Source organism: Janibacter limosus (assembly GCF_004295485.1).
Taxonomy (GTDB): domain Bacteria; phylum Actinomycetota; class Actinomycetes; order Actinomycetales; family Dermatophilaceae; genus Janibacter; species Janibacter limosus_A.
This window is the reverse complement of the sequence record NZ_CP036164.1, coordinates 3,002,949-3,112,709: the sequence shown is the minus strand read 5'-3', so window position 1 is coordinate 3,112,709 and position 109,761 is coordinate 3,002,949. Positions and strand designations below refer to the sequence as shown.

The 109,761-nt window shown below is 71.2% G+C and carries 114 protein-coding genes and 1 pseudogene (2 of these 115 running past the window's edge); 41 read left to right on the top strand and 74 right to left on the bottom strand.

Annotated features, from left to right (window positions below):
* On the top strand, positions 1–66 hold the end of the coding sequence (locus EXU32_RS14940; RefSeq protein WP_130630621.1) for a WhiB family transcriptional regulator. It extends 213 nt beyond the left edge of the window; 66 of the gene's 279 nt are visible here — the last part of the coding sequence; its start codon lies off the left edge, out of view; its stop codon occupies positions 64–66.
* Here EXU32_RS14940 and EXU32_RS14935 read toward each other — a convergent pair.
* On the bottom strand, positions 63–953 hold the full coding sequence (locus tag EXU32_RS14935) for a diacylglycerol/lipid kinase family protein (protein ID WP_165399701.1): 891 nt from the start codon (positions 951–953) through the stop codon (positions 63–65). The genes EXU32_RS14940 and EXU32_RS14935 overlap by 4 nt on opposite strands.
* Positions 950–2,197: a beta-propeller fold lactonase family protein gene (locus EXU32_RS14930; RefSeq protein ID WP_130630619.1), complete on the bottom strand. Its 1,248-nt coding sequence runs from the start codon at positions 2,195–2,197 to the stop codon at positions 950–952. The genes EXU32_RS14935 and EXU32_RS14930 overlap by 4 nt, the downstream gene beginning before the upstream one ends.
* Before the next feature lie 157 nt (positions 2,198–2,354).
* Between EXU32_RS14930 and EXU32_RS14925 the strand changes: the two genes are divergently transcribed.
* Entirely contained in the window at positions 2,355–3,089 is a 735-nt protein-coding gene (locus EXU32_RS14925; protein ID WP_130630618.1) for a hypothetical protein, read from the top strand.
* Between the two features lie 186 nt (positions 3,090–3,275).
* Here EXU32_RS14925 and EXU32_RS14920 read toward each other — a convergent pair whose 3' ends face one another.
* Genes EXU32_RS14920 through EXU32_RS14910 form a run of 3 tightly spaced genes read right to left on the bottom strand, consistent with a single transcriptional unit; the run spans position 3,276 to position 6,513 of the window.
* Positions 3,276–4,865, bottom strand: a complete 1,590-nt coding sequence (locus EXU32_RS14920; protein ID WP_130630617.1) for an ABC transporter permease — start codon at positions 4,863–4,865, stop codon at positions 3,276–3,278.
* Entirely contained in the window at positions 4,862–5,845 is a 984-nt protein-coding gene (locus EXU32_RS14915) for an ABC transporter ATP-binding protein (protein ID WP_130630616.1), read from the bottom strand. The genes EXU32_RS14920 and EXU32_RS14915 overlap by 4 nt, the downstream gene beginning before the upstream one ends.
* Complete coding sequence (locus EXU32_RS14910) at positions 5,842–6,513, bottom strand: TetR/AcrR family transcriptional regulator (RefSeq protein ID WP_165399700.1); 672 nt, start codon at positions 6,511–6,513, stop codon at positions 5,842–5,844. The genes EXU32_RS14915 and EXU32_RS14910 overlap by 4 nt, the downstream gene beginning before the upstream one ends.
* Before the next feature lie 129 nt (positions 6,514–6,642).
* Here EXU32_RS14910 and EXU32_RS14905 point away from each other — a divergent pair, with 129 nt between their 5' ends.
* The 3 genes from EXU32_RS14905 to EXU32_RS14895 are packed head-to-tail and all read left to right on the top strand — an operon-like array spanning position 6,643 to position 9,639.
* The gene (locus EXU32_RS14905; RefSeq protein WP_130630614.1) at positions 6,643–7,203 is read left to right on the top strand and encodes a nucleotidyltransferase family protein; all 561 of its coding nucleotides are present in this window, start codon (positions 6,643–6,645) and stop codon (positions 7,201–7,203) included.
* A 27-nt stretch (positions 7,204–7,230) separates the two neighbouring features.
* Positions 7,231–8,073 carry an SCO6745 family protein gene (locus EXU32_RS14900; protein ID WP_130630613.1) on the top strand — a complete coding sequence of 281 codons (843 nt, stop codon included), beginning with the start codon at positions 7,231–7,233 and terminating at the stop codon, positions 8,071–8,073.
* A gap of 48 nt (positions 8,074–8,121) precedes the next feature.
* Entirely contained in the window at positions 8,122–9,639 is a 1,518-nt protein-coding gene (locus EXU32_RS14895; protein WP_130630612.1) for a DHA2 family efflux MFS transporter permease subunit, read from the top strand.
* Between the two features lie 102 nt (positions 9,640–9,741).
* Here the strand turns inward: EXU32_RS14895 and EXU32_RS14890 are convergent, their stop codons facing one another.
* Positions 9,742–10,080 (bottom strand): MGMT family protein, encoded by a 339-nt coding sequence (locus EXU32_RS14890; RefSeq protein WP_130630611.1) that lies wholly within the window; start codon positions 10,078–10,080, stop codon positions 9,742–9,744.
* Between the two features lie 2 nt (positions 10,081–10,082).
* On the bottom strand, positions 10,083–10,763 hold the full coding sequence (locus EXU32_RS14885; RefSeq protein WP_130630610.1) for a peptidylprolyl isomerase: 681 nt from the start codon (positions 10,761–10,763) through the stop codon (positions 10,083–10,085).
* A 46-nt stretch (positions 10,764–10,809) separates the two neighbouring features.
* Here EXU32_RS14885 and EXU32_RS14880 point away from each other — a divergent pair, with 46 nt between their 5' ends.
* Positions 10,810–11,730 carry an NAD(P)H-dependent flavin oxidoreductase gene (locus tag EXU32_RS14880; protein WP_130630609.1) on the top strand — a complete coding sequence of 307 codons (921 nt, stop codon included), beginning with the start codon at positions 10,810–10,812 and terminating at the stop codon, positions 11,728–11,730.
* Between the two features lie 32 nt (positions 11,731–11,762).
* Positions 11,763–13,247, top strand: coding sequence for a hypothetical protein (locus EXU32_RS14875; RefSeq protein WP_130630608.1), 1,485 nt, complete (start codon positions 11,763–11,765; stop codon positions 13,245–13,247).
* 120 nt (positions 13,248–13,367) lie between these two features.
* Here the strand turns inward: EXU32_RS14875 and EXU32_RS14870 are convergent, their stop codons facing one another.
* The 4 genes from EXU32_RS14870 to EXU32_RS14855 all read right to left on the bottom strand — a co-directional run bounded on the left by EXU32_RS14870 (position 13,368) and on the right by EXU32_RS14855 (position 17,114).
* Positions 13,368–14,006: an FMN reductase gene (locus EXU32_RS14870; RefSeq protein WP_130630607.1), complete on the bottom strand. Its 639-nt coding sequence runs from the start codon at positions 14,004–14,006 to the stop codon at positions 13,368–13,370.
* A complete protein-coding gene (locus tag EXU32_RS14865; RefSeq protein WP_130630606.1) occupies positions 14,003–15,160 on the bottom strand; it encodes an LLM class flavin-dependent oxidoreductase in 1,158 nt (385 codons plus the stop codon). The genes EXU32_RS14870 and EXU32_RS14865 overlap by 4 nt, the downstream gene beginning before the upstream one ends.
* Before the next feature lie 117 nt (positions 15,161–15,277).
* Positions 15,278–16,117 carry an SMP-30/gluconolactonase/LRE family protein gene (locus EXU32_RS14860; protein WP_130630605.1) on the bottom strand — a complete coding sequence of 280 codons (840 nt, stop codon included), beginning with the start codon at positions 16,115–16,117 and terminating at the stop codon, positions 15,278–15,280.
* Between the two features lie 40 nt (positions 16,118–16,157).
* On the bottom strand, positions 16,158–17,114 hold the full coding sequence (locus EXU32_RS14855) for a 5,10-methylenetetrahydrofolate reductase (protein WP_130630604.1): 957 nt from the start codon (positions 17,112–17,114) through the stop codon (positions 16,158–16,160).
* A 131-nt stretch (positions 17,115–17,245) separates the two neighbouring features.
* On the opposite strand from EXU32_RS14855, the gene EXU32_RS14850 reads away from it, so the two are divergent.
* A complete protein-coding gene (locus EXU32_RS14850) occupies positions 17,246–18,004 on the top strand; it encodes an SDR family NAD(P)-dependent oxidoreductase (protein WP_055989346.1) in 759 nt (252 codons plus the stop codon).
* Between the two features lie 202 nt (positions 18,005–18,206).
* Here the strand turns inward: EXU32_RS14850 and EXU32_RS14845 are convergent, their stop codons facing one another.
* The 3 genes from EXU32_RS14845 to EXU32_RS14835 are packed head-to-tail and all read right to left on the bottom strand — an operon-like array spanning position 18,207 to position 19,315.
* Positions 18,207–18,674: an aminoacyl-tRNA deacylase gene (locus EXU32_RS14845; protein WP_130630603.1), complete on the bottom strand. Its 468-nt coding sequence runs from the start codon at positions 18,672–18,674 to the stop codon at positions 18,207–18,209.
* A 57-nt stretch (positions 18,675–18,731) separates the two neighbouring features.
* On the bottom strand, positions 18,732–19,016 hold the full coding sequence (locus EXU32_RS14840; RefSeq protein ID WP_130630602.1) for a HigA family addiction module antitoxin: 285 nt from the start codon (positions 19,014–19,016) through the stop codon (positions 18,732–18,734).
* 20 nt (positions 19,017–19,036) lie between these two features.
* Complete coding sequence (locus EXU32_RS14835) at positions 19,037–19,315, bottom strand: type II toxin-antitoxin system RelE/ParE family toxin (RefSeq protein WP_130630601.1); 279 nt, start codon at positions 19,313–19,315, stop codon at positions 19,037–19,039.
* Between the two features lie 117 nt (positions 19,316–19,432).
* Between EXU32_RS14835 and EXU32_RS14830 the strand changes: the two genes are divergently transcribed.
* Positions 19,433–19,924 (top strand): DUF4395 domain-containing protein, encoded by a 492-nt coding sequence (locus tag EXU32_RS14830; RefSeq protein ID WP_130630600.1) that lies wholly within the window; start codon positions 19,433–19,435, stop codon positions 19,922–19,924.
* 180 nt (positions 19,925–20,104) lie between these two features.
* Here the strand turns inward: EXU32_RS14830 and EXU32_RS14825 are convergent, their stop codons facing one another.
* Together EXU32_RS14825 and EXU32_RS14820 are read right to left on the bottom strand one after the other, a co-directional pair.
* Positions 20,105–20,851 (bottom strand): enoyl-CoA hydratase/isomerase family protein, encoded by a 747-nt coding sequence (locus tag EXU32_RS14825; protein ID WP_130630599.1) that lies wholly within the window; start codon positions 20,849–20,851, stop codon positions 20,105–20,107.
* Positions 20,851–22,029 carry a thiolase family protein gene (locus tag EXU32_RS14820; protein ID WP_130630598.1) on the bottom strand — a complete coding sequence of 393 codons (1,179 nt, stop codon included), beginning with the start codon at positions 22,027–22,029 and terminating at the stop codon, positions 20,851–20,853. Before EXU32_RS14820 ends, EXU32_RS14825 begins: the two co-directional genes overlap by 1 nt.
* A gap of 75 nt (positions 22,030–22,104) precedes the next feature.
* On the opposite strand from EXU32_RS14820, the gene EXU32_RS14815 reads away from it, so the two are divergent.
* Positions 22,105–22,419, top strand: a complete 315-nt coding sequence (locus EXU32_RS14815) for a hypothetical protein (protein ID WP_130630597.1) — start codon at positions 22,105–22,107, stop codon at positions 22,417–22,419.
* Positions 22,416–23,261 (top strand): SDR family oxidoreductase, encoded by an 846-nt coding sequence (locus EXU32_RS14810; protein ID WP_130630596.1) that lies wholly within the window; start codon positions 22,416–22,418, stop codon positions 23,259–23,261. The genes EXU32_RS14815 and EXU32_RS14810 overlap by 4 nt, the downstream gene beginning before the upstream one ends.
* 27 nt (positions 23,262–23,288) lie before the next feature.
* Here the strand turns inward: EXU32_RS14810 and EXU32_RS14805 are convergent, their stop codons facing one another.
* From EXU32_RS14805 to EXU32_RS14785, 5 genes are all read right to left on the bottom strand, one after another.
* A complete protein-coding gene (locus EXU32_RS14805; protein ID WP_130630595.1) occupies positions 23,289–23,801 on the bottom strand; it encodes a GyrI-like domain-containing protein in 513 nt (170 codons plus the stop codon).
* Entirely contained in the window at positions 23,798–25,072 is a 1,275-nt protein-coding gene (locus tag EXU32_RS14800; RefSeq protein ID WP_130630594.1) for a hypothetical protein, read from the bottom strand. The genes EXU32_RS14805 and EXU32_RS14800 overlap by 4 nt, the downstream gene beginning before the upstream one ends.
* 4 nt (positions 25,073–25,076) lie before the next feature.
* Positions 25,077–25,256, bottom strand: coding sequence for a hypothetical protein (locus EXU32_RS14795; RefSeq protein ID WP_130630593.1), 180 nt, complete (start codon positions 25,254–25,256; stop codon positions 25,077–25,079).
* 2 nt (positions 25,257–25,258) lie between these two features.
* Complete coding sequence (locus EXU32_RS14790; protein ID WP_207233817.1) at positions 25,259–25,723, bottom strand: GNAT family N-acetyltransferase; 465 nt, start codon at positions 25,721–25,723, stop codon at positions 25,259–25,261.
* Between the two features lie 67 nt (positions 25,724–25,790).
* Positions 25,791–28,322 carry a GNAT family N-acetyltransferase gene (locus tag EXU32_RS14785; protein ID WP_130630592.1) on the bottom strand — a complete coding sequence of 844 codons (2,532 nt, stop codon included), beginning with the start codon at positions 28,320–28,322 and terminating at the stop codon, positions 25,791–25,793.
* 263 nt (positions 28,323–28,585) lie between these two features.
* On the opposite strand from EXU32_RS14785, the gene EXU32_RS14780 reads away from it, so the two are divergent.
* Positions 28,586–29,851: an IS110 family transposase gene (locus EXU32_RS14780; RefSeq protein WP_130628060.1), complete on the top strand. Its 1,266-nt coding sequence runs from the start codon at positions 28,586–28,588 to the stop codon at positions 29,849–29,851.
* An 11-nt stretch (positions 29,852–29,862) separates the two neighbouring features.
* On the opposite strand, the gene EXU32_RS14775 is transcribed toward EXU32_RS14780, so the two are convergent.
* The 8 genes and pseudogenes from EXU32_RS14775 to EXU32_RS14745 form a co-directional block, all read right to left on the bottom strand.
* A complete protein-coding gene (locus EXU32_RS14775) occupies positions 29,863–31,419 on the bottom strand; it encodes a pyridoxal phosphate-dependent decarboxylase family protein (RefSeq protein ID WP_207233816.1) in 1,557 nt (518 codons plus the stop codon).
* Between the two features lie 459 nt (positions 31,420–31,878).
* Positions 31,879–33,063, bottom strand: coding sequence for a zinc-dependent alcohol dehydrogenase (locus tag EXU32_RS14770; protein ID WP_130630591.1), 1,185 nt, complete (start codon positions 33,061–33,063; stop codon positions 31,879–31,881).
* Positions 33,064–33,094: 31 nt separating this feature from the next.
* Complete coding sequence (locus tag EXU32_RS14765; RefSeq protein WP_130630590.1) at positions 33,095–33,919, bottom strand: hypothetical protein; 825 nt, start codon at positions 33,917–33,919, stop codon at positions 33,095–33,097.
* A 2-nt stretch (positions 33,920–33,921) separates the two neighbouring features.
* A complete protein-coding gene (locus EXU32_RS14760) occupies positions 33,922–35,151 on the bottom strand; it encodes an NRAMP family divalent metal transporter (protein ID WP_130630589.1) in 1,230 nt (409 codons plus the stop codon).
* Positions 35,148–35,600, bottom strand: a complete 453-nt coding sequence (locus EXU32_RS14755) for a hypothetical protein (protein WP_130630588.1) — start codon at positions 35,598–35,600, stop codon at positions 35,148–35,150. The genes EXU32_RS14760 and EXU32_RS14755 overlap by 4 nt, the downstream gene beginning before the upstream one ends.
* 145 nt (positions 35,601–35,745) lie before the next feature.
* Complete coding sequence (locus EXU32_RS14750; RefSeq protein ID WP_130630587.1) at positions 35,746–36,774, bottom strand: DNA topoisomerase IB; 1,029 nt, start codon at positions 36,772–36,774, stop codon at positions 35,746–35,748.
* A gap of 6 nt (positions 36,775–36,780) precedes the next feature.
* Positions 36,781–36,912 (bottom strand): putative transporter small subunit, encoded by a 132-nt coding sequence (locus tag EXU32_RS17530; protein WP_242612805.1) that lies wholly within the window; start codon positions 36,910–36,912, stop codon positions 36,781–36,783.
* Positions 36,913–36,927: 15 nt separating this feature from the next.
* Positions 36,928–38,427 (bottom strand): annotated as a pseudogene (locus EXU32_RS14745) (sodium:solute symporter family transporter); the annotation flags it as partial.
* Positions 38,428–38,556: 129 nt separating this feature from the next.
* On the opposite strand from EXU32_RS14745, the gene EXU32_RS14740 reads away from it, so the two are divergent.
* The gene (locus EXU32_RS14740; protein ID WP_130630585.1) at positions 38,557–38,958 is read left to right on the top strand and encodes a hypothetical protein; all 402 of its coding nucleotides are present in this window, start codon (positions 38,557–38,559) and stop codon (positions 38,956–38,958) included.
* Positions 38,959–38,961: 3 nt separating this feature from the next.
* Here the strand turns inward: EXU32_RS14740 and EXU32_RS14735 are convergent, their stop codons facing one another.
* The gene (locus tag EXU32_RS14735) at positions 38,962–39,570 is read right to left on the bottom strand and encodes a class I SAM-dependent methyltransferase (RefSeq protein WP_130630584.1); all 609 of its coding nucleotides are present in this window, start codon (positions 39,568–39,570) and stop codon (positions 38,962–38,964) included.
* 76 nt (positions 39,571–39,646) lie between these two features.
* Here EXU32_RS14735 and EXU32_RS14730 point away from each other — a divergent pair, with 76 nt between their 5' ends.
* A complete protein-coding gene (locus tag EXU32_RS14730; RefSeq protein WP_242612804.1) occupies positions 39,647–40,270 on the top strand; it encodes a maleylpyruvate isomerase family mycothiol-dependent enzyme in 624 nt (207 codons plus the stop codon).
* Here EXU32_RS14730 and EXU32_RS14725 read toward each other — a convergent pair.
* Positions 40,254–40,784 carry a 2'-5' RNA ligase family protein gene (locus EXU32_RS14725; RefSeq protein WP_130630583.1) on the bottom strand — a complete coding sequence of 177 codons (531 nt, stop codon included), beginning with the start codon at positions 40,782–40,784 and terminating at the stop codon, positions 40,254–40,256. The two genes, EXU32_RS14730 and EXU32_RS14725, sit on opposite strands and share 17 nt — an antisense overlap.
* A 63-nt stretch (positions 40,785–40,847) precedes the next feature.
* On the opposite strand from EXU32_RS14725, the gene EXU32_RS17240 reads away from it, so the two are divergent.
* Both EXU32_RS17240 and EXU32_RS14720 read left to right on the top strand, forming a co-directional pair.
* The gene (locus EXU32_RS17240; RefSeq protein ID WP_165399699.1) at positions 40,848–40,994 is read left to right on the top strand and encodes a hypothetical protein; all 147 of its coding nucleotides are present in this window, start codon (positions 40,848–40,850) and stop codon (positions 40,992–40,994) included.
* A gap of 18 nt (positions 40,995–41,012) precedes the next feature.
* Positions 41,013–41,231: a DUF2809 domain-containing protein gene (locus EXU32_RS14720; RefSeq protein ID WP_130630582.1), complete on the top strand. Its 219-nt coding sequence runs from the start codon at positions 41,013–41,015 to the stop codon at positions 41,229–41,231.
* Positions 41,232–41,261: 30 nt separating this feature from the next.
* On the opposite strand, the gene EXU32_RS14715 is transcribed toward EXU32_RS14720, so the two are convergent.
* The 4 genes from EXU32_RS14715 to EXU32_RS14700 all read right to left on the bottom strand — a co-directional run bounded on the left by EXU32_RS14715 (position 41,262) and on the right by EXU32_RS14700 (position 45,934).
* Positions 41,262–42,764: a SulP family inorganic anion transporter gene (locus EXU32_RS14715; protein ID WP_130631222.1), complete on the bottom strand. Its 1,503-nt coding sequence runs from the start codon at positions 42,762–42,764 to the stop codon at positions 41,262–41,264.
* A 123-nt stretch (positions 42,765–42,887) separates the two neighbouring features.
* A complete protein-coding gene (locus tag EXU32_RS14710; protein ID WP_130630581.1) occupies positions 42,888–44,585 on the bottom strand; it encodes a GMC oxidoreductase in 1,698 nt (565 codons plus the stop codon).
* Positions 44,586–44,757: 172 nt separating this feature from the next.
* Positions 44,758–44,994 (bottom strand): hypothetical protein, encoded by a 237-nt coding sequence (locus EXU32_RS14705; RefSeq protein ID WP_130630580.1) that lies wholly within the window; start codon positions 44,992–44,994, stop codon positions 44,758–44,760.
* Between the two features lie 64 nt (positions 44,995–45,058).
* Positions 45,059–45,934: a sigma-70 family RNA polymerase sigma factor gene (locus EXU32_RS14700; RefSeq protein ID WP_130630579.1), complete on the bottom strand. Its 876-nt coding sequence runs from the start codon at positions 45,932–45,934 to the stop codon at positions 45,059–45,061.
* Between the two features lie 188 nt (positions 45,935–46,122).
* Here EXU32_RS14700 and EXU32_RS14695 point away from each other — a divergent pair, with 188 nt between their 5' ends.
* Complete coding sequence (locus tag EXU32_RS14695; RefSeq protein WP_130630578.1) at positions 46,123–47,052, top strand: oxidoreductase; 930 nt, start codon at positions 46,123–46,125, stop codon at positions 47,050–47,052.
* A gap of 110 nt (positions 47,053–47,162) precedes the next feature.
* Here EXU32_RS14695 and EXU32_RS14690 read toward each other — a convergent pair whose 3' ends face one another.
* Positions 47,163–48,389 carry an IS110 family transposase gene (locus tag EXU32_RS14690; protein ID WP_130628815.1) on the bottom strand — a complete coding sequence of 409 codons (1,227 nt, stop codon included), beginning with the start codon at positions 48,387–48,389 and terminating at the stop codon, positions 47,163–47,165.
* Positions 48,390–49,119: 730 nt separating this feature from the next.
* Here EXU32_RS14690 and EXU32_RS14685 point away from each other — a divergent pair.
* Entirely contained in the window at positions 49,120–50,169 is a 1,050-nt protein-coding gene (locus tag EXU32_RS14685) for an HNH endonuclease signature motif containing protein (protein ID WP_242612803.1), read from the top strand.
* Positions 50,170–50,325: 156 nt separating this feature from the next.
* Here the strand turns inward: EXU32_RS14685 and EXU32_RS14680 are convergent, their stop codons facing one another.
* The 5 genes from EXU32_RS14680 to EXU32_RS14660 form a co-directional block, all read right to left on the bottom strand.
* Positions 50,326–52,089 carry an AMP-binding protein gene (locus EXU32_RS14680; RefSeq protein ID WP_130630576.1) on the bottom strand — a complete coding sequence of 588 codons (1,764 nt, stop codon included), beginning with the start codon at positions 52,087–52,089 and terminating at the stop codon, positions 50,326–50,328.
* 98 nt (positions 52,090–52,187) lie between these two features.
* Positions 52,188–53,225 carry a zinc-binding dehydrogenase gene (locus EXU32_RS14675; RefSeq protein ID WP_130630575.1) on the bottom strand — a complete coding sequence of 346 codons (1,038 nt, stop codon included), beginning with the start codon at positions 53,223–53,225 and terminating at the stop codon, positions 52,188–52,190.
* A gap of 5 nt (positions 53,226–53,230) precedes the next feature.
* Complete coding sequence (locus EXU32_RS14670; protein ID WP_130630574.1) at positions 53,231–53,545, bottom strand: type II toxin-antitoxin system PemK/MazF family toxin; 315 nt, start codon at positions 53,543–53,545, stop codon at positions 53,231–53,233.
* Positions 53,546–53,549: 4 nt separating this feature from the next.
* A complete protein-coding gene (locus EXU32_RS14665) occupies positions 53,550–53,783 on the bottom strand; it encodes a ribbon-helix-helix domain-containing protein (RefSeq protein WP_130630573.1) in 234 nt (77 codons plus the stop codon).
* 62 nt (positions 53,784–53,845) lie between these two features.
* Positions 53,846–55,060 carry an ATP-binding protein gene (locus tag EXU32_RS14660; protein ID WP_130630572.1) on the bottom strand — a complete coding sequence of 405 codons (1,215 nt, stop codon included), beginning with the start codon at positions 55,058–55,060 and terminating at the stop codon, positions 53,846–53,848.
* 150 nt (positions 55,061–55,210) lie between these two features.
* Here EXU32_RS14660 and EXU32_RS14655 point away from each other — a divergent pair, with 150 nt between their 5' ends.
* The 5 genes from EXU32_RS14655 (at position 55,211) to EXU32_RS14635 (ending at position 60,634) form a co-directional block, all read left to right on the top strand.
* A complete protein-coding gene (locus EXU32_RS14655; protein ID WP_130630571.1) occupies positions 55,211–56,686 on the top strand; it encodes an NAD-dependent malic enzyme in 1,476 nt (491 codons plus the stop codon).
* A 252-nt stretch (positions 56,687–56,938) separates the two neighbouring features.
* A complete protein-coding gene (locus EXU32_RS14650) occupies positions 56,939–57,718 on the top strand; it encodes a fructosamine kinase family protein (protein ID WP_130630570.1) in 780 nt (259 codons plus the stop codon).
* 88 nt (positions 57,719–57,806) lie between these two features.
* The gene (locus EXU32_RS14645; protein ID WP_165399697.1) at positions 57,807–59,093 is read left to right on the top strand and encodes a sensor histidine kinase; all 1,287 of its coding nucleotides are present in this window, start codon (positions 57,807–57,809) and stop codon (positions 59,091–59,093) included.
* The gene (locus EXU32_RS14640; protein ID WP_130630568.1) at positions 59,093–59,773 is read left to right on the top strand and encodes a response regulator; all 681 of its coding nucleotides are present in this window, start codon (positions 59,093–59,095) and stop codon (positions 59,771–59,773) included. Before EXU32_RS14645 ends, EXU32_RS14640 begins: the two co-directional genes overlap by 1 nt.
* Before the next feature lie 3 nt (positions 59,774–59,776).
* Positions 59,777–60,634, top strand: coding sequence for a hypothetical protein (locus tag EXU32_RS14635; protein ID WP_165399696.1), 858 nt, complete (start codon positions 59,777–59,779; stop codon positions 60,632–60,634).
* A 149-nt stretch (positions 60,635–60,783) separates the two neighbouring features.
* Here EXU32_RS14635 and EXU32_RS14630 read toward each other — a convergent pair whose 3' ends face one another.
* From EXU32_RS14630 to EXU32_RS14615, 4 genes are read right to left on the bottom strand one after another with little or no spacing between them, the layout of a single operon-like run.
* Entirely contained in the window at positions 60,784–61,428 is a 645-nt protein-coding gene (locus EXU32_RS14630) for a LutC/YkgG family protein (RefSeq protein ID WP_130630566.1), read from the bottom strand.
* Complete coding sequence (locus EXU32_RS14625) at positions 61,425–62,894, bottom strand: LutB/LldF family L-lactate oxidation iron-sulfur protein (RefSeq protein ID WP_130630565.1); 1,470 nt, start codon at positions 62,892–62,894, stop codon at positions 61,425–61,427. Before EXU32_RS14625 ends, EXU32_RS14630 begins: the two co-directional genes overlap by 4 nt.
* A complete protein-coding gene (locus tag EXU32_RS14620) occupies positions 62,891–63,658 on the bottom strand; it encodes a (Fe-S)-binding protein (RefSeq protein ID WP_207233815.1) in 768 nt (255 codons plus the stop codon). The genes EXU32_RS14625 and EXU32_RS14620 overlap by 4 nt, the downstream gene beginning before the upstream one ends.
* On the bottom strand, positions 63,655–65,394 hold the full coding sequence (locus tag EXU32_RS14615) for an L-lactate permease (protein WP_130631220.1): 1,740 nt from the start codon (positions 65,392–65,394) through the stop codon (positions 63,655–63,657). The genes EXU32_RS14620 and EXU32_RS14615 overlap by 4 nt, the downstream gene beginning before the upstream one ends.
* Before the next feature lie 194 nt (positions 65,395–65,588).
* On the opposite strand from EXU32_RS14615, the gene EXU32_RS14610 reads away from it, so the two are divergent.
* Positions 65,589–66,317 (top strand): FadR/GntR family transcriptional regulator, encoded by a 729-nt coding sequence (locus EXU32_RS14610; protein WP_207233814.1) that lies wholly within the window; start codon positions 65,589–65,591, stop codon positions 66,315–66,317.
* A gap of 3 nt (positions 66,318–66,320) precedes the next feature.
* Here EXU32_RS14610 and EXU32_RS14605 read toward each other — a convergent pair whose 3' ends face one another.
* Complete coding sequence (locus EXU32_RS14605) at positions 66,321–67,181, bottom strand: Fpg/Nei family DNA glycosylase (RefSeq protein ID WP_130630564.1); 861 nt, start codon at positions 67,179–67,181, stop codon at positions 66,321–66,323.
* Complete coding sequence (locus EXU32_RS14600) at positions 67,174–68,250, bottom strand: App1 family protein (protein WP_130630563.1); 1,077 nt, start codon at positions 68,248–68,250, stop codon at positions 67,174–67,176. The genes EXU32_RS14605 and EXU32_RS14600 overlap by 8 nt, the downstream gene beginning before the upstream one ends.
* A 118-nt stretch (positions 68,251–68,368) precedes the next feature.
* On the opposite strand from EXU32_RS14600, the gene EXU32_RS14595 reads away from it, so the two are divergent.
* Positions 68,369–69,544, top strand: a complete 1,176-nt coding sequence (locus tag EXU32_RS14595; RefSeq protein WP_130630562.1) for a hypothetical protein — start codon at positions 68,369–68,371, stop codon at positions 69,542–69,544.
* 7 nt (positions 69,545–69,551) lie between these two features.
* Here EXU32_RS14595 and EXU32_RS14590 read toward each other — a convergent pair whose 3' ends face one another.
* From EXU32_RS14590 to EXU32_RS14575, 4 genes are read right to left on the bottom strand one after another with little or no spacing between them, the layout of a single operon-like run.
* Positions 69,552–69,872 (bottom strand): putative quinol monooxygenase, encoded by a 321-nt coding sequence (locus tag EXU32_RS14590; RefSeq protein WP_130630561.1) that lies wholly within the window; start codon positions 69,870–69,872, stop codon positions 69,552–69,554.
* Between the two features lie 33 nt (positions 69,873–69,905).
* Positions 69,906–70,262, bottom strand: coding sequence for an ArsC/Spx/MgsR family protein (locus EXU32_RS14585; protein ID WP_130630560.1), 357 nt, complete (start codon positions 70,260–70,262; stop codon positions 69,906–69,908).
* Between the two features lie 47 nt (positions 70,263–70,309).
* Complete coding sequence (locus EXU32_RS14580) at positions 70,310–71,227, bottom strand: exodeoxyribonuclease III (RefSeq protein ID WP_130630559.1); 918 nt, start codon at positions 71,225–71,227, stop codon at positions 70,310–70,312.
* A 20-nt stretch (positions 71,228–71,247) separates the two neighbouring features.
* Entirely contained in the window at positions 71,248–71,562 is a 315-nt protein-coding gene (locus EXU32_RS14575) for a GNAT family N-acetyltransferase (RefSeq protein WP_130630558.1), read from the bottom strand.
* Positions 71,563–71,726: 164 nt separating this feature from the next.
* Between EXU32_RS14575 and gdhA the strand changes: the two genes are divergently transcribed.
* Positions 71,727–73,082: an NADP-specific glutamate dehydrogenase gene (gene gdhA, locus EXU32_RS14570; RefSeq protein WP_130630557.1), complete on the top strand. Its 1,356-nt coding sequence runs from the start codon at positions 71,727–71,729 to the stop codon at positions 73,080–73,082.
* 137 nt (positions 73,083–73,219) lie between these two features.
* On the opposite strand, the gene EXU32_RS14565 is transcribed toward gdhA, so the two are convergent.
* On the bottom strand, positions 73,220–73,486 hold the full coding sequence (locus EXU32_RS14565; protein ID WP_130630556.1) for a hypothetical protein: 267 nt from the start codon (positions 73,484–73,486) through the stop codon (positions 73,220–73,222).
* Between the two features lie 109 nt (positions 73,487–73,595).
* Between EXU32_RS14565 and EXU32_RS14560 the strand changes: the two genes are divergently transcribed.
* Positions 73,596–73,841, top strand: coding sequence for a hypothetical protein (locus EXU32_RS14560; RefSeq protein ID WP_130630555.1), 246 nt, complete (start codon positions 73,596–73,598; stop codon positions 73,839–73,841).
* Positions 73,842–74,119: 278 nt separating this feature from the next.
* Positions 74,120–75,664 carry a DEAD/DEAH box helicase gene (locus EXU32_RS14555; protein WP_130630554.1) on the top strand — a complete coding sequence of 515 codons (1,545 nt, stop codon included), beginning with the start codon at positions 74,120–74,122 and terminating at the stop codon, positions 75,662–75,664.
* A gap of 94 nt (positions 75,665–75,758) precedes the next feature.
* Here EXU32_RS14555 and EXU32_RS14550 read toward each other — a convergent pair whose 3' ends face one another.
* The 4 genes from EXU32_RS14550 to EXU32_RS14535 are packed head-to-tail and all read right to left on the bottom strand — an operon-like array spanning position 75,759 to position 79,220.
* Complete coding sequence (locus EXU32_RS14550) at positions 75,759–76,547, bottom strand: acyl-CoA thioesterase (RefSeq protein WP_130630553.1); 789 nt, start codon at positions 76,545–76,547, stop codon at positions 75,759–75,761.
* A gap of 34 nt (positions 76,548–76,581) precedes the next feature.
* On the bottom strand, positions 76,582–77,424 hold the full coding sequence (locus EXU32_RS14545) for an SDR family NAD(P)-dependent oxidoreductase (protein WP_130630552.1): 843 nt from the start codon (positions 77,422–77,424) through the stop codon (positions 76,582–76,584).
* A 53-nt stretch (positions 77,425–77,477) separates the two neighbouring features.
* Entirely contained in the window at positions 77,478–78,212 is a 735-nt protein-coding gene (locus EXU32_RS14540) for a hypothetical protein (RefSeq protein WP_130630551.1), read from the bottom strand.
* A gap of 36 nt (positions 78,213–78,248) precedes the next feature.
* Entirely contained in the window at positions 78,249–79,220 is a 972-nt protein-coding gene (locus EXU32_RS14535) for a WXG100 family type VII secretion target (protein ID WP_130630550.1), read from the bottom strand.
* Positions 79,221–79,313: 93 nt separating this feature from the next.
* Here EXU32_RS14535 and EXU32_RS14530 point away from each other — a divergent pair, with 93 nt between their 5' ends.
* Together EXU32_RS14530 and EXU32_RS14525 are read left to right on the top strand one after the other, a co-directional pair.
* Positions 79,314–80,114: a maleylpyruvate isomerase family mycothiol-dependent enzyme gene (locus tag EXU32_RS14530; RefSeq protein ID WP_130630549.1), complete on the top strand. Its 801-nt coding sequence runs from the start codon at positions 79,314–79,316 to the stop codon at positions 80,112–80,114.
* A 103-nt stretch (positions 80,115–80,217) separates the two neighbouring features.
* Positions 80,218–81,228 carry an aldo/keto reductase family protein gene (locus EXU32_RS14525; protein WP_130630548.1) on the top strand — a complete coding sequence of 337 codons (1,011 nt, stop codon included), beginning with the start codon at positions 80,218–80,220 and terminating at the stop codon, positions 81,226–81,228.
* Between the two features lie 147 nt (positions 81,229–81,375).
* On the opposite strand, the gene EXU32_RS14520 is transcribed toward EXU32_RS14525, so the two are convergent.
* From EXU32_RS14520 to EXU32_RS14510, 3 genes are all read right to left on the bottom strand, one after another.
* Positions 81,376–82,158, bottom strand: a complete 783-nt coding sequence (locus tag EXU32_RS14520) for an isocitrate lyase/PEP mutase family protein (RefSeq protein ID WP_130630547.1) — start codon at positions 82,156–82,158, stop codon at positions 81,376–81,378.
* 135 nt (positions 82,159–82,293) lie between these two features.
* Complete coding sequence (locus EXU32_RS14515; protein WP_130630546.1) at positions 82,294–82,896, bottom strand: hypothetical protein; 603 nt, start codon at positions 82,894–82,896, stop codon at positions 82,294–82,296.
* On the bottom strand, positions 82,893–83,876 hold the full coding sequence (locus tag EXU32_RS14510; protein WP_130630545.1) for a hypothetical protein: 984 nt from the start codon (positions 83,874–83,876) through the stop codon (positions 82,893–82,895). Before EXU32_RS14510 ends, EXU32_RS14515 begins: the two co-directional genes overlap by 4 nt.
* Positions 83,877–84,038: 162 nt before the next feature.
* Between EXU32_RS14510 and EXU32_RS14505 the strand changes: the two genes are divergently transcribed.
* From EXU32_RS14505 to EXU32_RS14485, 5 genes are all read left to right on the top strand, one after another.
* A complete protein-coding gene (locus EXU32_RS14505; protein WP_207233813.1) occupies positions 84,039–84,488 on the top strand; it encodes a methyltransferase family protein in 450 nt (149 codons plus the stop codon).
* Between the two features lie 113 nt (positions 84,489–84,601).
* The gene (locus EXU32_RS14500; protein ID WP_130630544.1) at positions 84,602–85,078 is read left to right on the top strand and encodes a pyridoxamine 5'-phosphate oxidase family protein; all 477 of its coding nucleotides are present in this window, start codon (positions 84,602–84,604) and stop codon (positions 85,076–85,078) included.
* 149 nt (positions 85,079–85,227) lie between these two features.
* Positions 85,228–86,478 (top strand): ergothioneine biosynthesis protein EgtB, encoded by a 1,251-nt coding sequence (egtB, locus tag EXU32_RS14495; protein ID WP_130630543.1) that lies wholly within the window; start codon positions 85,228–85,230, stop codon positions 86,476–86,478.
* A complete protein-coding gene (gene egtD / locus EXU32_RS14490; protein ID WP_207233811.1) occupies positions 86,475–87,452 on the top strand; it encodes an L-histidine N(alpha)-methyltransferase in 978 nt (325 codons plus the stop codon). The genes egtB and egtD overlap by 4 nt, the downstream gene beginning before the upstream one ends.
* A complete protein-coding gene (locus EXU32_RS14485) occupies positions 87,449–88,072 on the top strand; it encodes a hypothetical protein (RefSeq protein WP_130630541.1) in 624 nt (207 codons plus the stop codon). The genes egtD and EXU32_RS14485 overlap by 4 nt, the downstream gene beginning before the upstream one ends.
* 24 nt (positions 88,073–88,096) lie before the next feature.
* Here the strand turns inward: EXU32_RS14485 and EXU32_RS14480 are convergent, their stop codons facing one another.
* The 11 genes from EXU32_RS14480 to EXU32_RS14430 form a co-directional block, all read right to left on the bottom strand.
* A complete protein-coding gene (locus EXU32_RS14480; RefSeq protein ID WP_130630540.1) occupies positions 88,097–89,107 on the bottom strand; it encodes an NADP-dependent oxidoreductase in 1,011 nt (336 codons plus the stop codon).
* Positions 89,108–89,113: 6 nt separating this feature from the next.
* Positions 89,114–89,536 (bottom strand): organic hydroperoxide resistance protein, encoded by a 423-nt coding sequence (locus EXU32_RS14475; RefSeq protein WP_130630539.1) that lies wholly within the window; start codon positions 89,534–89,536, stop codon positions 89,114–89,116.
* Entirely contained in the window at positions 89,533–89,985 is a 453-nt protein-coding gene (locus tag EXU32_RS14470; RefSeq protein WP_130630538.1) for a MarR family winged helix-turn-helix transcriptional regulator, read from the bottom strand. The genes EXU32_RS14475 and EXU32_RS14470 overlap by 4 nt, the downstream gene beginning before the upstream one ends.
* A 105-nt stretch (positions 89,986–90,090) precedes the next feature.
* Positions 90,091–93,729, bottom strand: coding sequence for a DUF2126 domain-containing protein (locus EXU32_RS14465; protein ID WP_130630537.1), 3,639 nt, complete (start codon positions 93,727–93,729; stop codon positions 90,091–90,093).
* A gap of 51 nt (positions 93,730–93,780) precedes the next feature.
* Positions 93,781–94,524 carry a hypothetical protein gene (locus tag EXU32_RS14460; RefSeq protein ID WP_130630536.1) on the bottom strand — a complete coding sequence of 248 codons (744 nt, stop codon included), beginning with the start codon at positions 94,522–94,524 and terminating at the stop codon, positions 93,781–93,783.
* On the bottom strand, positions 94,524–95,276 hold the full coding sequence (locus tag EXU32_RS14455; RefSeq protein ID WP_130630535.1) for a hypothetical protein: 753 nt from the start codon (positions 95,274–95,276) through the stop codon (positions 94,524–94,526). Before EXU32_RS14455 ends, EXU32_RS14460 begins: the two co-directional genes overlap by 1 nt.
* 8 nt (positions 95,277–95,284) lie before the next feature.
* A complete protein-coding gene (locus EXU32_RS14450) occupies positions 95,285–95,989 on the bottom strand; it encodes a hypothetical protein (RefSeq protein ID WP_130630534.1) in 705 nt (234 codons plus the stop codon).
* A gap of 87 nt (positions 95,990–96,076) precedes the next feature.
* Complete coding sequence (locus EXU32_RS14445) at positions 96,077–96,808, bottom strand: hypothetical protein (protein ID WP_130630533.1); 732 nt, start codon at positions 96,806–96,808, stop codon at positions 96,077–96,079.
* Positions 96,805–97,545: a hypothetical protein gene (locus EXU32_RS14440; protein WP_130630532.1), complete on the bottom strand. Its 741-nt coding sequence runs from the start codon at positions 97,543–97,545 to the stop codon at positions 96,805–96,807. The genes EXU32_RS14445 and EXU32_RS14440 overlap by 4 nt, the downstream gene beginning before the upstream one ends.
* Positions 97,542–98,300, bottom strand: a complete 759-nt coding sequence (locus tag EXU32_RS14435; RefSeq protein WP_130630531.1) for a hypothetical protein — start codon at positions 98,298–98,300, stop codon at positions 97,542–97,544. The genes EXU32_RS14440 and EXU32_RS14435 overlap by 4 nt, the downstream gene beginning before the upstream one ends.
* A 46-nt stretch (positions 98,301–98,346) precedes the next feature.
* Positions 98,347–99,027 (bottom strand): 4a-hydroxytetrahydrobiopterin dehydratase, encoded by a 681-nt coding sequence (locus EXU32_RS14430; protein ID WP_130630530.1) that lies wholly within the window; start codon positions 99,025–99,027, stop codon positions 98,347–98,349.
* A 61-nt stretch (positions 99,028–99,088) separates the two neighbouring features.
* On the opposite strand from EXU32_RS14430, the gene EXU32_RS14425 reads away from it, so the two are divergent.
* Positions 99,089–100,516 carry an HAD-IB family hydrolase gene (locus tag EXU32_RS14425; protein WP_130630529.1) on the top strand — a complete coding sequence of 476 codons (1,428 nt, stop codon included), beginning with the start codon at positions 99,089–99,091 and terminating at the stop codon, positions 100,514–100,516.
* 67 nt (positions 100,517–100,583) lie between these two features.
* Here EXU32_RS14425 and EXU32_RS14420 read toward each other — a convergent pair whose 3' ends face one another.
* Positions 100,584–101,246: a DUF4352 domain-containing protein gene (locus EXU32_RS14420; protein ID WP_130630528.1), complete on the bottom strand. Its 663-nt coding sequence runs from the start codon at positions 101,244–101,246 to the stop codon at positions 100,584–100,586.
* A gap of 140 nt (positions 101,247–101,386) precedes the next feature.
* Here EXU32_RS14420 and EXU32_RS14415 point away from each other — a divergent pair, with 140 nt between their 5' ends.
* Together EXU32_RS14415 and EXU32_RS14410 are read left to right on the top strand one after the other, a co-directional pair.
* Positions 101,387–102,640, top strand: a complete 1,254-nt coding sequence (locus EXU32_RS14415) for a sensor histidine kinase (protein WP_165399695.1) — start codon at positions 101,387–101,389, stop codon at positions 102,638–102,640.
* Positions 102,637–103,299 (top strand): response regulator transcription factor, encoded by a 663-nt coding sequence (locus tag EXU32_RS14410; RefSeq protein WP_130630526.1) that lies wholly within the window; start codon positions 102,637–102,639, stop codon positions 103,297–103,299. Before EXU32_RS14415 ends, EXU32_RS14410 begins: the two co-directional genes overlap by 4 nt.
* Before the next feature lie 39 nt (positions 103,300–103,338).
* On the opposite strand, the gene EXU32_RS14405 is transcribed toward EXU32_RS14410, so the two are convergent.
* Positions 103,339–104,061, bottom strand: coding sequence for a FadR/GntR family transcriptional regulator (locus EXU32_RS14405; protein WP_130630525.1), 723 nt, complete (start codon positions 104,059–104,061; stop codon positions 103,339–103,341).
* Positions 104,062–104,192: 131 nt separating this feature from the next.
* Here EXU32_RS14405 and EXU32_RS14400 point away from each other — a divergent pair, with 131 nt between their 5' ends.
* Positions 104,193–105,593, top strand: coding sequence for a GntP family permease (locus EXU32_RS14400; RefSeq protein ID WP_130630524.1), 1,401 nt, complete (start codon positions 104,193–104,195; stop codon positions 105,591–105,593).
* A gap of 1 nt (position 105,594) precedes the next feature.
* Positions 105,595–106,119: a gluconokinase gene (locus EXU32_RS14395; RefSeq protein WP_130630523.1), complete on the top strand. Its 525-nt coding sequence runs from the start codon at positions 105,595–105,597 to the stop codon at positions 106,117–106,119.
* Positions 106,120–106,223: 104 nt separating this feature from the next.
* On the opposite strand, the gene EXU32_RS14390 is transcribed toward EXU32_RS14395, so the two are convergent.
* The gene (locus tag EXU32_RS14390; protein WP_130630522.1) at positions 106,224–107,783 is read right to left on the bottom strand and encodes a hypothetical protein; all 1,560 of its coding nucleotides are present in this window, start codon (positions 107,781–107,783) and stop codon (positions 106,224–106,226) included.
* Between the two features lie 208 nt (positions 107,784–107,991).
* Here EXU32_RS14390 and EXU32_RS14385 point away from each other — a divergent pair, with 208 nt between their 5' ends.
* Positions 107,992–109,353 (top strand): MFS transporter, encoded by a 1,362-nt coding sequence (locus tag EXU32_RS14385; protein WP_165399694.1) that lies wholly within the window; start codon positions 107,992–107,994, stop codon positions 109,351–109,353.
* 19 nt (positions 109,354–109,372) lie between these two features.
* Here the strand turns inward: EXU32_RS14385 and EXU32_RS14380 are convergent, their stop codons facing one another.
* On the bottom strand, positions 109,373–109,761 hold the 3' portion of the coding sequence (locus EXU32_RS14380; protein WP_130630520.1) for a PucR family transcriptional regulator. Its footprint extends 1,291 nt past the window's final position; only the last 389 of its 1,680 coding nucleotides appear in the window; its start codon lies beyond the right edge, outside the window; the stop codon is at positions 109,373–109,375.

Below are 109,761 nucleotides of genomic sequence, written 5' to 3'. Positions count from 1 at the left end.
ATCTGGGGCGGCCTGACGAGCGAGGAGCGGCGGGACCTGCGACGCAGGGGGGAGCAAGGCGCCTAGCGGGAGCGCACGAGCAGCGCGTGCTGCAGGCAGCGCACGTGCAGCCGCCGCGCCGGCCCGACGACGTCGCCGTCGAGCTGGACGTGCAGCGGCTCCTCGCTGACGATCTCGACCTCGCGGGAGGCTCGGGTCGACAGCCCGGCGACATCGCCGGGGAGGCGGAAGACTCCCTTCGCCGCCACGCCGACCCAGTGGCCGGGACGCGTCACGGTCATCTCGAGCACGTCGAAGAGACCGTCGTCGACGAGCCCACCTGGCGCGATGTGCACCCCGGCGCGCACCCGGGTGCAGTTGGCCGCGAGCACACTCCACACCCGCATGTGCTCGGGGTCGCCGCCGTCGTGGCGGACGGTCACGGGCACCGGCCGGCGCAGCGCGCTGACCGCGGCCGGCGCGACATAGGCGGGCCAGCCGATCCGCTCCTTGAGCGCTGGCCGGGTGGCCGCGACGGTCGCCGCGTCGTGTCCCATCCCCGCCAGCACGACGAAGGGGAGGTCCCTCACCTCGTCGTCCACGTGCGCGATCCCCAGGTCGACCGGTCGGGCGCGGCCGGTGAGCGCCACCTGCACCGCGGCGGGGATGCTGCGCGGGAGCGAGAGGTTGTGTGCGAGCAGGTTGGCCGTGCCGGTGGGGACGATGGCCAGCTCGACGCCGGTGCCCGACAGGCCGTGGGCGACCGCTCGCACCGTGCCGTCGCCCCCGGCGACGACCACCAGCTCGACACCCTCGGCGGCTGCGTCGCTCGCCTGCGATCGCCCGGTCTCCTCGCGGGTCGTCAGGTGCACCGTCGGTGGCGGCCAGCCGGCCTCGGTGGCCGCCGCGGTGACCCGGTCGAGGACTCGCTCCCAACCCCCCTTCGAGGGGTTGAGGACGAGCGCGACCCTCACGCGGCGTGGGAGTCGTCGAAGACCACGATCGAGCCGCCGTAGCTGGCGACCCACACGCGCTTCTTGGTGGGCTCGTAGGTGATGCCGATGGGCAGGCCGTCGGTCTGCTCGGTCTGGACGACCTCGAAGTCCTTGGTGGCGATCTTGCTCACCGTGCTGCTGGCGTAGTTGCCGACGTAGAGGGCGCCACCGTCGGGGCTGATCGCCATCGAGCGGGGCTGGCTGCCGACCTTGGCCTCGCGCAGGGTCTTGCCGGTGGCGGCGTCGACCTCGCTCACGGTGCCCGAGCCGTTGTTGGAGACGTAGAGCCGCGAGCCGTCGGGGGAGACGAGCAGGTGGCGGGGCCCGTCACCCGTGTCGGCGAAGTCGACGACCTCGCCAGAGCCGAGGTCGACCTTGACCGTCTCGTCGGAGCCCATGATCGCCACGTAGGCGACCTTGTCGTCGGGGCTGATCGCGATGCCGCGGGGGTGCTTGCCGGGCAGCTGGATCGTCTCGGTGACCTTGTTGGTCTTGGTGTCGACGACGTCCATGTCCATCGAGCACCAGTTGGTGACGAGCACCTTGGAGCCGTCGTGGGTGGCGGCGACGTACTTGGGGACGGCGCCGACCTGGACGACGTCGGTGATCTTCAGGCTCGCGGTGTCGATCTTGTAGAGGTAGCTGTCGGAGATGCCCTCGGGGCCGACGCAGGCGTCCTTGCCCTCGGGCTCGAAGCCCTGGCCGTACATCGAGTAGTTGCTCACCCACGCGGTCTTGCCGTCGGGGCTGAAGGCCATCTCGACCGGCGCGCCCTTGCTCGTGCCCGGGTGCCCCTTGACGCCGAAGTCGGACAGGTCGACCGCGTCGGAGATCGTCTTGTGCAGCGCGCCGTCGGCGGTGAAGGCGCTGACGGTGTGCGTGTACATCATGTTCTGCGCGAAGACCTGGCCGGAGGGCGAGGCGACGACGGACTTGGGCGTCAGCTCACCGGTGAGGCGCTGCACGCGGACCATCGTCGAGTCGGCCGGGGCGGCGGGCTTGCCGGTCACCGCGGCGCTCTCCTTGGGGGCAGGCTTCTCGACCTTGGCGGGTGCGGGTGACGCGGTGGGCGGCGCGCTCGCGGGAGCCTTGGCGGCGGAGGCGCTGCCGTCGCCACCGATGAGCTTGCCGATGCACAGCACGAGCACGAGCAGGACGATGACGAGCGCAGCCAGGGCGACACGGCGCCGCCGGACAAAGACCGGGTCGTTGTTGATCTTCACGGGGACACACCTCGGAGTCGATTCCTGCGAACCTACGACCGGTCGCTGCCCGGGCGGTGGAGGCGCACCGGGGTCGGCCAAAGCCCTGCCAAACGATGACGAAGGAGGGGCCTGCGGCTGATGTGCCGGGCGTGGGTGTCCTCGTAGCGTCGGCGTCGTGGCAGAGACACAGGTCTACGAGATGGAGATCGACGGGCGGGAGCACCGCGTCGAGACCTCCGTCGGGGACGGCTGGCGCAACGAGGCCACGTGGTGGGTCGACGGCGAGGAGATCGCGACCGCCACATCGCGCGTGGAGGACAACCTGTACCTCGTGGTCAGCGAGGACCACGAGCTCGCCGCCTCGCTCGGCGCGGTCCGGGCGCGGTTCACCGGGCTGAGCAAGCCACTGCGCGCCACGTGGTTCGAGGGCGAGCGGCGGACGGCCGAGGCCGCTGCCCGGATCGGCGTGGGCGGGCTCGACCTCGTGCCGGAGCCGGGCTCGCCCGCCGCGCTCCGGGAGGAGCGGGTGAGGTTGCGGCCGGGACGCCACGCCTCGCTGCACGTGGCCAAGGGGGTGGCAAATGTCGTCGTGCCGATCCTCATCGGCATCGTCTTCTTCTGGCTGGTCCGCCGGTTCGGCCTGCCCTCGATCCCGTGGCCCTCGATCCCCTTGCCCGACGTGGACCTGCCGTCGATCCCGTGGCCGTCGATCGACCTGCCGGCGGTGCCGTGGCCCGACTGGGAGCTGCCGGGTTGGGTGCGCTGGGCGCTGGACCACGTCAAGTACATGGTGCCGATCATCATCGGCCTCGCGCTCGCGCGCAGCGAGGTGCGGCGTCGCCGCCAGCAGGACGAGCTTCGCGCGCGGAGGGCCGCAGGGGGTCCCTCCGCGCGCGGCGACGGTCGGTGAGGTCAGCGGCAATGTGTGGTGGGTCAGCGGCAATGTGTGGTGGGTCAGCGGCGACGCCCGGTTAGTTACCTGCGGGTACGACTACCACTACTGACGTAGACCGACAGGAGAACCCTGGATTTCCGGGGTTCCGCTTGCGCACTACGTCTGTAGCGCACGTCGTACCCGCGCGTAACAAACCGGGTCTCACCGGTGCGGGATGTCCCGCCGGGTGAACCCGAGGAGCCCGAGCCCTGCGAGCCCCACCCCGAAGACCCCCGCGACAAGCGCCCCGGTGACGTCGAGGCTCTCCGCCGGGACATCGCCGACGAGGCCGAAGGGCGCCCACTCGATCAGCCAGCTCGGTAGATCGAGCCCCGGCCCCATGTAGCCGATGACCGCGGCGACGCCGAAGACCGCCCAGGCCGCGGCCTGGGCCCGAGGCCACCAGCCGAAGAGCGCCAGCGAGAGCCCGGCGAGCAGCAGCATCACCGGCAGGTACTGCGCCGAGGCGAGGAGCAGCGTCGGGATCCACGACGAGTCGCCCAGTGCCGCAGCGGTGCTCACCGCGAGCGCCAGCCCTCCGGCGCCGCCGACGAGCAGCGTGCCGAGCGTGATGACCACGAGGTGCGGGGTGAGCCAGGCGACGCGACCACGGGCCTCGCTCAGCTGCAGCTCGAGCCGGCCGGAGACCTCCTCCTTGCGCAGGGAGCCGAGCGCCTGCAGGACGTAGCCACCGACGAGCAGCGCGAGCAGCAGGACAAACATCGCGGCCATCGGCTCGACGATGCCGGCCTCGCCACCTGCCAGCCAGGCCGCGAGGTCGGGGTTGCCCTTGATCGCGTCGATGACGGTCTGCATGAGCGAGCCGTAGGTGCCCATGAGGACCGCGGTCAGCACGGCCCAGCCGAGTGTCACGGTGCGGTGATCGCGCAGCGCGAGGCCGAAGGGGGCGACCAGCCCGGCACTCGCCCGGTGCGGCCCGACCCGGGCGGCGACGAGTGAGCCGCCGACGTCGCGGGCGGTGGAGAGCCACAGCGCCAGCACGAGCAGGAGCAGGGCGACCCCGACGCTCGGGACGAAGGGGAGCGCTCGCGGCTCACCGAAGGCGGCCACCTTGTCGTACCAACCGAGCGGCGAGACCCACAGCAGCCAGGTCTCGTCGACCGCTCCCGCGCCGCGGACGAGGTAGGCGAGCAGGGCGACGGTGAGGCTGGCGGCCCAGGCCGATCGGGTGTGACCGAAGGCCTGCGCCGCAACGGTGCTCACGCCGACGAAGACCGCGCCCAGCGATGCGACCGCCGCTCCGTAGACGAGGGCCCCGAGCGCGTCGGCTCCGACGACGACGAAGGCGAGCGCGGTGAGCAGGCCCAGCCCCACGAGGGCGACGAGCGACAGGGCGACGGCCGCGAGGAGGGGCGCCTGTCGCCCGACCCGGGAGGCCAGCAGCAGCTCGAGGCGGCCGGCTTCCTCCTCCCTTCGAGTCCCGCGGAGCGTGAGGGCGATCGCCAGGAGCGGGACGGCGAAGGCCATGACGAAGCCGAGCTCGTTGACCATCGCCCCACCGAGGGTGTCGGTGCCCGCAACGACGCCGTTGAGCACTCGCATGCCGGGACCCGTGGTCGTCTCGGCGTAGGAGCGCAGCTTGTCGGGGGTGTCGTAGAGGCTGGTGATCGACGAGGTGGTCAGCAGCACGACGGCGAAGAGCCCCAGGACCCAGCCGAGCACGACCTTCCACCCGGTGTGCCACTGCACCCGCAGGCTGGTCCCGACCCCGGCGGCACTGAGGGCACTCACCGCTGCACCCCGACCCCGTCGCTCCCTTGGGTCCCACGTTCCGCGTGGGCGGAGGCCGCCCCGCGGCCGTCTCGAAGGGAGTCCCCCTCCCGGTACTGCTCGAGGAAGAGGTCGTCCAGGCTCGGCGGGGTGATGGTCAGCGTGTGCACCCCGGCGGCGTGGATCCGGCCGACGACCTCGCTCACCGCGGTCGCCTCGACGTGACAGCGGGTGTCGAAGCGGCCGTCGATGCTCCCTTCGTCCAGCGCGGTGACGCCGGCCAGCCCGGCGAGGCCGGGGGCGGCGTCGGTGACGGCATGCACGTGGCTGCTCGTGCTGCGGCGCAGGTCGGCGAGCGTGCCCGTGGTGACGGTCCGGCCGGCGCGGATGATGCTCACCCGGTCGGCCAGCGCCTCGACCTCACCGAGGATGTGGCTCGAGAGCAGCACCGTCGTGCCGTCGGCGACGCGCTCGCGGACCACGTCCTGGAAGACCTGCTCCATGAGTGGGTCGAGGCCCGAGGTCGGCTCGTCGAGGAGCAGCAGGTCGACGTCCGCGGCGAGGGCGGAGATGAGCGAGACCTTCTGCTTGTTGCCGGTGGAGTAGTCGCGCGTCCGCTTGCGGGTGTCGAGGTCGAATCGCTCGACGAGGTCCGCGCGGCGCGCCTCGTCCAGACCGCCGTGCGCCCTGCCGAGGACGTCGATGCACTGGCCGCCGGTCAGGCCGGGCCAGAGGGTGACGCCGGCGGGGACGTAGGCGAGCCGCCGGTGCAGCTCGACGGCGTCGTGCCACGGATCACCGCCGAGCACGCTCACCTCACCGGCCTCGGCCCGAGTGAGTCCGAGGAGGACGCGGATGGTCGTGGACTTGCCCGCGCCGTTGGGTCCGAGGAACCCGTGCACCTCGCCGGGAGCCACGCTCAGGTCCAGCCCGTCGAGGGCGTGGGTGTGGCCGTAGGTCTTGTGCAGGCCGCGGGCGTCGATGATGGCTGACGTGCTCATGGGGTCTCCTCGAGCGAAGGGGGCTGGGTCCCGATCGCGCTGTCTTCACCTGTATCGGATGAGGGCAATATTGCTGCATAGAAGCGCATCGCCTCGTCGGCCCAGCGAGCCAGGCCCGCCCCGTGGAGGGGGTCGAAGCCCAGGACCTGGTGCCAGTGATCGGCGAGGAAGAGGGTCCCGAGGTCGGAGGACATCGCCAGGGCGGCGCGGGTCTCGGGGTCGGGCCCGGCGATGAGCTTGCCGGCGGCATCCCACGCGCGGAAGATCTCGACGGTGCGGCGGTGCCAGTCGCGCAGCAGCTGGGTGGCGACCGGGTCGCCGGTCATCAGCAGCCGACGCAGGTAGGGGATGACGGGGGAGCCCTCGGGCAGAGCCTGCTGGAGCACCTCGCCGATCGAGGACCACTCGCCGGCCTGCATGTCCTCGGCCAGGCCGGTGTCGGTCGAGAGGTCGAAGAGCTCGTCCATCCACGCCCGGACGTGCTCGACGACCGCCTCGCGCAGGCCGGCCTTGGAGCCGAAGTGGTGGACGACGAGGGCGGGGGAGACATCGGCCAGCTCGGCGACCTGGCGCATGGTCACCCGGTCCTCACCGTGAGCGGCGAAGAGCTCGAGGGCGGCATCGCGCACCCGCGCCCGGGCGGTGCGATCGTCGGTTGCTGAACTCACGTTCAGCACACTAAACGTGCGTTCAGTGTCCGGTCAAGGAGTCGCATCTCCTTAAGGTCGTGCGCACGTGGGTGCGAATTTCCTTAAGGTCGTGCGCACGCGGGTGCGAATTTCCTTAAGGTCGTGCGCATGGACAGGGTGCAGGGACTGCTGCTGGCCGCCGGAGCCGGGCGCCGCATGGGGATGCCCAAGGCCCTCAAGTCCGACCCCGACGGGACCTCGTGGCTGGCCCGGGCGGTCAGCGTCCTGGACGAAGGGGGTTGTGCCGCAGTCACCGTCGTCCTCGGCGCGAGCGGACCTGCCGCAGAGCTGGCGCTGCCGCGCACCGACTACACGCACTGCCCCGACTGGGCCGACGGGCTCGGCGCCTCGCTCGCCCACGGCCTGCGCGCCCTCGACCCGACCAGCGCGACCGCCGCGCTGATCCACCTCGTCGACCTGCCGGACGTCACCGCCGAGGTGGCCGCGCGGCTGCTGGAGGGAGAGGTGCGGGGAGACTCCCTTCGTCGGGCGGTGTACTCGGGCGTCGTCGGCCATCCGGTGCTCATCGGGCGCGACCACTGGGCCCCGCTCGTCGCCGAGCTCGCGGGCGACCGCGGCGCCGGCGCCTACCTGCGTCGGCACGGCGCCGACGAGATCGAGTGCGGCGACCTGGCAACGGGCGAGGACAGGGACTCGCCCCAGGAGTGAGGAGCCGCGAGCGGGTAGACATGAGCCATGGACGCCCACGACGCCGGCCGCATCGCCCGCTCTCTCGAGACCCTCCACGCCTTCGGGTACTTCGCCCCGGAGGTGGAGGAGGAGCTCACCGGGATCGGACTTCGCCGTGGCCGGATGTGCTACTTCGCCTCGCGCTCGGCACCGATGGGCGCCGTCTCGCCGGGGACGGTGGCGGCGACCTTCTTCGTCTTCAACCCCACCCTCGTGGAGCGCCACCTGAGCGGGGTGTGGGCGCTGGCCTCACCGGAGGAGGTCACAGCAGCCCGATATCGCGGCATCTCGCGCGCGTGGGGTCGGCTCCTCGGCGATCTTGACCCGGACGAGGTCGCCGAGGCGGCCGAGCTGGCCCGCACGGCGGCGTCGGCCTGCTCGGTCGCTGGTCGCCCGCTCTCGGCAGCACATGCCGGTCTGGCGTGGCCGAGCGAACCCCACCTCGTGCTCTTCCACGCCCTGACCATCGTGCGCGAGCACCGCGGCGACGGGCACATCGCAGCGCTCCTCGGCGAGGGGCTGTCTGGTCTCCAGGCGCTCGTCAGCCACACCGCCACCGGCCGCGGCTTCACGGTGACCGCAGCGCGGGCGACCCGCGGATGGAGCGAGGAGGAGTGGGACGAGGCGGTGGCCGATCTGGTCGATCACGGCGTGCTGACGCCGCAGGGCGATCTGACCGACGAGGGGCGGGCCCTGCGTCGCCGGGTCGAAGAGGCCACCGATCGGATGGCCGTGGAGCCGTGGGACGCACTCGGTGAGGACGGCGCCACCCGACTCGCTGAGCTGGGACGCCCGTGGGTGCGTCGGGCGCTGAGCAACGGGGCCTTCCCGGACGGGGTCTTCGCCTGACGGGTTGGTCGGTCCGGGTTGTCGGTCGGGCGGCGTAGCGTCATCCCCATGACGGTCGAGACGGGCGCCCCGCAGGCGAACCAAGCCCACGAGTTCCCCGACAACCCGTGGCCGGCGCTGTGGGCTCTGGTCGTCGGGTTCTTCATGATCCTCGTCGACGTCTCGATCGTCTCCATCGCGACGCCCGCCCTCATGGAGGGCTTCCACACGGGCATCGAGCCGGTGCTGTGGGTGACGAGCGCCTACCTCCTCGCCTACGCCGTGCCGCTGCTCATCACCGGTCGCTTCGGTGACCGCTTCGGCCCCAAGCGGCTCTACCTGCTGGGGCTGGCGATCTTCACCGCCGCCTCCTTGGCCTGCGGCCTCGCCCCGAGCATCGGCTGGCTCATCGGGGCCCGGGTGGTCCAGGGCCTCGGCGCGTCGATGATGACCCCGCAGACGATGGCGGTCATCACGCGCACCTTCCCGCCGCAGCGCCGCGGGTCGGCCATGGCCCTGTGGGGCGCGACCGCCGGCGTGGCCTTCCTCGTCGGCCCGCTGCTCGGCGGCCTCCTGCTCGACTCCCTCGGCTGGGAGTGGATCTTCTTCATCAACGTGCCTGTCGGGATCATCGGCTTCATCGCCGCCGCACGACTCGTGCCGAGCCTCGAGCGGCATGCCCACGCCATGGACTGGGTCGGCGTCGTGCTGTCCGCGGTCGGTCTCTTCCTCGTGATCTTCGGTCTGCAGGAGGGCGAAGGGCGTGACTGGGGCCAGATCGTCGGGCCCATCACGATCCCCGTGCTCATCGGTATCGGCCTCCTGGTCCTCGTGGGCTTCATCGCCTGGCAGGCGCGCGGCCCCAAGGAGCCGCTCGTGCCCCTCGGGCTCTTCCGCGACCGCAACTTCTCCCTGTCCAACCTCGCCATCACCACGATGGGGTTGTCCGTGACGGCGATGATGTTCCCCCTCCTCGTGTGGCTGCAGAGCGTGCGCGGCTACTCGCCGACCGAGGCCGCGCTGCTCATGGCGCCCCAGGCGATCGCCTCGATCGCGCTGGCCCGCCCCGTCGGCCAGCTCGTCGACCGGATCCACCCGCGGACCCTGCCCACCGTCGGCCTGGCCGGTTTCGCCGTGACCCTCTTCGTCCTCAGCCGCCTGATGACCCCCGACTCCTCGATCGTCGCGGTGTGCGTGGCGATGACCTTCATCGGTGTGACCGGCGCCTTCATCTGGGGCCCGCTCGCCACGACCGCCAACCGCAACCTGCCGATCCAGCTCGCCGGTGCCGGGGCGGGCATCTACAACACGACCCGTCAGGTCGGGTCGGTCATCGGGTCGGCGGCGATCGCCGCGCTCATGTCGGCGCGGATCGCCTCGCACCTCGGCCCGCAGGCCGCGGAGAGCTTCGGGTCCGGCGAAGGGAGCGCCGCCGGCGGTCCCGCAGCCCTGCCCCCGGCCATCGCCGAGGCGCTGTCGTCGGCCTTCGCCGAGTCGCTGCTGCTGCCCGCCGCGGTCCTCGTCATCGGTGCGCTCGCCGCGCTCGCGCTCGAGCAGATGCGTCACCAGGGTCGCCCCGGCGCCTGAGCTGCTCGACAAGAGTTACCTCGCCTTCGCATGGGTTCAAGACTCTTGCGAAGGCGAGGATTCTCGGGTCACCCGATAATCCTGAGGCCAGTGTGGCGCGCGTCAGCCGCCCAAGTCGGCGGTGGCGGCCGCGTGGGCGCGCGCCAGCTCCTCGAGGTCGACCCGGTACTCGGCGATCCGGCAGCCCAGGCCGTTGGGCTTGACCGTGATGCTCTCCGTGGCCCAGTGCTCGAAGACCTCTGACCGCTTGTGCTGCGGTGCGTCCCCGGAGGCGTTGACCACCCGCCACCAGGTGACACCGCTGCCGTACTCGCGCAGGACCCAGCCGACCTGTCGTGGACCGGTCCCGACGAGTGCGGCGATGTCCCCGTACGAGATGACCCTGCCCCGCGGGACGAGCTCCACCGCGCGCAGGACCCTCTCGACGAGGACATCGTCCATGACTACTTCTCGGTGATCGTCACGCTCTTGATGGTGTGGATCGCCCTCGGCGGGCCGTCGCCCATGGACCCGTCGTCCTCGATCGCGGTGACGGCCTCCATGCCCTGGGTGACCTTGCCGAAGAGGCTGTAGCTCGGCGGCAACCCGACACCCGCATCACCGGTGACGATGAAGAACTGCGAGCCGTTGGTGTCCGGCCCGGCGTTGGCCATCGCGATCGAGCCGACCTCGTACTCGCCGGCCTTGGGCAGCTCGTCCTTGAACTGGTAGCCCGGGCCGCCGCTGCCGTCACCGACCGGGTCGCCGCCCTGCGCCATGAAGCCCTGGATGACGCGGTGGAAGGTCAGCCCGTCGTAGTACTTGTACCGGGCGAGCACGACGAAGTTGTTGACCGTCGTCGGCGCCTTCTTGGCGTCGAGCTTCACCGTCACGTCGCCCTCGTCGGTCGCGATCGTCGCCGTGTACGCCTTCTTGGGGTCGATGCACATCGGCGGCGCCTGCTCGAAGGCCGTCACCCGCACCTTTGCCCCGCCCTCCGGCGGGCACTCGGTCTTGCCGCTGATCGTCGTGGTCGAGGGGGAGGCGGCGGACGAGCTCGCCGCGCTGCCCCCCGAGTCGGTGCCGCACCCCGTCAGGGCGAGGAGGCTGGCGGCGGCGATGGCGGGCAGTGCGCGTCGGATCATGGAGCGGAGTCTACGAAGAGCGGCTGCTCGGGCGCATGATGAGGGCATGGCTGCTCTCATCGACCTGCTCGGCATCCGTCACCCGATCGTCTGCGCGCCCATGGCCGGCGTCGCCGGAGGTCGCCTCGCGCATGCCGTCTCCTCGGCCGGTGGTCTGGGCATGATCGGGGCGCGCGGGAGCGCCTCGCCCGAGTGGATCGCGGAGCAGGCGGCGCTCGCGGGCGCGGGAGGCACCCCCTTCGGCATCGGTCTGATGGCCTGGGTTCCGCAGCGCTCCACCCAGCTCGACGCGGTCATCGCGCTCGCGGGCGAGCAGCGACCGGCCCTCGTGTCGGTCTCCTTCGGCGACGTCACTGAGCCGGTGGCCCGGCTGCGTGACGCGGGCCTGCGCACCGCCTGCCAGGTGGGCAACGCGGCCGACCTGGAGATGGCCCTCGCGGCCGGGGCGGACCTCATCATTGCCCGCGGTGGCGAAGGGGGCGGACACGGCCGTGACGAGATGGGCACCGAGGCGATCCTCGACCTCGCCCTCGGCGCTACCGACCGTCCCGTGCTCGCCGCCGGGGGCATCTCGACCGCCGACGACGTGGCCCGGGCGCTGGGCAAGGGAGCGGCCGGCGTGTGGTGCGGCACCCCCTTCCTCACCTGCGTCGAGGCCGACAACACGCCGCAGGCCAGGACCGCGCTCGTCGCCGCCGACGACACCCGGTACTCGCGGGTCCACGACGTCGCCCAGGACATCGCGTGGCCGCGGGAGTTCGGCGGACGGGCGGTCGCCACCCCCTTCGTCCGGCGGTGGAGCGGCGACGAGGACGCGATGACCGGCGACGCCAGGGGCGAGCACGCCGCCGGGCGCGAGCGCGGTGACACCGACTACACCCCCCTCTACGCCGGGGTCGGCGTCGACCACCTCACCGCCGAGACCGACGCGGCGAGCGTGGTCCGAGCGCTCGTGGACGCCATTTGATTTACCTGTGACGGCGGCCACAGGATGAGGGCATGAGCGACGAGATCTCAGCGGGCGTGCACTTCCCGGCCGACGACCAGGGCAGGCGGTCGACGACCACGACGACGAGAGGGGTGCTCGCCGACTCCGTCCGCGGGGTCGACCCCGAGCTCGCCCAGCGCATCGACGACACGGGTGACTGGCGCAAGGACTACGTCGACCACGTCCACGACGTGACCGCCGCCAGTGCCGGGTCCGCCGACCGGGCCGCGCGGATCGCGACCGACGGGCTCGCGTCGATGCGCCGCCGGATGGTCCTGGTCGACGCCGCTGGCGACGAGGTGCCGCTCGAGGCGGCCGAGCTGACGATGCCGACCGGCTCCGCCCCCTTCGGCACGGAGAGCGTGCGCGGCACCGCCGAGCCGGTCACCCGGCTGCGGGTCCCCGTCGACGGCCGCGAGATCGAGGGCGAGGAGCTGCGCGGCCAGCTCGGTGCCTGGGTCGACAGGGGCATCGTCGAGCCGTCCTTCGCCGCGGCGGTCGCCGAGGTCATCGACCACCCGGAGTGGCTGGCGCTGCCGGGCCACCGCGCGCTGCTCGTCGGGGCCGGGGCCGAGATGGGCCCGCTCGAGACGCTGCTGTCGTGGGGCGCCGACGTGCTCGCGATCGACCTGCCGCGCAGCCGCGCCTGGCGGTACAAGAAGGGTCTGGCCTCGCGTGGAGCGGGCACCCTGACCTTCCCCGTCGACGCCGCCGGTGACTCCGGGGCCGACGTCATCCACCAGCCCGGCGAGGTCCTCGAGTGGGTCCGCCGGGTCGGGGGCGAGCAGCCGCTGGCCGTGGGGATGCACGCCTACGCCGACTCGGGGGTGCACGTGCGGGTGAGCGCCGCGGTCGACCTGCTCATGGACGCGCTCACCGACGACGACCCGCACACCGCGCTCGCCTGGCTGGCGACGCCGACCGATGCCTTCGTCGTCCCGCCGGATGTCGTCGCCGAGTCGCGGCGCCGCTGGGCCGCTCGCGGTCTGGCGCTCAAGGGGGCCCAGGGCCCGCTGCGGGCGATGGGCCGAGGGCGCCTCTTCGCCCCCGCCTACCGCGGCACCCGCGAGGGGCAGCCCGGCATCGCCGACGTCCTCGTGCCCCAGCAGGGCCCCAACTACGCGATCGCCAAGCGGCTGCAGCGCTGGCGCGGTGTCGCTGCCGAAGGGAGCGGCCAGCGGGTCTCCTTCAACGTCGCCCCGGCCACGTGGACCCGGTCCGTCACCAAGAACCCCGTCCTGGGCGCGGCCTACGGCGGCGCGCACCACTTCGGCGTCGAGGTCTTCCAGCCGGAGACCGTGCGGCCGCTCATGGCAGCGCTGCTCGTGCGAGACCTCGTGCGCGAGACGCCGCAGCGGGAGCACCCCGAGGAGCTCTTCAGCGACGCGGCTGCCCACGGTGGGCTGTGGCGGGTCGGCTACGAGCCCAAGACCGCGCTCGGTGTCGCGGCCGTCGCCGGTCTGCCCGGGTCGCTGCGTCGGCGCGTGCGGGGCTGAGGGTTGGGGCCACACAGGCCTCACGATTATCGGGTCACCCGATAATCATCGCCTTCGCAGGAGTATCAAACTCATGCGAAGGCGACGTTTCTCGGGTGACCCGATAATCATCGCCGGGGATCAGCCCCCGTCGTGCCCGCGGAGCAGCTCGGAGAAGTCGGTGACCGGGCCCAGCGGCCCGGGCTCGTCGTCACCCTGGGCGAAGCCCGCGACGCCGGCGCGATCGGCGACGACGAGACCGGCGAGCTCGGCGGCGGCCCGGTGCACCCGGGTGTCGAGGTCGTTCTCGCCGCCGAAGTCCTCCGTGGCGGCGAAGACGGCCGTCGGCACGACGATCGCGCGCAGGTAGGCGAAGAGCGGGCGCATGGCGTGCTCGAGCACGAGGCTGTGCCGGGGCGTGCCGGCCGTCGCCGCGACGAGCACGGCCTTGCCGGTCAGCGCGTCCTTGTCGAGCAGGTCGACGAAGGTCTTGAAGAGGCCGGAGTAGCTGGCCGTGAAGACCGGGGTGACCGCGATGATCCCGTCGGCCGCGGCGACCTGCCGCTGGGCGGCGCTCAGGGCGGGCGTCGGCCGCCCGCCGGAGACCATCGACTCGGCCATCTCGACCGCCAGCTCACGCAGCTCGATGAACTCGATGTCCACCGACTCGCCGCGCCCGCCCACCGCGGAGCGGGTGGCGGCGGCGAGCTGGTCGGCGAGCAGTCGGGTGCTCGAGGGCTGCGAGAGCCCGGCGCTGATGACGACGACGTTGCGGGTCACTGGCTGGCCATCTCCTTCTGCTTCTGGTCCTGCTGGGCGATCACGACGGGGCTCGTCACGACCATACGGTGGGGGCTCCCTTCGCCCTGCGCCACCAGCGAGGTGTGCGTCGGGGGCTCGCTCGGGACACCCTCGGGGCGGCGCGCCTCGAACTCCTTGCGCAGCACCGGGACGACCTCGCGGCCGAGGATCTCGACCTGCTCCAGGACCATCTCCAGGGGCAGCCCGGCGTGGTCCATGAGGAAGAGCTGGCGCTGGTAGTCACCGACGTGGTCGGCGAAGGAGAGCGTGCGCTCGATGACCATCTCGGGGGTGCCGACGGTCAGCGGGGTCTGCCGGGTGAAGTCCTCCATCGACGGACCGTGACCGTAGACCGGCGCGTTGTCGAAGTAGGGACGGAAGACCCGCTTGGCCTCGGCCTCGGTCTGCGCCATGAAGGCCTGCCCGCCGAGCCCGACGATCGCCTGGCTGGCGTCCCCGTGCCCGTAGTGCTCGAAGCGCCGGCGGTAGAGGCCGACCATCTGGGCGGTGTGCTCGATGTTCCAGAAGATGTTGTTGTGGAAGAACCCGTCGCCGTAGTACGCGGCCTGCTCGGCGATCTCGGTGGAGCGGATCGAGCCGTGCCAGACGAAGGGGGCGACGCCGTCCAGCGGTCGTGGGGTCGAGGTGAATCCCTGCAGGGGCGTGCGGAACTGGCCCTTCCAGCTGACATTCTCCTCGCGCCACAGGCGGCGCAGCAGGTGGTAGTTCTCGATGGCGAGCGGGACGCCCTGGCGGATGTCCTTGCCGAACCACGGGTAGACGGGGCCGGTGTTGCCGCGGCCCATCATCAGGTCGACGCGGCCGCCGGAGAGGTGCTGCAGGAAGGCGTAGTCCTCGGCGATGCGGACCGGGTCCGTCGTCGTGATGAGGGTCGTCGCGGTCGAGAGCTTGAGGCGCTCGGTCTTGGCCGCGATGTACGCGAGGTGGGTCGTCGGGGCGGAGGGCACGAAGGGCGGGTTGTGGTGCTCACCCGTGGCGAAGACGTCGAGCCCGACCTCCTCGGCCTTGAGCGCGATCTGGGTCATCGCGTGGATGCGCTCGCCCTCGCTCGGCGTGCGGCCGGTCGTGGGGTCCATCGTCACGTCGCCGACGCTGAAGAGTCCGAACTGCATTGCCGCCTCCTGTTTGGTTGATGCTTCAACTATACCAACAGGGGGTGCACTCGGTCCATTCCCGCCCAACGCTGGCTGAGGAGTTTGCGCAGCAAGCGTCTCGAAGCCGGGCCGGCCTCACCCCGCGAAGGGAGCCACCGCCTTCCCGCGCACGCCCGGGCGGGCGACGAAGACCGAGCCGGCAGCAGCGTCCTCGCCCTCGTCAAGACCCTCCCGGGAGGTCGTGATGAAGAGCTCGTCGAGGTCCTCCCCGCCGAAGGTGCAGGCCGTGACCTGCCGTGCGCCCACCTCGATCACCGCGTCGAGGGTGCCGTCGGGGGCCCGGCGCTCCACGCGGCCGCCGCCGAAGATCGCGGTCCAGATCCCCCCTTCGCCGTCGACGGTCAGGCCGTCGGGGAAGCCGTCGACTTCCGCGAGCACACGCCCCTGCGTCAGCCCGTCGTCCGGCGACCAGTCGAAGACCTGGATCCGCCCGGTCGGCGTGTCGTCGTAGTAGGCCAGCGTCCCGTCGGGCGACCAGTCGATGCCGTTGGAGACCGTCACCGCGTCGAGGACGGTCGCCACGTCGAGGTCGGGGCCGACCCGGTAGAGGCTCGCGGCCCCCTCCGCCTGGTCGTAGGCCATCGAGCCGACGTGGAGGCTGCCGTCGGGCGCGACCCCGCCCTCGTTCATCCGCACCGCGTCCGTCTCCCACATGGGGCGAAGGGGGTCCACCCGCCAGTCCACGTCCGCGAAGGCCAGTCCCCGCTCGAGCGCGATGACCGCGCCGCCGCCGGCGCGGGGCCGGATCATCGCGGCGACGTCGCCGACATGGGTGCGGGTGACCGTGCCACTCGCATCGAGGGCGAGGACGTCACCGGCGAGCATGTCGACCCAGCGCAGTCCGCCCCAGCCCGGCCACCAGCAGGGCCCTTCTGCGTGGTGGGCGACGGCATCGGTGAGGCGTTCGGCCAGCATGGTCACGAGGCTAGCCCTCAAACCCCCGCAGCCGGCCGGCTCAGTCCCGGTCGAGGATCTCCGCGACCTGGTGGGTCAGCTCGACCGCTGCCTCGATCTCGACCTTGCGACTCGAGACGGACTCGATGTTGAAGCCGAAGGGGATGCCCAGGTAGCGGCAGAAGCTCGACAGCTCACGAGCAGCGTTGAGTGCGTGGACCTTTGACCACTGCAGGGGATCCTCGGCGTGGAGGATCTCGTTGCGCACCCAGCTGGGTACGTCGACGCCGAGCCACTCGAGGAAGGACAGCGTCTTGTCCGAGCCGCACAGCGAGAGGGTGAAGATCAGCGGTGCCGGGTCGAGGTCGTCCTGGGCGACGGCGTAGCGGTAGTCGGAGGCGAGGTTCTTGGCCGCGGCGATGTCGTAGACGATCTGGCTGACGAAGAAGCTCGACCCGGCCCGCTGCTTGGTGAGCAGGCGTTCGTGCTCGTCCCCGCGCTTGGCGTGCCGCTCGGGGATGGTGACGCTGCCCAGCGGCAGGCTCGGGCGCACCTCGCGGTGCAGCTCGAGGGCGCGGGTGAGTGTCGTGCGCACCTGCGCGTCGCTGCTCGATGCGCCGACGAAGACGGTGAGCACATTGTCGGGGGCGGCAGCAAGCCACTGGCTCAGCTCGTCCTGGCCGTACTTGCCCACCGCGCGGTAGATGATCGCGGGCCGGTCCCAGCGGGCGAGCTGCTGGCACAGGTAGTCGCCGGGGTCGAGCATCGCGGCGAAGGGGAAGGGTCGGGGCTGGTCGGTCCGCTCGGCCTCGTCGGCGATGTCGTAGAGCACGAGGGCGTCGACGGGCAGCGCCTCGACCCGGGCCAACGTCCGCTCGGCGATCTCGGCGACGCGCTCAGGGGTCGTCTCGGCGCGGGGCGGGGTGAGACCGAAGAGCAGGACCTCGCGCGGGTTGCGGGCGAGTGCGGGGAAGGCTCCGGGGGACGGGACGTGCGCCTGGGACCTGGGCTGCTCCATGGGGGCACGCTAACCGCCGGCCCGGCGACGACGTGACGGTGTCCGCCCTTCGTCCCCGGCTTGTGGGACTGGTCACTGCGTGGGGCTGGTTAGGCTCAGCCCGAGCACTCGGCACCCCTCGAAGGAGAAGCATGCAGATCAAGGACACCGCAGCCATCGTCACCGGTGGGGCCTCCGGCCTCGGCGCAGCCACCGCCGCCGCGCTGGCAGCCCAGGGGGCGAAGGTCTTCGCGTTCGACCTGCCCGCCGGCATCGAGGGCGCCCCGCAGGTGGACGGCGTCGAGTACGTCGCGGTCGACGTCACCGACCCCGAGCAGGTCCAGGCCGCGGTCGACACCGCCGCCGGTGCCGGCGTGCCGCTGCGCACCGTCGTCAACTGCGCGGGCATCGGCCCGTCGATGCGCATCCTCGGCAAGAAGGGCCCGCACGACCTGGCCCTCTACGCCAAGGTCGTCCAGATCAACCTCATCGGGTCCTTCAACGTGCTGACGCTCGCTGCGGAGAAGATCACGCAGACGCAGGCCCTCGAGGACGGTGCGCGCGGCGTCATCATCAACACCGCCTCGATCGCGGCCTACGACGGTCAGATCGGCCAGGCCGCCTACGCCTCGAGCAAGGGCGGCATCGTCGGGCTCACCCTGCCCGCCGCCCGCGACCTCGCCCAGCACGGCATCCGCGTCCTGACGATCGCCCCCGGCATCGTCGAGACCCCGATGCTCGCGACCGTCTCGGACGAGTTCCGTGAGGGCCTGGCCGCAGGCGTGCCCTTCCCCAAGCGTCTGGCCCGCCCCGACGAGTACGCCCAGCTCGCCCAGATGATCATCGAGCACGACTACCTCAACGGCGAGGTCATCCGCATGGACGGCTCGCTGCGCATGGCCCCGCGCTGACCGCTCGCTCCCGTTCTGTCCCCCTGCTCCCCTTGGTCGCGGACGCAGGGCTGGAGTGGCCCTAAGGAAAAGCCCGGACGGCTCTCCCTTCGTCTCACGAGATGAGGGAGGGGTCCGGGCTTTCCCATGAGTCGGGCCACCCCCAGCCTGCGTCCGCTGCTGAGGCTCCCTGAGGAGGTTGCGCAGCAACCGTCTCGAAGGGTCAGGCGGGCTCGGTGACGTCCGCGACCTGGGCGCCGAGGTGGGCGACCATCGCGTCGGCCTCGAGGGTGGCGGCGACGCCGTGCTCCCCGGCTCCGATCGAGACGGTCCGGCCCGCGACGGTCTCGTCCGCGATGACCGGCAGCGACTGCAGGGAGCCGAAGGGGGTGATCGTCCCCCTCTCGTAGCCGGTCACCTCCCGGGCGATCTCCTTGTCCGGCAAGGAGATCCGGTTGACGCCGAGCAGGGCACGCAGCTTCGGCCAAGAGATCTGGCGGTCGCCCGGGACGAGGACGAAGAGGTGGTCGCCCTCCCCCCTTCGCACCACGAGGGTCTTGATGATGTCGCGCGGCTCGACCCCTCGGGCCGCCGCGGCCTCCTCGAGGGAGCCGACCCGCCCGTGCCGGGTGATCGTGTGCTCGATGCCGCTGTCGATCAGGGCCTGTGCCGCCCGGGTGCCACCGTCCATGGTCGTGAGCCTACGACCGTCCGAGTGCGGCCATCCTCCTGATGGGTTGAGGGTGCCTCAGGCGACCGACGTGAGGCGCTGCACCTTGGGGATGCCCGCCGCACGTTCGACGGACAGGTCGTGGGCAGACTGCATGGCCAGCCACGAGCTCGCGGTGCCGACGCCGGCAGCCTCGAGCCGGATCGCCAAGGTGGAGCTGATCCTGGCGTGGCCGTGCAGGACCCGGCTCAACGACACCCGCGAGACGCCGAGGCGATTGGCGGCCTCGCTGACGGTGAGGCCGAGGTCAGCCAAAACGTCCTCGCGCAGGATCTCGCCGGGGTGGACCGGATTCTTCATCATGGTGGTTCTCCCTCCACGGGCTAGTGATAGTCCTGATAATCGACAAGCTCGACATCCGACTCGATGAATCGGAAGGTGATGCGCCAGTTGCCGTTGACCCATATGGAGTGGTGGCCCGTCAGGTCACCCTTGAGTCGATGAGTGCGAAAGGACGGGATCTCAAGGTCGGCCGGTCCTTGGGCGACGTCCAGGGCCGACAGGATGCGCAGCAGCTTGGGGACGTGCGCCGCCTGGACACCCTTCTTCGTCTCGGTGCGGTACAACCGCTCCAGTCCCTTGTGTCGGAAACTGACGATCACCTGCCGAGCGTATCGCGTATCTATACGCGATACCAGAAGGAGGTGTCGCTTCGTCCACGCCCGACCCTTCCATCACATTGCGTTATGTATAACGAAACACGCACTTATGCTGCGGGTATGGCCTTCTTCAACTTCCCCAACCCGGTGAACGACAAGGCGGCGCGCACCGTCGCGACCGGAGTGGTGGCCCTCGGTGTCGCGACGCTCGTCACGGGATGGTGGTGGCTCACCGTGCCGCTGGCGCTCGGTTTCCTCGGCCGGGTCCTCGCCGGCCCGCGGCTCAGCCCCCTCGGCTGGCTGGCGATGAAGGTCATCGGGCCCCGCCTCGGCGCGCCGCGCTACACGCCCGGCCCGCCCAAGCGCTTCGCCCAGGGCATCGGCGTCGTCTTCTCGACGGCGGCGGCCGTCCTCGCACTCGGTTTCGGCCTGCACCTGGCCGCCGGGATCGTCCTCGGCGTGCTCGTCCTGTTCGCGACGCTCGAGGCGGCGCTGGGCTTCTGCGCCGGGTGCTTCGCCTTCGGTCACCTCATGCGCCTCGGCGTCATCCCGGAGGAAACGTGCGAGGCCTGCGCCGACATCTCCCTTCGCCGCCCGGTCGCCTCCGCCTGACCCCGGCCACGTTTCACTACTTGCGGGTACGACGTGCACTTGCGCGACCGCATCCGACGAGATCCCCATGTTTCCGGGGTCTGGTCGCGGCGTCGCATCGGAAGTGCACGTCGTACCCGCAGGTAACACCTGGAGCAGTCGACGGGCAGGCCGCTGACGCGCGACGTGACCTCCCGCAGGTCAGCGCCCGAGGAACTTCGCGAAGAGCGCCCGGGCCTCCTCGCCCTGGCCCCGCGTGCTCAGCGTCCGGGCCTCGTCCGCGGCGGACGTGGCCCGGTCCCGGGTCCACGAGGCCCGCAGCAGACGACGAGCGTCACCGAAGGCGCCGGCCGCACCCTGCGCCAGGCTCGTCGCCCGCTCGAGACCGCGCGCCTGCGCGTCCTCGACCACCTCGGTGACGAGGCCCTGCGCCAGCGCGTCCTGCGCCGACAGCGGTCGGCCCGACAGCGCGAAGGCGAGCGCCCGCTGCTGGCCCATCGCGCGGGGGAGCAGGTACGAGACGCCGCAGTCCGGGGTGAGCCCGATCGCGGGGTAGGCGAAGACGAACTTCGTGCCCTCCTGGGCGATGATCGCGTCGCCGCCCAGCATCAGCCCGAGGCCGCCTCCGGCGACCGCACCCTGCACGGCAGTGACGACCGGCTTGGCCAGGTCCTCCAGCGTCATGACTGCCGCGCCCGCCTCCTCGGCGAGCCGCTGCAGATAGGTCGTCGCGTCCTCGTCGACGAAGCTGCCGATGTCACCGCCCCCGCAGAAGCGCTTGCCGGCGCCGCTGAGCAGGACCGCGCGCACCCCTTCGTCATCACGTGCGGCCTCGACGGCCTCACGCAGGCCGGTCGCGAGCGCCATGTCGATCCCGTTGGCGGCCTCGGGACGGTTGAGCTGGATGTGCCCGACACCGTCGGTGACGGTGAGCTCGACGGCAGCCATCAGACCCTCCGGAAGAGCGCCGCGAGAGCCTGGCCGCCACCGATGCACATGGTGACGATGCCGTACTCGAGATCGGCCCGGACCATGTGCTTGGCCGCGCGGATGGTCAGGATGCCGCCGGTCGCGCCGACGGGGTGACCGAGCGCGATGGCCCCGCCGTACGGGTTGACCTGCGCGGGGTCGAGGCCGGTGTCGCGGATGACCGCGACGGCCTGCGAGGCGAAGGCCTCGTTGAGCTCGATGACCCCGATGTCCTTGGGCGCCAGGCCCGTCTTCTCGAAGAGCGCCTTGAGCGCGAGCGTCGGCGCGTAGCCCATGAGCTCCGGCTCCATCGCGGCGGTGGTGACGGCCTCGAGGCTGACGAGGCCGGTGAGGCCGCGCTCCTTGACGGCCGACTCACGGCCGAGGACGACGACGCCGGCGCCGTCGTTGATGCCGGAGGCGTTGCCGGCGGTGACCGTCCCGTCCTTGGTGAAGGCGGGCCGCAGCCTGGCCAGGGTCTCCAGCGTGGTCTCGGGCTTGGGGTGCTCGTCCTTGTCGGCGGTGAAGGGCTTGCGGCCCCCGACCTCGACGGCGGTGATCTCCTCGGCGAAGGCGGCCTGGGCCTCCGGGGTCGCCGCGCGACGCTGCGACTCGAGCGCGAACTCGTCCTGCTCCTCGCGGGAGACGCCGTACTTCTTCGCGACGTTTTCGGCCGTGACGCCCATGTGGATGTCGTGGAAGGGATCGGTGAGCATCAGGACGGTGCCGTCCTGCAGCTGCCGGTTGCCGAGCTTGTAGCCGCTGCGGGCACCGAAGTCGTAGAAGGGCATCCGGGTCATTGACTCGTCGCCACCGGCGAGGGTGAAGTCGAGGTCGTTCCAGCGCATCTCCATCGCGGCGGACCAGATGGCCTGCAGACCGGAGCCGCACAGGCGGTTGACGGTGTAGGCCGGGACATTGGTCGGCAGGCCGGCGGCGACGGCCACGCGACGGGCGTTGTAGGCGTCGGGTCCGACCTGGCCGATGCAGCCCATGACGACCTCGGAGATGTCCTCGCCGGCGACACCGGCGCGGCGCAGGGCCTCACGGCTCGCGGTGGCGCCGAGCTCGTAGCCCGGGACGTCCTTGAACATCCCGCCGAAGCTGCCGGTCGGGGTGCGGGCTCCGTCGATGACGACGATCTTCTCGGTGCTCATGGGTGCTCCTGGTCTCGCGGGAGGGGTCTACGGCCAGCATCCCATCCCCCTTCGCGCCGGTCGTAGCCTGTCCGTATGACGCTTCGTGATGCACGCCTGGTCCAGACCGCTCCCGTCACGGCCCTCGGGCTCGTCGGCGGTTTCCTCGTCGCCCGCGAGACCGGGATCCGCCCGCTCGGCGGCGTCGTCCTCGGTGGGGCGGGTCTGCTCGCCGGCCGCAGCTGGCTGGCCAAGACCGACCCGGCGACGACCGCTGCGCTGTCGGTGGTCTACCTCGGCGGCTTCGGTGCCTCGCACCCGCTGGCCAAGAAGGTCGGCGCCTGGCCGGCCGTCCTCGGCGTCGCGGCACTCTCCGCCGCCGCCTCCCACGTCCTGTCGGACCGGAGATGACCACCTCCCCGATCGCGATCACGGGGGCCACCGGCCGCATCGGCGGCCGCGTGGCACAGCGGCTCTCGGCGAAGGGAGCGCCGCTGCGCCTCCTCGTCCGCGACCTCGGCCGGGCACCCGACCTGCCGGGTGCGCAGGCGGTACTCGCCCCCTTCGCCGACGGAGCGCTCGTGCAGGAGGCGCTGACGGGGGTCGAGGTCGCCTTCATGGTCTCGGCCTCGGAGGACGCCGAGCGGGTCGGTCAGCACCTGGCCTTCGTCGACGCGGCCGCGGCCGCCGGGGTGCGCCACCTCGTCTACCTGTCCTTCCAGGGAGCGAGCGAGGGCAGCACCTTCACCTTCGCACGCGACCACGCGGCGACCGAGGCGCACATCCGCGACTCCGGGATGTCGTGGACCTTCCTGCGCGACGGGTTCTACGCCGACTTCATGCCTGGCCTCGTCGGTGAGGACGGCGTGATCCGCGGTCCGGGTGGTGATGGTCGGGTCGCCGTCGTCGCCCAGGACGACATCGCCGAGGCCGCGGCGGCGGTCCTCGCCGACCCCGGGGCGCACGCGCGCCGCACGTACACGCTCACTGGCCCAGCGGCCTTGTCCTTCAACGACATCGCGTCGATCGTCGGCGAGGTGCAGGGGCGTCAGGTGACGTATGTCGACGAGACCCTGGAGGAGGCCCGGGCCTCCCGCGCCTCCTACGGCGCCCCCGACTGGGAGGTGGCGGGGTGGATCTCGACGTACACCGCGATCGCCGCCGGCGAGCACGCCGAGGTGACCGGGGACGTCGAGGCGCTCACCGGGCACCCGGCGACGCCCCTGCGCGAGGTGCTGCGCCGCGCCCGCTGACGGCCGCGGCCGAGGGGCGAGGGCGGCTCAGTCCTCGTACGGGACGACCAGGTCGGTCCGCAGCGTGCTCGGGTCCATCTCGGGCGAGGGCGCGGTGACGTAGACCTCCCAGAAGGGCAGCGAAGTCCGGTGACCGTCGGCGGCGACTCGCTGCATCAGGTCGCCCCATGCCCGCCCCAAGCCGTCGTAGCTGCCGACGTGGGAGATCGTCGCGACCTGGGTCGCGGGCATGCTCGAGGGGTAGAAGGTGATGCCTCCGGCCTCGAGCTCGCCGTCGAGCGGTGCCCCCACGGGGAAGCCGAGCTCGAAGCTCATCGTCGCCCCGGGAATGCGGTGGTGCAGGGCGAGTGCGGGTCCGGCGATCTCGATGCCACGCTCCTGGAGCGCGGGGACGAGGGTCCGGAAGGTCTCGTCGAACACCCCGCCCATGTCGCTCGGCAGGACCTCCTCGGCGAGGCGGACGACGGTCGGGATCTGCTGGGTCGTGACGTAGGTGACGTTCGTGTGCGGCGGGGCAAGGTAGGTCGGTGTGTCGCTCACGGTTCCTCCTGTGGTCGGGTCCTCTCAGCGTCCCAGATCGGCGGCGGCCGTGACCACGACGGCGGCCGTCCACGCGAGCGGTGCCGCCCCAGCCAGTCGAGGGTCTCGACGGCCCGGCCACGAGTGTCGTCGGCCGTCGCCCACGCCCCGGCGAGCACGGCCGTCTCGGGGGTCCACGCCACCCCGTCCCTGCGCCAGTCCCCGCCGGGGGCGTACCCGCCGTTGGGCCGGGCCATCTGCCGGGCGGCCTCGTCGAGGGCCGCGCGCAGCTCGGCCTCGCGCGGCGGACCGACCCGGTAGGGAGGCAGCATCCATGCGATCGCCGTGTCGCTCGCGCCGCCGCTGACCCGCCGGGGCCAGCCCCGCATGCCGAAGGTCGAGTGGACCTGGTGGTCCAGGCGCAGGGCAGCGGCTGCGCAGCGCTCACGCAACCCACCGGTGGTCAGCAGCGCCGCGTGCTCGAGCCCGGCGAGGAGGGGAGCGGCGGTGCCGAGGGTCAGCTGGCGCTCCTCGAGCTCCCAGTAGTCGGGCGAAGGGAGGGGGAGCCCGTCGCTGCCGAGCCGGGTGAGCGCCGTGGTGGCGCAGTGCCGGACGAGGGCATCGATGCTCGCCTCGTCGGCCGTCCCCCGCCACGAGTCGACCGTCGAGCCGGCGGCCCACAGCGCCCACCCGAAGCCGTCGTCCTGCGGCGGCCGGTCGTCGGGGGTGCCGCCGTCGAGGGCGTAGCGCGCCTGCATCCGTCCTGCCCGCCCGACGCGGGAGGCGAGGGCTGCGAGCTGGCGGGTCGCTCCCTTCGCGTCCCCGAGGCGGTGCAGCGCGACGGCGACGTGGGCGGTGTCGCGGGGCCAGGCGTGGCGCCACATGGGTGACCATCCGGCGACGGCCATGGGCAGGCCGGCGGAGAGCACCCACAGGTCGAGAGCGGCCTGGCGCACGAGGTCGCGAGGTGTCCCGGCGACGTGGTCGGGCAGGTCGAGCCCGTCCAGCCACGCCTCCTGCGTCGCGAGCAGCTCCTCCTGCTGCGGTCCCGCGAGCACGCGGGTCCCCGGGATCACGCGCTCGAGGTCCGCGGCGTGGACCAGCTCGCGCGTCTGCCGCCACGGACCGGTCGCGGACCGCATGGCCACGGTCAGTCCGTAGCTGGCGGGCACCTCGTGGCGGTTGCGGTAGAGGCTCATCCCCATGGTGCTGGTCGCGCCCGCGGCGACGGCCGCGACAGCCCCGGCCACGAAGGTGCGCCGGCTCGTGGCCCCTGGGAGGCGGTCGATCACCGCATCACATGGGGGACCCGCTGCGTCCCCGGCTGGTGATCATGCCCACCGCGACCCAGGCGGCGGCCACGAGCAGCGCACCCCCGACGGCGTAGGCCCTCGGCGGGCTGTCGAAGAAGGCGAAGCCGATGCCATAGGCCATCGTGATGACGAGTGCGATCAGAGCAGGTGTGCGTGTCCCCATGGTCAGACCCTCTCGCGGGGAGGCCCCGGGTCCACGGTGCGCGCCCCCTTCGCAATGCGACCGTGACCTCCCGGGCGGCCGGCGAGGGTCAGCGGCCCGGCGACTCGAAGCGCTGCCGCGTCAGGTAGACCATGCGGGCGTCCTTGTCCCCGAGGCGGACTCGCTCGCCGAGCTCGAAGCCGGACCGCTCCAGCACGGCGAGGATCGCCCGATCGCACCGCATAGGCCTCTGCGACGGGGTCGTGCTCGGGCTCGTAGGTCTGGACGAGCGCGACGGGCCGGCCGTCCTTCTCGCCGATCCACGCCCAGTGCGCCTCGAGCGAGTCGACGAAGTCGTAGACGTCGCGCACCTCGTCGACGCTCTTGTCACCCATGCCCCAGAAGCGTCCGCGCAGCTGGGTGAACCACCCGTGCAGCAGCGGCGCATCCTCGTGCGGGCGAAGGGGGCGGAAGCTCAGGTCGGTCATGCAGTCTCCTTCGTCAACGTTTCCTGAGGCGCGAGGCCGTCCGCGGCCGGGCCTCGAAGGGTCGGGATCAGCCACCGGTGCGCCAGCGGTCGTACGCACCCTCGCGCGTCACCGGCCGCATCTCCTTAAGGTCGTGCGCACCCTCGCGCATCTCCGGCCGCATCTCCTTAAGGTCGTGCGGATTGTGGAGAGGGTTGGCCAGGTCCCCCACCCGGATGAGCGAGCCCTCCGGGTCGGTGAGGTCGACCATCTGCAGCGTGTTGCGCAGCTGCAACCGGTTGAGGCACGAGTGCTCGAAGCTCTCCCGCAGCAGGTCCAGCCGGGCCGCGCGCGGGTGGTCGGCCGCGTGCTCCTGGACGCACTCGGCGACGAGAGTCCAGAACTCGCCGCCGCTCATCACCTCGTCGTCGGCGAGGATCTCGGCGACGAAGCGCAGCACCCCGTCGAGGACGTCGGTGAGGATCGACAGGGACTGCACGTGCGGGGGCAGGACGTGCCGGATCCGCTTGACGTCCGCCGGCAGCGGCCGGTCCGACATGACGACGACCTCCTCGCCGATGTCCTTCATGAAGACGCCGGTGGGCACGTGGTCCTCGAGCACGAGGATGAGGTTCTCCCCGTGCGGCATGAAGGCGAGGTCGTGCACGCCGAGGCAGTGGACGACGGGCCGCAGGTACGCGCGCAGCATCCGCCGCACCCACTCGGCGGCTCCGATCGGACTCGCGGTGACGAGCTCGGTGATGAGCGCACCACCGTCGGCGTCGCGGTGCAGCAGCCCGGTGAGTGACTGGAGCCGCTCTCCCGCAACGAGCTTCGGCACGGGCGACTCACGCCACAGGGCCGCGACCATCTTGGTGTGCGGGTTGGGCGCACCGAGCTGGTGGTAGGCGTCACCGGTGTAGCCGATGGCCGCGACCTCGCGCAGCACCCGGAACCCGCACGCGGCCAGCTCCGGGTCGTCCTCGACGAGCTGCGCCACCCAGTCGTTGATCGCCGGGGTGGCCGCCATGTAGCTCGGCGACAGCCCGCGCAGGAAGCCCATGTTCTGGATCGCCAGCGCCGTCTTGACGTAGTGCCGCTCCGGCCGATCGCGGTTGAAGAAGGTGCGGATCGACTGCTGAGCCCGGTACCGGTCGCTCGTCCTGCCCAGGTGCACGATGTCCCGTCGGGCGAGGTCCGACGCGAAGGTCACCGCGAGCTTGTGGTCCCACTGCCAGGGGTGGATCGGCATGAGCAGGTAGTCCGCCGGGTCCACTCCCTTCGCCTCCAGACGAAGGGAGAACCGCTCGCGGTCCGCAGGGTCCAGCTCGCCGGCGTAGAGGTCCTCCTCGGTCAACCCGTCCGCCAAGGACAGATGGGCGACGTTGCGCCGCACCGCGATCCACACCAGGTGCACGTCGGCTCCGGCCTCGGGGGAGTACGCCGCGTGGTCCGTCGCGGAGAAGCCGATCCGCCCGTTGTTGGCGACGAAGGCGGGGTGCCCCTCGGTCATCGCGGCCTCGATCGTCTGGAAGTCGGCGTGCACGAGCTCCCTGCTGGTGTGCCGCGCGTGGTGCCACTTGTACGCGAGGCTCGCGAGGGTCCCGCTGAGCTCCTCGAGGTAGGTCGAGCGGAGGTGGTGGGGGATGCCGAGGTCCTCGTGCAGGTCGGACACCACGGCCATCGCGTCGACCCGCGTGACCTCGCCGTCGACCGTCCGCTCGAGGCTCGCCGGGTCGACCCGCCAATGCTCCAAGGCGTGCCGGGTCGCGGCGAAGGTGTAGCGCGCGGTGCCCGCGGTGATCGTCCAGCGACCGTCGGTGGTCGGCTCGGGCGAGAGCAGCCGCTCATGGGTGAACTCGCCGATCGCCTTGGCGGCGACGTGTCGATGGGCGCGGGCCGTCACCTCCGGCTCCAGGTGCGCGACATCGGGCGAAGGGAGTCCCTCGCCCCCGAGCACCGGGCCACCGCGCTCCAGCTCGCTGCCCGAGTCCGACGCTGGCTCGCTCCCCGAACCCGACGCTCGCTCGCCCCCCGAACCCGACGCTCGCTCGCCCCCCGAACCCGACGCTCGCTCGCTCGCGGCGAAGGCCTCGACGGTGCAGAAGCTCAGCAGGGCCTCCTTGTCCGACAGGGCGATACGCCGATCGACGACGAAGCCGGCCGCGGCGTTCTTGGCGTGGATCGCGTGGTTGCGCACGTCCGGCTCGACGACGACCTCGGTGACGGCGGGGTCGCGGAAGCAGAAGTGCATGACGGCGCGGAAGACCTGCGAGGTGAGGCCGTGCACGGGTGTGTCCGTCGGCGCAACGAGCACGTGCATGCCCAGCTGGCCCGGCTCGACGCGGTAGTGCGCGGCCAGCACGCTGTGCGCCGGGTCGTAGGTCTCGGTGAGGAAGGTCGGCACACCGTCCACCCGACCGAGCCAGGCCGTGTGGTGCGGGTCGGCATCGATCTCGTCGAAGGCCGCGCGTGACTGCTCCGAGGTGTTCCCCTGCATCCCCCAGAACGTGGACCGGGGGTGGGTGACCCAGGCGTGCAGAAGGTCGATGTGCTCCTGCGGGACGGCCGGCTCGATCGTGACCCGACCGATGGGGGAGAGGAAGTGCCAGGTGCTCACTGGTCTACCTTCCTTGTATCAGCGTTCTCCGATAGGGCGTTGATGCACCCGAGGTGCCACCAGGCCATCGCCCAGCTCGCTCGATGCGTTGGATGTCCACGATGAGATCTGCGAGGTCTGGTGGTTACCCGGGACGTGCAGACCGTCGACAGGGCTGAGCGCCTCCGAGCGCCGATCAGTGAGCGAACCGGCAGCTGCGTCCCGGCACCAGCGGCACCACATGAGGGTGCCTCCCCACTGGGACTAGCAGCGAGGAGGCTGACATGCAGTCTGCCACCAGCACCACCCTGCCCGAAACCCCACTCAACGACGTCACGGCCGGCATCGATTGGGCCGTGGATGACCACGCCGCGTGCATCGTCGACGGCCGCGGCCGCGAAATAGCGCGCGTCATGGTCGAACACACCACGACCGGCCTGCGCGACCTGGTCATCTTCCTGGCCAAGCACGGCGTCGATGAGGTCGCCATCGAACGACCCGACGGGCCGATCATCGACGTCCTCCTCGAGGCCGAACTGACGGTGGTGGTGATCAGCCCCAACCAGGTCAAGAACCTGCGCGGCCGGTACGGCTCGGCCGGCAACAAGGACGACCGCTTCGACGCGTTCGTGCTCGCCGACACCCTGCGCACCGACCGGGCCCGGCTGCGCCGACTGGAGCCGGACACCCAGGCCACCACGGCGCTGCGCCGCGCCTGCCGCACCCGCAAGGACCTCGTGGCCCACCGGGTCGCCGCCGCCAACCAGCTGCGCGCCCACCTGAGCATCGTCTTCCCCGGCGCGGTGGGCCTGTTCGCCGACCTCGACTCCGAGATCAGCCTGGCCTTCATCGCCCGCTTCGATACCCAAGAGCGCGCCGACTGGCTCTCTCCCGCCCGGCTGGGCAAGTGGCTGGCCTCGGTCGGCTACAGCGGCCGCACCGACCCTGCCGTGCTCCACGCCCACCTGACCCAGGCACCCAGGGGCCTGACCGGCCCGGCGGCCACCGCCGAGGCCGGCAGCACCCACGCGATGATCGCGCTGCTGACGACCCTGGTCGAGCAGATCAAGATCCTGGGCCGCCAGATCGGCGACCAGCTCGACGCCCACGCCGACGGGCACATCTTCACCAGCCTGCCCCGCTCCGGACGCGTACGCGCCGCCCGGCTGCTGGCCGAGATCGGCGACTGCCGCGCCAAGTACCCCACCCCCGAATCCCTGGCCTGCCTGGCCGGCGTCGCGCCCTCGACCCGACAATCCGGCAAGATGCGCGTCGTCGGCTTCCGCTGGGCCTGCGACAAGCAACTGCGCGACGCCGTCACCGACTTCGCCGGCGGCAGCCGACACGCCAACCTCTGGGCCGCCGACCTCTACGACCGGTCCCGAGCCCGCGGACACGATCACGCCCACGCCGTGCGCATCCTCGCCCGCGCCTGGCTCTACGTCATCTGGCACTGCTGGCAAGACAACGCTGCCTACGACCCCGACAAGCACCACGCGCTCCAACGCGTCCTGACCAACCGACGAGCCACCCAAAACCAGGCGGCTTGACACAGGGCTTCTCATCGCGTCACCCCCGCTCCCGTGCCCTGAGGAGCTCGCGCAGCGAGCGTCTCGAAGGGCAGCCGCAGCTCGTCAAGGACATCCGGTCCCTGAGGAGGCGCGCCAGCGCCGTCTCGAAGGGCCGCATCCCGAAGCGCCGGTAGCAGCTGGTCGCCCGTCGCGGCGATCGTCTCGAGGATGCCCCTCAGGTGCTCCAGCGAGGTGTCGGGGTTGAGCAGGGTGAACTTCAGCCAGGCTCGCCCGTCGATGACCGTGCCGGCGACCATGACATCGCCCCGGTCGAGGAGCGCCTGCCGGATGAGCGGGTTGAGCGAGTCCGCCTCCGCCGCACTCACCCCCTCGGGCCGATACCGGAGCAGGACGGTGCTGAGCATCGGCTCGGCCGCGACCTCGAATCGCGCGTCGTCGACGAGCACCTCCCACATCTGATGCGCGCGGTCGATGACCTCGTCGAACATCTCGCCGACGGCGTCCGCGCCGGTGACGCGCAGGGTCATCCACAGCTTGAGCGCGTCGAACCGGCGGGTCGTCTGCAGCGACTTGTCCACCTGGTTGGGGGTGACGGCGGTGCGGGGGTTGAGGTAGTCCGCGTGGTGCGTCACGTGGGCGAGCGTGACGGCGTCACGCACGATGATCGCGCTCGAGCTGACCGGCTGGAAGAAGGTCTTGTGGAAGTCGACGGTCACCGAGTCCGCGCGCTCGATGCCGTCGAGCAGGTGGCGGCGGCGAAGGGAGAGCAGCAGGCCCCCTCCGTAGGCGGCGTCGACGTGCAGCCAGGCGCCGTACTCGGCCGCGAGGTCGGCGATGCCGGGGAGCGGGTCGATCACCCCGAGGTCGGTGGTGCCGGCGGTCGCGACGACGGCCATGGCGATCTCGCCGCGCTCGCGGATGGCCTCGAGCTGGGTGCGCAGCGCGACGAGCGACATGCCGCCGGTCGCTCCCGTGGGGACGGGGATGACGGCGCTGGGGTGCAGACCCATGATCCGCGCCGACTTGATGACGCTGAAGTGGCTGTGCTCGGTCGCGAGCACCCGCATCCGGGTGAGATCGGTGGACCCGGTGCGCCGCGCCGCCTCACCGCGGGCGAGAAGCAGACCCTGCAGGTTGGACTGGGTCCCGCCGCTGGTGAAGACGCCGTCGGCGGTGTCCTCGTCCAGGCCGATCCGTCCGGCGGTCCAGCGGACGAGGCGCTGCTCGACGAGGGTGCCGCCGGCGCTCTGGTCCCAGGTGTCGACCGAGGTGTTGACGGCCGCGATGATCCCCTCGGCGAGGACCGCAGGCAGGGCGACCGGGCAGTTGAGGTGGGCGACGTATGACGGGTGGTGGAACCAGATGGCGTCGCGCAGGTAGACGTCGGTGACCTCGCTGAGGGCCGCGTCGAGGTCGCTGGCGGGCCGGTCGAGGTCGACGCCGTCCACGACGGGCGCGAGGTCTGCGACGGACGCCCCGGTCGACGGGGAGTCGGCAGCGAGGTGCTGGGCCACGAGCCGGGTGACGCGTGACATGCCGGCGACGTAGTCGTCTGCGGTGTCCTGGGTGAGGAGGTGCGGGTTCACCGGGCGGTCTCCTGATAAGTGAGGGTTACCTAACTAAGGTATGGCTGCCCTAACCTAACTGCTCGACGACGGCTTCGCTCGTCGAGCGACGCGGCACCCGATCTCACCGCCGCCGTGCCGCCTCGCGACACCCCTCACCAGCGCCGACGTGCACCGGCCTTCCCGCGCCACCCGGCCTTCCGCTCATCTACCTGCGGGTACGACGTGCACTTGTGTGGCTGGGCGAGGACGGTGGCCCGGCAATCCAGGGGTCGGGCGCGCTCGACCGCGACTGGTTGCACGTCGTACCCGCAGGTAGCTCCCGGGCGAGGTGCTCGCGTGAGCCGCACTCGGGCTGCGGCCCCCGCGTCAGCTCGGCGCCACGGGCTGACCGGCCGATGAGGCCACGGCCACGCAGAGCGAGGGCGACGACGCGCACCCTGTCCCCGTGCGCGTCGTCGCGGTCTCGGTGGGCTGCGGTCAGGGCGTGAGCACGACCTTGATGCAGCCGTCCGCCTTGTCGCGGAAGGTGCGGTAGGCCTCCGGCGCGTCGGCGAGCGGGACGCGGTGCGTGGCCAGCCCCTCGACGTCGAAGACGTCCTCCTCGCGCGAGACCACCTCGAGCAGCTCGTCGGTCCACCGACGGACATTGGCCTGGCCCATCCGCACGGTCACCTGCTTGTCGAACATCTTCATCAGCGGCATCGGGTCGGCCATGCCGCCGTACACGCCGCTCAGCGACACCGTGCCGCCGCGGCGCACCACGTCGAAGCACTGGTGCAGCACCTTGAGCCGGTCGATCCCGACGGTCTCGATGGCCTTGCGGGCCAAGGGCTTCGGCATCCGGCTCGTGGCGCCGATGACCCGCTCGGCGACCGGGTTGCCGTGCGCCTCCATCCCGACGGCATCGACGACCCGGTCGGCGCCGCGACCGTCGGTCATCTCGGCGATGGTCGAAGGGAGGTCGTCGACCGTGCGCACGTCCACCGTCTCCATGCCGTGCGCGGCGGCCATCGCGAGCCGCTCGTCGACGAGGTCGACACCGATGACCCGCTCGGCGCCCTGCTGCAGAGCGGATCGCGCAGTCATCTGACCGATCGGGCCCAGACCCATGACGACGACGGTGTCGCCGTCGCCGACATCGGCGTAGCGCGCCGCCTGCCACGCGGTGGGCAGCACGTCGGAGAGGTAGAGGTAGCGCTCGTCGGTCCCGGTCTGCGGTAGCCGCACCGGCCCGTAGTGCGCCTGCGGCACCCGCAGGTACTCCGCCTGCCCACCCGGGACGGAGCCGTAGAGGCTCGAGTAGCCGAAGAGTGCCGCCCCTTTGGCCTGCTCCCTCACCTGGGTCGTCTCGCACTGCGACTGCAGACCACGACGGCACATCCAGCAGTGCCCGCACGAGATGTTGAAGGGCACGACCACCCGGTCACCGACGGCGAGGTCGCCGGTCTCGCTGCCGACCTCCTCGACGATGCCCATGGCCTCGTGGCCGAGGACGTCCCCGGACTGCAGGTAGGGCGCGAGCACCCCGTAGAGGTGCAGGTCCGAGCCACAGATCGCGGTCGACGTCACCCGCACGATCGCGTCGGTCGGCTCCTCGATCTGCGGGTCGGGGACGTCGACGACCTCGAGGGTCTCGGGGGCCTGCCAGGTCACGGCCTTCATCGTTGCCTCCTCGGCATCGGGTAGGGCTGCGTTACCCGGTGGCCGACGCTCCCAACCGTCCCTCGTCGTGCGGGTCCATCTCGACGTACCCCTCCGCCCACGAGACGGACCGCAGGTCGGACCACTCGTGCCAGTGCGCGGTGCGGTGCAGCCGGTCGATGATCCAGCTGATCGCCCGCGGACCGTCCTGCTCGTCCGACGAGTACCCGAGCTTCGACCCCGCGAGCCGCGGACCCACGAGCACCTTGGTGAGCCGGATCCCCGCTCCGTCCGGCGTGCCCTGCCCATGCAGGTCGGTGATGCAGTGTCGCGGGGTGCTGTCGTGGCGGTGCACCGTCATGCCGAGCAGCTCGGTCAGGCGGTGCGTCCCACCCGCGCGTGCGCGCTCGGGCACGTCCGGCCGCTCCGTGCGGGCCCACGACGGCGGGTCCACGTCCTCCCCGCTGACGTGGTCGGCCCCCTTCGCCCCGGGGATGCGGCCGATCAGGTTGCGGCGCAACCAGTTCTCGAGGCCGAAGGACGCCAGCAGGGCGTCACGGGCGGCCTCGCCCACCACGACGTCGGACCTGATCTCCTGGATCTCGGACACGGGGACCATGACGACACCCGGGTCGTCCGGGTCGTTGAGACGTCGCCAGACGGCCCACCCCCACCGACCCAGGACACCGGGATAGCGGGGAGCGAGCGCGGCCGGCCCCACCATGAGCCACTCGACGACGAGCTCGTCCCCGTCCTCGCGCAGCGCGAGGTCGTCGACCTTGCCGATGAGTCGTCCCTCGCCGTCGACGATCTGATGGTCGAGCAGGCGGATGAGGATGCTGCCGTCGAAGGTGCGCGCGCCGGTCGTGTCGGCCATGGTCACTGCCCCACCCTCGTCACGATCATCAGCGGGATCGCGGCCGCCGAGGCCACGAGGACCGGGACGAGCACGGCCGTGCCGAGCACGTTGGCCAGCCACCCGTTGGCGTGGTCGCCCATGTACGTGCGGTCGTTGGCCACGATGAGGATCGGGAGGTAGGTCAGCGGCAGGGCGATCGCGCTGAAGACCACGGAGTACTCGGTGACCATGATCGGGTCGACCGTCGTCAGCAGCACCCCGGGCCCGATGATGCACAGCAGGAGCAGGATCGTGTGGAAGCGCGTGGCCCGCATCGGCTCGACGAACTTGCCCCACTGCCAGCCGAAGTACTGGCAGGCGCTGTAGCCCACCGACAGCCCGGTCTCGCAGGCAGCGCCGAAGGTCGCGGCGAAGAGCCCGAGCAGCGCGATCGCGATGCCGATCTTGCCGAAGGCGATGCCGACGGGCAGCACCGTCTGGCTCAGCTCGCCGACCTCGACGGACAGGGGGAGGAAGACGATGGCGGCGCAGGCCGTGATGGCCAGCGAGAGCAGCGCGCCCAGGGGGAATCCGATGAGGACGTTGCCGCGCATCATCGGGATGTCCTTGGGCCGCCAGCCCTCCTCGACCCCGCCGGAGGAGAAGAAGAAGACCTCGTAGGGGGTCATCGTCGCGCCGAAGATGGCGATCGCGTAGTACCAGTAGGTGGGGATGCCCTCCGGCTGCGGCATCGCGGCCCGGGAGGCCTCGTGCCACAGCTGCGACCAGTCCGGCGAGAGCTGCCACACCGCGACCGCGAAGACGATGAGCGCCAGGCCTCCGAGGCCGAAGGTGTTCTCCAGGGCGGAGAACTTCACCCGCCAGAAGACCAACCAGAGCGCGGCCGCGACGACCGGGATCCACAGGTAGGGGTTGACGCTCGTCGCCAGCTGCAGCGCGAGGGCGACGCCACCGATCTCGGCGATGAAGGTCAGCAGCGTGACGGCCATGGAGCCGATGAGGTTGAGCAGCCCCACGCGCGGTCCGAAGCGCTCGCGGATGAGGTCGAAGGTGGGCCGCCCGCTCACCGCGGCGACCCGCCCGCTCATCTCCGCGAAGACGCAGATGCTGAAGGTGCCGAGGACCAGGACCCAAGTGAGCGACAGGCCGAAGCGGGACCCGACGACGCCGGCCGTGACGATGTCACCGATGTCGACGAATCCCCCGATGGCGGTGAGCAGACCGAGGAGGAGACCGAGGACCTTCTTCATCCCAGGTCCTGCTTGAGCTGCTCGAAGTCCGTGGTCACCGACCGCAGATCGGTCAGGGCCTGCCGCAGCCTGCTCGCGTCATCACGCCGGGCGGCGATCCGCGCATCGGCGATGGCGTCGTCGGCGTCACCCAGGGTGTCGAGGACGTCCGTGCGAAGGGAGTCGTCCCCGCCGTGCGGAGGCTGCACCTTGCCGAAGCTGTCCTCGATGGGACCGATGGCGTCCTCGCAGGTGCTGAGACTGGTGTCGGCGACGGTGGACGTGACCCGGTCGCGCAGGACCATCTCGACCGTCAGGGTCGCGGTGGCCGTCTCGGACAGGCCCGACCCCACGGCCGCGCGCGCGTTCTGCCGGAAGGCTCCCGAGTCCAGCGCCGGGGTGACACAGCCGGACAGCGCCACCGTCAGGAGACCCGCGGCGAGCGCCCTGGCCCACTCGCGGGAGCTCATCGCTGCCTCCGCAGGACGAACCACGCCAAGGTGCCCACGAGCACCAGCAGGATCAGCCAGCCGAGGCCCAGAGGCCACCCTTCGATCATGCCCATGACCTACCCCGGGTGCGGTCGGACATGCGTCAGCGGACCCTCAGCGACCCTCAGCGGACCTCGCGGCCGGTCAGCAGCTCCACCAGCTCGCGCTCCACGCGTCGTCGGACCGCGTCGCTGTGGTCCAGCGGCGCGCCGCGGCAGGGTCGGACGCTGCGCCCGTCGCGGTGGGCGTCGAGCAGCCGCGGGTCGACATAGCTGTCGCGGGCGACGGTGACCGTGTCCCCGAGGGAGTCGGCCGCTGCCTCCACGGCGAGACGCACGGCCTCCTCGACCTCGACCCCCGCCCACGAGGAGGCCGCCAGCGACTCGGCCGCGGTGACCGTGGCGGCCCACGTGCGCAGGTCCTTGACCGTGTGGGCGTCGCCGACGAGTGTGCGGAAGCGGTCGCCGACCGCAGCGGCGCCCAGGTCCTGCCAGGTCGACCCGTCGCGCCACCGGAGCAGGTGCTCGCCCCTGCGCCCTGCGCGACGCAGCGCCCGCAGGGTCCGCACGACGTCCTCGTCGGTGACGACGACGCGGGCGCGCTGCCCTCCCTTCGCCGGGAACTCCAGCTCGACGCCCGACCCGGCGTCGTGCACGTGGTCGGTGAGCAGCGTGGTCACCCCGTGCGTCCCGTGGTCCGCCTCGTAGGCGGTGGACCCGACCCGCAGCCGGCCCGTGTCGAGCAGCCACAGGGCAGCCGCGGCGACCCGGTCCCGGGTGGGGCCGCGAGCGCCCAGGTCGGTGCGCAGCCGGCGACGCATCCGCGGCAGGAGCGGGGCGAGCTCGAGGACGCGGTCGAACTTCTCGCGGTCGCGGGCTGCCCGCCACCGCGGGTGGTAGAGGTACTGGGTGCGACCGGCGTCGTCGACGCCGGTCGCCAGCAGGTGCGCGGCGGGGTCGGTGCAGATCCACACCTCGCGCCACGCGGGCGGCACCGCCAGCGCGTCGATGCGCTCGCGGGTGGCCGCATCGACGAGCCGGCCGGAGGGCAGGTGGTGGCTGAAGCCACGCCCCCGCCGACGTCGGGTGATCCCCGGCTCGTCCGGGCTGCTGTGCCGCATGACGCCGTCATACCCGCTGACGGCGTCAGGCACCGCCGATCAGATGATCCGGCGGCCTTCCTTCTTCGCCGCGCGCCACTCCTTGTGGAAGCCGACGCAGAGGACGGCGAGGATGACGGCCACGATGACGGGCCAGATGAGGACGTAGACGGTCAGTGCTGTGATGGACATGCGGGGTCCTTCCGGTCAGGAGTGGGCGGGCGCGAGGTCGCCGTCGCGGTCGACGTCCGGCTCGTCGTCGGTGAAGTCAGCGGTCCGCGCGGCGATGAGGTCGAAGTCGAAGGGCTCTCGTCGCGACATCAGCGACATGGCGATGCAGACGATCGTCGAGACGGCGTAGGCGATCAGCGATCCGGCGAGGGGCGGGTACTGCGAGATCACCCCGATGGCGAAGGGGGCGACCCCCACCGCGAAGAGCGTCCCGACGACCATGCCCACCTTGGGACCGAAGAAGCCGAAGGCCATCAGGCCGATGACGATGCCGGCCCCGATGATGCCCACCACGTCGATGACGAGGTCCAGGGCGCCGTGCTGGGGCAGCCAGGAGAAGCGCACCGGCAGGAAGATCGCGAAGGCGACGAGCACCGAGACGGTGAAGGCCGAGTTGGTGATCCGGGTCCAGTAGAAGGAGGCGATGACGGGGAAGACGAGGCAGCCCCACATCGCTCCGACGAAGACGAGCAGGTCGAGGATGTTGAGCTCCAGCGCCGCGAAGAGCACTGCGGCGACGGTGGCGACCACCATCGTCAGACGGCCGATGAGCAGCATCGTCCTGGGGTTGATCCGGCCCTCGCGGCGGGCCCGCTCGCCGTAGATGTCGGTCATGACGATCGAGGACAGGGCAGCGAGGTCGGAGTCGGCCGTCGAGGACAGGGAGCCGATGATCATGACGAAGAAGACGACGATCAGCGGGGTCGCCAGGTGGGTCGCGGCCAGCTGCGGCAGCAGGTTGTTCGGGTCGCCCCCCGCGGGGGTGATGCCGGAGTAGAGAGCGAGCACGCCCAGCATGCCGATGCCGATGATGGTGGCGCCATAGCCGATCGTGGCCGTGATGAAGGTCGGCTTGATGAGGTCCTCACGCACCGCGAAGAGCCGCTGCGCGATCGTCTGGTTGCCGATGGCATAGGCGAGGACGGCCGCGATGTAGGGGGCGCCCTGACGCAGGAAGGCGTCGGAGGAGAAGAAGTCGGCCTGGTGCGGCGTGAGGTTGCCGGCGCCCTCACGCAGCAGGTCGGGGCCACCGAGGAGGAAGAAGAAGGTCGGCACGAGGATGACCACCGCGAGCAGCATGGCGACGACCTGCGCGAAGTCGGTGAGCACGGACGCGCGGAATCCGGACCAGACCGTGTAGAGCAGCACGCCGGCCGCGATCATGATCACGCCCTGGATGAAGCTCAGGGGGGAGAGCATCGCGATGAGCGCGCCACCGGCGATGAAGTTGGACATCAGCGAGATGACGCTGCCGAGGACGTTGGAGATCGCGAGCATCAGCTGGCTCGAGCGACCGTGCCGGGCGCGCATGACCTCGGCGAGGGTGTGCGCGTTGGGGGCGACCTTGCGGATCCGCCGGCCGAAGGGGTAGATGAAGAGGATCATCAGGGCGCCCCACAGCCCGTAGTGGATCGGTCCGGAGATGCCGTAGGTGTAGCCGGAGGTGACCGAGGCGTACATCGATGAGGCCCAGATCCGTTCAACACGGGCAGCGAGGTCGACCCGGCGACGGGCCTGCCGGACGACTTCGTCAAGACGCAGATCGCCAGCCTCACCAGCAGCTTCGTCACCGGCTTCGTCTCGTGGGCCCTCGGCCTGGCGCTGGTGCGCGGTGCGCTCGACGTCGTCGACACCGGACGCACGTCCTTCGGTGCGATGTTCAGCCGCATCCCGTGGGGCCAGGCGCTCCTGGCCGGACTGATCATGTGGGTCGCGACGACCATCGGGTTCGTCCTGTGCATCATCCCCGGGATCATCGTGCTGTTCCTGCTCTACTACACCAACTACGCGGTCCTCGAGGGGCGCTCGGCCACCGACGCCCTCGGCGCGAGCTTCACCTTCGTCAAGGACCACCTGGGCGAGAACCTCCTGCTGATGCTCGTCGCGATCGGCCTGAGCATCCTGGCGATCTGCACCTGCGGCATCGGCTTCCTGGTCGTCACGCCGGTGATGTCCATCGCGACCGCCTACACCTGGCGGGTCCTGCAGGGGCGGCCCGCCGCCTGACGCTCAGCGGCCCAGGATGCTGAGCATGAAGCCAGCGTCCTGGGTCCAGGGCTCCAGAGCCCACCCACCGAGGCGGACCTGCTCGTGCAGGCCCGCCTCGGTCGCGTCCGAGAGGAAATCGTCGAAGGCATAGCCGCGGTCCGCGCCGAAGCCGATGACCGCGCGCCCTCCCTCCGCGAGGTGGTCGGCGAAGCCGGCCAGCACATCCCCGCGGGTGCTCGGCGCGAGGAAGGTCATGACATTGCCCGCGCACACGATGAGGTCGAAGGGAGTCCGCTCCCCGTTGTCGTCGCGCAGGTCGAGCGAGGACAGGTCGCTGACGACCCAGCGGGGACCCGGGTGGTCCTCCTGCGCGGCGGCGACGAGGGCGGGGTCGACGTCGGCGCCGGTGACGTCGTGGCCGAGCTCGTGCAGCCGGCCGCCGACTCGGCCGGGACCGCAGCCGGCGTCGAGGACCCGGGCCCTGCGCGGGAGCATCGCGTCGACGAGGCGGGCCTCGCCGTCGAGGTCATGGCCTCGCGCGGCCATCTCGCGGAAACGGTCGATGTACCACTGGGAGTGGTGGGGGTCCTCCGCGACGATCCGCATCCACTCGCTCTGCTCAGGTGCCATGCTCGCCACCCTAGGCCCGCTGTCACCCCCCGCTCCCTGAGGAGCTTGCGAAGCAAGCGTCTCGAAGGGTGGCAGCATGAACCCCATGGGAGATGTCTGGGAACTGGTCCACGCCGAGCGGGCAGCGCTCGCCGACGATCTCGAGCGCCTGACCGAGGAGCAGTGGCGCGAGCCCTCGCTCTGCGAGGGCTGGAGCGTCCACGACGTCGCGGCGCACCTCGTGGCCAACGCGCGGACCACTCCCTTCGGCATCGTGGTCGACATGGCACGGGCGCGGGGCAACTTCGACCGGCAGACCCAGCAGGGGGTGCAGCGCAACCAGGGCGCCACGCCGCGCGAGACGCTCAGCCGGCTGCGTGAGGTCGCCCCGCGCCGCACCGGCCCGCCTGCGCCGGTGGACAGCCGGCTCGTCGAGGAGGTGGTGCACGGTGAGGACATCCGCCGGCCGCTCGGCATCTGGCACGACTACGCCGCCGAGAGCATCGAGCGGGCCCTGCGCTACCAGGCGCGCGTCTCCGAGGGGCTGGGCGGCGGTCGTCAGCGGGCCGAGCGGGTCACGCTGCACGCTGACGACATGGAGCTGTCGATCGGTGACGGACCCCAGGTCCATGGACCGGCGCTCGCCCTCCTCCTGGTGATCTCGGGCCGCACCGCGGCGCTGGCCGACCTCGAGGGGCCGGGCCTCAGCCTGCTGTCCTGAGCGGCCACCGCTGCATGACGTGGCAGCGACCGCTCTCCCACCAGGCCAGCTGCAGCTCGGTGAGCATGCACGGCACCGGCACCAGGCCGGCGAGCAGCGCCCGCGTGGAGCCGACGTCCACCCCGTCGCTGGCGGCGTCGAGCGTGAGGTGCGGGACCGGGCTCGGGCCGAACCTCCCTTCGTAGGGAGGGTGCTCGGGGAAGGCCACCACGAGGGCCTCGGTCAGTGCGCGAAGGGGGCCCTCCGGCTCCGGCCGCAGGTGGATGATCCCGTCGGGGAACTCGCCGATCTCGCTCAGCCGCACCGTGATCGGCGCAGTGGCGGCCGCGATGCCGGCGATCGTCGCCAGCTGCTCCGCTGTCGGTGAGGGGGCGAAGGGGGCCAGTGCCGTGATGTGCGCATGGCCGAAGTCGGGGTCGGCCGAGACGAAGGCCTCGTCGTAGTGGCGGGGGCGCTCCCGCACCCAGCCCTCGAGGGCGGGGGCGGGCAGCTGCAGGACGGTGTGGCCGGGCACGGACCGAGCCTGTCACGGCTGGCCCTCAGGTCGGGCTCAGGTCGCTGGGGTGGGATGGCGCCCGTGCCCCGCGTCGTCTCCGCCTCGTGCCTCGCCGTCGTCGTCCTCGCCGGGTTGTCCGTGCAGCTGGTCCGACACCTGGCCTGGGCCGACGCCGCGGGGAGCGTGCTCTACGCGATGGCGGCGTGCTTCGCGATCTCGCTGGTGTAGCGGGGACGGCCACTCGCGGTGGCCGGGACGGCCTTCGTCGCGTGCGTGCTCGTCGAGCTGGTCCAGCTGACGGGTGTCCCGGCGCGGCTGCCCGCCCTGAGCCTGCTACTCGGGTCGGGCTTCGACACCCGGGACATCGGCTGGTACGCGGTGGGGAGCCTCGTCGGCGCCGGGCTGATGGTGCTCGCGCACGCTGCGACTCAACGACACAGCGCGACTCGACGACACAGCGCGTGACGAGACGCGCCTTGTCCGTGACTGCCGGGATCAGTGCATCCCGAGGTCACCGCTGAGCCGGTCATGGCGCTCGGCGCTCGCCGCGTTGAGCCCGGTGACCTCGACGCTCTTGCCCTTGCGCTCGTACTTGGTGACGATCGCGTCGAGCGCCGCGACGGTGGAGGCGTCCCAGATGTGGCTGTCGGTGAGGTCGATGCGCACCCGCGGCGGGTCGCCGATGTAGTCGAACTGCGTGTAGAGGTCGTTGCTCGAGGCGAAGAAGAGCTCACCGGTGACGCGGTAGACGGCGGTGACGCCCCCTTCGTCCTCCACGATCTCGCGGTGGGTCTGCGTGAGGTGAGCGACGCGGCGGGCGAAGAGGACCATCGCCACGAGCACGCCGACGACGACACCGATCGCGAGGTTGTGGGTCGTCACGGTGACGGCGACGGTGGCGAGCATGACGGTGGTCTCGGACTTCGGCATGCGGCGCAGGGTGGCGGGGCGGATCGAGTGCCAGTCGAAGGTGCCGACGGAGACCATGATCATCACGGCGACGAGCGCGGCCATCGGGATGAGGCCGACGATGTCGCCGAAGCCGACGACGAGGACCAGCAGGAAGACCCCGGCAAGGAAGGTCGAGATCCGGGTGCGCGCCCCCGACGCCTTGACGTTGATCATCGTCTGCCCGATCATCGCGCAGCCGCCCATGCCGCCGAAGAACCCGGTGATGACATTGGCCGCGCCCTGGCCGCAGGCCTCGCGCGTCTTGTCGGAGTGGGTGTCGGTGATGTCGTCGACGAGCTTGGCCGTGAGCAGCGACTCGAGCAGGCCGACGAGGGCCATGGCCAGGGCGTAGGGGCCGATGATCTGCAGGGTCTGCCAGGTGAGCGGTACGTCGGGGAGGAAGAGCGCCGGCAGGCTGTCGGGCAGCTGTCCCTGGTCGGCGACGTCCGGGACGCTGATGCCGCCCAGCAGGACGAAGGCGGTGAGCGCGACGATCGCGATGAGCGGCGCGGGGATGACGGCCGTGAGCCGGGGGAACTGGACGATGATCGCGATGCCGACCACGATCATCGGGTAGACGAGCCACGGCACGTCGACGAGATGGGGGATCTGCGCGATGAAGATGAGGATGGCCAGCGCGTTGACGAAGCCGACCATCACCTGGCGGGGGATGAAGCGCATCAGCCTCGCCGCGCCGGCCAGCCCGAGCGCGATCTGGATGACACCGGCGAGCAGGACGGTCGCGATGAGGTAGTCGTAGCCGTGCTCGTGCATGAGCGGGGCGATGACGAGCGCGACGGCACCCGTGGCCGCCGAGATCATCGCCGGTCGGCCGCCGAGGAAGGCGATCGACACCGCCATGGTGAAGGACGCGAAGAGCCCCACCCGCGGGTCCACCCCGGCGATGATCGAGAAGGAGATCGCCTCGGGGATCAGGGCCAGCGCGACGACGAGCCCGCCGAGGACCTCGGTGCGCAGCAACCGCGGGGAGCGCAGTGCCGCCCGCACGGAGATCTCGGGGGACGTGGTGTCGGTGGCAGGAGGCATGGCGGTGCTCACGGGGATCCGTCCGGGGGTGGATGACAACGGGCCGGGGCGCATCGCGCCCCGGCCCGGCCAGACTACGACGCTGGCGTGGTCACCCCTTTGTCCCGGGTGTTGTCTGCGTCCCTACCGTCCGTCGGCGATGACCTTGGCGATGTTGCGCTCGGCCAGGGCGGTGATGGTCAGTGAGGGGTTGGCCGTGCCCGTGCTCCCGGGGATGGCCGCGCCGTCCATGACGTAGAGACCGCGGTGGCCCTTGACCCGGCCGTAGGAGTCGGTGGCCTCGCCGATCACCGCGCCGCCGAGCGGGTGCGCGGTGAAGCTCGTCCCGACGTCCGGGACGCCGAGGACCGGGACGCCGGTCCCCACGCCGTTGGCCGCAGCGACCTTGTCCTGCATGGCGCGCAGCGCGTCCTCTGCGGCCTTGTTGCCGTCCTTGGGCCAGTCGAGGATGACGCGGTCCTTGGCGGCGCTGTAGACGAAGCGCGCCCGGGCCGGGTCCATCGCCATGCCGAGCGAGCCGAGGATGCCGGCGTTGACCTGCAGCCCGAGCGTGTACCAGCTCTCCATCCGGGCAGGGATGTCTCCGGACCGGTCGAGGATCGTCGATGCGGAGGGCGAGCCCTGGGCAAGACCCTGCGACGTGCCCAGGAACTGGGCCATCGCCGCGTCGCCGTTGGTGCCGAAGCCCTCGCCGACGGAGTCGTCGAGATTGCGGAGGGTGCCCTCCGCCTTGGCGCGCACGAGCAGCTCGGAGGTGCCGACGCTGCCGGCCCCGAGGACGAGCCGGTCGCAGGTGAGGGTCCGCTCCTGCAGGACCCGTCCCGTGGGGTCGACGATGTGCAGGTCGACGGTGTAGCGACCTCGGCTGTCCTGGCCGATGCGGTCGACGACGTGCCAGTGGTGGACCGTGACCTTGCCCGTGGCCTCGGCGGCGGGCAGGTAGTTGAGGGTGAGGTCCCACTTGGCGCCGTTGGCGTTGCCGTAGTTGCTCTCGCCGATCGTCGCCGAGCGGCGCGAGCGCCCCTGCAGCTCCTTGCGCACGACCTCCCAGTCCCAGATGCCGTCCAGCTGCTCGATCTCGTAGCCGGCCGTGCGGGCGTGCTTGTCCCACCGTCGGGAGTGGCCGAAGGGGGGAGCCTGGTAGATGTCGTCCGGCATCGGCGAGGCGTTGAGCATCGTGCGCGCCTTGGGGTACCACTTCTCGTGCATCTCGCGCTGGCTGACGGTGCCGCCGAAGAGGTGCTCGAAGTACTCCTTGGGCGGCTCGAGGAGCACGCCGGTGAAGACGATGGAGCCACCGCCGACCGCTGCCCCGCGCCACACGCGCAGGTGCTCGTAGATCGTGTCGTCGAGGACCCCGCCGAACTTGTCGACCGGGTGTGCGAGTCCGAGCAGGTCCTTGATGCTGCGCTTGTGCCACACGCCTCGACCGTCGAGTGCGGTGTCAGCAGCGTGGATGCGGCGCCACGGGTCGCGCGGCCAGCGGGAGCCACGCTCGAGCATCGCGACGCGGGCACCGGCCTGGCCCAGACGCAGCGCGCTGACGCTGGCGCCGAATCCGGTCCCGATGACGATGACGTCGGTGTGCGAGGCGACCTGCTGGGGCGCCCGGAAGATCTCGGGGACGGCCGCCTTGTGGGCGATCGCGGCCGTTCGGTCCGCGACGCTCAGGGCGCCCGTCGAGTCCAGCGCGTCCAGCGGGTCCGTGAGATCCGGGACCGGGATGCCCGGCAGGGACAGGGCCGAGGCGCTCGCGGGCAACGCGGCGAGGGCCGCGGCGCCACCGGCACCAGCGAGGAGGGAGCGACGACTGGGGTGCATGGCGGGGACCTCCCGGGCGGCACAGGGATCCCGCAGCACCGCCGTTGGTGGACAAGTGACCCGACAGTAGCCGGTCCGACCGCCAGCTCGCTCGGGGAGTGCGACGGGGATCGCAGAGCGGCTGACGAAGGGAGGGCGCGGGGCCCTCCCTTCGTCGCTGGGTGGGTGGAGCTCAGTCCTGCGGCAGGTCCGCGAAGGTCGCCTTGGTCGCGTTGTACCAACCCAGCGCCTTGCGCGGGCGCAACCAGCGCTTCTTCATCTCGTTGCGGGCGGGCTGGTGGGCCGCGTCGCCCTCCTTCTCCATCGCCTTGAGGTGCTGGTCCTGGGCGTTGATGACGTCGTCGGCGCTCTCGCCCTGGTGGGCGAGGTCGCAGGGGCCGCCGAGCTGTCGGCAGGTCATGGTCTTCATGTCGAGTCTCCTGTACGGGTGTGTCTGTGCAGTGTTGACGAGCGGGGAGGTGCGGATGTGACGCTCAGCCGCGTCGGGTGTCGGTGCGACGGGTGACCCGGGCGAGCAGCTCGGGGTCGGCGCGGAAGGTGATGCCCTGCACCAGACCGTCCTCGAGGGTGAAGTCGAAGAGCACCTTGGCCTCGCCCTTGAGGAACCACGCGGCGGCAGGTCGCTCGTCGACGAGCACGGCGAGGGCCGAGTGTGCGCTGCCGTTGAAGAACTCGGCGATCTGCTGCCGGCCGTCGATCCGCTCGGGGGTGCCGGTGGCGATGGCGGCGGCGTCCGCGGTGATCGCGGCATCCGGAGCGAGCAGCGAGAGAAGGGAGTCGAAGTCGCCCTCTCGGGCGGCCGCCATGAAGGCGTCGACGATCTCCCAGTCATGTGTCCCCGCTCCCTGAGGTGCGAGGCCGTCCGCGGCCGAGCCTCGAAGGGACCGAGTCCGCACCTTGCCCCGTGCGCGCGAGGCGAGCTTGCGGGCCGCGGCCGGGGTGGTGTCGAGGATCGCGGCGATGGTGGCGAAGTCGAAGCCGAAGCTGTCGTGCAGCACGAAGGCGGCGCGCTCGCCGGGGGTGAGCCGCTCGATGACGGCCTGGAGGGCGACGCCGACGGTGTCGGCCAGGACGATGTCGTCGGCGATGTCCGGTGCGGCCTCCTCGGGCTCGATCTCGCTGTGCGGCAGAGGGGTTCGCGACTTGAGGCGGTCGAGGCACAGCCGGGTCGTGACGGTGGTCAGCCACGCGGGCAGCGACTCGATGTCGGTGTCCGTGCCGTGCAGCCGCAGCCAGGCCTGCTGCACGATGTCCTCCGCCTCGGCGTGGTCGCCGAGGATGCGGGCGGCGAGCCCGACGAGCCGTGGTCGCTCCTGCTCGAAGTCCTCGGTCTGCGCTGCGGTGTCCATGGCCCTACCTCCCGTGTCGATGCTGTCACTGATCTGACGAGCGGGGTGGGCCAGGTGTGACCTCATCGGCCTTTGTCGTCACCGTGGGCACCAAGGCGTTCTCGCGATCCCGAGTCCTGAGTGGGCCCCACGCTCCGCGTGGGCGGTTGCGAAGCAACCGTCTCGAAGGACGGTGGCAGGGTTGCCCCATGACACGCACCCGCAGCACCTGGTCCCTGGACAGCATGCCCGACCAGAGCGGACGCACCGTGGTGATCACCGGTGCCAACTCAGGGCTGGGAGCCGTGACCGCACGGGAGCTGTCCGCGCGCGGAGCCGCCGTGGTCCTCGCCTGCCGTGACATGTCGAAGGGAGAGCAGGTCACCTCGTCGCTGCCCGGCGCCGAGGTCGTGCGTCTGGATCTGGCCTCGCTGGAGTCGGTGCGTGAGGCGGCGGACGAGATCCGTGGACGGCACGAGCGGATCGACCTGCTGGTCAACAACGCGGGGCTGATGATGACGCCTCGGGGCGTGACGCAGGACGGTTTCGAGCTGCAGGTGGGCACCAACCACCTGGGGCACTTCGCGCTGACCGGGCTGCTGCTCGACCGGCTGCTCGTGACGCCCGGCTCCCGGGTGGTCACGGTGACGAGCTTGGCCCACCGGTGGGGTGGCGGGGTGCTGGACTTCGACAACCTGCAGGCCGAGCGTGGATACGACTCGATGGGCGCCTACGGCCGGTCCAAGCTGACCAACCTGCTCTTCACCCACGAGCTGCAGCGACGACTGGCGGAGGCGCGCGCGCAGACCATCGCGGTCGCGGCGCACCCCGGTCTCTCGCGGACGTCCTTGGCCCGCTACCTGCCTCTCCCCGTGCGACCGTTCATCGCTGCCGGCACCTGGGTGACCGGCCAGAGCGCGGCGAAGGGGGCCCTGCCCACCCTGCGTGCCGCCACCGACCCGACGGCGGTCGGCAGTGCGTTCTACGGGCCGAGTGGGCCCGGGGAGACGCGGGGTCGCCCGGTTGCCGTGGGTTCGTCCTCGGGCTCGCGGGACCCGGAGGCGATGCGTCGTCTGTGGGAGATCTCCGAGGAGCTCACCGGCGTGCGCCCCCGCTTCGTGCCCGCCTCCGCTGGCTGAGGAGTCCGCGTAGCGGGCGTCTCGAAGCCACTCGTCCACATCCTTCCCAGCCGAAGGGGGCTTGTCCCCAGCTGAAGTGGGTCGCGGAGCGTTGATGCTCCTATTGATTGTCAAGCGGCGGTGAGCCAGGCGCGGTAGGCGTTGGCGAGGTCGTCGTCTCGTCTGGTGCCTCGTTCGAGGGTGGAGATGCGTGCGGGCCAGACGCCGAAGTGTTGGGCGGCGCTGGTCAAGGTGATGTTCTTGGCCTGTCTCATCGGTCGTAGGTCGTCGATGGCGGGCACGGTGATGGTCCGGGTGAGGTATTTGAAGATCTCGCGGGCGATGGCTCGCTTGAGGCGGCGCAGGATCTCCTTGCTGGAGCGGCCTTTGTCGCGTTGTCGCTGGACGTAGCCGCGGGTCTGGGCGTGGCTGACCATGCGCACCAGAGCGATGCGGTGTAGTGCGCTGTTGGCCGCGCGGTCTCCTCCTCGCGACAGCCGGTAGCGGTTGGTTTTGCCCGAGGACGCGGGTACGGGCGCAGTCCCACACAGCGCGGCGAACGACGCCTCGTGGCTGAGGCGTTCGGGGTTGCCCCCGGCGGTGATCAGCAGTTGTGCTGCGGTGTCCGGGCCGACGCCGTGGGCGCCGAGCAGGCCGGGGTTGAGCGTGCGGACGATGGCCGTGATGTCGGCTTCGAGGTCGCTGGCCTGCTCGTCCAAGAAGGCGTGGCGGGCGGCGAGGTCTTTCATCGCTCGCAGCACGGCGCCACCGACCAGGTCATCCCGGTTGGGGCGACAGCGAGCGAGTGTCTCGACCAGTCGAGCGTTGTTCAGGTCGCGGTACTTCTCCCGGATGCCGTCGGGGGCGGTGATCAGGAGTTGTTGGATCTGGTGGATCGTCGCGGTGCGGGCCTTGACGGCTGAGCGTCGCGCGGTGTGCAGGGCGCGCAGACCGAGGATCTTCTCGTCCTTGGGCGCCGAGGTCGATCGCCCCGACAGCACGGCGCGGGCTGCGTGGTAGGCGTCGATGGGGTCGGACTTGCCTTGTTTGCGGCGCACGGTCTTGTCGGGTCGCAGGACTTCCCGCACGTCCATACCGGCCGCGGCGCAGGCCCGGGCGATGCCTGCCCCGTAGGAGCTGGTGCCCTCGATCCCGACACGCTCGATCACGCCATGGGCCTGAAGGAAGTCGGTCGCTGCGCGGTACCCGGCGAGCGTGGTGAGGAATTCTTCGTCGGCGACATCGCGCCCTACAACGGTCACCACGGCCACGTGGATGGTGTCGGCGTGGGTGTCGATGCCGCCGACGACCTCCTCCACGGCTTCGTGGTCTGGGTATGTCGGTGCTGCTGCTGTCATGCTGGAAGCGCCCTTCTCGGCTGTCGTCGACTGGGTGACGTCGGCCGTGGGCGGTCAGACAGGACACTGGTGAGGAACTGCCAAGCTCTTATCAGGTCATGACCGCCCCGGCCGGCGGCGAGCCCGAGGGGCCGGACAGATCAACTGGAAGGCAACCCAACAGGGCGCCAGTCGGAGGGTGAGTCACGACCCCTCGGACCCTGATTCCATCATCAGTGTCGGGGGTCGAAAATATGATCGAGGTATGTCAGAGGCGACGGTGCGGTTTCACGATCCGGGAGTTCTCCCGGGGTTGCGTGACGCGTTGCGTGGCCTGTTGATGAGTGACTCCTCCAGTGTGTGGCAGGCCCCCGACAGTGATGTCGGTGAGGCGTTGGCGTTGGTGGGTCGGTTGCGTCAGCTCACGCAGGCGGCGGAGGTCGCTCTGACGCGTGAGGGCATCTCCCGGGGTCTGCCTGGTGAGTCGTCGTGGTCGCCGGTGGACTGGGTGGGGGTCTGCGAAGGGCGCCGTGCGCCTCGTCCAGAGGTGAGGCACGCGGCGTCGGTGGTGCGGGTGGCCAAGGCCGGTCTGCGGGCTTCGGGGAGCTCGTTGAGCGATCCCGCGCCGACTGGCGCAGCAGCCAAGGACACGTCCACGTCAGACGCGTCTGACGCGGCAGACGCGGGTGGCGGGCAGGGGCCCGCCGGGGTGCCGGCCGTCCTTGCAGCTTTCGCTGCTGGGGATCTGCCGTTGGGCAAGACCGATCAGCTGGTGCGGTTCGAGGAGTCGGTGCGCCGGGTCGCTGACCCGCAGCTGCTGGAGGAGGACCTGGGGATCCTGCTCGGCCACGCTCGTGACGAGGTCGTCGCCACCGGCCCGGACGCACGCTCGCGCACTCGGGTGTCGGGGTTGGACGAGAAGAAGCTGGCGGCGGCGATCACGATGACCGGGCGGATGTTGCGCCCGGACAAGGACCTGCGCGAGGAGGACGATGCCCTGAAGGCGTCCCGGTCACTGACCAAGTCCGCCGGTGCGTGCGGGATGACGCGTTACCGGGTGGACATGGACCCCGAGGGCGCCGCGATCATCGACGCCGCGCTGGCGGCGTTGTCCGCCCCGGTCAAGGGACCAGGCGGTGAGCTCGATGAGCGCACCCCGGCCCGCCGGCGAGCGGACGCGTTGCTGGCGATCATCGGGCGCGGGGTGTCCTCGCCGGGCGAGGCGCCCAAGAGCGACAAGGCCCAGGTCATCGTGACGATCAGCCTCCAGGCCCTGACCGCCGACCTGACGCACGGGCGCTGTGGAGCCTGCGGGCAAGACCTCCCCGTCGGCCCGCTGGGGCAGGCCCTCTCGCCCCCCGGCCAGGCGGCTGCCTTCGACCGGTCGGACCTGTCGGGGCGACCGGGCGGGTGCGGCACACCGGCCACGGGCCACGCAGGTGGCGTCACCGCCACCGGTCAGGTCCTCTCGCCGGCCTCGGTGCGCAAGCTGGCCTGCCAGGCCCAGATCGTGCCCGCGCTGCTGGGGACCGACACCGAGCCCCTGGAGCTGGGCCGCGCGGCCCGCTACTTCACACCAGGCCAAAAACGTGCCCTCTATCTGCGCGACGGAGGCTGCACCTATCCCGGGTGCACCATGCCCGCCCACTGGTCAGACGCGCACCACGTCGACTACTGGTCCCTGGGCGGCAGCACCGACATCGGACGCTCCGCGCTGCTGTGCGAGCGCCACCACACCAAGGTCCACGCCCTCGACCTGACCTGCACCATCACCCCCCGCGGCGTCACCTGGCACGTCTAGCGCACCCGCCCCGCAGCCGGCCCTCACGGACCGGCCCACAGGCATGCGCGCCCGGCGCCGGGCCGTGGTGGCCGGAGCACGTCCTCCCTGGCCGAAGCCGCGGCACAGCTCAACCCCGATCTCGCACGTGATCGAAGCGCGAGCCGGCTGACCTGATCAGCCCCGGTAGAGCGCCTCGATCTCGGCTGAGTAGCGATCGCTGATCGGCTTGCGGCGCACCTTGAGGGTCGGCGTGAGCACGTCGCTGCCCGGCGCCCAGTACTCGGGGAGGACCGCAAACTTCTTGACCTGCTCGACGTGGGAGAGCTTGGCGTTGCCTGCCGTGATGCCCTTGTCGATCTCGGCGATCAGCGCGGGGTGCTCCGCGAGGACCGCCGGGTCCGCTGCGACGCCGGCCCGCTCCGCGAAGACGGCCGCGGCGTCCGGGTCCAGGGTCACGAGCGCGACGTTGTAGGGGCGGGCATCGCCCACGACGACGATCGTGGCCGCGAGTGGCGTGGTCACCTTGAGGGTGTTCTCGATGTTGGACGGCGACATGTTCTTGCCCGCGGCGCTGATGATCAGCTCCTTCTTGCGGTCGGTGATCGTCAGGTAGCCGTCCGCGTCGATCGTGCCGACGTCACCGGTGTGCAGCCAGCCGTCGGAGTCGATGGCCTCTGCGGTCTTGTCCGGGTCACCGCGATAGCCGGGCATGACGCAGTCCCCGCGGAAGAGCAGCTCACCGTCGTCGGCGATCTTCATCTCGAAGCCGGGCAGTGCAGGGCCCACCGTCCCCACCTTGGCCCGCCCGGGCGGGTTGATCGTCCCCGCCCCCGCGATCTCCGACATGCCCCAGATCTCGCAGACGTCGATGCCCAGACCCATGAAGAAGGACAACGTCTCGGGCGCGATCGCCGCGGCACCCGACCAGGCCCAGCGCAGCTCGTCCAGCCCGAGGGCGCTTCGGACCTTGCTCAGGACGAGCTTGTCCGCGAGCCGGTACTGCGCGGCGTCCTTGCCGCGGAGCGGCTCCCCGGCCAGCAGTGCGGCGCCCTGCTTGTCGGCCATCGCCAGGGCCCAGGTCCCGAGCTTCTTCTTCACCGGGCTCTCGGCCGCGGCGACCTTGGCCTCGACGCCCATCTTGATCTTCTCCCACACGCGGGGCACGGCAAACCAGATCGTGGGGCGGGCGTCGGGCAGCGCGGAGGCGATCGCCTTCGGGTCGGCGATATAGCTGATCTGGACCCCCCTCGCCAGTCCGAAGTACTGCGCCGACGCCCGGTCGGCGATGTGGGCGGCCGGGAGGAAGGAGGTGATCCTGTCCCCGAAGCGCACCTCGATGACGCCCTCCGCACCGTGGAGCACGGCCAGCAGGTTGCGGTGGGTGAGCTGGACCCCCTTCGGCGGTCCGGTCGTGCCCGAGGTGTAGATCAGCGTGAGGACGTCGTCCGGCTGCACCGCACGCCATGCCGCCTCGAAGTCGAAGTCGTCAGACCCCAGGCCCTCGAGCTCGGCGAGCGTGTGGGTGGCGCCCTCGGGCTTCCCGTCGATGACGATGAGGTGGTCGAGGGCCACCCCGGACCCGAGGATCGCGGGCAGCAGGGCGGTCTCGGTGACGGCGATCCGGTTGCCCGCGTTGCCGAAGAGGTACTCGACCTGCTCCGGCGCCGACGTGTTGTAGATCGAGAAGGGGGTCATCCCCAGGTGCATCGCCCCGGCGTCGACCCAGGCGAACTCGGGTCGATTGGTGAGCATGATGCCGAGGGTGTCCCCGTGCTGGTAGCCGAGGGCGGCCAGACCTGCGGCGACGGCCCGCACGTGGTCGCCGTACTCGGCCCACGTGACCGTGACGGCATCGCCTGCGGTGCGCAGCGCCACGGCGTCCGGCTCGACGGTCAGGGTCTGCTGGAAGGCTTCGCAGAGAGTGGTGGCGTCGGACATGGCGTCTCCATCACGAGAGCCCTCCACACTGAGGGCTTTGGCCGAGAGTAGGGCCCCGACCACCGCACGACAAGGGTCCGGGGCAGGACGAAGGGGGCTCAGCGCACCGGGTCGATGATCGTCATCCCGGCGACGGTCGCCTGGTCGAAGACGGGCAGCAGCGTGGCCGCCTCGTCCAGCCCGATCGTCCGCTCGACGAGTCGCTGCGGCTGCAGGGCGCCGGACTCGATGAGCGCGAGCATCCCCGGGTAGTCGACGGCGGCCATGCCGTGGCTGCCGAGCAGGTCGAGCTCCCACCCGATGACCCGCGCCATCGGGACCCGGGGGTGACCGTCGATCGGTGGCAGCAGACCGATCTGCACGTGCCGTCCGCGACGGCGCAGGCTGTGGATCGCGTCGGCGCAGGTCTGCTCGCTGCCGACCGCGTCGACTGCCACGTGGGTGCCGCCGCCCGTCAGGGCAGCCACCTCCGCGTCGAGGTCGCGACCATCCGCGACCAGCACGTGTTCGGCGCCGAGATCCGTTGCAAGAGCTAGGGCCTCGGGGTTGCGGTCGACCGCGATGACCCGAGCACCCAGCGCCCGGGAGATCATCACCGCACTCAGCCCGACCCCGCCGGCCCCGACGACGGTGACCCACTCTCCCTTCGTCAGGCGGGCGCGGGCGACGAGTGCCCGGTAGGCCGTGGCGAAGCGGCAGCCGAGGCTCGCCGCGGTGGCGAAGTCGACGCCGTCGGGGAGGGCCACGAGGTTGGTGTCGGCCCCGTGCAGCGCGACCTGCTCGGCGAAGGAGCCCCAGTGCGTGAAGCCGGGCTGCTCCTGATCGGGGCAGACCTGCGCCTCGCCGGCCGCGCACCACTCACAGCGTCCGCACCCGCAGGCGAAGGGGACGGTGACTCGATCGCCGACCTGCCATCGCTCGACCCCGCCGCCGACCCCGGTCACTATCCCCGCGAGCTCGTGGCCGGGGACGTGCGGCCACGCGATGTCGTCGTGCCCGGCCCATGCGTGCCAGTCGCTGCGGCACATCCCGGTCGCCATCACCTGCACGACCACCCCACCCTCGGGGGCGAAGGGGGGAGCCACCTCCCTGACCTCGGGCTGGGCTCGGACGGCGTCGATGACCACGGCTCGCATGCGCGTCATCCTGTCAGCGGCAGCTCCAGGTCGTAGGCCATGACCACAGCGCGTGCGAGCTCGGCCTCTTGTGTGCTCGACAGATAACCGACGGTGCGCCCGAGCAGCTCCACCGGGACGGTGACGACGTTGTCCAGAGCCACGGCGCACTCGGCATCGAGGCCGTTGGCCCGGCCGACTCGCATCTCGCTCGACAGCCCCTTGGCGGTCGTCGTGATGGGCGCGACAGTCACCTTGGTCATCGCCCCGCGGGCGGTCTCACGGGTCAGCACGAGCGCTGGCCGGGTCTTGTCCAGACGCACCAGGCAGATCTCTCGCACGACCTCAGTCCCCGACGGCGACGTGGGCAGCGGTCCACTCGACCACGACGTCGAGATCGTCCGCCGTGCCACGCTCGGTGAGGACGGCAACGTCATGCTCAGCCGCCAGGCGGCGCATCTCTCGCTCCAGCGCAGACGTCACCAGTGCTGCGCGGCTGGGTGCCTCGCCCCTCGCGACGGAGCGGTCGAGGAACTCGACCATCTCGTCGGGAAGGCGGACGGCGATCTGGGTGCTCATGGGCCCCATGGTACCGCAGTGCATCCCGATCTGGGATGCGTCTTGTCAGCGCACGGGCACGCTCAGGTCTGCTCGCGCAGGTACCGCCCGAAGTGCGGAACCGTGAAGGCGATCCGGCCCCGCTCGGCGGAGTAGATCAACCCCTTCTTCAGCAACGCGTCCCGCGCGGGGGAGAGGGACTGCGGCTTCTTGTCGAGGACTCGTGCGACCTCGGAGGTGAGGACGGACTCGATGTCGTCGAGCGACTCCTCTCCCTTCGCCGCGATGTCGGCGGCCACGTCGGCCATCGCCCGCAGGTACTCCCGCTCGCCGGGCGTCGCCCGCTCGTAGCGGGAGCCGAAGAAGCCAACCGCGAGCTCCGACTCGGCCTCGGGTGAGGCGACGCGCACGTCCTCGGCGCGGATCGGCGACTGTGGGGCCTGGTCCCAGACCGCCTTGCCATAGGCCTGGATGAAGTACGGGTAGCCGCCGGTCGCGATGTAGAGCGCGTCGAGCGCCTCCCGCTCGTACTCGGCCAGCTCGTCGGCCGCCGGGGCGGAGAGTGCCCGGTCGGCCTCCTCGCGGGCCAGCCGGTCGATGCGCTGGTAGCGGAAGAGGCGCTCGCTGTAGGACTTGCTCGCCGACAGCACTGCCGGGAGGTGCGGCAGGCCGGCTCCGACGACGATGAGCGGCAGACCCGACTGACTCATCTCGTGGCACGCCGCGCAGATCGCGGAGATGTCCTCCGGCCCGAGGTCCTGCATCTCGTCGATGAAGACGGCGACGCCGCGCCCGAGGTCGGCCGCAAGGCCGCCGACGTCGGTGAAGAGCTCCACGAGGTCGATCTCGATGTCACCGGAGTCGGCGCGGCCCTTGATGGGCGGCGCGTCGATGCCGGGGTTCCACACCTCGCGCAGCTTGGTGCCGGGCTTGGCGTCACGCTGGGCGAAGGACTTGATGACGCCGAGCACGTGCTCGACCTCCTCCTCCTGCGTGTGCCCGAGCTCGCGCACCGCCTGGTGGAGGGCGCTGGACAGCGGCCGGCGCAGCCCCAGCTCGGGCCGGGCCTCGAGCTTGCCCGTGCCCCACTTGGCCCGCACGGCTGCCGATCGCAGCTGGTTGAGCAGCACGGTCTTGCCGACCCCGCGCAGTCCGGTGAGGACGAGTGAGCGCTCGGGCCGCCCGCTGACGATGCGCTTGAGCACGACGTCGAATCGGGTCAGCTGCTCGTCGCGGCCGGCGAGCTCGGGCGGACGCTGGCCGGCGCCTGGGGCATAGGGGTTGGTGATCGGATCCACGATGCGACCGTATCCGCTTGTATAGGCGAAGGGGGATATTGCCGCAGATGCGCACATCGGCGCGTCGCGATCTGGCTGTCTATCGATGTATTTCGCTCCTCGGAGACGGGCTGATTTTTGGCGATCGTCCGCCGGTGAGAGACTGATCACATGGCTGTCGCTACCCCCTCCTCGTACTCGATCACCATGCGTCTGCACACCTCGACCGACTACGCAGTCGTCGGGCGAGTGGCTACCGCCATCGCGGAGCAGGGAGGCATCGTCACCGCAATCGACATCGCGGACTCGCGGCACGACCGTCTCGTCGTGGATGCCACCTGCTCCGGGTTCGACCTCAACCACACGGACGGACTCGTCGAGGCCGTCGAGGCGATCGACGGCGTCAAGGTGCACAAGGTCTCGGACCGCACCTTCCTTCTCCACCTCGGCGGCAAGATCGAGATCAAGTCCAAGGTCGCACTCAAGACGCGTGACGACCTGTCGATGGCCTACACCCCCGGCGTCGGCCGGGTCTCGATGGCGATCGCCAAGAACCCCGAGGACGCACGCCGGCTGACGATCAAGGGCAACACCGTCGCCGTCGTCACCGACGGCTCCGCGGTCCTCGGCCTGGGCAACATCGGGCCCGAGGCCGCCATGCCCGTCATGGAGGGCAAGGCAGCCCTCTTCAAGCAGTTCGCCGACATCGACGCCTGGCCGATCTGCCTCGCCTCCCAGGACACCGAGGAGATCATCCGCGCCGTCGAGATGATCGCCCCCGGCTTCGGTGGCATCAACCTCGAGGACATCGCCGCCCCTCGCTGCTTCGAGATCGAGCGTCGACTGCGCGAGAGCCTCGACATCCCGGTCTTCCACGACGACCAGCACGGCACCGCGATCGTCGTCCTCGCCGCCCTGCGCAATGCCCTGCGCGTCGTCGACAAGACGCTTGAGGGGGCACAGATCGTCGTCTCCGGTGGTGGCGCTGCCGGCTCGGCGATCGTCACCCTCCTGCTGTCCGCCGGTGCCAAGGACGTCATCGTCTACGACCGCGAGGGCCTGCTCTCCGCCGATGACACGTCACTGTCGCGCGACAAGCTCGAGCTGGCCCAGCGCACCAACCCGCGCCGGGTCCGAGGTGACCTCGGCGACGGCCTGCAGGGTGCGGACGTCTTCATCGGCGTCTCGGCACCCAACCTGCTCAAGGCCGAGTGGATCCGCGACAACATGGCGCAGGACGCGATCGTCTTCGCCCTGGCCAACCCCGACCCCGAGATCGACCCGGCCGAGGCCGCGAAGTACGCCAAGGTCGTCGCCTCGGGCCGCAGCGACTACCCCAACCAGATCAACAACGTCCTGGCCTTCCCCGGCGTCTTCCGCGGACTCCTCGACGCCCGCGCCGAGGACATCACGACCGAGATGCTCATCCGGGCCGCCGACGCGATCGCAGGCGTGGTCAAGGACGAGGAGATCAACCCCTCCTACATCATCCCCAGCGTCTTCCACCCGGACGTCGCCGACGCCGTCGCCGTGGCCATCGCCGGGGATCGCAAGACCACCGCGGGCGCGACCGGCCCGATCAGGACCGGCTCCCGCGCGACCGCTTCCCCCGTCGACGAGACCGGCACCCTGCCCCGGGTTCGCTGAACCCCCCGCTGGCAGCCGGGCGATCGACGACCTGGCGCCGGAGGGCGAAGGGAGGGTCCGCACACATCAAGCCGAAGTCCGTAACGACAACACGACGTGGTCGACAAACGAAGGGACTTCGGCGGGTGCGGGCCCTCCCTTCGCCTGCAGGCAACGGGGCGGGCCCTCCCTTCGCCCGCGGGAGCGTCCGTCGAGACGGTTGCTGCGCAACCTCTTCAGGGAGCGGGGGAGGGGGGTGGCAGGCTTGACCCCGTGAAGCCGCCCCGCACGTATCGCAAGGACACCTCCGCAGCCCCTCGTGGCTACTCGTCGTGGGAGGCCGCGGGCCTGCTCTGGCTCGCCGAGGCCCAGGCCGCGGGTGGCGCCACCATCGCCGAGCTGCAGGACGTCGACCTCGACCACATCGACCTGCTGCAGTACGACCCGGCGCCGTCGACCAATGTGCAGGCGGACGAGCTCGGCATCGCGCTCGCCGCGACCCACGCGGCCGGTGCGCCGGCCTTCGGTGCGCCGCCGGAACGCTGGTCCAGCCACGGGTTCATCGGTCCTGCGGAGTCCCCGATCCCGATGCCGCTCGAGGGCAGCGAGACGTGGGGCGCCTTCTTCGCCGAGCAGCGCATCCGGCACATGCTGCGCGTCGGGCAGTCCAAGGGGCTGTGGGCCGACGACGGCGACGCCTTCGAGCGGGTCGCCACCCGCTTGGAGTCCGGCGAGTTCGACGACGGCCGACCACCCGCCCGCATCCACGGAGACCTGTGGGCGGGCAACATCCTGTGGACCCGCCAGGGCGCCGTGCTCATCGACCCGGCCGCCCACGGCGGCCACGCCGAGACCGACCTCGCGATGCTGCTCCTCTTCACCGCGCCGCACATCGCCCGCATCATCGCGGCCTACGACGAGGCGGCCCCGCTCTCGGACGGCTGGCAGGAGCGGGTCGGCCTGCACCAGCTCTTCCCCGTCATGGTCCACGCGGTGATCTTCGGCGGCGGCTATGTCATGCAGTCCGTGGAGATGGCCCGCAAGTACGCCTGACCACCGGGGACGAAGGGGGGACATCCCCCCTTCGAGATGGGGGAGCGCAGGGCAGACCCGCGGGTCGCGTCTCCGTAGGTTGGTTCTCGTGACCACCCAGACCCTCTCACCGCCCTTGGAGCGGACCAGCCTGCCGCGACGTTGGCTCGCCGGTTGGGGCAGCGTGCTGCTCCTCGCGACGAGCACGCTCACCGCCTTCGCCGCGCTGCTGCTCCTCACCCTCATGCTCGTCGCGCTGGCGCTCGTCAGCGCCGGCGGCGTCGGCCTCGTCCTGCTCGTGCCGCTGCTGTGGCTGTGCGGCGTCATCGGCCACGCCGAGCGGCACCGCGTGGTCGCGCTGACCGGCCGCCGGGTGGACCCGCCGCCTCGTCGCGTCCAACCGCTGTGGCGGCGCCTCCTGCTCGACCAGCACTCCTGGCGCAGCACGGCCTATCTCGCGCTGCACGCCATGTGGGGGAGCGTCATCGGCTGGCTGACCCTGGCCGTGCTCGCCCAGGCACTGCTCGTCCTCGGTGTCCCGCTGCTCGGCAGCCGGCTGCCCGACGACGGCATCTCGATCTTCGGCATCCTGCGCGTCGACGGCACGCTGGAGCTGGCGTCCGCCTGGACCGTCGCCCTCGTGACGCTGCTGCTCATGCCGGTCGTGGCGAGCCTGCTCACCTCGGTGGACGTCATGCTGGCCCGCTGGCTGCTCGGCCGGGACGAGCGCAAGGTCGTCGCGCACCTCACCGCCCGCGTCGACACCCTCACCGACTCCCGCCGCGAGGCCGTCGACTCGGTCGAGGCGGAGCGCCGCCGCATCGAGCGCGACCTGCACGACGGTCCGCAGCAGCGCATGGTGTCCATCGCGATGACGCTCGGTATGGCCAAGGAGGCCATCAGCCACGACCCCGAGGGCGCGGCCCAGCTCGTCGACGAGGCCCACCGCTCGGCCAAGGAGGCGATCGTCGAGATGCGCCACGTCGCCCGCGGCATCGTCCCGCCGATCCTCGCCGACCGTGGTCTCGAGGCGGCGCTGCCCGCCCTGGCCGCTCGCTCGGCGGTGCCCGTCTCCGTCGAGGTCCGTGACGTCGGCCGACTCGACCCGACGACCGAGGCGATTGCTTACTTCGTCGTCAGCGAGGCCCTGACCAATGTCGCCAAGCACTCCGGCGCCCAGCACGCCGAGGTCGTCGTCACGACCGACGCCGAGCGGCTCACCGCCGTCGTCACGGACGACGGCGGCGGAGGTGCCGACCCCACGCTCGGGACCGGCCTGACCGGACTGCGCCAGCGGGTCACCGCCGTCGACGGCACGCTCGAGGTGACCTCCCCTGACGGGGGACCGACGGCGCTGACCGCGACCCTCCCCCTTCGCACCGGACGGAGCCTGTGATGACCGACCCGACCCAGACCGAGAGCCCCACCAAGGTGGTGCTGGCCGAGGACTCCGTGCTGCTGCGCGACGGGATCGTGCGCCTCCTGACGTCCGCCGGCTTCGACGTCGCGGCTGCCTGCCCCGACGGCGAGAGCTTCATCGCCGCGGTCGACGAGCACCGGCCCGACCTCGTCGTGGTCGACGTGCGGATGCCCCCGACCTTCACCTCCGAAGGCATCGTCGCGGCGCTCGCCGTCCGCGAGCGACACCCCGACATCGCCGTGATGGTCCTCTCCCAGTACGTCGAGGAGCAGTACGCGACCGAGCTCGTCGCGGCCAGGTCGAAGGGGGTGGGTTACCTCCTCAAGGACCGCGTCGCCGACACGAGCGACTTCATCGCCGCACTGCGTGACGTGGCCTCCGGCGGGACCGTCCTCGACCCCGAGGTCGTCACCCAGCTGCTCACCCGGGCGCGCAACGTCGACCCGCTCGCCGCCCTCACGCCACGCGAGCGCGATGTCCTCGGCCTGATGGCCCAGGGGCGCACCAACTCCGCGATCGGCAAGGAGCTCTACGTCTCCGACGGGGCCGTGGAGAAGCACGTGACCTCGATCTTCACCAAGCTCGACCTGCCTCCGGCCGACGGCGACCACCGACGTGTGCTCGCCGTGCTCCGCTGGCTCGACCAGGAGGACTGACCGATGTCCACGACACCCATGACCCAGTGGCCGCCACGACCGGGCGAGCCCACCGATCCCGAGATGCGCGACCGCTATCGCACCGACGCCTCCCGTGCGCGGGAGAGCCGCCGTGCCGCCGCCGCGCAGGAGGCGGCGACGACGCCCCCGTCGCGGACGCCGGTCGGCCCGATCCGGGTCATCGCGCTCCTCGTGACTCTCGCGCTGCTCCTCGTCGCGGGACTCAGTCTCGCCGGCCCGATGCTCAAGCAGTCGCAGACGCGCGAGCAGCCCATCACGGCCGACGGGGCGGTGCGCTTCTCCGGTGACGTGGGCGATGTGCGCTTCCGCGCGGCGGAGGCGGGCGAGCGACCCCACGCGGTCATCACGAGCACCTGGGGGCTGGGCAAGCCGACGAGCAGCGTGCGCGCCTCCGGTGAGACGACCCAGCTGACCTCCTCGTGCTCGCGACCGAGCCTGGGCACCGTGTGCCGGGTCGACTGGCTCGTCGTCGTGCCGGCCGACACCGACCTGACGATCGAGCACGGCGTCGGGACGATCTCGCTCGAGGGCACGACCGGCGACATCGACCTCCAGGTCGGCGCCGGCGACGTGTCCATCACCGAGTCCGAGGCCGACACCGTCAGTGCCGACATCGGAGTGGGCGCGATCGACTACGAGGCCGTCGAGCCCCCGCGCAGCGTCGACGTGCGCGTCGGCGTCGGTGAGGCCACGGTGCGGGTGCCCGACACCGAGGGATACCGCGTCAACACCTCGGGTGGTGCGTCGGACGTCATCAACAACCTCGGCAGCGACAGCAGCTCCTCGCGTCGCATCACGGTCGAGAGCGGTGTCGGGTCGGTCCGGATCGACCCGAGCTGACCCCCTTCGCCGCAGGGCAGGGTGTCCTGCCGGCTCCGCGGAGGCGCCCATTCGAAGAAGGACCGCGACCTGTGGGTCGCGGTCCTTCTTCGAATCAGACGGCCGCGGGTCCGGGTCCACACGTCCTCGGGCCCCAACGACCCGTGGGCTCAGCCCTCGACGAGGAGCATGACGAGCGTGCGGGGTCCGTGGACGCCCTCGACCCGCTGCAGCTCGATGTCGCTCGTGGCGCTCGGTCCGCTGATCCAGGTCAGCGGCCGGGCGTCGCCGCTCGCCGGACGCAGCCGCGAGACTGCGTCAGGCACGTCGCGCACGACCTGATCGGCGCGCACGACGCACACGTGGGTGTCGGGGATCAGGGTGAGCGCCCGTCGGCCCTGGTCCTCCCGGTGGTCGAGCACGATCGTGCCGGTGACCGCGATGCCCAGGGCGGCGGCGGTGACCACGGCTTCGGTGGCGTCGAGGTCGGCGTGGGTGCGGGCCTCGCTCTCCCGCCGCACCTCGGCGACCTGCGCGACGGCATCGACCCACGCGGGGTCGAGCCCCTCGGGGAGGACGGCGCTGGTGCAGCCGTGGTCGCGCAGGGCCGTGGCGATCGCCGCGGTGAGGCCGGTCGCGGGCACCCGCACGACCTCGGCGCGGTAGTCCGCGACCATCTCGACGAACTGCGTCAGCCCGTCGGCGTCGACGGCGCCGCCGTCGACCAGCGGCTCACGGTCGGCCGACCCCGGTGACGTGGTGACGTCAGCGGTCGCCCCGCGGACCCGGTCCAGGATCTCGTCGCGTGCACTCATCGGTCATCCCCTCGCTCGCGAGCCCACCACTGGCGGAAGGACTCGGTGGGTGGTGTCGGCACGTCGCGGGCACTGGTCCAGGCGCCCAGGCCCGGGACCGTGCGGATCGTCCGGTCGCCGATGACCCGCCCGGCGAGACCGGCGGCCTTCTGCGCGCCGGCGAGCCGCTTGGGGTCGGACAGCACCCACGCGGCGGCCTTCATCGCGGCGGACTCCGCCGGGTGGCCGCCCTCGGCGGTCACGCGTCCCCGCAGCTCGACGAGCAGCTCGGGGATGTTGATCCGCACCGGGCAGGCGTCGAAGCACGCCCCGCACAGGCTCGAGGCATAGGGCAGCGACTTGTCGACCTCGCTCGTCGTGCCGCGCAGCTGCGGGTTGAGCACGGCACCGATCGGGCCCGGGTAGACCGAGCCGTAGGCGTGCCCGCCGGCCCGCTCGTAGACCGGGCAGACGTTGAGGCACGCCGAGCAGCGGATGCAGCGCAGGGCCTCACGGCCGACGGTGTCGGCGAGGACGTGGCTGCGGCCGTTGTCGAGCAGGATGACGTGCACGTCCTGGGGCCCGTCACCGTCGTGCGCGCCGGTCCACATCGTCGTGTATGGGTTCATCCGCTCACCGGTGCTGGACCGGGGGAGCAGCTGCATCATCGGGGCGAGGTCGTCCCAGGTCGGCAGCACCTTCTCGATCCCCACGACCGAGATCAGGGTCTCGGGCAGGGTCAGGCACATCCGGCCGTTGCCCTCGGACTCGACGACGACGAGCGTGCCGGTGTCCGCGATGGCGAAGTTGGCCCCCGAGACACCGACCTTGGCCCGCAGGAACTTCTCCCGCAGGTGCAGCCGCGCGGCCTCGGCCAGGCGGGCCGGGTCGTCGGTGAGGTCCTCGGGCGCGGGGCGCCCGACCTTGGCCATCTCGCGCATGAAGATCTCGCGGATCTCGCTGCGGTTGCGGTGGATCGCCGGGACGAGGATGTGGCTCGGCCGGTCGTGACCGAGCTGCACGATCAGCTCGGCGAGGTCGGTCTCCCACGCGTGGATCCCGGCCTCCTCGAGCGCCTCGTTGAGCTCGATCTCCTGGGTCACCATCGACTTGACCTTGACGACCTCCTCGACCTCCTTGGCGCGCACGATCTCCAGCGCGATCCGGTTGGCCTCGACCGCGTCGCGGGCCCAGTGGACGGTCGCGCCGTTGGCGGTCAGTGCCCCCTCGAGCTGCTCGAGGTAGTCGGCGAGGTGGGTCAGCGCCTCGTCCTTGGCGTCGGCGCCGGCGACGCGCAGGGCCTCCCACGCCGGCAGCTCGGCGACGACCGCGGCGCGCTTCTCACGGATCGTGTGCGTCGCGTGGCGCAGGTTCTTGCGCTGCTGGGTGTTGGCCAGTGCCTCGCGGGCCGCCTCGGGGAAGGCCGGCATCCCGATGAAGGTCGCCGAGGTCTCCTGGACCGGGCCACCGTGCGTGTGCGTGCTCATGAGGGGTCCTCCTCCGTCGATGCCAGGATCTCTGCCAGGTGCATCTGCCGGATCCCCGACCGCTGCCGGTCGAGCATCCCGCCGATCTGGGCGAGGCACGAGTTGTCGCTGGCGACGACCACCTCGGCGCCGGTGGAGCAGACGTTGCGGCACTTGTCGGCGCCCATCGCCACGGAGACGTCCGCGTTCTTCATCGCGAAGGTGCCGCCGAAGCCGCAGCACTCCGTGTCGCCGGGCAGGTCGACCAGCTCGATCCCGCGGACGGCACGCAGCAGCTGCAGCGGCTTGTCGCCGACCCGCAGCATGCGAAGGGAGTGGCAGGTCGGGTGGTAGGTCACCCGGTGGGGGAAGTAGGCGCCCACGTCGGTCACGCCGAGCACGTCGACGAGGAACTCCGACAGCTCGTAGACCTTGGGGGTCACCCGCTCCACCCGCTCGAGCAGCCGGTCCTCGCCGGCCTGCCGGGCGATCGTCGCGTGCTGCTCGCGCACCGAGCCGACGCACGAGCCCGATGGGGCGACGACCGCGTCGTACCCCTCGAAGACATCGGCGAAGCGCTGCACCATCGGCACGGCGTCACGGCCGTACCCGGTGTTGGTGAGCACCTGCCCGCAGCAGGCCTGCTCCATGGGGAACTCGACCCGGCACCCGAGCCGGTCGAGCAGCCGGACCGTCGCCTTGGGGGTGTCGGGCCACATCGTGTCGTTGAAGCAGGTGGCGAAGAGGGCGACGCGCAGATCGGTGCGAGCGGTCGACGCCGTCACGGGAGCATCCAGGACAGGACGGTCGACTGGAGGCCGACGAGCAGGCACATGAGGATGATCAGGCCCACGCTCCACGGGAGCACCTTGCGCAGGATCGCCGACTCCTGGCCGACGAGCCCGACGGCGGTCGCGGCGATCGTCAGGTTCTGCGGGCTGATCATCTTGCCCACGACGCCGCCCGCGGTGTTGGCGGCGACGAGCAGGGTCGGGTCGATGCCTGCGCGCTCGGCGGCACTCTGCTGGAGGGTGGCGAAGAGGGCGTTGGCGCTGGTGTCCGAGCCGGTGACCGCCGTGCCGATCCAGCCGAGCAGCGGGCTGAAGAAGGCGAAGGCGGTGCCGGTGCCGGCGATCCAGGCGCCGATGGTGATCGTCTGGCCGGACAGGTTCATGACATAGGCCAGGGCGAGCACGGAGGCGACGGTGACGAAGGCCCACCGCATCTGGATGGCGACGGCCTTCATCTCGGCGATGAGGCCGGAGAACCCGATGCCGTAGGCGAGGGCGACGATGACGGCGCAGACCAGGAGCATCGTGCCGGGCGAGGAGAGCCACGAGAAGCCGTAGGTCGTGGACCCGTTGACCACGCCGTCGTGGGTGAGCACCTCACCGGAGAGCCCGGGCCACGGGATCTTGACGTTGGTGCCGGTCAGCCAGGTGTCGACCGCGGGGATCAGCTTGGCCAGGGAGAAGACGGCGACGACGAGGACGTAGGGGAACATCGCCCAGGCGATCGACTTCGGCGTGAGGGCCCTGGCCTGGGCGTCGAGCTCCTCGGGGGTGATCTCGTACTGGCTCGTGGAGCTGCTGCCCGAGCCGGATCCGCCCGCACCTGCGCCGACGGAGGCGAGCTGCGCCTGGCGCTCGACCTGCAGCGACTCGGTGGCGGCGTCGCCACCGGACGGCTGCCAGACGCGGAGGAAGGCGACGGCGACGGCGAGCGAGACGAGCGAGGCGATGATGTCGGTCATCTCGACCGAGATCCACGTCGCGGAGACCCACTGGGTGACGGCGAAGGTGATGCCGATGACGACGGCGGCCGGCCAGGTCTGGCGGACCCCCCTTCGCCCGTCGACCATGAAGACGAGGAGCAGCGGGACGAAGACGGCGATGACGGGGGCCTGGTGGCCGACGTAGGCGCCGATCTCCTGGTAGGGGATCCCGGTGAGGTTGCCGGCGGTGATGATCGGGATGGCGATGGCGCCGAAGGCGACCGGGGCGGTGTTGGCGAGCAGCACGACCGTGGCGGCGCGAAGGGGGGCGAAGCCGACGGCCATGAGCATGACGCCGGTGATGGCCACCGGGGCTCCGAAGCCGGCGAGGGCCTCGAGGAGGGCACCGAAGCAGAAGGCGATGATGATCGCCTGGATGCGCGGGTCGTCAGAGATCAGCCGGAAGGTCGCACGCAGGTCCTCGAAGTGCCCCGAGCGCACCGTGACCTGGTAGAGGACGATCGCCGTGAAGACGATCCACATGATGGGGAAGAGGCCGAATACTGCTCCCTCGGTCGCGGCGAGTCCCGCGAGGGTGATCGGCATCTTGAAGAAGATGACGGCCACGAGGATGGCGACGGCGACTGCTGAGAGACCGGCCCAGTGGGCCTTCCACTTCAGGACGCCGAGCGTGACGAAGATCGTCACGAGGGGGAGCAGGGCCACGAGGGCGGAGATCGCGAGGCTGTCGGCCACGGGTGAGATCTCGGGTTGGAACGCGGTGGGTAGTGCGGCGAGCGTCGTCATCATCTCGGTCTCCGGGTGCACGTCGTCGGGCGGGGAGCAGTAATGGTCAGACCATTGCTGGTGACACGACGATAGGGGCAGCGCGGTCTCGCCGTCAATGGTCAGACCATAATTTCTTGAAATGGTCTGACCTCGTGGTCTGAAATGGTCTGACCACATGGTCACGGCTGTGTCGACCGTGACATCCTGTGCTCGTGACCGACGCTGCCGTCCCTGCCCGGGCCGCCTCGGGCCTGAAGGCCTACGAGGTCGTGCTCGAGTGGGTCGACGCGAGGATCCTCGACGGGCGGCTCGCGGTCGGCGACACCCTGCCGGCCGAGCGTGAGCTGGCCAAGATGCTCGCGGTCGGTCGGTCAGCAGTGCGCGAGGCGGTCCGCACGCTCGAGGCCCAGGGGGTCGTGAGCTCGTCGGTCGGCGCCGGCGCGGCCGGCGGCACGATGATCACGGCCGTCCCCAGCGGCGCCCTCGGGCGCCTGCTGCGGCTGCACGTGGCCCTGGCCAACTTCCCGCTGCCGGATGTCCTCGAGGTGCGCGTCGCGCTCGAGACCCTGAGCGTGCGTCTCGCCGCCGCCCACGCGACGCCCGAGCACCTGGCCGAGATGGGGCGTCTGCTCGCGCAGATGGAGGACCCGCAGGTGGACCGGGAGACCTTCAACGACTGCGACACCGACTTCCACGTGCTGCTGGCCCGCGCCGCCGGCAACCACCTGGCGCGCGACTTCACGGCCGCGATCCGCGAGTCGATGCGGCTGCCGATCCTCGACGCCTTCCGCACCGTCGGGACCTGGGACGAGGTCGCGGACAAGCTGCGCGCCGACCACCGCAACATCCTCGAGGCGGTCACCGCAGGCGATGGCGACCGGGCGGCTGCCGTGACGGAGGAGCACATCCGCTCCGCCTGGCGGCTCATCACCGCCGACTGAGCGCTACTTCAAGAACTTGCTCGTGCGCCGGTCGGCCAGCGGCTTGCCGCCCGTCTGGCAGGTCGCGCAGTACTGCAGCGACCGGTCGGCGAAGCTCACCTCGCGCACGACGTCACCGCACACCGGGCAGGTCTCGCCGGTGCGGCCGTGCACCCGCATCCCGGACCGCTTGGCGTCCTTGAGCTGAGCGGCCGGCTTGCCGGAGGCAGCCGCAATCGCCTCGACGAGCGTCGAGCGCAGCGCCGCGTGGAGGGTGTCGACCTCGTCCTCGGTGAGCGATGAGGCGAGGGCGAAGGGGGACAGCCGCGCCGCGTGCAGCACCTCGTCGGAGTAGGCGTTGCCCACCCCCGCGATGAGCGACTGGTCGCGCAGCACTCCCTTGATCTGGGTCTTGCGATCGGCGAGCAGCGCACCGAAGGCGTCGCGGTCGAGCGCGTCGGAGAGCGGGTCGGGGCCGAGCCGGGCGATGCCGGCGACCTCCTGGACGTCGCGGACGAGGTAGGCGGCCAGGCTCTTCTTGGTCCCCGCCTCGGTGACGTCGAATCCGGACCCGTCGACGAGCCGCACCCGCAGGGCGATCGGTGACTTGCCCGGCCGCAGCACGGTGCGCGGCAGCTCGTCGGACCAGCGGATCCAGCCGGCGCGTGCCAGGTGGATCACCAGGTGCGTGCCGTCGCAGTCGATGTCGATGAACTTGCCGTGCCGGTGGACCCCGTCGACCGGGGCGCCCTCGAGGGCCTGCGGCGGCGGGTCGAAGGTCTTGAGCACGGAGAAGGAGGCGAGCTCGAGACGCTCGACCGCCAGGCCGGAGAGGCGCTCGCCGAGGAAGTCGACGAGCCCCTGCACCTCCGGCATCTCAGGCACGGGGGGCTCCGCTCGTGGTGGACCCGAGAGCCTTGCGCATCTGCTCGATCATCGTCCAGCCGTCCTCGGCCCGGCAGACCGGCAGCTCGACCCCGACGTGCTGCTCGTAGTCGTCGGTCGCGATCGGGGTGAAGTGGCTGAGCAGCTGCTCGGTCGCGGTGAGCACCCGGATCCCGATGGCGCGCACGCGGTCGGGGCGCTGCTCGGCGAACTCGCCGTAGAGGCTCGGGTCGTGCTGGCCGTCGTCGCCGATGAGCACCCAGCGGATCTCGGGCAGCTCGCGCGCCAGCCGGTGCAGGCAGGCCCGCTTGTGGTCCTGGCCGGAGCGGAACCAGCCGGTGTTGGTCGGGCCCCACTCGGTCATCAGCAGCGGGCCGAGGGGGTAGCCGGCCCGGCGCATGAAGCGGGTGAGGGGCGGCACGGCGTTCCACGCGCCCGTCGAGACGTAGACGATCGGCGCACCGGGGTGCTGGGCGAGCAGCTCGCGGTACATGGTCGCCATGCCGGGCACCGCGCGCCGGGTGCCCTCGTGCCGGAAGAAGGTGTTGTACGCCGCGATCATCGGCCGCGGCATCGTCGTGGTGATGATCGTGTCGTCGATGTCGGAGACGATGCCGAAGGTCTGGTCGGGGGCGACGACGAAGACGGCGGCGGTCGTGTCCGCGGCCCTCGGCGAGGCGATCTCGACGTCGTGCCAGCCGGGCTCGAGTCCGTGGTCGGTGATCGTCAGGTCGAGCATGCCGGAGCGGTTGGAGCGGGTGCGGTACTCGCGCTCGCCGATGCGCACGGTGAGCGGCTCGCCGGCGGCGGGAGTGGTGAAGAAGCCCCGCCAGCCACGCCGCTCGTGGTCGGCGGTGCGCAGCTCCAGCCAGGTGGCGGTGGCGTCGGCGGCGGCGGGGGCGTAGGGCCGGCGGGTCATGAGCACCCGGCCGAGGACGCGCACCCGCTCGACGCTGCCGTAGCCGGTGTAGGTGAGCACGCGCGTGCCCCATCCCCGGCGCCGCATGGCCCCGGCGACCTGCCGGTGCCACGAGTCCTCGAGGATCGCGGCTGCGTGTGGTCGCGACATGCTGCCGAGCCTAGTGCTCCGTCAGCGAGGGACGAAGGGGGTGGATCCCGCTCTCGTGACCGGTCCCCGCTCTGGCAGAGTGTGGCCGGGCGAAGGGAGGGCCGCACCGGTGGCAGACGTGGGCACGCGCACGATCGATCTCGTGACGATGGGCTGCAGCTGGGTCCTCGACGTCAGCGACCTCGACGACGCCCAGGCTCAGGCGATGGCCGAGCGCTGGCAGCGGTGCATCGCCCTGGCCGGCGACCCGGACACCGTGCGCCTCGACGAGGACCCCGTGCGGGTGCGGGTCTACCAGGGTGACGCGCCCACCGACCGCGAGCCGGGGGTGCTCATCGCGGGTGCCGCGACCGCCGACCGAGTGCCCTATGCGCTCTCCCGCGAGATCACCCGGGCGGGCCTGACGCGGCTGCGCGGCCGGGTGACCCTGCTGCACGCCGCGGCGCTCGCCGACCCGGACGGTCGGGCGCTCGCGCTCGTCGCCCCCTCTGGAGGGGGCAAGTCGACGGCGACCCGGGTGCTGGGGACCCGGCTCGGGTATGTCTCCGACGAGTCGGTCATCCTCCTGCTGGACGGCCGGATCGCGCCGCACCCCAAGCCCCCTTCGCTCGTCATCGACCCGGCCGACCGGTTCCACAAGGAGGAGCTCGGACCCGATGCCCTCGGTCTGGGGCCGACCCCCTCGGCGCCACGACTGACGGCCCTGCTCACCCTCAGCCGCGACCCGGAGGCCACCGCCCCCGCCATCGAGGAGGTCGGGCTCATCGAGCAGGTGCTCGCCGTCCTCCCCGAGACCTCGTCGACGTGGTGGCTCGACGACGGACTGGACCGGCTCGCTCGAGCGGTCACCGCCGGGGGGCCGCCGTCGACGCTGCGCTACGCCGAGATCGACACCTGCCACGAGCTGGTGCGTGACTATCTGGAGCGCGCGGCGCCGACCGAGCCGATCTGGGAGCACCTCCCGGCGACGGTCGCAGACCGCCTGCCCGCGGACGCGGTCTCCTTCAGCCAGGACCTCGACGCGGTCTCTATCGAAGAGGGCGACCTGCTGGCGCGGGCGCCCTGGTCGGACGCGATCGCCTGCGACGGTGAGGTGCTCGTGATGGCCGGGGCACGCCCCCTTCGCCTCGCCGGTCCGGGAGCGGTGGTCTGGCGCGCGGCTGCCGACCCGATGTCCCTCGACCAGCTCGCGGCACGGGTGGTGGCGGAGCTCGGCGAGCACCCGCAGGCGCTCGACCTGGTGCGGACCGCCGCCACCCAGCTCGTCGGGCACGGGGTGCTGCGACGAGCCTGAGCGCAGGTCAGTCGACCTTGAGCTCGCCCATCTCGTCCCAGCCGCTGCCCTCGACGGTGCGGCTGATGATGCGCGGGGTCTCGGCGAGCGCAGGACGCATGGCCTCCAGTCCCTTGGCGAAGTGGTCGCTCGTGACGTGGGCCTCGCCGGCGTCGTCCTGGAATGCCTCGACGAGCACCCACTCGTCGTCGGTGTCCAGGCTCATCGACCACTCGAAGAAGATGTTGCCGGGCTCGGCGAGCGTGGCCCGGGTGAACTCGTCCACGATCTCCGGCCACTGCTCGGTGTACTCGGGCTTGGTGCGGTACTTCACGACGATGAGGATCATGTCGTCACCGTATCGCCCGTCCCGAGCGGGTGGTCAGCCCGTGACGAAGGCAGCGACCCGCTCCTTGGGGCGGCCGATGATCGCGCGGTCACCCTTGACGATGACGGGGCGCTGCATCAGGCGCGGGTGCTCGACGAGGACGGCGACGACCTGGTCGACGGTCGCGACGTCGGCGTCGGTCAGGCCCTGCTCCTTGAAGAAGGAGTCGCGGCGGACCAGGTCGGTCGGCTCGTCCTCGAGCTTGCCGATGAGCTCGCGCAGCGCGGCCTCGTCGAGCGGCTCCTTGAGGTACTGGAGCACGTCGGCCTCGACGCCGACGCCGTCGAGGTTGTCCAGGGCAGCGCGGGAGGTCGAGCACTTCGGGTTGTGCAGCACGGTGACATCGCTCATGTGCCCACGTTAGTCCGCGCCCTTCGAGACGGCCGCGGACGGCCTCCTCAGGGTGCCCAGGCATAGTCCACGACGACGGCCGCGTGGTCACTGACCCGCTCCGGTCCACTCGCCGGGCGGTCGGTGCCGGCCGTGACGGCCCGCTTGGCCAGGCCGGGGGTCGCCAGGTGGTAGTCGATGCGCCAGCCGGTGTCCCGGTCGAAGGCGCCGCCCATCCACGACCACCACGAGTAGGGGCCGTCGGCGTCGGGGTGCACGCTGCGCACGACGTCGACGAGCGTGCGCGGGGAGATGATCGACCCGATCCACTCGCGCTCCTCGGGCAGGAACCCCTCGGCCTTGTTGCTCGTGCGCCAGTTGGTGAGGTCCTGCCGGGTGTGCGCGACGTTGAGGTCGCCGAGCAGGAGGAACTCGCGTCCAGCAGCCTTGGCCGCCTTGCGGGAGCGGTCGAGCTGCCGGGCGAAGGAGGCGAGGAAGCCCATCTTGCGGTCGTACTTGGCCCCGCCGTCGGGGACCTCGCGACCGCCGGGCTTCTGCAGGTGGGCGGGCAGGCCCCCCTTCGGCAGGTAGAGCGAGGCCACGGTCAGCGCAGAGTCCGCGAGATCGACCTCGATGTAGCGCCCCTCGGAGGCGAAGGGGGACAACCCGCGCGCCATCGTGCCGGCCGGGGCGGGCTCGGTGTGCAGGTGCTCCTCACCGGGTGCTCGCATGAGGACCTCGCCGTCCCAGGTGCGCACGGCCGTCGGGCGGGTGCGGGTGAGGACGGCGACGCCGTTGCGGCCGGCGAGATGGCCGGGCTCGTAGGCCAGGTGGTAGTCCCTGAAGACCCCGCTGGGCAGTGCCTCGGCGGGGCAGCGGACCTCTTGGAGCGCGACGACATCGGGTGCGCGCTCGGCCAGCCAGGCCTCGAAGCCCCTGCGCTGTGCTGCTCGGATGCCGTTGACGTTGAAGGTGGCGATGCGCATGGGTTGGGGTGGTTCTCCGCTCAGGCGTTGATGGCCGCGAGGTCCGCGGGCGTCACCGGTGAGGTGATGTCGTCGTGCTCGGGGTGCTTGGTCAGCCACTTCTTGACGTAGGGGCAGACGGCGACGAGGGTCAGGCCCTCCTCGCGGGTGGCCTTGACGGCCTCCTCGACGACGATGCCGGCCAGGCCCTGCCCGCCGAACTCCTCGCCGATCTCGGTGTGGAAGAAGACCCGGCGTCCGTCGTGGTCGGCGAACTGGGCGAAACCGGCCACGACACCATCACTGGTGATCTCGAAACGATCGGGATTGCGCTCGCGGCTCACGGGTGTACTCATGTCCCAACCCTCCCACGGCCCCCCGCGACGATCCCTGAGCAGGTCGCCCAGCGACCGCTTCGAAGGGTGTGACTCCCTTCTCACCTGCAGGACGCACACGTCCTCACAGCGGTCGCGCGGTTACCGTGAGCGGCATACGTTGCCCCATCTACGACGGAGAACGCATGTCCACCACCGCTCTGCACCCGAACTTCCAGGCCCATTTCGACGAGGTCATCGCCCGCAACCCGGGGGAGAAGGAGTTCCACCAGGCGGTCTACGAGGTCATGCAGTCCCTGTCGCCGATCGCCGGGCGGGTGGACGAGTACGCGCAGTGGTCGATCCTCAAGCGGGTGTGCGAGCCGGAGCGTCAGATCATCTTCCGGGTGCCGTGGACGACGGACTCCGGCGATGTCCAGATCAACCGTGGCTTCCGCGTCGAGTTCAACTCCGCGCTCGGCCCGTACAAGGGTGGCCTGCGCTTCCACCCCAGCGTCAACTTGTCGATCATCAAGTTCCTCGGCTTCGAGCAGGTCTTCAAGAACTCGCTGACGGGCATGCCGATCGGTGGCGGCAAGGGCGGCTCGGACTTCGACCCCAAGGGCAAGTCCGACACCGAGATCATGCGTTTTTGCCAGTCCTTCATGACCGAGCTCTACCGCCACATCGGTGAGTACACGGACGTCCCGGCGGGCGACATCGGCGTGGGCGGCCGCGAGCTGGGCTACCTCTTCGGTCAGTACAAGCGGATCACCAACACCTACGAGTCCGGTGTCCTGACGGGCAAGGGCCTGTCCTGGGGCGGGTCGCAGGTGCGCACCGAGGCGACCGGTTACGGCACCGTCTTCTTCGCGCAGGAGATGCTCAAGCTCAAGGACGAGTCCCTCGACGGCAAGCGGGTCGTCGTCTCCGGGTCCGGCAATGTCGCGACGTATGCGGTCGAGAAGATCCACCAGCTCGGCGGCACCGTCGTGGCCGTGTCCGACTCCGGTGGCTACGTCGTCGACGAGGCCGGCATCGACCTGAAGCTCCTGCAGGAGATCAAGGAGGTCCAGCGCGGCCGCCTGACCGACTACGCCGAGGCGAAGGGGGGCGCTGTCCGCCACATCGCCGACGGCACCATCTGGGACGTCCCGGCCGATGTGGCCCTGCCGTGCGCGACGCAGAACGAGCTCTCCGAGGAGCACGCGACCACGCTCGTGAAGAACGGCGTCAAGCTGGTCGCCGAGGGCGCCAACATGCCGTGCGTCCCGGCCGCGATCGACGTCTTCCGTGACGCGGGTGTCCTCTACGCCCCGGGCAAGGCCTCCAACGCCGGTGGCGTCGCCACCTCTGCCCTGGAGATGCAACAAAACGCCAGCCGCGACACGTGGGGCTTCGCAGAGACCGAGGCCCGCCTCGAGGACATCATGCGCGACATCCACGACAACTGCGTGGCCACCGCCGAGGAGTTCGACACCCCCGGTGACTACGTCGCCGGCGCCAACCTCGCCGGCTACATCAAGGTCGCCGACGCCATGGTGGCGCAGGGCGTCATCTGATCCACCCCGGTCCCTGAGGAGGTTGCGCAGCAACCGTCTCGAAGGGACGCACGAGCTGTGGCTGGCCGCACCTGGTGTGGTCAGCCACAGCTCGTGGTGCTGCTGGCGACACGAAGTGCGGCTGACTTGCCCCTACCTCAGTCGTGGCAGCAGCAGGGGCAGTCCTCCTCCTCGTGGTGCGCGAGCTCGAAGGGGGAGCCAAGGCACAGTGAGATGAGCGAGACGCAGTAGCCGTTGTCGCAGATCTCGAAGTCCCCCCGCTCATGGGCGCGGAGCAGCTCGGTGGCAGCGAGCATCGCTGCAGCTTCGAGGGCGCTGAGCTCCGGCGCGTAGAGACGGGCCCGCAGCTTCGTCAGCTCAGCGGTGTGGTCGGGGGCGTCGTGGGTTCGCTGGGTGCAGTCCATGCCGCAACCCTGAGCTGGGACGAAGGGAGTGTCAGCTCCCGTCGTCGGGTCGTAGCTGGACTGCAGCTTGGCTCTGGTCTCGGCGCCCAACTCCTGAGAAGCTGCGCCCATGGCGAGCAACAAGGACATCCTGAAGACGTGGGTCGTCGAGGCCCTCGAGTCCGAGAAGCATGAGATGTCTGTTCTTGAGGTCGCGAAGTTCGTGTGGCAGCACCACGAAGATGACCTCCGCAGCTCCGGCGACCTCTTCTACAGCTGGCAGTACGACCTGCGCTGGGCGGCTCAGGTCCTGCGTGACGAGGGAGTCCTGAAGTCGAAGGACGGCAAGAGAAGCGGTGGCTGGGAACTCGCCTGATTGGCGCCTCCCGTCCTGCTCCTTGTGGTGAGTCACTCTGACCCACCAGGAGGAGCAGAACGGGAGTCACCGGAGAGCGCCCTGGCATGCCGGCCCGAGGCGGTTTTCGCCCCCTCGTCCACACGAGTGGTCAAGGCCCACCCCCTTCGGCCGCTACACTTGACGAAGCAGCCGCCCAGTTCTGCAGTGCGCTGCTTCTCTTTTTGCAACGATGCCATCGCGCCGCGATACCCCTGCCTTCCGCAGGACGGACCCGCGCCGGGCAGAACCGAAGCATCATGACTCCGTATTGGAGCACCCCCTTCGTGACCACCACGACTTTCGCCGACCTCGGCGTACCCGCCGCCCTGACCTCGATCCTCGAGAAGGACGGCATCACCATCCCCAGCCCGATCCAGGCGGCCACGCTGCCTGACTCCCTCGCCGGCCGGGACGTCCTCGGCCGCGGGCGTACCGGCTCGGGCAAGACCCTCGCCTTCGTCCTGCCGATGCTCGCACGCCTCGCGGCGAGCGGCCGCACCCGCCAGTCCAAGCGCCCCCGCGCGCTGATCCTTGCCCCGACGCGTGAGCTCGCGACGCAGATCGACGACGTGCTGGCCCCCTTCGCCTCCGTCCTCGGCATGCGCAGCCGCACCGTCTTCGGCGGCGTCGGCCAGGGCCCCCAGGTCCAGGCCATCGGCAAGGGCGTCGACGTGGTCGTCGCCTGCCCCGGTCGTCTCGAGGACCTGATCAACCAGGGCCACATCGACCTCAGCTCCGTCGAGGTCACCATCCTCGACGAGGCCGACCACATGTCCGACCTCGGCTTCCTGCCGGTCGTCAAGCGCATCCTCGACAAGACGCCGCGCGGCAGCCAGCGGATGCTCTTCTCCGCCACGCTCGACGGCGCGATCAACCAGATCGTCAAGCGCTACCTCGAGTCGCCGGTCACCCACGAGGCCGACTCGGCGCAGTCGCCGGTCGCCAAGATGACCCACCACGTCCTGCACATCCACGTCAACGACCACCTGCCGGTGCTCACCGACCTGGTCGCTGCCCCCGGACGCAAGGTCGTCTTCACCCGCACCAAGCACCGCGCCAAGAAGATGGCCCGCCAGCTCAACGCCGCCGGTGTCCCCGCGGTCGAGCTGCACGGCAACCTCAGCCAGAACGCGCGCACCCGGACGATGGAGGCCTTCCACTCCGGCACCGCGTCCACGCTTGTCGCGACCGACATCGCCGCCCGCGGCATCCACGTCGACGACGTCTCGCTCGTCATCCACGCCGACCCGCCGGTCGAGCACAAGGCCTACCTCCACCGCTCCGGTCGCACCGCGCGCGCCGGCGCCGAGGGCACGGTCGTCACGCTCATGACCGACGAGCAGGTCCGCGACGTCAAGGACCTCACCCGCAAGGCCGGCATCAAGCCGACCACCACCCGCGTCAACGTCGGGCACGAGCTCCTCGCGCAGCTGGCCCCCGGCGAGCGCTCCTTCCCCGGCGCCTTCGTCCACGAGGGCGCTGCCCCGCAGGGCAACGGCGGCGGCTCGAAGGGGGGTTCCCGCGGCGGTGGTCGTGGTGGCCAGTCCCGTGGCGGCCAGGGCGGCGGCCAAGCCAGCTCCTCCCGCGGTGAGCGCGGCGGCGCCGGTCGCAACCGCAACGGCGGCGGCTCCGGCTCCGGCGGCGGACAGTCGCGTGGCGGCTCCGGCGGCGGTCAGTCCCGCGGTGCATCGGGCGGCCAGCGTCGCTCCGGCGGCCAGGGCGGCGGCTCCGGTCGTCAGGGTGGCTCGCGCGGCGGCAGCGTCGTGGCCTTCAGCTCCAGCAGCTCGGGCCGCAACCGCTGACCTGAACCCGACCGCCTGAGGCGGCGTGGACATCGACGAAGGACCCGGCTATTGCCGGGTCCTTCGTCGATAACCGTGCCCTGTGCTCGGGACCTCAGCCGAAGATCGACACCGTCTGCCGACTGATCGCGACCAGTCGCCCGTCCGGGTGCCAGATGCGCGCGTCGGTGTGGGCGTAGCCGTCGGTGGCGGCATCGGTCGTCACCGAGTAGGCCCAGTGCGTGTCCGGCTCGGCGCTGACGTCGTCGACGAGCTCGAGCGTCCAGGTCAGGCTGCTGCCGTTGGTCGGCTTCGACACCATCTGCAGCACCGCGGGCGGCCACGAGTCGGCGAGGGCGATCATGTGCCGCTCGTCGAAGGTCGGCGGCGCCTCGCGGAAGCGCATCCACCCGGTCATGTGGGAGGTCGTCGCCCCCGACATCGGGAAGCCGCCGTCGGCCAGACGCATCTCGACATGCTGGAAGAAGTCGGGCGTCATGCCCGCCAGGTAGGGGAAGGGGTCGATCGTCATTGGCTCGGGCAGCGTCGGCATGACGGCCGTGGGCCCCACCCGGATCGCCGACTCACGCGCCGCGCCGAAGGCCGCGAGCACCGCCGCAACCGGCTTGTCCTCCTGCCGCATCAGCACCAGGCCCTGGGTGGCGCTCGACCCGGCGCGCAGGACCGTCGCGTCCACCTCGGCCTCGCCCGGCGCGACGGGCGCGACGAAGTTGACCGTCAGGCTCCGCAGCGGCGGCCGCGGGTCGGTGGTCAGCTGCGCCCGCAGCCCGGCGTAGGCGAGCGCGCCGACGAGTCCGCCGTAGGTTGCCCGGCCCTGGCCCCAGCCCCCTTCGACGTGGGCAGTGCCGGTCGCGGCCTGGTCGAGCATCTCCTGCAGATCCATGGCTGAACCCTAGTTCAGGTCCACCGCGCGGCCGTCACCCGTCGAGCTCGAGCTGTGCCCGGTAACCCTCGCGGTAGGTGGGGTACCTCAGCTGCAGCCCGGTGCGGCGCAGCCGCGCATTGAGCATCCGTCGGCCGGTCGGCTCGACAGCCCCGGTCGGTGTCGGGCGCGCCACCCCCAGCGAGTCCGCGACGAAGTCCCGCACGGCACCCGCAAGTGCCGGCTCGTCGTCGGTGCCGACGTAGAGATCGGCCGGCTCCTCGGGCATCGTCAGCAGGTGCACGATCGCGGTGGCGGCGTCCTCGCGGTGGATCCGGTTGGTCCAGCGCCCGGGGTCAGGGTTGGCGCCCTCGCGCACCGTGCGGACCAGGCGGTTGCCGGCCGCTCCGTAGAGACCGCTCAGCCGCAGGATGCTCCCGTGGGGGACCGCCTCGTGGAAGAGGGCCTCGGACTCCAGCAGGATCTTGGGTCGATCCGCTTGCGGCGCAACGGTGGTCGTCTCGTCGAGGTCGCCCTCCAGGTCGCCGTAGACGCTCGTGGACGACACGAGGACGGCCCGTCGCGGGACGCCGGCACGCAGGACCGCCTCGAGCCCGCGGCGTACCCCGTCGACATAGGTCGTCCGGTATCCGGTCGGGTCGCGGCGGTCGGGCGTCATCGTGATGACCAGCAGGTCCGCGGGCAGGTCCGGCACCTCGCCCGCCGCCAGATCGGCCGACACCCCGGCGAAGCCCTCCGGCAGCGCGGCGACATTGCGCCGCACCCCGGTCGCCTCGTGGCCCGAGGCCAGCAGCGCGGTCCCCACCCTGATCCCGAGGTCACCGCACCCCAGCAGGACGGCGCGAAGGGGGGAGGCGTCCGATCGGTCTGTGGTCACCTTCCGATCGTCTCATCGTGGGTGCTCACGTCGTCCCCGAGGGCGGCCGCGGGTCAGACGGTCTGAGGGACCGGCAGGTCAGCCTCGACGACCTGCGTGGTGTCCGTGATCGCGCCGTCGGTGGCCACCTCGACGTCGTGGCGCACGAGGTCACCGTCGGTGACGGTCCACAGGCGCACGGTCCATGGCCCGTCGCCGCTGGCGTTCGCCGCGGCGATCTCGGTGCGCTCGCGCCGCAGGGCATCGATCCGGTCCGACTCGGCCTGCGACGGGGAGGGGACGAAGCGCATGTCGTCGACGGACTCGATCCGGGCATAGCCCCTGCTCATGTCACGCGTCGCGTCGGCGTACACGCCGGCCAGCTCCTCGGCCTGGTCCGCGCTCGTCACCCGGGCACCGTCAGCGACCTGGGCCCAGCGCTGCGGGAACCCGCTGAGGACGACGACCTCGCGACCCTCGTCCTTGACGCCCATGAACCACCGCTGCGGGTGCGCGCCGCCTCGGGGGAGCACGTCGACGACCTGCCAGTCCGAGAGTGCAGCTGTGGCGACGGGGGTGATCGTCGTGGTGTCGGAGCGCAGGGCGTCCGCGATGGTCGGGCTCGTGCCCTCCAGGGTCGTGGCCATCTGGTCCTTCATGTCCGGGTCTCCTGCGGTCGCGGTGGTGTGAGAGGTGCTCGTGGTGCTGGTCGTGCCGCCGGGGTCGGCGCACGCCGCGAGGGGCATGAGTCCGACGGCCAGGGCGAGCATGGCGGGGCGGAGACCGAGTCGTCGCGTGATGGTCTGCATGGTCCTTGGACGTTACCCATCCTGTCGTGGTTCCGGTCAGTTGGCGTTGTCCCAGGCGTTGCCGTAGTAGTCGGGATAGGAGTCGCCGGTGTTGCTCGTCTCGTAGTACCCGCTGGTGAAGAGCGCGTAGATCGCGTCCTCGCCGGCTCGGGCCGCCTCGTCGGGTGTGCTGCCCCCTTCGATCGCGGCGTCGTACGCGGCGTCGTAGTCCGCCTCCGCGCGCTGGACGGGGACGTCCATGCCGGCCTCGCGCTGCTCCTTGGCGTAGAGGACCTCGCTCGCCACGGCCTCGGTCTCGTCGCGCAGGGAGTTCGCGACGTAGTCCTCTCGAGGAGTCTCCGTGATGCTCGCGTTGCGATCCTCGGCATCCCACTGCGCATGGCTCGACTCGTGGACGATCGTCGACGAGTTGGCGTAACCCTCGCCGATGATCATGGCGTTGCGTCCCGCGTCGTAGACCGCGCCCGTCTGGTTGGGGTCGTGGATGATCTCGATGTCGTTGCGAGCCATCCAGTCCAGGGTCGCGCGACCCGAGGGCGTCGCGAGCATCTCCTGCACGATCGGGTCGTCCCGGTCGGCGCCCTCGGGCAGCTCGACGTTGTCGGCACCCGGGTCCTCCCTGGGTGTCCACGGGTCCTGGCCGAAGAGACGCCGCAGGGCGCTCCAGAACCCGTCGCGGGCATCGTTGTCGTCCGGTCTCACCGGACCGTCCGGGGCGGCGGGCGAGCCACCCCCTTCGCTCCCGGCGCGCTGATCCTGCGCCTCACGTCGCAGCTGGGTCACGACGTCCTGCAGCTGTTGGGCCGCCCGCTCGACCTGCTGGCGCGAGGTCGTCCAGTCGGCGGAGAACTGCTCGACGTCGCTGCCCTGCCACGCGTCCTCGAGGATGCGCATCATGCCGGTTCCCTGCTCGCCCGCGCTGGTGAGGCGGCGCGCCTCCTGCTGCAGGCTGCCGGCGATCAGGTCGAGGCGGTCGGTGTCGGCCCCGTGGCTCAGCGGCGGTGTCATCGACGTCCCCTGTGTGTGGTCGGTGTGCTCGTCCACACCCTAGGAAGGCATCTGACCGGGGTCGATGGGGAGGACTCCCCCTAGGCTGCCCTCATGACGCGACCCGACCCGCTGGCCCTCTGGGAGCAGACCTCCCAGGACCTCCTCGCCGTGCTCCGCGACCTGACCGACGACGACTGGGCCAAGCCGGCGTTGCCGGGCTGGAGCGTCCAGGACGTCCTCGCGCACCAGGCGCACCTCGAGTCCGAGGCCGCGGGGATGCCGCAGCCCGAGGGCGGCCGTGTCGACATCGCGGTCGAAGGCACCAGGCCGATGACCAGCGACATCACCGAGGCGGGGGTGGTCGCGCGTCGGGGTCGGTCCGTCGCAGAGCTGCTCGACGAGCTGGAGACGGCCTGCGTCCGCCGCCGCGAGGTCCTCGCCGACCTCGACATCTCCGACCTCAAGGCTCCAGCCCCGGGGCTCGTCGGCGTGCTCGGCTGGGACCTGGGTACCTGGCTGCGCAACCGGCCGATCGACCTGTGGGTGCACGAGCAGGACATCCGCGTGGCCACCGGGCGCCCGGTGACGACGACCGGCGTCGGCGCGCAGCACGTGGCCGGACTGATGACGAGGGTCTTCCCGACGACCCTGCGGCGGCTGCCGGCCGGCACCGCCGTCGTCGCCCGCATCACCGGCCCGCAGGGCCGGGTGCTCGCTGCCCGCGTGGGCGAGGACGGGAGGGCTGCTCCCTTCGACCCGAGCGAAGGGAGCGACGTCACCCTCGAGATGGACGACGTGACCTGGCTGCGGCTGACCGAAGGTCGGATCACGCCCGACGAGGCGCAGGTGCAGGTCACCGGCGACGAGGGGATCGCGGCGATCGTCCTAGGGCGGCTCAACGTCACCCCCTGACCCTTCGAGACCGTTGCTGCGCAACGGCCCACGCGGAGCGTGGGACCCACTCAGGGACCGCCGGGGTGTTGCGGGGGAGGGGGCTCGGCGTAGCGTGCGTCACATGGACTATCGACACCTTGGCAACAGCGGTCTCAAGATCAGCGAGATCGCCTACGGCAACTGGCTCACCCACGGCTCCCAGGTCGAGGCCGACGCCGCGACGGCCTGCGTGCGCGCGGCTCTCGACAACGGGATCTCGACCTTCGACACGGCCGACGTCTACGCCAACACCAAGGCGGAGAGCGTCCTCGGTGAGGCGCTCAAGGGCGAGCGGCGCGAGTCGCTCGAGATCCTCACCAAGGTCTACTGGCCGACCGGCCCCGCGGGGCACAACGACTCCGGCCTCTCGGCCAAGCACATCCGCGAGTCGATCGACGGGTCGCTGCGCCGCCTGCAGACCGACTACGTCGACCTCTACCAGGCGCACCGCTACGACACCGAGACGCCGCTCGAGGAGACGATGCAGGCCTTCGCCGACGTCGTGCGCCAGGGCAAGGCGCTCTACATCGGCGTCAGCGAGTGGACCGCCGAGCAGATCCGTGAGGGCCACCGCCTCGCCTCGGACCTGGGCATCCGCCTGATCTCCAGCCAGCCGCAGTACTCCATGCTCTGGCGGGTCATCGAGGACGAGGTCGTCCCGACGTGCGAGGAGCTCGGCCTCTCGCAGATCGTGTGGAGCCCGGTAGCCCAGGGGATCCTCACCGGCAAGTACCTGCCCGGTCAGCCCCTGCCCGAAGGGAGCCGCGCCGCCCACGAGGAGGTCGGCGGCTCGATCTCCGGTCGGGTGAACGACGACGCGCTGCTCACCGCGGTCCAGGGCCTGAAGCCGGTCGCCGACGAGGTCGGCCTGTCGATGGCGCAGCTCGCCGTCGCGTGGGTCCTGCAGAACTCCAACGTCGCCGCCGCCATCATCGGTGCCTCGCGCCCCGAGCAGGTCGTCGAGAACGTCAAGGCGGCCGGCGTCACGCTCGAGCCCGAGGTCCTGGCCACGATCGACACCGTCCTCGGCGAGCACGTCCAGCGCGACCCTGGCCTGACCGCGGCCAACGCGCCGAAGAAGCGCCCCAGCTGACCGTTCGAGTCACGCCGTCGACCTCGCGCGACTGAGGGCGTGCCGGACTGCGGTTCGCCCAGTCCCATGAGACGTGCATTGCCTTAGGGCAATGCACGTATTCGTGGTCAGGGCCCGGCCACCCGTGCGGCCTCGGGCTGCACGGTGCTAGCTGCGCCCTGCGGACCCGAGCCACGGGCCGGTGAGGTCGGCGATCGAGCCGGTCAGTGCCTTCTGCAGCAGGGGCCCGAAGGTCACGCGTCGAACCCCGGCGTCGCGCAGTTCCTGCAGGGATCCCGACGCGGCTCCGTCGACGGGGTGCGCCGTGACGTTGACCGGCAGCGAGGTCGCCGCCATCAGCGCGGCGAGGCTCGCGGCGTCGGGGACCTTCACCGGGTAGACGCTGCGGGCGCCGGCCTCCTCGCAGGCCTTGACGCGGGCGATGGCCTCGGCGAGCGGGTCGGGGAACTTGTCGGTGCCGTGCAGGAGCGCATCCGTGCGCGCGTTGATGACCAGCTCGACGCCGGCGGCGTCGGCGGCCTGCCGGATCGCGGCGATGTAGTCGGCGTGCTCGGCGATCTCGCGCACCCGGCGACCCTCTGAGTGCACGGTGTCCTCGACGTTGATGCCCACGGCGCCGGCGTCGAGGACCCGCTCGACGAGCTCGGCCGCAGGGGTGTCGTAGCCGGACTCGACGTCGGCCGAGACGGGGACCGTCACGGCCGCGCAGATGCGGCGGATCCCGTCGAGGGCGTCGTCGAGGGTCATGGCCTCGCCGTCCTGCTGGCCGCGCGACTCGGCGAGCGGGTGGCTGCCGATGGACAGTGCGCGGAAGCCGGCGTCAACCGAGGCGCGGGCCGACCACGCGTCCCACACCGTCGGCAGCACCAGCATCTCGCCGGTCTGGTGCATCTGGAGGAGCTCGCTGGCCTTGCTCGTGACGTCACTCATGGGCCCACCCTCGCAGTGGCCAGGGCTGCGGACAAGACCGACGGCCGGGCGGTCCCACTGATCCACCCGTGGGGCCGCCGGATCGGCCGGATGCCCGATCCGGTGCCTCCGACCCGGCACGGCCCGGACGGCGGGTCAGTGGACCTGCGGCACCGGGAGATCGTCGGCCATGAGCGTCGTCGTCGTCGAGGTGGACCCGTCGTGGTGGACCTCGACCTCGAGCCGCTCGACGGCATCGCCCGCGCGCACCCAGGTCGTCACCGTCCACGGCCCGTCGCCGACGGCGCTCGCCGGGCCGATCCGGTCGGCCAGGTCCGCCCGGACCTGCTCGATCCGCTGACGCTGCTCGTCGCCCGGCCGCGGTAGCCACCGGATCTCGTCGACGTGGGAGAGGCGCTGGTACCCCTTCGACCGGTCGTGGGTGGCGTCTGTGCGCACCACGGCCAGCTCCACCGCCTGCTCGGCGGTCGTGACCTCGGCGTCGGTGGCGAGGGCGTCCCACCGCTCGGGGTGCCCGGTCAGCACGACCACGCGGTCGCCGTCGACCGCGACGAGCCAACGCGCCGGGTGCGCCGGGCCGCGCCAGAGCACGTCGAGCACGCGCCAGCCGGGCAGGGCCGACAGCGGGACTCGCGTGAGTGTGGTCGCGTCGTCGGTGACGACCGACGTCAGCAGGGCGTCATCGGTCGCGGCCGCGATGGTCGCGGCATCACCGGTGGTGGTCGGGTCAGTGCTCACGGGTTCCTCTCGTCCCAGGCCTCGCCGTAGTACTCCGGGTACGACTCCTCGGTGTTGCCCGTCTCGTAGAACCCGCTGGTGAAGAGCTCACGCACGGCTGCTCGTCCGGCGGCGTCGGCCTCCTCGGGGCTGGCGCCCTCGGCGAGCGCGGCCTCGTGCGCCGCCGTGTAGTCGACGTAGGACTGGTCGGTGATGGCCTCCGGGTCCTCGCTCGTCGCCTGGAGGTACTCGACCTCGGCGACCATCGCGTTGACCTCGTTGTCGAGCTGGGCGTCGATGTACTCCTGCCGCTCGACCTCCGTGACGTCGACGTCCATGCCCTCGACGTCCCAGCGCGCGTGGGCCGCCTCGTGGATCAGCGCGGTCACGTCGGCACCGCTCGCCAGCATGATCGTGTCGCTCCCCGGCGAGTACTGCGAGGCCGGCCCGCCGTGGATGATGACGATGTCGTTGTCCCGCAGCCACCGGAGCTGCTCGCGCCCCTCGGGCGACTGCATGAGCTCCATCGCGACCGGGTCGGTCACCGAGAGGCCCTCCGGCATGTGCCGGTTGCCGATCTTGATCAGCGTGTCGATCATGCCGCTCGGCGTCAGCCCGATCTTGGTGCCGTCGCCGCTGCCCCCGTCACCGTCATCACCACCACCGTTGCCTCCGCCCCCGCTGGGCTCGGGCGACAGAGGGTCGCCTGCGGGGGAGCCACCGCTGATCCCGGAGCTCACGCCCGTCTGGTCGTCGGCCTGGCGGAGCAGCTCGGCCGCCGTCTGCTGGAGGTGATCGGCGGCCAGCTCGATCGCGCGTCCGGCGCCCTGCCAGGCCTGTGCGAAGTACTCGACGTCGGGTCCCTGCCACGCGTCGACGAGCACCCCGAGCGAGCTGTTGCCGCAGGTCCCGGCGTCGCGCGTGCGCTCGGCGCAGCCGGTGAGCGCACGCGCGATGCTCCGCAGTCGGTCGGCGTCCGCGCCGTGGGTCACCCCTGTCATGCGATCCCCTCCGTGGTGGTACCCGGAGCCTAGGCAGGCTGCCCCGGCGTGAGGAAGGGGGAGAACTCCCCGGGTGCTCCGTGCCAGCGGGTGGGGGAGCCTCTCGTGAGCTCGAGCCAGCGGGGGCTGTTGCTGCGGTCGTGGCGTCACTACCCTTGGTGGATGGACGCACTCTCGGTCGCGAAGGCACCTCCGGTGATGCTTGCGGCGTCCTTGCTCGCCCAGCGTCTGCTCACGCGGGGCGCGGCGACGCCGGCCACCACCTCGGTCCTCGGCGCCACGGTGGCGGTCGCCGGCATCGCGGTCGCGGCAGCCGGCATCCGCGAGATCCGCTCCGCGGGGACCACCCTCGACCCGATGCGTCCGGGCGACGCCACGCAGGTGGTCCGTCGGGGCATCTTCCGCTACTCGCGCAACCCGATCTACCTCGGGGACGCCCTGCTGCTCGCCGGGTACGCCATCCACCGCCGCGACCCGCTCGCGCTGCTCCCGGCCGTCGGGTTCGTCGGCGCCATCGACCTGCTGCAGATCCCCGCGGAGGAGGAGGCGCTGCTCGGGCGCTTCGGCTCGACGTACGGGGAGTACGTGGCCACGGTGCGGCGCTGGTTCTGACCCAGGCGAGCGCCCCGAGGGCACCAGCGACACCCGACCGCGGACACGCGGGTGTGCCCGCCCTCGGAGCGGGTAGTGCCTCGCGGACCCAGCCGACGACGCAGGAGGCCCTCATGGCCGACAAGACCGAGACCGAGACCGTCACCGAGATCATGCAGGACACCAGGATCGCCGTGCTCACCTATGCCGAGGACGGGCGACTGATGTCGGTGCCGATGGGCACCCAGGACCTCGACGACCCCGGGACCATCCACTTCCTGACCGAGGCCCACTCGGACAAGATGCAGGCGATCGCGGCCAACCCGCAGGTCAACGTCACCTACTCCGGCGACGGCGGCTGGGTGAGCGTGAGCGGCACCGCTGCGCGCAACGACGACCGCGCGCTCCTCGAGCGCCTGTGGGACCCGTCTGCCGGTGCCTTCATGGAGGGCGGTCCCGACAACCCCGACAACGTCGTGCTCACCGTGTCCGCGGAGACCGCCCGCTACTGGGCCACGCCGGGCAGCGTCGCCACGGTCGTGCAGATGGCCAAGGGTCTCGTGAGCGACACGAAGCCCGACCTCGGCGACACCGGGACCGTCTCCCTCTGACGTCGCCCGCCGCCGCGGAAGCCTGCCGCTCCAGCACGCCAGAGGTTGACCGCGCACGCAGGCAGGGCAACGCGTAGCGTCGACCGTGTCCGAAGCTCCATCTCCCGGTGCCCGACGGTGGTTGTCAGCCCCGTCGCATGGAGGACAGCATGACCACGACCGTCGCCCGACCCGACCTCGCGGCGCTGGCCGCGCGCTTCGCGGAGGTCCGCACGCGGACCGACCGCCTCACGCACGGCCTCAGCCCCGAGGACCAGACCCCGCAGTCGATGACCGAGGCCAGCCCGACCAAGTGGCATCGTGCCCACACGACCTGGTTCTTCGAGGAGTTCGTCCTCGGCGCCGACCCCGGCTACCGGCCGCGCGACCCCGCCTTCCGCTATCTCTTCAACAGCTACTACGAGGCAGTCGGGGAGCGGCATCCCCGCGCGGCTCGCGGCCACGTGACCCGCCCCGGCATCGCTGCGGTCGCGGCCTATCGCGCCGACGTCGAGCAGCAGGTCGCCGCACGTCTCGAGGCGGGCACGCTCACCGAGGAGCAGCTCGATCTCGTCGAGCTCGGCTGCCACCACGAGGAGCAGCACCAAGAGCTCCTCCTCATGGACATCAAGCACCTCTTGTCGGGCAATGTCCTCCAACCGACCTACGTCGAGCGAGCCCCCGACGACGACCCCACGGCGGGTCCGACCCCCCTTCGCTGGACGCACGTCTCCGGTGGAGTGACGCACGTCGGCGACGACGGCGCCGGCTTCGCCTTCGACAACGAGCGCCCCCGCCACCGGGTGTGGCTCGAGGACGTCGAGATCGGCACTCGGCAGGTGACCAACGCCGAGTGGTTCGACTTCATCGCCGACGGTGGGTACACGCGCCCCGACCTGTGGCTCTCCGACGGATGGGCGAGCGTGCAGGACGCCGGGTGGCGGGCACCCGGCTACTGGCGCGAGGACGACGACGGGAGGTGGACCACCTTCACCCTGTCGGGCCGTCGGCCGGTGGTCGCCGCCGAGCCGGTGTGCCACGTCTCCTTCTTCGAGGCGGACGCCTTCGCCCGCTGGGCAGGTCAGCGTCTGCCCACCGAGCAGGAGTGGGAGGCCGGTGCCGCGAGCGGGCTCGAGGTGCGGGGCGGCCTGCTCGACCCGCAGCGTTGCCACCCCAGCCGGGCGAGCGAGGTGACCCTCGGCGACGTGTGGGAGTGGACCGCGAGCGCCTACGTGCCCTATCCCGGCTTCGAGACGGCGCCGGGCGCGGTGGGCGAGTACAACGGCAAGTTCATGAACGATCAGCACGTCCTGCGCGGAGCCTCGGCGATCACGCCGCCGCAGCACCCGCGCACGACCTACCGCAACTTCTTCCCCGCAGCCGCCCGATGGGCCTTCTCCGGTCTGCGGCTCGCCCGATGACCAGCACGCAGGAGCAGACCGACCAGCGCCACGAGCTCGAGGAGGACCTGCGCGAGGGCTTCTGGGCAGACCCGCCCACGCTGCCGCCGCGGTGGTTCTACGACGAGCGGGGCAGCCGGCTCTTCGACAGGATCACCTCCTTGCCCGAGTACTACCCGACGCGGGCGGAGCGCGAGATCCTGCAGCAGCGCAGCGCGCAGATCCTCGAGGTCACCGGCGCCCGCAGCGTCCACGAGCTGGGGGCCGGGACCTCCGCCAAGACCAGGGTCCTCCTCGACGAGCTGACCGCTGGTGGCCGGCCGGCCACGTATGCGCCGCTGGACATCAGCAGCGAGGTGCTCCTGGAGACCGCCGAGCAGCTGCAGAGCGAGTACCCCACGCTCGCGGTCGAGCCGGCCGTCGCCGACTTCCACCACCTGCCGCCGCTGGCCGGTGCGGACGGGGAGCGGCTGCTGCTCTTCCTCGGTGGGACGATCGGCAACTTCACCGAGGACGAGCGCGCGGGATTCCTGCGGATGGTTCGCGCAGCCCTGGCCCCGGGCGACCACTTCCTCCTCGGTGCGGATCTCGTCAAGGACGCCGCCAGGCTGGTGGCCGCCTATGACGACGAGGTCGGGGTCACTGCGGAGTTCAACCTCAATCTCATCGACGTCATCGACCGGATGACTCCGGTCACCGGCCTGCGGCGCGAGGACTTCGAGCACGAGGCCGTCTGGGACGACGAGGCCTCGCGCATCGAGATGCGGCTGCGGGCGGTCCGCGACGTCGAGGCGGACTTCACCGGCATCGGACGCACCTGGCAGCTGGCGAAGGGGGAGCACCTGCGCACCGAGATCTCCCGCAAGTTCGACCCGGGCGAGCTGCGCGACGAGCTGGCCGGCCACGGCCTCCAGCCCGTCGCAGGGTGGACCGACGAGGCGGGGGACTTCTCGCTCACGCTGGCGCGAGTCGTCGAGCACCCGAGCGTGCCGTGACCTCCACCGTGCTCGACCGGTTCCGGGGCCGCATCCTCGGTGCGGGCAGCAGCAGCGGGGTACGCCTGGTCATCGGCGACTGGACGACCTCGCCGCTGGGGGCCTTCACCGACGTCATGGTCGCCACTGCCGACGAGCACCGCGTGCTCCTCGCGCCGAGCGAGGCCGTCGCGGAGTACGTCGCGGCGACCTACTCCTTCGACGAGGTGCGCCTCTGCACGGTGGTCCTGGCCGCCGACGAGCACGAGTGGCGGCTCGACGCAGGACCACTGCGGTGCCGCATCGGGTTGGGGCGCCGCACGCCGGTCGGCCTGCTCCTGCGTCCCGTCCCGGAGCGGGTCGGCCGCAGCCGCGGCTTCGCCCACCTCGCCGACCCGGTCGCCCGCAGACTGCTCCCGGGCGTGCGGACGGTCGGCAGCGCTGGCGGTGGGCGCCGCGAGTACTACGGCGCGCACGACCAGCACCACGTGACCTCGCTCGACGGCACCTGGGAGGGCGAGCCTCTCGGCGACCTGCGGCCCGTCAGCCCGCCCCCGCGCTTCGGCTTCAGCTCCACCCCGGCCGCGCCCGGTCTCACCCGGGTGACGACGACGGTGGCGCGGGTGCCCGAGCGACACTGATGCTCGGGCACCCGCGGCGTCGTCTCAGAGGCGGACGAGCATCTTGCCGGTGTTGGCGCCCTCGAGCAGGTCGATGAAGGCCTGCGGGGCACCGTCGAGCCCGTCGCGGAAGGTCTCGTCGCCCTGCAGCCGGCCCTCGGCCAACCAGCCGGCGGCGCGCTCGCGGTACTCGCCGACGAGCTGCGGGTACTGACCGACGATGAAGCCGCGCAGGGTCAGCCCCTTGCCGATCGCCTGGAAGAGGTTGCGCGGTCCCGGGGCGGCGTCGGTCGCGTTGTACTGCGAGATCGCGCCGCACATGGCGACCCGACCGTGGAGGCGAAGGGAGGAGATCGCCGCCTCGAGGTGGTCGCCTCCGACGTTGTCGAAGTAGACGTCGATGCCGTCGGGCGCCACCTCCCGCAGGCCGTCGCGCACCGGCGTCGTCTTGTAGTTGAAGCCGGCGTCGTAGCCGAGCTCGCGCAGACGGGCGACCTTGGCGTCGGTGCCGGCGGACCCGACGACCCGCTCGGCACCGAGGGCCCGGGCGATCTGCCCGACGAGCTGGCCGACGGCGCCGGCTGCACCGGAGACGAAGACGGTGTCGCCCTCGCGCATCTCGGCGACCGCGGTCAGACCGACGTAGGCGGTCAGGCCGGGCATCCCGAGGACCCCGAGGTAGGCGGAGGCGGGAGCGACATCGGTGTCGATGACCGACACCTTGGCCGCAGTCAGGATCGCGTGCTCGCGCCAGCCGGAGCCGTGCAGGACGTGCTGCCCGACGGCGACGTCGTCGGATCGTGAGGCGATGACCTCACCGACGGCACCGCCCTCGAGCGGCTGGTCGACCTGGAAGGGCGGGACATAGGACTTCGCGTCGTTCATCCGGCCGCGCATGTAGGGGTCGACGGACATGACGACATTGCGGACGAGGACCTGGCCGTCGGCGAGCTCGGGCAGGTCGACGCTCTCGAGGCGGAAGTTGTCGCTCGTCGGGGCGCCGGTCGGGCGCGAGGCGAGGGCGATCTGTCGGGTGCTGGTGGGAAGGGTGCTCATGGGTCCTCAGTCCTGCGTGACCGTGACGGTCACGTCGATGTTGCCGCGGGTGGCGTTGGAGTAGGGGCACACCTCGTGAGCCCGGTCGGCGAGCTGCTGGGCGACCGAGGTGTCGAGGTGCGGCAGGGTGACCTCGAGCTCGACGGCCAGCTGGAAGCCGCCGTCGTCGGTCGGGCCGATGTGCACGCGCGACCCGACGGACGAGTCGGTGACGTCGGCCTCGGCCTGCCGGGCGACCAGCTGCAGCGCGGAGTGGAAGCACGCGGCGTAGCCGACGGCGAAGAGCTGCTCGGGGTTGGTCCCCTCGCCGGAGCCGCCCATCTCCTGCGGGATCGCGAGGTCGAGGTCGAGCCGCCCATCGGCGCTGCGTCCGTGGCCGTCGCGTCCGGCGCCGGTGGCGAGGGCCTCGGCGGTGTAGATCGTCTTCATCGTGGTGCTCCTTGGGTGGGGGTGTCGCCGATCGACTCGCAGAAGCGCTGGGCCAGCCGGCGCAGGGTGGCCAGCTCCTCGGGCTCCATGTCGACGGCGTCGTACAGGCGGTGCTGGATCGCCCCGACCCGGGACTCGAGGTCGAGCCCGGAGTCGGTCAGGTGGATCGTCACGCGACGTGAGTCCTCCCCGTCGCGCCGACGCTCGACGAGCCCGCTCGCCGCCATCCGCGTCAGCAGGGGGGAGAGGGTGCCGCTGTCCAGACGCAGCGCCTCGCCGAGCTCGCTCACGGTCCGACCGTCGCGCTCCCAGAGCGCGAGGAGGGTGACGTACTGGGTGTACGTCAGCCCGATCTCCGCGAGGGCCTCGCGGTAGGCCGCCGTGGCCGAGCGGGCCGCCGAGTAGAGGGCGAAGCAGATCTGGTGGTCGAGCTGCTGGGAGGTCTTCACCCGTCAACAATTGCACACAACTTAGTTGTGCACAACTGAATGCTCCGTGCGGGGCGAGGTGTCAGGGACCACCACTCGGTCGCTCGTCCCTCGACCCCGAGGTGGTCAGGCGGGCTCGGCCTCGATGCTCGTCTGCTGCACGGCACCCTCGGCGCTCGTCTCGACGACCGCCACGCCGTCTGCGGGCGGCATGCCCGCATCGAGCGTCTCGGTCGGTGGGGTGGCGAACTCGTCCTCGGTGCCCGGCATCCGGTCGGTCCCCGGGAACCGGCGCAGGTCGAGCGTCACCGGGTAGTCGGCGACGGCCGGGCCGAGCCCGGAGCGCGGGTCGGGCAGGGCCGACAGGTCGATCGGTCCGGGCGTGTGGTCGCCGACGACGAAGCGGGCCGCCCGGCGCGACTCCGCCGACGCGGCGTTGACGGGGAAGCTGTCGTAGGCCACGCCCCCCGGGTGGGTGACGTGGTGGGTGAAGCCGCCGAGGGAGCGGCCCGACCACCGGTCGACGAGGTCGAAGGTCAGCGGGCCGTGCACGCCGATCGTCGGGTGCAGCGCCGACGGGGGAGCCCAGGCGCGGTAGCGGACGCCGCCGACGAAGGCGCCGGTGCTCCCCTTCGCCCCGACGGGACCGCCCCAGCCCTGCTCGGCCACGGGGACCATCGGCACGGGGACGCCGTTGCAGGTGATGACGTGCCGACCCTCGACGAGGCCGACGGCGCGGACCTGGACCTTCTCCACGGAGCTGTCGACGTAGCGGGCGGTGCCGAACTGACTGACCTCCTCGCCGAGGACGTGCCACGGCTCGATGGCCGAGCGCAGCTCCAGCTCGACCCCGGCGATGGTCGTGTCGCCCAGGCGTGGGAAGCGGAACTCGAGGAAGGCGTCGAACCACGCCGGGTCCATCCGGCCGGCCCCGACCCGCTCGAGGTACCGGTTGAGGTCGTCGAGGACGTCACGCAGGTCGGCGGCGACGAAGGCCGGCAGCAGGTAGCGGTCGTGCAGCCGGGTGCCCCAGTGGACGAGCGGTCCGGTGTAGGGCTCGTCCCAGAAGCGGGCGACGAGCGCCCGCACGAGCAGCGCCTGCAGCAGGCCCATCCGCGGGTGGGGAGGCATCTCGAAGCCGCGCATCTCGAGCAGCCCCAGCCGGCCCCGCTCGGTGCCGGGGGCGAAGAGCTTGTCGATGCAGAACTCCGACCGGTGGGTGTTGCCGGTGATGTCGGTGAGCAGGTGGCGCAGCAGCCGGTCGGCGAGCCAGGGGCGGGTGTGCTGCTTGGGCCGGTGGTCCTCGTCGAGCGGCTCGGTGATCGCCTGCGCGTCGTGCTCCATCGCGATGACGTGGTCGAGCTGGGCGAAGGCGATCTCGAGCTCGTAGAGCGACTCGGCGCGGCCCTCGTCGACGCGCGGTGCCTGCGAGGTCGGGCCGATGAAGCGCCCGGAGAAGAGGTAGCTGAGCGCCGGGTGGTGCTGCCAGTAGGTGATCAGCGAGCGGAGCAGGTCGGGTCGGCGCAGCATCGGGCTGTCGGCCGCCGTCACCCCACCGAGCGTGAGGTGGTTGCCGCCGCCGGTGCCGGTGTGCGACCCGTCGAGGTCGAACTTCTCGGTCGAGAGGTGGATCTGCCGGGCGTGCTCGTAGAGGCCCTCGGTCTGCGCGACGAGCTCGCCCCAGGAGGCGGTCGGGGAGACGTTGACCTCGATGACCCCGGGGTCGGGGGTGACCGACATCGTGCGGACCCGGTCGTCGCCGGGCAGGGGGTAGCCCTCGAGGACCACCGGGTGGCCGATCTCGGTGGCGGCACCCTCGACGGCCGCAACCAGGGCCAGGGCGTCCTCGAAGTCCTCGACCGGGGGGAGGAAGACGAAGAGGTGGCCCTCGCGGTGCTGCACGGCCAGTGCCGTGCGCGGGGACTCGTCGATCGGCAGGACCCGCGCGGGGGCGGCGTCGACCTCAGCGAGGGTGCTCGGGTCGAGGGCCGGGAGCGCTCCGCGGGGGGCGAAGGGGGATCGCTCCGGCGTGATCGGCCCCTCCGACCAGGCGATGGAGGACAACGGCAGGCGCAGGCCGGCGGGGGAGTCGCCGGGGATGAGCGCGAGGAACCCGCGGCGGGTGCGCCAGGTCGTCGTCGCCCAGCCCTCCCCGTCGGGCGCCGGGAAGATCGGCAGCACCCACGCGGCCGGGGTGTCGGGGTCGACCTCGGTGTCGATGCGGGCCAGCGCGGCAGCGCGCTTGGCCTCGTCGGACGCGTCCTCGTCGTCGGGCGCGAGGTCAGCGGGCGTGGGCGCGTCGCCGTCGGGGCGGCGGGCCTCCTGCGCGAGCCGCTGCAGCGGGTCCTCCACGGCGGCGACGAGCTGCTCTACCGGGATGCCGGTGCGGCGGGCGATGCCCAGCGCCAGACCGCGGGCGGCGTCGGCCGCCTCGGGAGAGGTGGAGTCCTCGCGCGGCGGGCCCCACGGGTCGTCGAGCAGGTCGGGGTCGCGCCAGAGCGGCTGGCCGTCGGTGCGCTCGGCCAGCCCGATCTGCCAGCGGGGCAGCGGCTCGCCGGGGTACCACTTGCCCTGCCCGTGGTGGCGCAGGGTGCCGGGGCCGGACAGGCGGCGGGCGAGGGCCATCGCCAGCTCGCGCTTCTGCTCGCCGTCGGCGGCCGTGTGCCACTGCGGGTCCTTGGTGCCGCCGGCGGCGACGAAGGTCGGCTCGCCGCCCATCGTCAGGCGGACGTCCCCCTTCGCCAGCAGGTCGTCGACGGCCTCGCCGAGCGTGGTGATGTCGGCCCACTCCTCGTCGGTGACCGGCTTGGTGACGCGCGGGTCCTCGGCAAACCGGGTCACGGTGTTGGAGAAGCCGAAGGTGACCTCGGCCGGGGCCGTCGCGCCGCTGATCGGGGCGGCCGACGCGGGGTGCGGGGTGCACGAGAGCGGGATGTGGCCCTCGCCGCACAGCAGCCCGGAGGTCGCGTCGAGCCCGACCCAGCCGGCGCCGGGGATGTAGACCTCGGCCCACGCGTGCAGGTCGGTGAAGTCCTCGGCGGGGCCGTTGAGGCTGTCGTCACCGACCGCGCTGAGGTCCGACGTGAGCTGGACCAGGTAGCCGGAGACGAATCGGGCGGCGAGCCCGAGCTGGCGCAGCGCCGACACGAGCAGCCAGGCGCTGTCGCGGCAGGAGCCGATGCCCCGCTCGAGGGTGTGCTGCGGCGTCTGGACGCCCGCCTCGAGGCGGACCGTGTAGTCGACGCTCTCCCGGATCGCCCGGTTGAGCCCGACGATGAAGTCGACGATGCGCGTGCCCTCGCCGATCGCCGCGTCGCGCGGCGCGGTGAGGAGCGAAGGGAGGGTCCGCTCCAGCCAGGAGCTGACCTCGGGGGCCGGGCCGCTCCCTTCGCCACCGTCGTCCACGGGCTGGAGGTAGGGGGCCAGGTCGGCGCGCACCTGCTCCGGGTAGGCGAAGGGGAAGGTCGACGCCCAGTCCTCGACGAAGAAGTCGAAGGGGTTGATGACCGTCATGTCGGCCGTGAGGTCGACGGTGATCTCGAGCCGGGAGACCTTGTCGGGGAAGACGACCCGCGCCAGCCAGTTGCCGAAGGGGTCCTGCTGCCAGTTGAGGAAGTGCTCCGCCGGCTCGATCCGCAGCGCATAGCTGGGGATCGGGGTGCGGGAGTGCGGCGCGGGTCGCAGCCTGATCGTGTGCGGGTAGACGTGCGTCGGCTCCGCGAACTCGTAGGAGGTGCGGTGCTCGAGGGCTACACGGATGGTCACCCGCCCACTGTAGGTGCGAGGGCGGGCCGGGGCGCCCGGCGAGGACCGCGGCTAGTGCTCGACCTGCAGGTCCTCGAGGATCTGGGCGGCATGGGTCTCGAGCTCGGCGAGGCCCCGGTCCTCGTCGAGGTGCACGCTGTTGACCTCCACGAGGTTGTTGCCGGCCCGCACGACGACGTAGTCCAGGTAGACCCGCACGCTCTTGCCGTCGACCTGGTCGAAGGTGATGAGCCGGGCGCCGTAGGACTGCTCGCCGAGGGTCGAGACCGTCCGGGGCTCGGCCAGCACCCGCAGGTCGAAGTGTCCGGCGTGGTCCCTGCCGGTGAGGGAGAAGGCGGAGCAGTCGGCCATCGCGGCCCCGGCCCGGTCGAGCAGGGTGGGCCCCACCGGACGCGAGTGGGAGTCGATCTCGAAGCCGTAGGTCGTCGCCGGGTCATTGGTGCGCCACGTGCGTTTGGCGTGGGCGACGCGCACCGTGCGCAGGGACTCGGCCTCGTCGCCGATGCGCATGGCGTCGAGGCATTCGGCAGGGTCGGTCGCGCGCCCCTCGGGGTCGCTCTGCGGCGCGACGTCCTCCGCTCCCTCGGGCCGGGCCGGGAGTGCCGCCTCGGCCTCGGCCTCCGTCAGCTGCCGGCCCTCGCCGGTCTCGGCAGTGGGGGACGAGGAGGAGGGCGTGGGCGACGTCGTCGTGGTCGGCTCGTCACTGGCGAAGGGGGTGCACCCGGTGAGGGGGAGGGCGACGGCGGCCAGTGCCCCGGCGAGGGCGACGGCGCTGCTGCGTGTCCGCGGACCCATCACTCCTCCAGCCCGGCGAGGGCCGCACGGGCGGCCTCCTCGGTGACGGCCGCGTCGGGGGTGCCGTTGTAGGTGCCGTTGGCGACGGAGATGGTGTTGTGCCCGATCTTGATCATGACGAAGTCGAGCGTGAAGGTCTCGTAGGTCTGCTGGATCGTCAGCCGCAGCGACAGGGTGCGGTCACCGAGCGTGGGGAAGCTGAGGGGCGACGCCGCGTAGGAGCTCGTCGAGCCCGTGTCGACCTGGCGGACGTCGAAGGTCGGGCAGTCGGCGATGCGCGACCCCGCCTCGTCGAAGAGGTGGGCCGGGTAGGGGTCGTCGAAGGAGTAGGCCCAGACGCCGAGGAAGTGCCGCTCGGTGCCCGGGGGCGGCAGGTTGTCGCTGCGCTTGAAGTTGGCCTGGACCCGAGCCCTCTGGGACTGCTTGGCCTCCTCCCACTCGGGTCCCTTCTGCAGCAGGGGCGCGCACGTGGCGGGCGTGACATCGGCTCCGGCCGTCTCGAAGACGGTCTTCATCGGGTCGTCCACCCACCCGTCCCCGAGATCGCTCGCCGTCGGCAGGGCGGCGCGCAGCCCCCCTTCGTCCAGGGGACGTCCGGCACCGGTGAGCGTGCCGAGGTCCTCGGTCGGCTGGTCGCTCGCGCCCTGCGAGGTCGGCGCGGACGTCGACGAGCCGGCTGAGCCGCTCTGCGGCAGCAGGCCGCACCCGGTGAGCGACAGGGAGAGCGCGGCCGTCAGGACCGCGGTGCGCACCACGGACCTCACAGCGCGTCCAGGTTGCCGATGGCTGCCTTGGTCAGGGTCTCGACGGCAGAGGGGTCGTATTTGGAGCGCGGACCGGAGGCATAGACGACGTAGACGAGGTTGTGGCCCCGGGACGCACCGGCGATCTGCACGACGCCGCCCTTGAAGATGTCGCCCTCGGTGGTGCTCTGCACGCGGGTGGAGTAGGTCCGGTCACCGATCTGGGGGAAGGTGACCAGATCCAGCCGCCACGAGGACGTCCCCGACTCGTCGATGAGCTGGAAGGTGCCGCACTGGCTCTGGGCGGCTCCGGCGTCGTCGAAGAGCTGCGCGGGGACGGGCTGGTCGTAGGAGGAGACGGTCACGGTGATCGAGCCGCCCTCGTTGCCCACGAAGGCCTTCTTGACCCGAGCGGTCCGGTGCTCCTTGAGCGCCTTGCCCGCGGTGCCCGCGAGGCGGACGTCGAGGCAGCTGGCCGGGTAGGCGGTGGCCTCGTCGCTGGGCTCGGCCTCGGAGCCCGCCTGGTCCGGGTCGACCTCGATGTCCTCCGGCAGCTGGTCGTCCCGGGGGATGGCCATGCGCACCTGGTCCTCGCTGAGCTGGCCGGCTCCGACAGGGGGAGGGGGGTCGCCGCCGCCGATGGCCGGGCGGATGCATCCGGTGACGAGCAGCAGTCCGGTGAGCGTGGCGAGCCCGCGGACCGCCGTGCGGGGGTACCCCATGTCTGTCCCTTCGTCGGCCGTGGACAAGCCTACGGGCCGCGGCGCGCCGAGGATGGGTGAGATTGCTCCTTGCGCGAGCGGTCGCGCCTACCGGGCCAGCTCGTCGAGGACGCCCTGGGCGTACGTGGCCAGGCGCTTGTCGTTGCTCTGCGTGTAGCCGGTGCGCATCCGGACGCTGATGAGGTTGTGGCCGCTGCGCACCCACAGGTAGTCGACGGCCATGTCGAACTCCTCGCGCCCGATCCGCACACCGAAGCTCTGATCGCCCATCGCGGGCGTCGGGATCGACGTCGCCTGCAAGTCGTTCAACGAGTCGTCGGGCGAGTCCCCGCTGGCGAGCGTGCCGCACTCGGCGAGCGCGGCACCTGCCTCGTCGAAGAAGCGCTGGGGATAGACCTCGTCGTGGCTCCAGAGGGTGACCGACATCTGCGGCGCCGCGAAGTCCTGCGGCTGGAGGTAGATCTGGCCGCCTCCGGCGACCATGTGCTCCTTCTTGAAGGTGCGCATCTCGGGGGTGTCGAGCTCCAGCGCCAGGCATGACTCGGGGTCGGTCACTGCCGTGCTCTGCCGGGTGGGGTCGATCTCGCGGTCAGAGGCCGGGTAGGGGCCCTCGTCCTTGCCGGGCAGTGCGGCCTTGACCTCCGCGGCCGTCAGCCGTCGCTGCTCGGGGCCGTCGGCCGGCGACGGGGTGGGCGCCGACGTCGTCGCGGCGCTCGACGTCGGGGTGGCCGGCGTCGGCGAGTCCTCGCCGCAGGCGGCGAGGGGCAGGGCCACGGCGAGGGCGGTGACCAGCGGGACCAGGCGCTGCGCGGGCCTCATGGCGTCTTGGCCAAGTCGTCGAGCACACCCTGGGCGGTCGTCTTGAGCTGGTCGCCGTTGTCCTGCCGGTAGCCGGTGAGCATGCGGACGTGGACGACGTTGTGGCCGCTGCGGACCCAGAGGTAGTCGATGGCCAGGTCGACGTCGCGGGAGCCGATGCGCACGCCGAAGCTCTGGTCGCCGAGCGTCGGGGTCGGGATCGAGGTCGCCTGCCACGTCACGTCGGAGGCGCCCGGCTCGGTGCGTGCGGTGTGCGTGGAGCACTCGCCCAGCACGGCGCCGGCATCGTCGAGGTACTCGCGGGGGTACGGCTCGTCGTAGCTGAGGATCCCGACCGAGATGCTCGGCGACCCCGGCTGGTCGGGGTCCTCGCTGAAGCGCACCCCGCCGTCGGCGACGAGGTGCTCCTTGATGAAGGTGCGTTGTGCCGCAGTGGCCATGTACAGCGCGAGGCAGGACGCGGGGTCGGTGGTGCGCTCGCTGACCGAGGAGGTGTCGAAGCCGCGCGAGTCCGGTCGGAAGATGGCCGGGACGTCGTCCTTGGTCGGCAGGGCCGCCCTGACCTGCTGGCTCGTGAGCTGGCGGTGCGCCGGTCCGCTCGCCTGCTCCGTGGGCGTCTGCGTGACCGTCACCGTCGACGGGGTGGGCGGCGTGCTCTCGCCACCGCAGGCGGCCGTCGTCAGGCCCAGGGCGGCGACGACGGCGAAGGGGGCGATGCTGCGCCTCGAGCGGGTCACGGCGTCTCCTTGAGCTTGTCGAGGATGTCGCTGGCGTACTTCGTCATGAGCTCACCGTCGTAGGTGTCCTCCTTGCTGAGGGTCATGACGGTGATGAGGTTGTGCCCGCTGCGCACGTAGAGCCGGTCGGTGAAGGAGTCGGTGCCGTCGGACCACAGGCGCACCCCGAAGGACCGGTCGCCGAGCGGCGGGACGGAGATGGCCTTGACGTGGCGGGTGCTCGTGCTGCCGCTCTTGGTCCAGGTGTAGGTGGCGCAGTCGGTGACGTGCTCCCCGGCGGCGTCGAGGATCGAGGTGGGGAAGGGAGCGTCGAAGCTCTCGACGTAGGTGGCGGTGATGAGACCGCCGCGCGACTGGGGCGTGCTGAAGCGGGCGGCCTCGTCGACCTTGCGGTGCTCGTCGTCGAAGGAGCGGGCCTCCTGCGAGGCGAGCTCGACGTCCGCGCACACGGCCGGGTCGAAGGTGATCGGCTCGTCGCTGAAGGTCGAGATGTCGATGCCCCAGCCGTCGTCGGGCATGTCCTCGATCGTGGGCAGCGCCGCCTTGGCGGTCGCGGCGTCGACCTGCTGCTGCTCCGGCTTGTCGAGCATCTCCGGGGTGGTCTCCTCGCCGGCCTGCGCGGACGAGCTCGCGGCGGAGCTCGACGTGGGCGGCTGCGGGTCGTCGGAGCCGCCGCAGGCGACCAGCCCGAGGGCGCCCACGACGGCGGCCGCGGGGGCGAGGAGTCGGGTGGTGCGGCGGGCGGGGCGCGTCATGGGTGCGTCGTCACCTTCGGGAGGGGGGCGGGGCGCCCACAGGTTCTCACGACGTCGGGTTGGCGCTCTTCTCGTGCGGCTGCCAGGTGCACACGCAGGCCTCGTTGCCGCCGGCGTCGGCGAGGACCCACCAGGAGGGCGCGAACTCGTCCGTGACGAGGCGCCCACCCGCGGCGACCACTGCCTCCACCCGGGCGAGCGCCTGGTCGTGCGGGACGTAGACGTCGAGGTGGACCCGGCCCCGGCCTTCGCGGGCCGCGCTCTCCTGGAACCAGATCTGCGGCAGCTGCCCGTCGGGCGAAGGGAGGCTGCTGGGGTCCCCCTTCGCCTCGCCGTGGCCGGTGAGGGCCATCCAGAAGGGGCGGATCGCGTCGGCGTCGGCGGTGTCGATGCCGACCGTCATCGACGTGGTGACCTCCGGTACCGGCTCGGCCCCCACGTCGGCGGCGATCCGGCTGATCTGGCCCGCCAGCTCCAGGTCGCGGGGGCTGATCCCACCGACGTCGTGGCTGACGAGCCGCAGACCGACCCAGTTGTAGCGCAGGTCGATGTCGGGGTGGTGGTCGGCCTCGTCGGCCGCCTTGGCGATGCGGTTGACCAGGTCCAGCGCCGCGGCGTAGTCCGCCACCTTGAGCCGGGTGCGCAGCATCCCGTCGACCTCTCGCCAGTCGCGTGGTGCGCGCTCGTCGACCTGGCTGCTGGTGAGGACCTCGGCGTCATCGCTCATGTGACCCACGTTAGATGCCGTAACCCTGTCCGGCAGGCGATCGCGTCGGTAACCTCGCGGCATGACGGGCGCAGCATTCTTCGATCTGGACCGGACCCTCCTGCCGAAGGCCTCCGGCCCGGCGCTGTCGGCCGCCATGCGGCAGACCGGGGTCATCTCTGCGCGGATGCCGGGCGAGGCCCTCCTCTTCGGCTACTTCAACCTCCTCGGCGAGTCCCTCGGCTCGATCGCCCTGGCCCGCCAGGCGGTCCTCGTCGCCAAGGGCCGGGCCGCCGATGCCTTCGACGAGGCGGCCCTGCTCGCGGCCGACGTGCTCGAGCCGATGGTCGGGCCCTTCGCCAAGATGCTCATCGCCGAGCACCAGGAGGCCGGCCGGCCGGTCGTGCTCGCGACGACCACCCCGGAGCACCTCGTGCGACCGCTCGCCGAGCGGCTCGGCATCGACGCCGTCATCGCCACTCGGTACGAGGTCGGCGACGACGGCCGCTTCACCGGGCGCAACGACGGCCACTTCGTGTGGTCGACGGGCAAGAGGGCGGCCGTGCGCGAGTGGGCGCAGGACAACGACATCGACCTCGACGAGTCCTTCGCCTACTCAGACTCGATCTACGACGCCCCGCTGCTGAAGGCCGTCGGCAACCCCGGTGCGGTCAACCCCGACCCCCGGCTGCAGGCGCTCGCGATCGCTGCGCGCTGGCCGGTCCTGCACTTCGACACCTCGCCCGGGGTCTTCAAGCTGCCGATCATCGGGCTGGAGCTGCAGCGGATGGTCACCATGCTTGCCCGGCCCGAGGTCTTCCCGTACGCCAAGTTCACCGTCTCCGGCGCCGAAAATGTCCCAGCCGCCGGGCCCGCCATCCTCGTGGGCAACCATCGCTCGTACTTCGACGTGATCGCGATGGTCGTCGCGATGGGTCGCTCCGGGCGCACCACGCGCTTCCTGGGCAAGAAGGAGCTCTTCGACGCCCCCGGCCTCGGCACCTTCTTCCGCGCCCTCGGTGGGGTGAGCGTGGACCGGCGTCAGGAGGACCCCAACAGCCCGGACGCCTTCGCCTCCGCCGTGCGCTCCATCGCCGGAGGCGAGCTGGTGGGCATGATGCCCGAGGGGACGATCCCGCGGGGGATCCACTTCTTCGAGCCCGGCATGAGCGGATACCCCGGAGCCGCCCGCCTTGCCCACCTCACCAAGGTGCCGGTCATCCCCTTCGCCGTCACGGGGACCGAGAAGGTCTGGCCGCGCTCCTCGAAGGTCCCGCGGGTGCTCAACCTGCTCGACCGCCCCGAGGTGACGGTGACCTTCGGGGAGCCGGTGGACCTGAAGTACCGCTCTGTCCCCCGCGACATGGAGCGGATCTTCGACGCGATCACCGCGATGCTCCCCGACGACGTGCGCGAGCCTCCCCGCCCGACCCTCGCCGAGATGGCGCTGACCTACCCCGACGGCAAGGTGCCCGACGAGGACCGCTGGTACGCGGTCGACGGGGCCTGACGAGGTCTGAGCAGGACGAAGGGAGTGGCCGCGGCCACTCCCTTCGCCCCTCCTCTCCCCCCGGAGATCACTTCAGCGAGACGGTCACCCCGCCGCTGAACATCGAGTCGTGCAGCTCGATCTCGGCCGGCTGGGCGTCGGCCGGCATGTCGTAGACGAGCGTCCCCTTCGCGGAGTTGCCCGGGTTGATCTCGTTGAGCCACATCTCGTTGTCCTCCATGGCGATCGCCGCGCTGCTGTCGGTGCTGAAGGAGCGCCCCTGGGTGTCCTTGAGCTTCTGCTCGGAGTCGAAGAGCGTCTGGGACTCGTCGCCGATGTTCTTCACCGTGATGTGCACGAGCACGAACTGGCCGTCGGCCTTCTCGTTGAAGTACTCCGAGCCGACCGAGGCGACGCCCTTCTCGACCTTGCTGATGGTGAACTCGAACTTGCCGTCCCTGGCGGAGTCACCGATGCCGGGCGCGGACTTCTCGGGCACATCCTTGGACGTCTTCTTCGAGGTGGTCGAGTCGGTGGAGTCGGCCGCGTCGTCGGTGGTCGAGTCGTCGGATGAGCTGCTCGCGTCATCCGAGCCGCCGCCCATGCTGAGCACGCCTGCGCCACAGCAGACCAGCACGATGGTGAGGGTGATCCCCAGGATGACGCTGAGGGCCTTGTGGCGGCCGAACCAGCTCTTCTGGACGGCCGGGACCGGCGGGTTGGTGGGCTGCCACTGCGGCTGCTGGGTCATCGTGACTCCTGGGTGCGATGCGGAAGGTGATGCCGCTGATGCAACCGTGCCGAGGGGGCGGCGCGCCTCGCCCGATCGGTCATGATCGACCGACCGAAGGGAGGACCCTGGTTGTCCCCGCGCGGGCCTACGATCCGGGCATGGACACGCAGACGCTGCAGCGTTGGGGACGAGCGTCGTGGTGGCGCTCGGTGCTGTGGACCCTCGCCTGCCTGATGAGCACGACCCTCGCGGTGGCGATGGGGGAGCCGCGCGCCGACCGGCTCGGTGGTCGCGTCCCCGACGAGATGGCCAGCGGTGTCTGGATCCTCTTCTGGTTGATCGGCCTGCTGCTCATCGCCGCCATGTGGTGGCGCCGGCGCTGGCCGTGGCAGCTCGCCGTCGCCGCCTCGCTCGTCACCATCGCCATCCCGATCGATCCGCTGGTCTCCCTCGTCGTGCTGATGCGGGTGTGGATCCGGTGCCGGTGGTCGACGGTCGTCGGGTGCACCGCCCTGGTGACGGTCGCGACCTTCGTCGCCACCTGGCGGGACACGAGGGGCCAGTCCCAGGTCGAGTCCTTCTGGTGGATCCTCTTCGGCAGCGACCCGACCGCGACACCGGGCCCCTTCCCCTGGTGGGCGCCCGTGATGATCACCGTCCTCGTGGTCTCGCTCTTCGCCAGCGTCGGCGGGCTGCGGCGCGCGCTGCACCGCGCGCAGGCAGCGGGGGAGGGGCACCGAGTCACCGCCGTCCAGCTGGCCGACGAGGTCGTGCGCCAGGCCGAGCGCGAGCGGGTGGCCCGCGAGGTCCACGACGTCATCGGCCACCGCTTGTCCCTGCTGTCGATCCACGCGGGCGCCCTCGAGGCCAACACCCGTGACCAGGACGAGCGCCTGGCGGGCTCGGCGAGCCTCGTGCGTGAGTCGGCGGCCCAGACCGCCTCCGACCTGCGCTCCCTCCTCGAGGTGCTGCGCCGTCCCGACGACCCGGCCCTGTCGCGGGCCGTGCCGGGGCTCGAGGCCCTGCCGGCCCTGGTCGACGAGACCGTCGCCCACGGGATGCCTCTCGTGGCGACGGTGGTCCTCGACGGCGCGACGATGCTCGACCCGGCGCTCGGGCAGACCGCCTACCGGGTCGTCCAGGAGCTGCTCACCAACGCGCGCCGGCACGCCCCCGGAGCCGGCGTCCGGTTGGCCGTGGTGGTCCGTCCGGACCTGGGGGTGACCATCGAGGCCGCCAACCGCACCGCACCGACCCAGGTGGTGGAGGGCAACGGGCTCACCGGGGTGCGTGAGCGGGTCGCCCAAACCGGTGGCGAGACCCACCTGCTGGTCGACGACGAGAGCGTCCTGCGCGTGGCCGTGCGCCTGCCGTGGCGACCGGCGCCGACCGGGGCCGGGGTGCTCGCATGACCGACCAGCCGATCCGCGTCCTCCTCGTCGACGACGACCCGCTCGTGCGGTCGGGGCTGCGTCTGATGCTCGAGGCCTCGGCCGACCTCCTCGTCGTCGGTGATGTCGGGTCGGGCGAGGAGTCCGTGCCCGCCGTCCTGGCCCACCGGCCCGATGTCGTGCTGATGGACTACCGGATGGGCGCGCTCGACGGGATCGCGGCCATGACCGAGCTGCGTCGTCTGGACCGTCCGCCGAGGGTCGTGCTGCTGACCACCTTCGACCTCGACGACCTGCCGGTGCAGGCCGTGCGGGCCGGTGCCGACGGGTTCCTGCTCAAGACGGCGAGCCCCGACCAGATCGCGCAGGCCGTGCGCGCTGCCGCCGCGGGGCATGCGCCGATGTCGCCGGCGGCGGCCCGGCACGTCCTCGCCCACGTCAGGGGCGACGCGGCCGACCACCGGCGGGCCGAGGCCGTGCAGCGGGTCGAGGTCCTCAGCGACCGCGAGCGCGAGGTGTGCGTCCTCATGGCCGGGGGTGCGACCACGGCGTCGGCCGCGGCCGCCCTGTACCTCTCCGAGTCGACGGTCAAGACGCACCTGCGCAGCGCCGAGGCCAAGCTGGGGGTGGGCTCGAGGGCCGAGCTGGCGATCCTCGTCGACCGGGCCGGGATGGTCTGAGGCCGGCCATCCGGTCATCCCGGTGTGGGCCGCGCCCGATCAGGCAGTGCCCGGCCCGTCACCACGGGCGTGGATCTCGTCCATGGCGTCCTGCGCCTCGGTGACGATGCGACGCATGGTCTCCTCCGCGAGCTCAGGGTGGCCGTCGGCCACGGCCGCCGCGACCTCGACGTGCCAGTCGATGGCGCCCTGCTCGGGGATGCGGGGCATGAGGTCGTGGTGGGTGCGGCCCGTGAGTGCTTCCGCGACGAAGGGGGCGAAGCCCACCAGCAGTGTGTTGCCCGAGGCGTCGAGCAGGGTCCGGTGGAAGTCGATGTCGTGCTGCAGGTAGGTGGTCAGGTCGCCCCGGGGCCCCGTCGCAGCCATCCCGTCCGCCGCGGCGCGCAGCCGCTCGACCTGCTCCGGTGTGGCGCGCTGCGCAGCCAGCCAGGCGGCCTGGGGCTCGACACCGCGGCGCAGCTCGCTGACCTCGCGCAGCTGCGCGAGACGCTGCGGACCCTCGAGGCGCCAGTGGATGATGACCGGGCTGAGCGACTCCCAGGTGCTCTCGGGCTGGATCGTCACCCCGACGCGACGGCGCGAGGTGGCCACTCCGATCGACTCCAGCACCTTGATGACCTCGCGGACGACGGTCCGGGAGACGCCGTAGCGTCCCTCGAGCTGCTCCATCGAGAAGACCTCGCCGGCGACGAGGCGCCCCGAGGTCAGGTCCGACCCGATCCGGCTCAGCACGCTGTGGTGCAGGCCCCCGCCCAGTGACATGGGGCGAATTCTCGCAGAGGGATGGCCCACGGCCAAAGAAAAGGATGACGATTGCTTGCGCAATAAGCATACTTTTGGAACAGTGGCTGCTGCGGATCCCTGCCCGCACCCCGCCACCGGAGGATACGAAGATGTTTCTCGTCGCTGACGCCGTACCGGAGCCCGCCTACGGCTCGGGCCCGCTGCTCGCCATCGCCGCGGCCGCCGTCGCGCTCCTGCTCCTACTGATCATCCGCTTCAAGGTCCACGCCTTCGTCGCCCTGGTGCTCGTCAGCTTCCTGACCGCGCTCGCGACCAAGATCGCGCCCGCCGACGTCGTCACGACGATGACCGACGGCTTCGGCTCGACCTTGGCCTCCGTGGCCCTGCTGGTCGGCCTCGGCGCGATGATCGGCCGTCTGCTCGAGGTGACCGGCGGGGCGCAGGTGCTCGCGGACACGCTCATCGCACGCTTCGGCGAGCACCGGGCGCCCTTGGCGCTCGGTGTCGCCTCGTTGCTCTTCGGCTTCCCGATCTTCTTCGACGCCGGCCTCGTGGTCATGCTCCCGATCATCTTCAGCGTCGCCCGCCGCTTCGGCGGCTCGGTCCTGCGCTACGCCTTCCCGGCCGCGGGTGCCTTCGCCGTGATGCACGCCTTCGTCCCGCCCCACCCCGGACCGGTCGCCGCAGCCGAGCTCGTCGGCGCCGACATGGGCATGCTGCTGGTCGTCGGCCTGCTCATCGGGCTGCCCACCTGGTACCTCGCGTCCTACCTCTACGGCCTGTGGGCCGGCAGCCGCTACATGGTCGAGGTCCCTGATCTGCTCTCCGGTGGACCGTCCACCCCAGAGGCCAAGGGAGGTCGCCTGCCCTCCTTCGGGCTGGTCCTGACGATCCTGCTCCTGCCGATGGTCCTGATCTTCATCGACACCGGCCTCAACACGCTGTCGACGATCGGCACCGTCGACGGCGACGCCACGTGGGTCGCTGCCCTGCGGATCATCGGCAAGACCCCGATCGCGCTGCTCATCACCACGCTCTTCGCGATGGTCGTCCTCGGCTGGCGCAACCGCTCCAAGGCTGACGTCGAGACGATCCTCAACGACGCGCTCGGCCCGGTCTGCGCGATCATCCTCATCACCGGCGCCGGCGGCATGTTCGGCGGGGTGCTGCGGGCCAGCGGGATCGGCCAGGCGCTCGCCAGCACGCTCGAGACGACCGGCCTGCCGGTCATCATCGCCGCCTTCGTCGTGTCCGCCGCGCTGCGCGTGGCCCAGGGCAGCGCCACCGTGGCCCTGACGACTGCTGCGGGGCTGATGGCGCCCACGATCGAGGCCAGCTCCGGGCTCAGCTCGATCGACCTCACCCTCATCGTCATCGCCATCGCTGGTGGTGCCACGGTGCTGTCGCACGTCAACGACTCGGGCTTCTGGCTCGTCGGTCGTTTCCTCGGCATGGACGAGAAGACGACACTGAAGACATGGACCGTCATGGAGACCCTCATCGGAGTCATCGGCTTCGTCTTCGCCTTCCTCCTGAGCCTGGTGCTCTGAGATGACCACTCACGTCGTCGTCATGGGCGTCTCAGGCAGCGGCAAGACGACCGTCGCCGAGGGCATCGCCGAGCGCACGGGCTGGATCTTCGCCGAGGCCGACAAGTTCCACCCGCAGGCCAACATCGACAAGATGGCCAGCGGGACACCCCTGACCGACGAGGACCGCTGGCCCTGGCTGCGCGATCTCGCGGCATGGATGGCCGAACACGCGGCTCGGGGCGAGGACACCGTCATCACCTGCTCGGCGCTCAAGCGGTCCTACCGCGACGTGCTGCGCGCCGACGTTGCCGCCCTCGGGGGTGGGCACCGCGTCGTCTTCGCCCACCTCCACGGCTCCGCCGAGCTCATCGCCGACCGGCTCAAGGGGCGCAAGGGCCACTTCATGCCCGCGTCGCTCCTGCAGTCGCAGATCGACACCCTCGAGGAGCTGGCCCCTGACGAGGACGGCGTCGTGCTCGACCTCTCGGCCGACCCGCAGCAGCTCATCGACGAGGCGGTCGCGGACGTGGCGCCCGGGCGCTAGGCGGCGACTCGCTCGACACGCGAGAACCTCCCCTGCGCAGGCTGTGTACCTACGAAGGGGAGGTTCTCGTCCGTGTACTCGAGAGCCGGGTGGCGATGGGGCAGCTAGCCGAAGATCGCCACCGCCAGCACCGTGGAGATGATCAGCCCCGTCATCACAGGTAGGAAGCACATGCGTGCCAGCTCGAGCACGTTGACCCGGGCGAAGCCCGCTACGGCGATGAGCGAGGACCAGGCGACGAAGGTACCGCCACCGGACCAGATGTTGCCCATCTGACCGACCGCAGCCAAAGTCTCCGGCGAGACCCCGACGACGGGTCCGAGGCTGCCTGCGAGCGATCCGGTCAGTGGCAGGCCCGAGAAGCCGGAGCCGTCGAGACCGGCGACGATACCGATGGCCAGGATGCCCAGTGCTGAGATGAACCCGTTCTCCGGGATGTGGGCCTGAGCGCTGAGGACCGCATCGAAGAGGAGCGACGGGCCTGCCGGGGAACCGTCTGCATTGGCGGCCACGCCAAGGATCGTGCCGGAGAAGTCGCCGTTGCCGATGAAGAAGAAGCCGGCGATCGGGAGAACGACCCCCATGGCCCGGAAGGCGAAGACGAGTCCGTCGGTCACATGCTCGGCGGAGCGCTCGAGGAAGTTCTTGCGGCTCTCGGCGAACGAGGCGAGGAAGATGGTCAGCGCTGCGATGCCGCCAACCAGAGCAGCTGCGTCGCCTCCCTTGAGGCTGTCTTCACTGCCGGCGTTCTTCAGGCTGAAGACGAGATAGCCGATGAGGGCCAGGTACGCCAGTGGCACGAGGATCGCGAAGAGCTTCGAGACTCGAGGTGAGACGCCGTCCGGCGTGTGGAAGTCGCGTGACTCGGGCTCGACGACGGCGTCACCGTCGCGAGTCATGAAGTGCTCAGCCATCTCGTCGCGGCGCAATGCCGCTCCATGACCTGTCGTCGGGGAGTCGACGGCGACGTTGTCGTCGAAGTTCTCGATCTGGTTCTCCCAGTCCGCAAGGAGCTCAGGGCTACCCGGCCGCATCCGCCGAAGCTCGAGGACGTAGCCGATCGCCAGGGCCACTCCTCCGGTGATGAGGGAGAGCGCAAGGGCGCGGTTGGCGACGATGTCGGGATCCACGCCAGCGGCCTTGGCCGAGATGCCCGGAGCCACTCGGATGATGAAGTCGCTCGACAGCGCCATCCCCTGCCCTGCAACGGCAATGGTGAAGCCCACCGCAAGGGGTCGCAGGCCCGACCTGATGGCGACGGGAATGAGGACAGCACCGATGAGGGGGACGGCCGGGGTGGGCCAGAAGAACAGCGAGATGCTGTACGTGGCAATCACCAAGGTCCAGAAGGACAGGTGGGCGTTGCGCATGACGGGCCGGAAGGGCGCGACCATCCGCTTGTCGGACCCCAGCGCCTGCAGCGCGCCGAGCATGCCGGTCACCAAGGCGATGATCAGGAAGATGTTGAAGAGCTCTTTGGCCGCCACGAGGCTGGCGTTGAAGATGGCCGCGATCCCCGAGGGGAGCGATCCGGTGTAGACGAGTGCAGTAAGCATCGTGAAGAAGACGGCCGGCACGATGATGTTCTTGCGCGCGAGCATCGTCGCGAGAATCGCGACGATGCCGACGAGATATACCCAGTGGGCTGCGGTGATCTCGATCATTTTGGTGGCTCCTGACCGAAGGTGGCTAGTGATGGGTCAGCCTGCCGAGGGCGCTCCCGACCGGTCTACGTCAGGGGTGCACAGTTGAGATGGCTAGATCATGTGCACATGTGCACTTGGTGTCGCGCGACGGGGGATGCAGGGTTGGCTGTGGGGCACCTGGATCTCCCTCCGATGGGCGAGGACCACGCGAAGGGAGACGATGGGGTTGAGCGTCACGCCTGACCGCCGTGCGGCAGCTGTTGCCGCAGCGGCACTTCTGCTGGTCACCATCATCGGCACGATGTCGAACAACATCATCAACGTGCCGCTCCGTCGAGTGGCGGCCGACTTCGACCAGCCGGTGTCCTATGCCGTTCTGTGCGTCAGTGCCTTCACCCTGATGCTTGCGATCTCCCTGCCGCTCACCGGATGGCTCGGTGACCGCCTGGGCCGCAAGCGGGTCCTGGTCGGGTCCCTGGCGCTGATGAGCGTCGCTCAGGTCGCCGCCGCGTTGGCGCCCAACCTGCCCTTCCTCATCGTGACCCGGGCCGTCCAAGGCCTGGCCTGCTCGGCCATCCCCCCGCTCGTGATGGGCATCCTGATGGTCGTCTACCCAGAGAGTCGGGGACGGTTGATGGGGGCGTGGGCCGCTGCCAACGGTGTCGGCCAAGCCATCGGTCCACCCGTCGGCGGTGTCCTCGCTGAGTACTTCGGTTGGCGTTCGGTCTTCGTCCTCGTCGCCGTGCTGTCCGTCATCGCACTCGTGGTCATCCAGGCCACGGTGCCGCACCTCGCGCCCCGGGCCTCCCACTTCCACGTCGCTGGCGCCGTGATGCTCACCCTGGGAGCCGGTCTGGTGCTGCTGGGCGCGACGATGCTCTCGCAACCGTCGGTACCCCTCTGGCTCGACATGGCCATCGCGCTGGCGGGGGTCGCCCTGCTCGGGGGGTTCATCAAGGTCTCGCTCGGCAACCCCCGCGCCCTGATCCCGCTTCGACTCATCGCGGAGGTGCGCTTCTTCCGGAGCTGCTTTGCGGCCTTCGCCCAGATGTTCCTCCTCGGTACCTCGCTCGTCGCGATCCCGCTGGTGCTGACCGGCCCGATGCACCTGTCATACAGTCGCGCCGGGATCTTCTTCTTCATCCTGCCCGTGGTCATGGCCGTCAGCGCCCCAGCGGTCGGGCGCCTGTCCGAGCATGGGTCTCCGCGCATGGTGCTTCGGATCGGTCTGTCTCTCATGGTGGTGACCGGCGTGCTCACGGCGCTCGTCGTCCGGGGCCTGCAACCAACGGTGACTGCCGTTGCCGGCTGCCTCCTGCTCACCGGAGCGGCCATGGCCATGGTCCAGACTCCCGCGGCCACAGGCGCGACGCGATCACCGGCTGGTGCGCACGGAGCAGCGCTGGGACTGTTCAACCTGACGCGCTTTGCCGGGATGACCGCTGGTGCGGCGTGGGTCGCGATCCTCACCCCGTTCGATGGGCGAGCCGCGATGTTCGCCGGCGCCGCCGTCGTGGCGGCGCTCGCCCTCGTCGTGAGCTTCGTCGGGGTCAGCCCGCAGCGTGAGCCGGTGTCGACCCTGGCGTGAGCGGCCCCGCTGGGCGACGTCAGCCGGAGTCGACCGCGCGCGAGGCGCTGTCTGCCGTCTTGGCCAGCAGGTCGAGCTTCATGGCCAGCCAGAGCGAGAACTGCGTCTCGGGATCGCGGAGGTCCTGGGCGATGGCCTTGGACGCGCGGTCCAGCTTGTAGAGCATGGTGTTGCGGTGGACGTTGAGGTCTCGCGAGGCCTGGGTCAGGTTGCCGCCGTCCTCGATATAGGTGCGGGCCGCCTCGTCCAGGTCGCCCGTGGCCTCACGCAGCGGGGTCAGCATCTCCGCGGAGAAGGAGCGGCCGTTGGGGCTCAGCGCGAGGTCGAGGAGGGCGACGTGGGTGCGCATCTCGAGGAACCCGACCGGCTCGTCCTTGCCGAGCTGGTCGGCCAGTGAGAGGGCGATGC

Excerpts from the sequence above, each read along its gene's own strand:
- EXU32_RS14825 (WP_130630599.1), bottom strand. The coding sequence starts at position 20,851 with ATGGCTGCCGTCGAGCTCACCGTCACCGACGGTGTCGGGCACATCCAG.
- EXU32_RS14900 (WP_130630613.1), top strand. The coding sequence starts at position 7,231 with ATGGACGCCCACGACGCCGGCCGCATCGCCCGCTCTCTCGAGACCCTC.
- EXU32_RS14780 (WP_130628060.1), top strand. The coding sequence starts at position 28,586 with ATGCAGTCTGCCACCAGCACCACCCTGCCCGAAACCCCACTCAACGAC.
- EXU32_RS14525 (WP_130630548.1), top strand. The coding sequence starts at position 80,218 with ATGGACTATCGACACCTTGGCAACAGCGGTCTCAAGATCAGCGAGATC.
- EXU32_RS14710 (WP_130630581.1), bottom strand. The coding sequence starts at position 44,585 with ATGCACCCCAGTCGTCGCTCCCTCCTCGCTGGTGCCGGTGGCGCCGCG.
- EXU32_RS14700 (WP_130630579.1), bottom strand. The coding sequence starts at position 45,934 with ATGGACACCGCAGCGCAGACCGAGGACTTCGAGCAGGAGCGACCACGG.
- EXU32_RS14400 (WP_130630524.1), top strand. The coding sequence starts at position 104,193 with ATGTTTCTCGTCGCTGACGCCGTACCGGAGCCCGCCTACGGCTCGGGC.
- EXU32_RS14530 (WP_130630549.1), top strand. The coding sequence starts at position 79,314 with ATGACGCGACCCGACCCGCTGGCCCTCTGGGAGCAGACCTCCCAGGAC.
- EXU32_RS14395 (WP_130630523.1), top strand. The coding sequence starts at position 105,595 with ATGACCACTCACGTCGTCGTCATGGGCGTCTCAGGCAGCGGCAAGACG.
- EXU32_RS17530 (WP_242612805.1), bottom strand. The coding sequence starts at position 36,912 with ATGTCCATCACAGCACTGACCGTCTACGTCCTCATCTGGCCCGTCATC.
- EXU32_RS14555 (WP_130630554.1), top strand. The coding sequence starts at position 74,120 with ATGACTCCGTATTGGAGCACCCCCTTCGTGACCACCACGACTTTCGCC.
- EXU32_RS14450 (WP_130630534.1), bottom strand. The coding sequence starts at position 95,989 with ATGGGGTACCCCCGCACGGCGGTCCGCGGGCTCGCCACGCTCACCGGA.
- EXU32_RS14445 (WP_130630533.1), bottom strand. The coding sequence starts at position 96,808 with ATGAGGCCCGCGCAGCGCCTGGTCCCGCTGGTCACCGCCCTCGCCGTG.
- EXU32_RS14860 (WP_130630605.1), bottom strand. The coding sequence starts at position 16,117 with ATGCTGGCCGAACGCCTCACCGATGCCGTCGCCCACCACGCAGAAGGG.
- EXU32_RS14830 (WP_130630600.1), top strand. The coding sequence starts at position 19,433 with ATGGCCTTCTTCAACTTCCCCAACCCGGTGAACGACAAGGCGGCGCGC.
- EXU32_RS14905 (WP_130630614.1), top strand. The coding sequence starts at position 6,643 with ATGGACAGGGTGCAGGGACTGCTGCTGGCCGCCGGAGCCGGGCGCCGC.
- EXU32_RS14420 (WP_130630528.1), bottom strand. The coding sequence starts at position 101,246 with ATGACCCAGCAGCCGCAGTGGCAGCCCACCAACCCGCCGGTCCCGGCC.
- EXU32_RS14535 (WP_130630550.1), bottom strand. The coding sequence starts at position 79,220 with ATGACACCGCCGCTGAGCCACGGGGCCGACACCGACCGCCTCGACCTG.
- EXU32_RS14865 (WP_130630606.1), bottom strand. The coding sequence starts at position 15,160 with ATGCAGTTCGGACTCTTCAGCGTCGGCGACGTGACGATGGACCCCACG.
- EXU32_RS14590 (WP_130630561.1), bottom strand. The coding sequence starts at position 69,872 with ATGATCCTCATCGTCGTGAAGTACCGCACCAAGCCCGAGTACACCGAG.
- EXU32_RS14460 (WP_130630536.1), bottom strand. The coding sequence starts at position 94,524 with ATGGGTCCGCGGACACGCAGCAGCGCCGTCGCCCTCGCCGGGGCACTG.
- EXU32_RS14635 (WP_165399696.1), top strand. The coding sequence starts at position 59,777 with ATGTCCACGACACCCATGACCCAGTGGCCGCCACGACCGGGCGAGCCC.
- EXU32_RS14705 (WP_130630580.1), bottom strand. The coding sequence starts at position 44,994 with ATGAAGACCATGACCTGCCGACAGCTCGGCGGCCCCTGCGACCTCGCC.
- EXU32_RS14430 (WP_130630530.1), bottom strand. The coding sequence starts at position 99,027 with ATGAGCGATGACGCCGAGGTCCTCACCAGCAGCCAGGTCGACGAGCGC.
- EXU32_RS14770 (WP_130630591.1), bottom strand. The coding sequence starts at position 33,063 with ATGAAGGCCGTGACCTGGCAGGCCCCCGAGACCCTCGAGGTCGTCGAC.
- EXU32_RS14915 (WP_130630616.1), bottom strand. The coding sequence starts at position 5,845 with ATGAGCACGTCAGCCATCATCGACGCCCGCGGCCTGCACAAGACCTAC.
- EXU32_RS14810 (WP_130630596.1), top strand. The coding sequence starts at position 22,416 with ATGACCACCTCCCCGATCGCGATCACGGGGGCCACCGGCCGCATCGGC.
- egtD (WP_207233811.1), top strand. The coding sequence starts at position 86,475 with ATGACCAGCACGCAGGAGCAGACCGACCAGCGCCACGAGCTCGAGGAG.
- EXU32_RS14390 (WP_130630522.1), bottom strand. The coding sequence starts at position 107,783 with ATGATCGAGATCACCGCAGCCCACTGGGTATATCTCGTCGGCATCGTC.
- EXU32_RS14505 (WP_207233813.1), top strand. The coding sequence starts at position 84,039 with ATGGACGCACTCTCGGTCGCGAAGGCACCTCCGGTGATGCTTGCGGCG.
- EXU32_RS14580 (WP_130630559.1), bottom strand. The coding sequence starts at position 71,227 with ATGCGCATCGCCACCTTCAACGTCAACGGCATCCGAGCAGCACAGCGC.
- EXU32_RS14840 (WP_130630602.1), bottom strand. The coding sequence starts at position 19,016 with ATGATGAAGAATCCGGTCCACCCCGGCGAGATCCTGCGCGAGGACGTT.
- EXU32_RS14655 (WP_130630571.1), top strand. The coding sequence starts at position 55,211 with ATGGCTGTCGCTACCCCCTCCTCGTACTCGATCACCATGCGTCTGCAC.
- EXU32_RS14425 (WP_130630529.1), top strand. The coding sequence starts at position 99,089 with ATGACGGGCGCAGCATTCTTCGATCTGGACCGGACCCTCCTGCCGAAG.
- EXU32_RS14640 (WP_130630568.1), top strand. The coding sequence starts at position 59,093 with ATGACCGACCCGACCCAGACCGAGAGCCCCACCAAGGTGGTGCTGGCC.
- EXU32_RS14540 (WP_130630551.1), bottom strand. The coding sequence starts at position 78,212 with ATGCAGACCATCACGCGACGACTCGGTCTCCGCCCCGCCATGCTCGCC.
- EXU32_RS14850 (WP_055989346.1), top strand. The coding sequence starts at position 17,246 with ATGCAGATCAAGGACACCGCAGCCATCGTCACCGGTGGGGCCTCCGGC.
- EXU32_RS14630 (WP_130630566.1), bottom strand. The coding sequence starts at position 61,428 with ATGAGTGCACGCGACGAGATCCTGGACCGGGTCCGCGGGGCGACCGCT.
- EXU32_RS14560 (WP_130630555.1), top strand. The coding sequence starts at position 73,596 with ATGGCGAGCAACAAGGACATCCTGAAGACGTGGGTCGTCGAGGCCCTC.
- EXU32_RS14410 (WP_130630526.1), top strand. The coding sequence starts at position 102,637 with ATGACCGACCAGCCGATCCGCGTCCTCCTCGTCGACGACGACCCGCTC.
- EXU32_RS14565 (WP_130630556.1), bottom strand. The coding sequence starts at position 73,486 with ATGGACTGCACCCAGCGAACCCACGACGCCCCCGACCACACCGCTGAG.
- EXU32_RS14730 (WP_242612804.1), top strand. The coding sequence starts at position 39,647 with ATGAACCCCATGGGAGATGTCTGGGAACTGGTCCACGCCGAGCGGGCA.
- EXU32_RS14675 (WP_130630575.1), bottom strand. The coding sequence starts at position 53,225 with ATGCGAGCCGTGGTCATCGACGCCGTCCGAGCCCAGCCCGAGGTCAGG.
- EXU32_RS14875 (WP_130630608.1), top strand. The coding sequence starts at position 11,763 with ATGAGCGACGAGATCTCAGCGGGCGTGCACTTCCCGGCCGACGACCAG.
- EXU32_RS14795 (WP_130630593.1), bottom strand. The coding sequence starts at position 25,256 with ATGGGGACACGCACACCTGCTCTGATCGCACTCGTCATCACGATGGCC.
- EXU32_RS14760 (WP_130630589.1), bottom strand. The coding sequence starts at position 35,151 with ATGAAGAAGGTCCTCGGTCTCCTCCTCGGTCTGCTCACCGCCATCGGG.
- EXU32_RS14615 (WP_130631220.1), bottom strand. The coding sequence starts at position 65,394 with ATGACGACGCTCGCCGCACTACCCACCGCGTTCCAACCCGAGATCTCA.
- EXU32_RS14755 (WP_130630588.1), bottom strand. The coding sequence starts at position 35,600 with ATGAGCTCCCGCGAGTGGGCCAGGGCGCTCGCCGCGGGTCTCCTGACG.
- EXU32_RS14695 (WP_130630578.1), top strand. The coding sequence starts at position 46,123 with ATGACACGCACCCGCAGCACCTGGTCCCTGGACAGCATGCCCGACCAG.
- EXU32_RS14895 (WP_130630612.1), top strand. The coding sequence starts at position 8,122 with ATGACGGTCGAGACGGGCGCCCCGCAGGCGAACCAAGCCCACGAGTTC.
- EXU32_RS14665 (WP_130630573.1), bottom strand. The coding sequence starts at position 53,783 with ATGAGCACCCAGATCGCCGTCCGCCTTCCCGACGAGATGGTCGAGTTC.
- EXU32_RS14765 (WP_130630590.1), bottom strand. The coding sequence starts at position 33,919 with ATGGCCGACACGACCGGCGCGCGCACCTTCGACGGCAGCATCCTCATC.
- EXU32_RS14405 (WP_130630525.1), bottom strand. The coding sequence starts at position 104,061 with ATGTCACTGGGCGGGGGCCTGCACCACAGCGTGCTGAGCCGGATCGGG.
- EXU32_RS14735 (WP_130630584.1), bottom strand. The coding sequence starts at position 39,570 with ATGGCACCTGAGCAGAGCGAGTGGATGCGGATCGTCGCGGAGGACCCC.
- egtB (WP_130630543.1), top strand. The coding sequence starts at position 85,228 with ATGACCACGACCGTCGCCCGACCCGACCTCGCGGCGCTGGCCGCGCGC.
- EXU32_RS14550 (WP_130630553.1), bottom strand. The coding sequence starts at position 76,547 with ATGGATCTGCAGGAGATGCTCGACCAGGCCGCGACCGGCACTGCCCAC.
- EXU32_RS14715 (WP_130631222.1), bottom strand. The coding sequence starts at position 42,764 with ATGCCTCCTGCCACCGACACCACGTCCCCCGAGATCTCCGTGCGGGCG.
- EXU32_RS14600 (WP_130630563.1), bottom strand. The coding sequence starts at position 68,250 with ATGTCGCGACCACACGCAGCCGCGATCCTCGAGGACTCGTGGCACCGG.
- EXU32_RS14475 (WP_130630539.1), bottom strand. The coding sequence starts at position 89,536 with ATGAAGACGATCTACACCGCCGAGGCCCTCGCCACCGGCGCCGGACGC.
- EXU32_RS14845 (WP_130630603.1), bottom strand. The coding sequence starts at position 18,674 with ATGGACGGTGGCACCCGGGCGGCACAGGCCCTGATCGACAGCGGCATC.
- EXU32_RS14890 (WP_130630611.1), bottom strand. The coding sequence starts at position 10,080 with ATGGACGATGTCCTCGTCGAGAGGGTCCTGCGCGCGGTGGAGCTCGTC.
- EXU32_RS14520 (WP_130630547.1), bottom strand. The coding sequence starts at position 82,158 with ATGAGTGACGTCACGAGCAAGGCCAGCGAGCTCCTCCAGATGCACCAG.
- EXU32_RS14855 (WP_130630604.1), bottom strand. The coding sequence starts at position 17,114 with ATGGAGCAGCCCAGGTCCCAGGCGCACGTCCCGTCCCCCGGAGCCTTC.
- EXU32_RS14815 (WP_130630597.1), top strand. The coding sequence starts at position 22,105 with ATGACGCTTCGTGATGCACGCCTGGTCCAGACCGCTCCCGTCACGGCC.
- EXU32_RS14415 (WP_165399695.1), top strand. The coding sequence starts at position 101,387 with ATGGACACGCAGACGCTGCAGCGTTGGGGACGAGCGTCGTGGTGGCGC.
- EXU32_RS14885 (WP_130630610.1), bottom strand. The coding sequence starts at position 10,763 with ATGATCCGACGCGCACTGCCCGCCATCGCCGCCGCCAGCCTCCTCGCC.
- EXU32_RS14790 (WP_207233817.1), bottom strand. The coding sequence starts at position 25,723 with ATGACCGACCTGAGCTTCCGCCCCCTTCGCCCGCACGAGGATGCGCCG.
- EXU32_RS14625 (WP_130630565.1), bottom strand. The coding sequence starts at position 62,894 with ATGAGCACGCACACGCACGGTGGCCCGGTCCAGGAGACCTCGGCGACC.
- EXU32_RS14575 (WP_130630558.1), bottom strand. The coding sequence starts at position 71,562 with ATGAGTACACCCGTGAGCCGCGAGCGCAATCCCGATCGTTTCGAGATC.
- EXU32_RS14820 (WP_130630598.1), bottom strand. The coding sequence starts at position 22,029 with ATGAGCACCGAGAAGATCGTCGTCATCGACGGAGCCCGCACCCCGACC.
- EXU32_RS14435 (WP_130630531.1), bottom strand. The coding sequence starts at position 98,300 with ATGACGCGCCCCGCCCGCCGCACCACCCGACTCCTCGCCCCCGCGGCC.
- EXU32_RS14690 (WP_130628815.1), bottom strand. The coding sequence starts at position 48,389 with ATGACAGCAGCAGCACCGACATACCCAGACCACGAAGCCGTGGAGGAG.
- EXU32_RS14880 (WP_130630609.1), top strand. The coding sequence starts at position 10,810 with ATGGCTGCTCTCATCGACCTGCTCGGCATCCGTCACCCGATCGTCTGC.
- EXU32_RS14500 (WP_130630544.1), top strand. The coding sequence starts at position 84,602 with ATGGCCGACAAGACCGAGACCGAGACCGTCACCGAGATCATGCAGGAC.
- EXU32_RS14480 (WP_130630540.1), bottom strand. The coding sequence starts at position 89,107 with ATGAGCACCCTTCCCACCAGCACCCGACAGATCGCCCTCGCCTCGCGC.
- gdhA (WP_130630557.1), top strand. The coding sequence starts at position 71,727 with ATGTCCACCACCGCTCTGCACCCGAACTTCCAGGCCCATTTCGACGAG.
- EXU32_RS14585 (WP_130630560.1), bottom strand. The coding sequence starts at position 70,262 with ATGAGCGATGTCACCGTGCTGCACAACCCGAAGTGCTCGACCTCCCGC.
- EXU32_RS14510 (WP_130630545.1), bottom strand. The coding sequence starts at position 83,876 with ATGACAGGGGTGACCCACGGCGCGGACGCCGACCGACTGCGGAGCATC.
- EXU32_RS14680 (WP_130630576.1), bottom strand. The coding sequence starts at position 52,089 with ATGTCCGACGCCACCACTCTCTGCGAAGCCTTCCAGCAGACCCTGACC.